The organism is Arthrobacter sp. NPDC092385, from assembly GCF_044755105.1.
Lineage (GTDB): Bacteria > Actinomycetota > Actinomycetes > Actinomycetales > Micrococcaceae > Arthrobacter_D.
In genome coordinates this window covers 113,178-225,314 of the sequence record NZ_JBIVQL010000006.1, presented here as the reverse complement: position 1 = coordinate 225,314, position 112,137 = coordinate 113,178, and the positions used below count along the sequence as shown (strand labels likewise).

The following is a 112,137-nucleotide window of genomic DNA, read 5'->3' as shown; positions in this document are numbered from 1 at the left end:
TTTCACGGTGCCTCCTGGCAGTGGTCGGAATCGGTCGTTGCACGAGTGGCAGGGAGAGGTGCTGCGTCAGCCGCCCGATGGTGCGGGAGTGGCATCGGAGAGCCCGACGCAGGCCCGGGACTGGTCGACGCGCGAGACGGCGTCCCCGAGTTCCACCAGGACGGTGCTCGAGGCGACCTCGTCCGGGTCGAACAGGACCTCGACCGCCGGGTCCCGCCCGTAGGTGGTGGCGGTCCAGGCCGGATCGCCCTCGCGGACCACCCAGTCGACGTCGTTGACGGTCACGCAGGGGTCGGTGGTGGGGCCGGGGACCGTCACGCCGCACCGGAGCACCACCTTGGAGGGATCGCCCCACGTGGACGTGGCCTGGCTGTTCGTGTCGCGCTGCTCGTTCTCCGCGACCGTCGGCGGCAGGGCGATCATCACGTCGGCGCAGCGGGCGTTCGCGGCATCCTCCGCCGGATCGACGTCCACCACCGAGGCGCAGCCGGAGAGGCAGATCATGAGGGCGGCTGCGGGCACCAGCGCTGACAGGGTGCGGGGGAGGGCGCGCATGCTCCCACCCTAATCGGTGGTCCGGCCCCGGACGCGACACAGCGGCGGGGTCCGACGCGGGAAGCCGGGCCGTAGGCCGGTGCGACAGTAGGATTCAGGGGCCGCAGCCAGTCTCAGGCTGCCGGTTCCCACCCGCATGCGACGCTGCACGTCAGCCGGATGCGTGAGCCCGATCGAGGACGAATGACCGCGCCGAACCGCAGCACCCTGTCGACGACCGCCAGCACCAGGATCACCCGCGGGGCGGTGGGCGCCCTCCTCCTGGGAGCCGTGCTCGCTACGCCGACGGCCGCCCTCGCGCTTGACCCGGCCATGGCTCCGGCTGCCCCGCCGGCAGTCTCCAGCCGGCAGGAATCCGAGCTCGTGCGGCAGCCGCAGCCGGACGCGACCTTCGGCGAGCCCGCTCCTCCCGTGGTCGATCCGACGGCGACGTCGGGCATCGACGCGCAGACAGGGTTCGCCATCAATGCCCGTACCGGCTTCCTGGTCCACCCGGCCACCGGGCACCTCATCGAACCGGGAACCGGGAACCTCCTCTTCGCGGACTCCCTCATCTACACCAACCTGCGGTACGACGCCGTCACGGGTGGGGTCGCGGAGATCACCGGGGAGGTCGCGGTGCCCAGCCCGAGTGCGGGAGACCCGACGCCGACGGCCCAGCCCACCGCGACGGGACCCGCCGCCGTGCCCCCCGCCGCGTCCGCCACGACCGCCCCCGCCACCGCCCCCACGACCGCGCCCGCCACCGTCCCGCCGGCACCGCCCGTCGCCGCGTCGAACGTCGCGGCGACGCCGCGCGCCACGTCGACCCCCCGCCCGAGCCGGTCGGCGACCCCCTCGGCCTCCAGCAGTTCGCCCGTCGCCGCCGAGGAGGAACGAGCCGCCTCCCTGGCGCCGGTCGCCTGGATCGGCGCGGGGACCCTCGCTGCCGCGCTCGCCGTCGTCGCCGTGCTGGCGGCCCGCCGTCGCGGACGCCACGAGTCCTGAGCCGGCCGTTCCTGCTGCCGGTGGGGACGGAGCGACGGAACGCGGACCGGGATCGGCATGGCCGAATGGGGCGATGCCGATCCCGCCCGGTAAAGTGCAGGACGTGAAGAATCTCTTGGTGACCGGCGGCGCCGGCTTTATCGGGTCCAATTTCGTCCACTACCTGATGGAGCACACGGACGTCTCCGTCACGGTCCTCGACAAGATGACCTATGCAGGCAACCACGCCTCCCTCGAGGGGCTGCCCGCCGACCGCTTCGAGCTGGTGGTCGGCGACATCGCCGACGCCGCCGTCGTCGACCCGCTCACGGAGCGCGCGGACGCCGTCGTGCACTACGCGGCGGAGTCCCACAACGACAACTCGCTGCACGACCCGCGGCCGTTCCTCGACACCAACATCATCGGCACGTACACGCTGCTCGAGGCGGCGCGGCGCTACGGGAAGCGCTTCCACCACATCAGCACCGACGAGGTCTACGGAGACCTGGAACTCGATGATCCGGCCCGCTTCACCGAGAGCACGCCCTACAACCCCTCGAGCCCCTACTCGTCCACCAAGGCGGGCTCCGACCTCCTCGTGCGTGCCTGGGTGCGTTCCTTCGGCGTCCAGGCGACGATCAGCAACTGCTCGAACAACTACGGGCCCTACCAGCACGTCGAGAAGTTCATCCCGCGCCAGATCACCAACGTGATCGACGGCGTCCGTCCCAAGCTGTACGGCGAGGGACTGAACGTGCGGGACTGGATCCACGCGAACGACCACTCCTCCGCGGTCTGGACGATCCTGAACAGGGGCGAGATCGGTCAGACCTACCTGATCGGCGCCGACGGCGAGCGCAACAACAAGGACGTCGTGGAGCTCATCCTCACGGAGATGGGCCAGCCCGCGGACGCCTACGACCACGTGGTGGACCGTGCCGGACACGACATGCGCTACGCCATCGATTCCACGAAGCTCCGCACCGAGCTCGGCTGGAGCCCCGAGTTCCACCACTTCGAGCAGGGCCTGCGCGACACCGTCGCCTGGTACCGCGACAACGAGGCGTGGTGGCGCCCGCAGAAGGCCGTCACCGAGTCCAAGTACACCGAGCTGGGGCAGTAGGGCATGGGTCCCACCTTCTCCAAGCCGCTCGCTGCGCGCGAGACGCCGATCCCCGGCGTCGTGCTGTTCGACCTCCCCGTCCACGGTGACAACCGGGGCTGGTTCAAGGAGAACTGGCAGCGCGCGAAGATGACCGCTGCCGGCCTCCCCGATTTCGGCCCCGTGCAGAACAACATCTCCTTCAACGAGACCGCGGGCACCACGCGCGGAATCCACGCCGAGCCCTGGGACAAGTTCATCTCGGTCGCGACGGGCCGCGTGTTCGGCGCCTGGGTGGATCTGCGGGAGGGCCCGTCCTTCGGCAGCGTCTTCACGGCGGAGCTCGATCCCTCGACGGCCATCTTCATACCCCGGGGGGTGGGCAACGCCTTCCAGACCCTCGAGGACGGGACCGCCTACACCTACCTCGTCAACGACCACTGGTCGGCGGACGCGCAGGACCAGTACGTGTTCCTCAACCTCGCCGACGAGACGGCGGCCATCGAGTGGCCCATCCCGCTCGCCGACGCCGAGCTCTCCGACAAGGACCGCAACCACCCGCGCCTCGCCGACGTCACGCCGCTCGCCCCCCGCAGGACGCTCGTCGTCGGGGCGGACGGACAGCTGGGCAAAGCCCTCCGCGAAGCACTCGCGGGCCATCCCGCGGTCGAGTTCACGGGCCGTGCCGAGCTCGACCTCCTCGGCGGGAACCTCGACGACGCCCGGCCCTGGGCGTCGTACGACACGATCATCAACGCGGCTGCGTACACGGCCGTCGACGCCGCGGAGACCGCCGGGGGCCGTGCGGCCGCCTGGGCCGTGAACGTCGCGGGGGTCGCAGCCCTCGCCCGGGTGGCCACCGCACACCGCCTGACGCTCGTGCACATCTCCAGCGACTACGTGTTCGACGGGTCCCGGGACGTGCACGACGAGGACGAACCCGTCAGTCCGCTCGGCGTCTACGGCCAGACGAAGGCGGCGGGGGACGCGATCGTGGCCACCGTGCCGCGCCACTACATCCTGCGCACCAGCTGGGTGATCGGGGAGGGCGGCAACTTCGTCCGGACGATGGCGGGCCTCGCAGGCCGTGGCATCTCGCCGAGCGTCGTCGACGACCAGGTGGGGCGCCTCACCTTCACCGAGGACCTCGCCGCGGCCGCCCTGCACCTCGTGTCCTCGGCAGCCCCGTTCGGCACCTACAACGTCACGAACGACGGCGAACCGCAGAGCTGGGCGGAGATCGCGGCAGAGGTGTATGCGCTCTCGGGCAGGGACCGGGGGGACGTCACCGGGGTCAGCACGGCCGAGTACTTCGCCGGCAAGCAGGCGGCTCCGCGCCCGCTCCGCAGCACGCTGGACCTTGCGAAGCTCAAGGCGACCGGCTTCGTACCTGCACCGGCCGCAGACCGCCTCGCTGCCTACGTCGCAGCACTGACGACGGCGTGAGCCCGCTCCGGCCCGGGCCGGTCTGTCGGTCGGGCCCCGTACGGTGACCCCATGACCGACGCATCGCAGTCCGCGGAGGATCCCGTGCAGCCTGACGAGCCGCCGGGCGGCGGGGCGAGCGCTCCGAGCGTCGACGGGATGTCGGAGGGCGAGCTCCTGGCGAGGATCCTCCCACTGCTCGGTCCGGCGGCGAGTGCGCTGGTCGGACCGGGTGACGATGCCGCCGTGCTGCCGGGCGCAGGGCCCGTCCTGATCTCCATGGACACTCTCGTGGAGGACCACGACTTCCGCCTCCTCCGGCCCAACGGGTTCCGTACCACCGGCTTCGACGTCGGCTGGAAATCGGCCGCACAGAATCTCAGCGACATCAACGCGATGGGCGGCACGGCCACGTCGCTGGTCGTGAGCCTGACCCTGCCCCCGCACACACCCATCACCTGGGTCGAGGACTGCGCCCGGGGGCTCGCCGCAGGTATCCGGGGCCTCGGGGCCACCGGGTGTTCCGTCGTCGGCGGGGATCTGGGCGGCGGGGCGCGGCTCGTCATCACGGCGGCCGTGACAGGACGCCTCGACGGCCCGGCCGTCCTGCGGTCCGGCGCGGAACCGGGACACATCCTCGCGGTCGCGGGAACCCTGGGACGTGCCGCAGCGGGTCTCGCCATCCTGGAGGACGGACGGCCGCTCGCGGAGTTCGGCGAGCTGGGGGAGGAGCTCATCGCCGCTCAGTTGCGCCCCTGCCCACCGCTGGCGGCCGGACCGGCGGCAGCGGCAGCCGGGGCGAGCGCGATGCTCGACATCTCGGACGGGCTCGTGCGCGACGCGGGGCGGATCGCCACGGCGAGCAATGCCCGGCTCGACCTGGACCCGGGGGCCCTCCAGGAGTACGCGCATCCGTTGCATCCGGCAGCCACCCTGCTGGGTGTCGATCCCATGGACTGGATCCTCGGGGGCGGCGAGGACCACGGTCTGCTCGCGGCGTTCCCCGAGGATGCCCTCCTGCCGGCGGGGTTCACTGCGGTAGGCTCGGTAGTGCCGGGCAAGCCGCTGGTGACACTGGCGTCACGGGTGACAGCTCTCAGGGGATGGGATCACTTTGCACACTAAGATCACCGCCAACGCTGTCGCGATGAAGCGCTGGCTGAGCAGGGCCGAAGAGTCCCTCGGCAACCACAGCGACCGCCTCAACGCCATCAACATCTTCCCGGTGGCCGACGGCGACACCGGCACCAACCTCTACCAGACGGTCCGTGCGGCTGCCCGTGCGGCACAGGATGCCGAGACCCCGGATCTCGGGGAACTGCTCGCCACAGCCGGCAGGGCCGCGATGGAGGACGCGCGCGGCAATTCCGGTACCCTCTTCGCCGTCTTCCTCGCAGCGTTCGCCGAGCCGCTGCAGGGCGCCACGCGACTGACCTGCACGCTCCTGGCGTCGTCCCTGCACCGGGCGCAGATCCGCAGCTGGTCCGCCCTCAGTGATCCCGTCCCCGGCACCATGCTCTCGGTCCTGGAGGCGAGCGCAGGGGGAGCAGCCGATACGGCGTCGGAACACGCCGGCGACGACAGCAACCACGCGCTCGCTTCGACGCTGCGTGCCTCGGTGCAGCATGCCCTCAGGGCCGTCGTGCGCACGGAGAGCCAGCTCGGCCCCCTCACCGACGCGGAGGTGGTCGACGCCGGTGGCGTCGGTTTCCTGCTGATCCTCGACGCCCTCCGGGCTGCCGCGCTCGGGGAGGAACTGCAGGACGAACTGCTCGACGGCCTCCACGGGTACGACATCCAGGCCCCGCACATCCACAACGGCGGTGACCCGGACGGCGTCGAGGTCATGTGCACGATCAACCTGAGCCCGCTGGACGCGGCCACGCTGCGCCTCCACCTCGACGAGCTCGGCGATTCGGTCATCATGAGCGCCGTCACCGAGGTCGCGGAGGGTTATCGCTGGCGCGTCCACGTGCATGTGCCGGATCCCGCCCCCGCCCTGGCCCTGATCCACCGGGCGGGTACGCCCGTCAACATCACGGTGACCCAGCTCGCCCTACCTGCGGCAGGAGACGCAGGCCGGTGACTCCTGACGCGATGCGGCCGGCGACCGCCTCGGAACTCGATGCACCGCTCGACCGGCACCTGGGGCCGGCGGCGAAGCACCTGGCCAAGTACTTCGGCATCCGGACGGTCGGCGAACTGCTCAATCATTTCCCCCGCACCTACCTGAAGCGCGGGGAACTGACCCCCATAGCCGACGTCCCGGTGGACGAGGAGGTCACCCTGATGGCCCGCGTCCAGTCCGCCAACTCGCGGCGGATGCACACGCGCAAGGGGATGCTGCTGGAGGTCGTCATCACCGACGACACCGACGGGGGCCTCGGTGGGATGAACCTGACGTACTTCAACGGCTTCGGTGCCGCGCGTGACCTCAAGCCCGGTGTGCGGGCGATGTTCTCGGGCAAGGTGACGGTCTACCGCGGCAGGCTGTCCCTCACCAACCCGCGCTACGTCCTGCTCGACGAGGGCGACGAGGACCCCGATTACGCCAACCGGCCCATCCCCGTCTACCCGGCCGTCGAGAAGCTCGGCAGTGAGCAGATCGCGGCCGCTGTCGCCACGATCCTCGACACCCTGCGGCTCTCCGACCTCGACGACCCCGTCCCCGCGTCGATCGCCCGGCGCGACAAGCTCATGAGCCTCGCCACCGCCTATGAACTCGTGCATCGTCCCCGGCAGGTCGAGGACGCCTTCCGGGCCCAGCACCGCTTCCGGTACCAGGAGGCGTTCGTGCTGCAGGCCGCCCTCGCCCGCCGTCGTGCCCTCGCGGCGCGGGAGGATGCGACGGCGCGGCCGCCCCGGGTGGGCGGCCTCCTCGACCAGTTCGACGCCCGGCTGCCCTTCACCCTCACGCAGGGCCAGCTCGACGTCGGGCGGACCCTGGCGGACGATCTGGCGCGGGACCACCCGATGAACCGGCTGCTGCAGGGTGAAGTCGGCTCCGGCAAGACGCTCGTCGCCCTGCGCGCCATGCTGCAGGTCATCGACGCCGGAGGCCAGGCCGCGCTCCTGGCGCCCACCGAAGTACTCGCCGCCCAGCACCTCCAGTCCATCACCAGGACGCTCGGTCCGCTCGCCGAGGGCGGGATGCTCGGTGGCGCGACGGACGGCACGCGCGTGGTGCTGCTCACCGGTTCCATGTCCACGGCCCAACGGAAGAGATCGCTGCTCGAGGCCGCGTCGGGGGAGGCCGGGATCGTCATCGGCACCCATGCACTCCTGTCGGAGAACGTGCAGTTCTTCGACCTGGGCCTGATCGTCGTCGATGAGCAGCACCGGTTCGGCGTGGAGCAGCGCGACACCCTGCGCACCAAGGCCCGCACCTCGCCGCACGTGCTGGTCATGACGGCGACCCCGATCCCGCGGACGGTCGCCATGACGGTGTTCGGCGACCTGGAGACCTCCACGCTGTCCGAACTGCCCGCCGGGCGGTCGCCCATCGCCACGCACGAGGTGGGCCTCACGGAGCACCCGGCCTGGATGGGCCGCATCTGGTCCCGAGCCCGCGAGGAGATCGACGCCGGCCGTCAGGTGTACGTGGTGTGCCCCAAGATCGGCGACGACGGCAAGGCCGAGGAGGACGCCCCCGAGGCGCTGTACGGGGAGCCGCAGCCGGAGCGGAAGCCCGGCGCGCAGCAGGAGCTGACCAGCGTCGTCGGGCTCTTCGAGTCCCTCGGCGGGATCCCGCAGCTGCAGGGAGTCCGGACCGCCATGCTGCACGGGCGCATGGACCCGCAGGACAAGGCGGACGTCATGTCGCGCTTCGCCGACGGCAGCGTCCAGCTCCTGATCGCGACGACGGTGATCGAGGTGGGCGTCGATGTCCCCAATGCCACGCTGATGGTCATCATGGACGCGGACCGGTTCGGCATCTCGCAGCTCCACCAGCTGCGGGGGCGCATCGGCCGCGGCGGGCACGCGGGCACGTGCCTGCTCGTGACGAAGCTCGAGCCCGATCACCCGAGCCGGGAGCGCCTGTCCGCCGTCGCCTCCACGACGGACGGTTTCGAACTCTCCCAGAAGGACCTCGAGCTCCGGCGCGAGGGGAACATCCTCGGGGCCTCGCAGTCCGGCGGCCGCTCGGCGCTGCGTTTCCTGAAGATCACGCAGCACGGCAAGGTCATCGAGAAGGCGCGCAGCGACGCCCAGGAGATCGTTGCGGGGGATCCGGACCTGCACGACTACCCTGGCCTGTCGCTCGCGATCGACCTCTACCTGAATCCCGAGAAGGAAGCGTTCCTCGAGAAGGGCTAGGACCTCTTCTTCCGCGTCTGAGGATGTAGCATCCCTTGCATGACGCAATTGCGGATCGGAGCTGCGGCGCGCTTCCTGGGGGTCAGCGACGACACCGTCCGGCGCTGGATCGACGGCGGAATCCTCACCAGCACCAGGGACGCCTCGGGCCGGGCCGTGGTGGACGCCCTCGAACTCGCAGGGCTCGCGCACCGGAACGCCGTCCTGCCCGGCGACCCCTCCGACATCGGGCGGTCGGCCCGCAACAGGTTCGTGGGGATCGTCACGGACGTCATCATGGACACCGTCATGGCGCAGGTCGAACTGCAGTGCGGTCCGCACCGGGTCGTGTCCCTCATGAGCAGCGAGGCGGTGCGCGAACTGGGCCTCCGGCAGGGCTCCATTGCGATCGCCGTCGTCAAGGCCACCACGGTGATCATCGAGACGCCGGCGGGGAAGGCCTGACCATGGCGAGGTCAGCCCGCTGGGGAACCGTCGCCGCCCTGGCTGCCGTCGTCGCCGCCACTGCCGCCTGCGGGACAGGAGCACCGGAGGCGGGAAGCGCAGGGACGGCGGACGGTGCGATCGACGGCACCATCACCGTGTTCGCCGCGGCCTCCCTTGAAGCGGCCTTCACCGATCTGGCCGCGCGGTTCGAGGAGGCGCGTCCGGGGGTGGAGGTCAGGCTGAACTTCGGGGGATCCTCGGATCTCGTCACGCAGATCACCGAGGGCGCTCCCGCCGATGTCCTCGCCTCGGCGGATGCGAGGACCATGGACAGGGCCCGGGACCTGCTCGCCGGACCCCCGACCGACTTCGCGTCCAACACCCTCCAGCTGGCGGTCCCGCCGGACAATCCGGCCGGGATCACCTCGCTCGCCGACGCTGCGAAGCCCGGGGTGAAGACCGTCGTATGTGCCGGGCAGGTCCCCTGCGGAGCAGCGGCTGCGATGCTGGAGGAGGCGGCCGGGATCGATCTCCGGCCCGTCAGCGAGGAGTCGTCCGTCGCGGACGTCCTCGGAAAGGTCGTCGCGGGGGAGGCGGATGCCGGCCTCGTGTACGTGACGGACGTGCGGGTCGCGGGGGACGCCGTGGTGGGCATCGATGTCCCGGAGGCCACCGGTGCGGTCAACACCTATCCCATCGGCGCCCTCGCCGGAAGCGCCGAGGCCGCCACGGCGCAGGCGTTCGTCGACTTCGTCGCCGGTGCCGACGGACGGACCGTCCTCGAGGAGGCGGGTTTCGGTGCGCCCTGAAGCCACCTGCGGCCGCGTCCCGGCAGGGATCGGGCACAGGGCGTGAGCACCGCGCGTCTTCCCCGGTGGGTCGTGGCCATCGCCGTCGTCGGCGGCCTGTTCGTGGTGGTGCCCCTGGTGGCGATGGCGCTGCGGGTCGACTGGCCGCGCTTCGTCCCCCTCGTCAGCTCGGAGAGCGCACGGGCAGCCTTGTGGCTCAGCCTGCGGACCTCCCTCACCGCGACGCTGCTGTGCATCCTCTTCGGTGTTCCCATGGCACTCGTCCTCGCCCGCACGTCGTTCCGCGGACAACGGCTCGTCCGGTCCCTCGTGCTCCTGCCACTGGTCCTCCCACCCGTGGTCGGCGGGATCGCCCTCCTCTACACCTTCGGGCGGCGGGGACTCCTCGGCAGCAGCCTGAGCGCCGCCGGTATCGACATCGCGTTCTCGATGACGGCGGTCGTGATGTCGCAGGCCTTCGTCGCGCTGCCGTTCCTCGTGCTGAGCCTCGAGGGCGCTCTGCGCTCGGTGGGAACGCGGTACGAAGCCGTCGGAGCGACCCTCGGAGCAAGCCGGTGGACGGTCCTTCGGCGGATCACCCTGCCGCTCGTCCTGCCCGCACTCGTGTCGGGCGCCGTCCTCTCGTTCGCTCGCGCGCTGGGCGAGTTCGGGGCGACGCTGACCTTCGCGGGCAGCCTCCAGGGCACCACGAGGACACTCCCGCTCGAGATCTACCTGCAGCGCGAGACGGATCCGGATGCGGCGGTCGCCCTCTCGCTCATCCTCGTCGTGGTCGCGATCGCCGTCGTCGGCGTCGCACACCGGGTGCGGCCCGTGGGAGGCGACGGGGCACCCTCCCGACGGACACCGGGACCACCGGGTGTGCCGGACGCCCGGAAGGCGATCTGGTGACAGGTCTCACCTTCACCGCGAGCCTCGAAGAGCGGGGCTTCGAGCTCTCCTTCGCCCTGGCGCCGGGCGAGACGCTCGCAGTGCTCGGCCCGAACGGGGCGGGGAAGTCCACGCTGCTCAACCTCGTCGCAGGGCTCCTCGCACCGACGGCGGGCCGCGCCACCCTGGGCCCGACGCTCCTCTTCGACGCCGACGCGGCCCGGCCCGTCGACACCGAACCGCGGTACCGCGGAGTGTCGCTCCTGTCGCAGGAAGCCCTCCTGTTCCCGCACCTCACGGCGCTCGAGAACGTCGCCTTCGGCCCGCGGAGCCGCGGAGCGCACCGGAGGGCAGCCCGTGAGAAGGCCCTGGAGTGGCTGGAGCGCGTCGGCGTCGGGGACCTCGCCCACCGCAGGCCCGCCCACCTCTCGGGGGGCCAGGCGCAGCGTGTCGCCGTCGCCCGCGCACTCGCGGCCGATCCGTCGCTGCTCCTGCTCGACGAGCCGCTCGCCGCCCTCGACATCGCGGTAGCCCCCGCCGTCCGGGCACTCCTGCGGGAGGTCCTGGCCGAGCGCTCGGCCATCATCGTGACGCACGATCCGCTCGATGCGTTCCTCCTCGCGGACCGCGTGCTGATCCTCGAGGGCGGCAGGGCCGTCGAGTCGGGAGCCACCCGCGATGTCCTGACGCGTCCGGTCACCGGTTTCGGAGCGCGCCTGGCGGGCCTGAACCTCGTGGAGGGACGGGCGACGGCGGCGGGGTTCCGGGCGGACACGGGGCTGGAGGTGCCGCTCGCCGAGCCGGTGCCGGCGGGTACGCGCCTCGCCCTGACCGTCCGGCCGGCAGACGTCGGCGTATCGCGGGCAGCGGCTGCCGGTCCGGGGTGGAGCAGCATTCCAGCGGACATCGACGACGTCGAGCACCGGGGGGACGTCGTCCGGGTCCACGCCGCAGGCCTGGCGGCCGACGTCGCCCCCGCGGACGTCGTGGCCCTCGGGATCGTTCCCGGCATGCGGCTGTCCATCGGCTTCCGCCACGAGGATGCAACCGTCTATCCGGTCTAGGGCGGCTGCCTGCGAGGCGTCGCGGCCGGGCGATAGAGTCGGGACATGACGCGCATCATCGCAGGAGCAGCAGGCGGCACGACCCTCACCAGCGTCGAGGGGAACGGTACCCGGCCGACGACGGCCCGCGTGAAGGAAGCCCTGTTCTCGAGCCTCGAGTCCTACGGAGTGGTCCACGGAGCGCATGTCCTGGACCTCTACGCCGGTTCGGGTTCCCTGGGCGTCGAGAGCGCGAGCCGCGGCGCCGCGTCCGTGGACCTCGTCGAGTCCGCCGATCGCGCCGCCGCCGTCGCGCAGCGGAACGCCGACCTCATCAACCGCGTGCTCGGCTGGACGGCCGTCCGCGTGCACCGCACCAAGGTCGAGACGTACCTCGAGCGCGTTGCGCCCGAACTGACCTGGGACCTCGTCCTGATGGATCCGCCCTACACGGTGCGGGAGGACGGCGTGGTCGCCGTCCTCGCGGCCCTCGAATCGAGGCTGTCGGAGGGCGCCGTCGTCGTCGTCGAGCGATCGGCGCGCTCGCCGGAACCGGCGTGGCCCGCGTGGCTCGAACGCTTCTCGGACAAGAAGTACGGGGAGACACGCCTGTGGTTCCTGGAGCCCGCCGTCGACTGAGCCGTTCCCGCCCCGCGTGCACGTGCCGTGCGGGCGGAGGCGCGGTGCCGGACCGCCGAGGGCCGGCACCGCGCCGAGGTGATGCCGGCCCTGCCGGTGGTCAGGCCCTGCGCCGTGTCCTGGCGAGGGCCGTCAGGCCCGCGGCGAGGCCGAGCAGGCCGGCGACGAGTCCCGCCCAGCCGACGGCCGACGTCGTGCCCGACTCCGTGCTGGACGCCGTCTGCTCGGCGTCGATCGCCTCGGCGGTCTCGGCGGTGCCGTGGGCTCCGCCGTGCGCGTCGTCACCGTCGACGGCGGCGGTCGTCACGAACGACGGCGCCGGCTTCTCGGGCTCCTCAGCGCCCTCCACGGTCTCCTGGTTCCACTCGACCACCTCGCCGTCGGTGTAGGACTGCGTGGCGGGAAGCAGCACCGTGGACCCGGCCTCGGGCAGGCGTCCGACGGAGATCGAGAACGTCTGGTACTCCTGCCGGGAGATCTCGGAGCCCGGTTCCGCGGTCCAGACGACGGACAGCGGCGCCTCGGTCAGGGTCGCGCCGTCGGCGGTCGTGACGGGCGCGGGCAGCGCTCCGGAGACCACCTCGGCCGTCCAGCCTTCGACCGGCTTGACCCGGACGGACGTGAAGGGCTGCCCGGTGGGTAGCTGCACCTCGAGCTTGTTCGTGGCCGCGCTCTCGGATTCGCTGGGCACGCTGAAGGTGAGCTGCGAGTAGCCGTTCTCGGTGGTGGACGCGGGTGCGACGGTGATGTGGGCGCTGGCGGCGCCGAGCCCCAGGGCCATCAGCCCTGCGGTGGTCAGGGCGACGGCGCCGGTGGTGAGGGCGCGCTGGGAGAGGGATGTGGTCATGGGACTGCCTTTCGGGGGGTGCGCTCCGGTCCGCGCGAGCGGGACGTCAGGGAGCAGCGGGGGAAGGGAGGGTCTGCGGGGAAGCGCAGGCGACCGCCCGGCTTCCCTCGTGGGGAGTCCGGGTCAGCTGGTCAGCGCGTCGGCGCGCGGCGGACCGCGCAGGGTCGGCACCGAGGCGTGGACGGACAGCGGCGCGACGGGTGGCGATACGTCCCGGACGGGACGGCGCCCCGGAATGGCCGGGGAGGCCACGGCCGGAGGGACGATGAGCGGCAGGAGCCAGGCACGGAGGAGGGCCAGGGCCTCGTCGCTGCGTGAGACGGCGACGGCCAGGACGACGGCGGCGAGTGTGTGCAGCAGGACCATGGCGGGCCCGCCGGAGGACGCGGCCATCTGTTCCTGCACCGCGGGCGAGCAGGCGAGCTCGAAGGCCGCATGGTGGCCGGGCATCACGGACGAACTCCGGCAGACCGCGGGCGCGGCGGTCATCCCGAACAGCGTGTGCAGCAGGAACTGCCCCGCCCCCATGGCGAGCAGGCCCGAGCGGAAGGAGAGCGGGCCCCGGGAGAGCAGCATCATCGGGACCAGGAGGAGGACCCCCAGGAGCAGGATGACACCGAGTGCCGGCAGGTGCCCCGAGGCGAGGAGGTGGGACGCGGAGGAGACCGAGAGGATCAGGGAGACGAGGACGGTCGATCGGAGGTAGGGGAGGGCTGGGGTGGCCATTCCTGTCTCCTCCCCGTCATGTCGGGCTGTCGTCGGAGCTCCACCACGCGGCGGCGGCCGGCTCCCATCTCAGGGTACAGCCGTGAACGGAGCTGCCCGTGTGCACGTACTTCGGGTGGGGCCGGTCTCCGGATGGGCCGGCGCCGCCACGGGACAGAGGGAACGATCGGCGCCGCGGACCGTCGGGTGTCATGCTGCGAACCGGTGGCTGCCATGGGGGCGGGGGAAGTGGGAGGGACACACGGGCAGGACGTCCGGCACGATCAGGGAACAGGTGCCGGTGCGGTCGCTGAAGACGGGGTGTGCCGTGGGGCCGGTGATGCCGAGTCCATGCAGGGCGTCCACGCCCTCGCGTTCGATGTGCTGGGCGCTGCTCGCATCGATGACGACGTTCGGCTCCTGCAGGATCCGGAAGCTGCGTCTCACGATGGGCAGGAGTGCACGGCAGTTCTCCTCCGTGAGGCACCCGTGGACATCCATGCGTGCCCAGTGGAGATCGATGTCCAGACGGACGGTGATGCGCAGCTTGTGGTTCATGGTTCCGGTCCCCCGACGTGCAAGGTTCTTCACGCCCGGCTGCTCGAGCCCTCCAAGACTGGGTGGGCGACGGGCCCGGCAGGGACCGTGATCCTGCTTGACAAGGAGTCCCGAGCCGCTCGGCCGTGGTGCGACCCGTGCCCGGCCCGATCCCTGCTGCGCCACCGGCGCAACCGTGCCGTGCAGTGGTTCGGCGCGCTACGCGTCGAGAGCCCGTTCGAAGGCCCGTCGCTCGGGCCCCACGAGGACGGCGGCCGGGTGCGGGCCGGCGGCGAGGAGCGTCCGGGTCCAGGCATCCGGCCAGCCCGCGGACCGCGCGGCGACGATGACGTTGCCGGCGTGGTCGCCGCCCACCATCCCCGCCTCGGTGAGGACGGCGGCTGCGCCCGCCAGCCCCGAGAGCTGACGGCTCTGGGCGCGTGCGAACGCCAGCGGAGGATCGTCGCCGACGTTCACCAGCACCACGCCGTCCCCGGCGCAGACCCGCAGGAGGTGGGCGGCGAAATCCGGCGACGTCAGGTGGGCGGGCGCGTCGGCTCCGGCGAAGATGTCCAGCACGACGACGTCGAAGGCTGCGTCCGGCTGCTCGAGGACGGCATCGGCCGCGTCCCCGATGATGATCTCGCAGGCGGTCCCCTCGGGGAGCGGCATCGCGTCGAGGACGAATCCGATCAGCTCGGACTCGAGGTCGACGGCGATCTGCCGGGATCCCGGCCGCGTCGCCTGCACGTACCGCACGAGTGTGAGGGCCCCGGCGCCGAGGTGCAGGACCCGCAGGGGAGCGCCGGGCGGCCCCGCCAGGTCGATGACGTTGGCGATGCGCTGCAGGTACTCGTAGAACACGCGCTCGGGATGGAGCATGTCCACGTGCGACTGCTGGGCGCCCCCGATACTGAGGATGAGGGCGCCGTCGATGTAGGCGTCCTCGTCGATCTCCGCGTACGCCCCCGTTCCGGGCAGCCAGCGCGTGGGTACCTCGAAGTCGTCGGAGCCGGGTTGCTGCACCCCGATCACACCCGCTCCCGCAGCGTCGCGAGGCGGCGCGCGCCCTCCTCGATCACGTCGAAGCGCTTGCAGAAGGCGAACCGCAGCAGGGACCGCGTCCGCTGTGCTCCCTCCGCGTGGCAGAACATCGCGACGGGGATGGCCGCGACACCGATCAGGGACGGCAGGCGCCGCGCGAGGTCGGTGGCGTCCTCGATGCCGAGCGGTGCCGCGTCGACCATCGTGAAGAACGTGCCCGCCGGCTCGAAGACGTCGAAGCCGGCTGCCCGCAGGCCCTCGCCGAGCAGGTCCCGCTTCTTCCGCAGGGTCGCGGCGGCGGCGGAGAAGAAGTCGTCGGGCAGTCCGAGGCCGAGGGCTACGGCGCCCTGGAAGGGTGTCCCCGAGGTGTATGTGAGGAAGGTCTTGACGGTGCGCACCTGGGCCACCAGGTGCGCCGGCCCGGTGAGCCAGCCGATCTTCCATCCGGTCACGGAGAACGTCTTCCCCGCGGAGGAGATCGTCAGGGTGCGCTCTGCGGCCCCGGGCAGGGTGGCGATCGGCAGGTGCGCCGCCCCGAACGTGAGGTGCTCGTACACCTCGTCCGTCACGATGATGGCACCGTGGCGCTGCGCGAGCCGGACGATCAGTTCGAGGGCCGACCGGCTGAAGACGCTGCCTGTCGGGTTGTGCGGGTTGTTGACGACGACGATCCTCGTGCGGTCGGTGAACGCGGCTTCGAGGCTCGCGGCATCGGGCTGGAAGTCGGGCGCCCGCAGCGGGGCCGTGGTGTGCGTGGCACCCGAGAGCCCGATCACGGCGCCGTAGGAGTCGTAGAAGGGTTCGAAGGTCAGCACCTCGTCGCCGGGGCCGGCGAACGCGAGGATCGCTGCTGCGATCGACTCGGTGGCGCCCGTGCTCACGATCACCTCGGTCAGCGGATCCACGGTCAGGCCGTAGAAGCGCTCCTGGTGGGCGGCGATGGCGTGGCGCAGGACGGCGAGTCCCTGGCCCGGGGCGTACTGGTTGGCGCCCTCGGCGATCGCCGAGCGGGCGGCGTCCAGGATCTCCCGCGGTCCGTCCTCGTCCGGGAAACCCTGGCCCAGGTTGATCGCCGCATGCTGCTGCGCCAGGGCGGTCACCTCCTCGAAGATGGTGATGCCGAGCTTTCCGTCGCTGTCGAGCAGGTTGGCCCCGAGCGCCGCCCTCGCCCACGGCGCCGTGCCGCTGTTCCGCGTCGCACTCTTCCCCGCGTGTGTCGTCATGACTCCAGTATTGCCGCTCGGCGGACCACGACGGCGGACCACGACGGCGGACCACGACCGGCGCACCGCGGGTCCAGGCGTGGTCCCGCGGCTCTTCCCGCTCTTCGGTACGGTGGGGCTATGAGCCGCGCCGTCTGCCCCGGATCGTTCGACCCCGTCCACAACGGCCACATCGAGGTCATCAGCCGCGCCTCGCGGCTCTTCGACGAGGTGATCGTCGCCGTGTCGACGAACTACTCGAAGAAGTACCGGTTCGGTATCGACGACCGCATGGCGTTCTGCACGGCGAGCGTCGCGCACCTGCCCGGAGTCACCGTGCTGCCGATGGGTACCGGACTCCTGGCGGACTTCTGCAGGGACCACGGGGCCACGGCACTCGTGAAGGGGCTGCGGTCGGGCCTCGACTTCGACTACGAACTGCCGATGGCCACGATGAACCGCCACCTCGCCGATGTCGACACCGTGTTCCTGCCCACCGCCACGGAATTCGCCCACGTCTCGTCCACGCTGCTGAAGGAGGTCGCCTCGCTCGGAGGCGACATCCGTCCCTTCGTCCCGGACGCGGTCCTCCGTCGGCTCGTACCGTGACGGTCCTGGCCGCGCGGGCCGCATTCTCCGGCCTGCAGCGTCCCCGCCGCCTGTCCGCCCGTCGTTTTGGGCCTGCCCGGATGATCAGGCTAGGATGGTACGTCGGTCATATGTTCTACAGGAGTCACCATTAAAAGCGATCTCAGTTCGCCGTTGACGTTCAGCGTCAAGGATCTCGGACGCAGTCCGGGAAGCATGCGGACAATCGAGGAACATGTACCGGCACCGAAGGATTTCGGCGTCGCCCTGATCGGCGTGCAGGAGGGTTCCGAGATGGAACTCGACCTGCGCTTCGAATCGGTACATGAGGGAATCCTGGTGTCGGGAACGGCAAACGTCGAGGTAACCGGCGAGTGCGGCCGTTGCCTGGAGCCACTGCGGTTCGACCGCGACGTGGACATCCAGGAGCTCTTCTTCTACAGCGACTCCGAGTCGCTGTCGGTGGAAGAGGAAGAAGAACAGCACAGGGTGGAGAACGATTCGGTCGCTCTGGAGCCCGTGCTGAGGGATGCGGTGGTTACGTCGCTGCCATTCCAGCCGGTGTGCCGGGAGGATTGCAAGGGTCTGTGCTCCGAATGCGGAGCCCGGCTCAACGATGATCCGGACCACCACCATGAAGTTCTGGATCCTCGCTGGTCAGCCCTCGCCGGGTTGGCAGGCACCGCCGCTGAGAATGACGCGGCACCCAAGTCAGAGTCAGACGAGAGAGAAGAGAGTTAGCCGTGGCTGTCCCCAAGCGGAAGATGTCCCGCGCGAATACCCGCGCACGCCGGTCCCAGTGGAAGGCAACCGCCCCCAAGCTGGTCAAGACCCTCGAGAACGGCCGCGTCACCTACAGCCTCGCCCACCAGGCCAAGGTTGTCACCGATTCAGCCGGCACGCCGCTGTTCCTCGAGTACAAGGGCCGCAAGGTAGCCGACGTCTGACAACGGACCCCGGCCCGCCGCATGCCTGACGGTGCGGCGGGCATCGGCCCGATGCTGGATCAGCTGATGCGGTTGTGAAGAATACTGAAGACCTTACGAAGCGTCTCGGTGTCGATATCGACGCCGAGACGCTTCGTCTTGCCCTGACCCACCGGTCCTATGCCTATGAGAAGGGCGGGATCCCCACCAACGAGCGCCTGGAGTTCCTCGGCGACTCGGTGCTGGGCCTCTCGGTGACGGACGCGCTGTACCGCGACAATCCCGGACTCTCCGAGGGTGAGCTCGCGAAGAGGCGATCGGCCGTCGTGAGCACCAAGGCACTCGCCGGGGTGGCGCGCTCCCTGGACCTCGGCAGTTACGTGCTGCTCGGGCAGGGTGAGAAGCTCACCAACGGGCGCGACAAGGCCTCGATCCTCGCCGACACCATGGAGGCCGTCATCGGTGCGGCCTACCTCAGCCACGGCATCGAGACTGCGCGCGTGATGGTCATGCGGCTGATCGGACCGCTGCTGCGGGATTCCGCCGTGCTCGGCGAAGGCACCGACTGGAAGACCCGCATCCAGGAGACGGCGGCGGCACGGCGTCTCGGACTCATCGACTACCAGGTCGAGGGGACGGGCCCCGACCACGCCCGCACGTTCACGGCCCGCCTGCTGATCGGCGGTGTGGAGTACGGCTCCGGCTGCGGGAATTCGAAGAAGGAAGCCGAGCAGGCGGCCGCGGCCGAGTCCTGGAAGCTCCTGGTGGCCGGTGCCGGTGCATCGCCCGACAGCGACGCGGCGGACGTCCGGCCCGCCGTCGGGCCCTGAGTGCCTGAACTGCCCGAGGTCGAGGTGGTGCGCCGCGGCCTTGCGCGCTGGGTCACCGGGCGCGTCATCGAGACCGTCGAGGTCCTGGACGCCCGATCGCTCCGACGTCATGTCGCCGGCGTGGAGGACTTCGAGGGGAACGTCGCGGGTGCCCGCGTGAGGGACGTCGTGCGCCGTGGGAAGTTCCTCTGGATGACCCTCGAGGACCCCGGGAGCATGTCCGCCCACCCGCGCGTGGCCCTGATGGCGCACCTCGGCATGAGTGGGCAACTGCTGATCGAGGAGCCCGGTGCGCCGCTGGAGAAGCACCTCAAGGTACGCCTCCGGCTCTCCCGCGCTGTCGACGAGGAGGGCGCGGACCTTCCGGCCGACCTGCGGTTCGTGGACCAGCGCATCTTCGGCGGCATGTTCGTCGCAGACCTGGAGCCGACGGAGGACGGCGGGCCGGGCGGGCTCGGAGCCGGCAGCCTTCCCCTGGTGCCCCATCAGGCCGCACACATCGCGCGGGATCCCCTCGACCCGGCGTTCTCCGCGGAGTCCTTCCACCGACGGCTCCGGCAACGGAAGACCGGGCTCAAACGCGCCCTGCTCGATCAGGGGCTCATCTCGGGCATCGGCAACATCTATGCCGACGAGGCGTTATGGGCGGCCAGGTTCCATTACGCCCGTCCCACCGACACCATGAGGCGTCCCGATACCGTGCGCATCCTCGAGGCGGCCACCACCGTCATGACGCGCGCCCTGGCGGCCGGCGGCACGAGTTTCGACGCGCTGTACGTGAACGTGAACGGGGCGTCCGGCTACTTCGCCCGGGACCTCGAAGCCTACGGGCGCGCCGGTTTGTCCTGCCGCCGGTGTGCCGCGGAAGGCCGGCATACCCTGCTGCGCCGGGAGTCCTTCATGAACAGGTCGTCCTACCTGTGTCCCTTCTGCCAGCCGAAGCCGCGCAACGCACGCCTGTAGCCGAGCGTGCCGGAAATTCGGCGAGATCCAGGTCTCGTGATCCAAACGTGACAAGAGCAGGTCCAGCGCGTACCGTTAACCCCGCGCCCGTCCACCACGGAGGGGCGCCCTTCCTCACTCTGCCTAACCCTGTCGATGAGGACGGACCGTTCGCACAAGACATTCGACAGGGGCGGGGGAACCGATAGCGGACTCGTCACGAGTCCTAGGGGTAAAGACACGCGTGGACCAGCTTTGGGGCGGTGGTCCACGAACAGCGTGTCCGGATGTCCCATCCGAACCCGACAGCTAACTTCGTAGGCATTGGGAAAGGCATCATCATGTCCAAGAAGAGCCATGTCGCGCGCCACCGGGCCGTCCCTGCGCGTATCAACCCCCTCGTCACGGCATCCCGTGCAGTCACCGCGACTGCTTCGGTCGCTGGCAAGCCCGCCGCCGTCGTCGTTGCCGCATCCGGCATCATGATCGGCGCCGCACTTCCGGCCAGCGCCGCAGGCGAGATCGTCCCCGTCGAGACGGTCAGCCAGCAGGCCGCGGCAGTGAGCACCGCTTCGGCCGGTTCCTACACGGTCCAGGCGGGCGACACCCTCGGCAGCATCGCAGCAGCTCACGGCGTGAGCCTCGACGGCCTGTTCACGGCCAACGGCCTCGGCTACAGCTCGATCATCTACCCCGGCCAGTCGCTCTCGCTCAGCGGTTCGGCTGCACCCCAGCAGTACTCGGTGCAGTCCGCTTCCGTCGTAGCCGCACCGCAGGCTGCTCCCGCTGCTCCTGCTCCCGCAGCACCGTACAGCTTCCAGTCGGCATCGATCGGTGCGCCCGCTCCCGGCATCGTCGGAACGGCCCTGCAGGGCAAGGGGTCCGGCTACGTCTACGGCGGAACGTCCTACGGCGCCTGGGACTGCTCGGGCTTCGTCCAGTGGGTCTACGCCCAGAACGGCATCAACCTGCCGCGCACCACCTGGTCGCAGTTCGCCGCGCTCAAGGGCACCAACAACCCCCAGCCGGGCGACCTGGTGAGCCAGAACGGCGGCAGCCACGTCGGTATCTACCTCGGCAACGGCCAGATGATCAGTGCACTCAACCCCTCGCAGGGCACGCAGGTGCACTCCGTCAACGTCATGTCGGTGGACGGCTACTACACCCGCTAGCGTGTCGTCGGTCCGCCGATGACGCAGCAGTGACACAGAAGGGCGGGATGCATGCATCCCGCCCTTCGCCATGTCCCGGTGGAGTTCCGCCTGCTCAGCGGTAGGAGGCAGCCAGCCGCTCGAAGCCCTCGTCGATACCGATCGACGGTTCCCACTGCAGGACCGCCCGGGTGCGCCGTTGGTCGAACCAGTGCGCCGTCGAGAGCTGCTCGGCGAGGAACCGGGTCATGGGCGGCTCCTCCGGCCGTCCCAGCGCACGCCAGGCGCGCTCGATCACGGCGCCCGCGCCGCGCGCCATGGAGCCGGGTACGGACCATCCGGGCGGTCGCACCCCTCCGGCACGGCAGATCCCCTCGAGCAACTCCGCGATGGGGCGCGGCTCGCCGTTCGTCACGACGAACGCCTGGCCCCGGGCGGCCTCGATCCGGCGGAGGCAGGCGATGATCGCCGACGCCGCGTTGTCGACGTACGTGGTGTCGATCAGGGCGGTCCCGCCGTCGAGGAGGGGCAGCCGGCCGTGGCGGGCCCGGTCGATGACGCGCTCCACGAGCTGCGTGTCGCCGGGGCCCCAGACGATGTGCGGCCGTACGGCCGCGACGCGGAAGGCGGGGGTCGAGCGGGCGAGGGCCAGCAGTTCGGCCGCTGCCTTCGTGCGCGCGTAGTCGCCCCGGGCGTGGTCCGGATCGGCCGGACCGGCCCCTGCACCCACCAGAGACGTCCCCTGGTGCGCGACCGATGGCGAGGAGACGTGGACGACGTCGGTGACGCCTGCCTCCTCGGCTGCGTCGAGGAGGTGCCGGGTGCCGTCGATGTTCGTGCGGACGAACTCGCCGGGGGCGCCCGTGAAGGATACCTTCGCGGCCAGGTGGATGACGGCGTCGCAGCCCTCCACCGCCGCGGCGACGGCCGTCCTGTCCGTGATCGAGCCGAGGGCGTCCTGAGCGCCGTCGACGCCGGACGGGCGGCGCTGGAAGCACCGCACCTCGTGGCCGTCCTCGAGGAGGTGCTCGGCGACGGCCCGTCCGAGCATGCCGCTCGCTCCGGTCACGAGGACCGTCACAGGGATCCTGCCCGTCCGCCCGAGAGGAACCGGCCGCTCCACTCGGAGACCCGCGCGCGGTCGATCTTCGCGTTGTGGCGGATGTCCACCGGCAGGGCCGGAACCGTGATGACGGCCGCGAGCTCGATCCCGCGTTCGCGTGCCGCGGACCGGGCAGCTGCCGCCAGGGGGGATGCGGCGAGGTGCGGACGGCGTCCCGCCTCCTTCGCCTCGAGCACCGCGACGACCGCCTGGGTCCCCGAAGGGCCCACGCCGACGACCGCGGCGAGACGGACGCCGTCGACCTCCTCCAGCGCCTGCTCGAGTCCGACGGGCGTCACGATTCCCGCCGCGGCGGTAATGACGTGTCCCAGCCTGCCCTCCACCCAGAGGCGGCCGTCGGCGTCGAAGTGCCCGACGTCGCCCGTGCGGTGCCAGGGGTGCGTGCGTGCGGAATCCTGCTGCGTCTTCCACAGCCGGAAATAGCGGTCCTTGACGTGGGGGGCGTCGACGAGGATCTCGCCCGTCACCCCCGGCGCCGTCGTGGGATCCCCGGTCGCCGTGCCGGCGCTGTCGAGCGGGGCCACGGACACCCGGGCTCCGTTGACCGGGCGGCCGACGCAGACCCCGTTGCCGGCGCCGGCGAGGCCGGACGCTGCGGCGGCTGCCGCAGCCCGGATGCCGTCGTGGTCGATGTCCGTGACGAGGAGCGATTCCGTCATCCCGTAGGGCGTGTGGAGTGCTGCCGCGGGGACGAGGTGCTGCACGGCGTCCAGGAGCGGGACGGGGATCGGGGCGCCGGCCGAGAGCAGCAGCGAGATCCGAGCCAGGGCCTCCGTCCCGGCCGGGCTGAGGTCGGACGACGTGGCGAGCACGTTCCGCAGGGCTGCCGGCGATGCGAACACGACGCTCGCGTCGACGGCAGCTGCGGCATCGGCGAGGGCCTGCGCGGTCAGTGTCCGCGGGGCTGTGACGTCCATGGCGGGCGTCACGGAGGTCGCACCGAGCGCGGGGCCGAGCAGCGCGAACGGCGCGAAGCCTGCCACGAGCGATGCGCCCGGCCCGAGTCCCAGCGTCGACTCGACGGCGTCACGCATCGCGGACAGCCGGCGGTGGGTGTAGACCACGCCCTTCGCCGGACCGGTCGAGCCCGAGGTGAAGAGGATCGCGGCGTCGGCATCGGCGGCCGGGGCGGGCGGAGCGGATGGTCCGGGGCGTGCGGCGCGCAGGTCGTTGAGCGAAGCCTCCACGCGTAGTGCTGTCCGCTTCGCCGCCGGCAGCGCGGTGGCGCTGATCCGGCGCCCGGGCCAGCCGAAGGCACGGGCGGCGAGGAGGGCGCGTTCGATACCGATGACGACGTCGGGCGCGGCACCCTTGACGGCCCGGCTGAGGCCGCGGGCACCGAGGCCCGCGTCGGCGACCACGATCACGGCGCCGATCCGGAGGCAGGCGTAGATCAGGACGGTGAGGTCCACCCCGGGGGGTACGAGCAGGCTCACACGGCTGCCGGATCCGTAGCCCAGCGCCGTCAAGCCCGCGGCGACGGCGTCGACGTCGTCGGCGAGTTCCTGCCAGGAGAGCGTGCGCGGCGGACCGGCAGGGGTCATCTCCGCGACAGCCGTCGTCGAACCCTGCGACCCGGCGGCCAGGTCCGCGATCCGTCGGCCGAGCGGATCGTAGGGTGCGTCGGTCGACGGCGCCGTGGCGGCAGCCTCGGGTGTGCCCGCTCCGACGGACCGCGCCGCCAGCCACTCCATCGCGGTCGACGCCGTGTCGGCGTCCTCCTGCACGAGGTGGCTCGCGCGCTCGAAACGGTGGATGTCCGCGTGGGGCAGGCGGCGGGCGAGGTCCTCGAGGTAGGGGTCCGAGAAGATGGGATCGTGCGGTCCCCACATCATCAGCACGGGGACATCGATGCTGCGGATGCCCTCCGCCGTCGTGGTGAGCGCGGAGTGGCTCGGGTGGGACGCGTCGGCAGGGATGTCCGAGACGAAGTTCGCGATGCCCTGGCGATCGGCCGCCGTGCGGTACGGATCGCGGAACGCACGGCGTACGTCGCGGTCCAGGGCAGGCCGCGCGAGGGCGAGCGTCACGTCGAGGAAGGCGCTGGTGGTCCGGGTGCCGAGGCCGTGGACGCCCGGGGCGAGCGCGAGCCTCAGCGGCGCGGGGATGCGGCTGTCCGGATCCTGGTGGATGGCCGTGTTCGTGAGGATGACCCCTGCGAGGTCCTCCCGGTTGCGGTGGGCGTAACCGAGGCTGACGACGCCGCCCCAGTCATGGCCGACCGTGACGACGGGACCGGTGAGCCCCACGGCCGCGACGAAGTCCTCGAGGTCCGTGATGCGGTCCGCCAGGCGCCGGAACGCACCCGTGCGCTCCGAGTAGCCCATGTCGAGCTGGTCCACGGCGATCACGCGCCAGCCGGCAGCGAGACCGGCGGCGAGATAGCTCCGCCAGAGATAGGACCACGTCGGGTTCCCGTGGACGCACAGGAGCGTACCCCGCACGTCCTCGCCGCCCCGGCCGAGCCCGTTGTCGAGGTAGTGCCAGCGGTGTCTCGCTCCCGGGGCGTCCGCTCCGCTGGTCGAGGGCACGTCGAGGTACGTCGACCATGAGGGGTCGACGCCGGGGAGTGCTACCACGCAATCTCCATCATGGAGGTGTTCAGGCCGGATCCGACGCCCAGGCACAGCACGCGGTCGCCCGGGGCCAGGGACTGCGATTCCTGCGCGAGGGTCATGGGCAGGGAGGCGGGCCCCACGTTGCCCCAGTGCGGGAACGTGATGGGGACGCGTTCGCGCTCGAGGTCGACGGCCTTGATGATGGCGTTGGTGTAGGAGTTGGACACCTGGTGCGTGACGTAGCGGTCCATCGCGTCCCACTTCCAGCCGTCCGCCTGCGCCTCGTGCCACGCGGTGACCACGAGTTCGAGTCCGCCGTCGAGCAGGCCCTTGGTGTCGGTGTACATCCCGTCGATGCCGCCCACGCACAGCTCGTGGTGCTGCGTCCCCGCGCGGGAGACCCCGCCGAGGATGCGATGCGAGCCGGGGTGGAGGTCGGCGGGGCCGATCACGGCGGCGGCAGCACCGGAGCCGAGGGTGAGGGTCGCGAATTCGCTGAGGAAGTCCTCGCGCGTGGAGTCCTCACGGTTCAGGCGGTTGAAGGTGGCTTCCTGTGTCCGCTGGGCGTCCTCGCCCGCGACGATCAGGGCGTACTTGATCTGCCCCGAATCGATCATGTTCGCCGCGAGGGTCATGCCGTTGACGAAGCCGAGGCACGCGTTGGCGAGGTCGAAGTTCATGGCCGAGGACGGCAGGCCCAGGGAATGGTGGATCTTCACCGCGACCGACGGTTCGAGGTTCCGTCGGGTCACGGAGGTGTTGATGAGCAGGCCGACGTCGCCGGGCTCGATGCCCGCTTCGGCCATCGCCTTGGCGCCGGCTTCGATCGCGGCGTCGTCGAAGTCCGAACCCGGCGACCACCAGCGGCGCTCCGTGACCCCGGCCACGCGCTCGAGGAGCCTCTTCGAGAGGCGGAGCCTCTTCAGGCTGGGTGCCAGCCGTTCGTCGAACTCTGCGGAACTGACGACTACCGGCGCCTCCACACTCGTGACGGCGAGCAAGGCCGTGTTGTCATGTCGAAACGTCGCGTTACCGGTCAAATTTCCTGCCTCGTCAACTGGTCAGCGCCGGTTCGTGGCCGGAAGGGATCCACGGGTGGATCGGCCTGGACGCCTCTGGATACTGCTGAAACTTTTGTAAGCCTACTTCTTAATGCGTGGGACGGTCACTCCGAATTCGCGTGGGACCGCGGCCTTGCCCGGCCGGTGCTCCGTAGAGTCGGTGCGTTCCAGTACATTGGGACAGCCCCGACCCACCTGGAGATCCTGACACCGTGCATCTGAAGAGTCTAACCGTGCGAGGGTTCAAGTCTTTCGCCTCGGCAACCACCTTCGACTTCGAACCCGGCGTCACCGCCGTCGTCGGCCCCAACGGTTCCGGCAAGTCGAACGTGGTGGATGCCCTCGCCTGGGTGATGGGGGAGCAGGGGGCCAAGACCCTGCGCGGCGGCAGGATGGAGGACGTCATCTTCGCCGGGACGTCGGGCCGGGCGCCGCTGGGCCGGGCCCAGGTATCCCTGACCATCGACAATTCGGACGGCGCCCTGCCGATCGAGTACTCCGAGGTCACCATCTCCCGCACCCTCTTCAGGGCCGGCGGCTCCGAATACGCGATCAACGGCAAGAACTGCAGGCTCCTGGACATCCAGGAGCTTCTCTCGGATTCCGGGCTGGGCCGCGAGATGCACGTGATCGTCGGGCAGGGCCAGCTCGACAAGGTGCTGCATGCCACCCCGGAGGAGCGCCGTGGCTTCATCGAGGAAGCCGCGGGGATCCTCAAGCACCGCCGCCGGCGCGAGAAGACCGTGCGGAAGCTCGACGCCATGCAGGTCAACCTCGCGCGGCTGTCCGACCTCACGGCCGAGCTGCGGCGGCAGCTGACCCCGCTCGGCAAGCAGGCCGAGGTCGCCCGACGTGCCCAGCAGGTGCAGTTCGCGGTGCGGGATGCCCGGTCCCGGCTGCTCGCGGACGAGCTGGTCGGCCTGCGCTCCGGCTACGAGCGCGACGTCGCCGCCGAAGCCGCGCTCCACGCCCGCCGCGAAGAGGTCGAGAAGCAGCTCGGCGCGGGCCGCGAACGCCAGGCGGACCTGGAGCAGGCGGCGGCGGCGTCGGTTCCGGCACTGAACAGCGCACGGGAGACCTGGTACGCCCTGTCCAGTGCCCGGGAGAAGCTGGCCGCGCTCGCCGCCCGGGCGGAGGACCGGGGGCACCTGCTGGGGCAGGGCGGGCCGGAGCCCGACCAGGGGCGCGACCCCGACCACCTGGACCGGCAGGCCGAACGCGTCCGCGCAGAGGTCGCCGGCCTGCAGGACGAGGTCGCGACGCTCGGCCGGGCGCTGGAGGAGACCCTCGCCGGCCGCCGCGCCGCCGAGGAGGCGTCCTCGGCCGAGGACGCGCGGCTCGCGCGCCTGCTCCGGGCCGCCGCCGACAGGCGGGAGGGGGATGCGCGGCTCGCCGGGACGGTGGGTGCGGCACGGTCGCGCGTCGAATCGGCCGTCGCGGAACTGGGCCGGCTTCGTGCGTCCATCGGCGCGGCCGAGGAACGCCGCCGGACCGCCGAACGCGACTTCACGGCCCTCGAGGCCCGGGTCGCCGGTGACGAGGAGGGCGAGGAGGGGCTCGACGCCGAGTACGAGGAAGCGTCCGCCGCCCTCCGGTCGATCACGGAGGAACTCGACGCACTGGTGGACGCGGAGCGGGCGGCGGAACGCGAACGCGGTGCCCTGGCCGCGCGGCTCGAGGCGCAGCGCGAGGGCCTGCAGCAGCGGGACGGCTCCGGGGCGCTCCTCGCGTCCGGGCTCGACGGCGTGTTCCTGCCGCTCGCTCGGCTGCTGCAGGTCGCCCACGGCTTCGAGAAGGCGGTGGCCGCCGCGCTGGCGCATTCGGCCGACGCGGTGGCGGTGGACAGCATCGTCGCGGCAGTGCAGGCGCTCGAGCTCATGAAGCACGACGACGCCGGGCAGGTATCGCTCGTCGTCGCACCAGGGCTGCAGGAGGACGCGACCCAGGCGCCCCCGGCGGCGCCGGACGGGGTGCCGACCCCCGGGAGCGGCGGTACGCTCCCCATCCTGTCCGTGGTCACCGTCCCGCCTGCGGTGCAGCCGGCGCTGGACCACCTCCTGGCCGGCGTCGTCGTGGTCGGGGACCTCACGGCGGCCGGCAGCGCCGTCGAACGCGGCACGGCCGAGGTCGCGGTGACCTGCGACGGGGATGTCCTGTCCCGGCACGCTGCCCGCGGCGGGACCCCCGGTGCCGCCGGCTACCTCGAGCTCCGCGCAGCAGCAGGGGATACGGAGGAGAAGCTGGACCTGGCCGGCGCCGCGAGGGAGCGGCTCCGGTTCCGGCTGGCCGCGGCGAGGACGCACCGGCTGGCCGCACAGCAGCGCGTGGACACCGCGCTCGACGGTCTGCACGAGTCGGACGCGCGGATGGCAGCGATCGCCGAGCAGCTGGGCCAGCTCAACGCGAGCGTGCGCTCCGCCTCCGGAGAGGCCGAGCGGCTCACGGCGCTCCTGCGGGCCGCGGAGGCGAACCTGGCACAGGAGGAACTGAGGCTGCAGGAGGCCGCCCAGCGGTTAAAGGACCTGCAGGACCAGCCGGTCGAGGCCGAGCCGTCCACCGGGCAGCGGGACATCCTGCAGCGCGCCGCCGTCGATGCGCGGCAGGCGGAACTGGAAGCGCGACTCGCACTGCGCAGCAGGGAGGAACAGCTGTCCGCGCTCGCGAACCGGGCGGCGTCACTGGAACGGGCGGCCCAGGCGGAGCGTCGCGCACGGGAGCAGGCGGCCGAGAAGGCGAGGATCCGCAGGGCACAGGCACTGAGGGCGGTCGCCGTCGCGCAGGCGGCACGGCGGGCCGAACGGCGGGCTGCTGAATCGGTCGCCGCGGCTGCGGAGCTGCGCGATACCGCCGAGCGCCTCCGCGAGCAGCAGGACGCCGACCTGCAGGACGTGCGGAAGGCGAATGCCGACCTCGGCGTCGAGCTCGCTCACCTGACCGATTCCGTGCATCGCGACGAGCTCGCCCGTACCCAGCAGAGGCTGCGGATCGAGGCGCTCGAGAACCGCTCCATCGAGGAGCTGGGCCTCACCCCGGACCATCTCGTCCAGGAGTTCGGCCCGCACCTGCCCGTGCCGGAGGAGTCGGTCGCCGAGGACAAGTGGGCCGCGCTGAGGACGCCGGTCGACGACGACGGGCGGCCGGTACCGCAGGGCATCCCGTTCGTGCGGGAGCAGCAGGAGAAGAGGCTGAGGCGGGCCGAACGGGACCTCGCGGCCCTCGGCAAGGTGAATCCCCTCGCGCTCGAGGAGTTCGCGGCCCTCGAGGAGAGGCACCAGTTCCTCAGTACGCAGCTAGCGGACCTCAAGGCGACCCGGAAGGACCTCCTCGACATCATCCGCGAGGTCGACGAGCGCGTCGAGGAGGTCTTCACGGCTGCCTACCGCGATACCGCCGAACAGTTCGAGCGCGTGTTCGCGACCCTCTTCCCCGGTGGCGAGGGCAGGCTCCTCCTCACCGATCCCTCGGACATGCTGTCCACCGGCATCGAGGTGGAGGCCAGGCCGGCCGGGAAGAAGATCAAGCGGCTGTCCCTGCTCTCGGGCGGGGAGAGGTCGCTGACGGCCGTGGCCCTCCTGGTCGCGATCTTCAAGGCCCGTCCCTCGCCGTTCTACGTCATGGACGAGGTCGAGGCCGCCCTCGACGACACCAACCTCGGGCGGCTGATCACGATCTTCCGCGAACTCCGCGAGTCCAGCCAGCTCATCATCATCACGCACCAGAAGCGCACCATGGAGGTCGCCGACGCGCTGTACGGCGTGACGATGCGCGGCGACGGCGTGTCCACCGTCATCAGCCAGCGCCTGGCCGCCGAGGTCGAGCAGGTCCTCGGCTAGTCCGGGGCCTGTCCGGCGTCCCTGGTCCGCGATGCCGTCATGCCGTCCCCGCCCGGGACCGGACGACCGGTCTCCTCACCCGGCCGGGGGAGGGTCTCCCGTGACCCGAGCCAGACGGCGGCGGCGAGCAGGGTGAGGGCGCCGGTCGCCACGAAGGCCAGGTCGTAGGAGCCGGGGAAGAGCGTGTCGATGATGAGGCCCGCCACGACCGGCCCGAAGATCGCACCGAGGTCCGAGCTCATCTGGAAGGACGCCAGGACCTTGCCTCCGCTGCGCCCGTTGCCGATGACGTCCGCGACGGCGGCCTGCTGTGCCGGATTGAGGAGGCCCGTTCCCACGCCCCCGACCACGCAGATCGCAAGGAACACGACGACGTTCCCCGAGAAGCCGAGGGCTGCCATGGCGGCGCCGTTCACCAGGAGCCCGGTGACCACGAGCGGTTTCCTGCCGACGGTATCGGCGAGCCGCCCGGAGACCGTCAGGGCGAGGGCCGTACCCGCGGCGAAGAAGGCGAGGGAGATGCCCGCTATCTGCGGTCCGGCGTCGAGCACCGCCGTCGCGAAGAGCGGTACCAGCGCCATCCGGATGCCGAAGGAGGACCAGCCGTTGGCGAAGCTCGAGACGAGCGACGCGCGGTACGCGGAGTCCCTGACTGCTTCCCGGACCGTCAGCGGCGCCCGGTCCCGTGCGGACTGCCGGTCCTGGAGCGAGGTGTCCTTGAGCTGGAAGAACACCACCGCCGACGCGATCAGCAGCGCCGCCGCGTAGACGAGGAACGGCACGCGGAGCCCCAGCCCCGCGAGCAGGCCGCCGATGATGGGTCCGCCGATACTGCCCAGCAGGAAGGCCGTCGCATAGGCGCCGGAGACGCGGCCACGGATGGCGGGCGGGGCGAGCCGGACGATCAGCCCCATGGCCGAGACGGTGAACATCGTCGAGCCGATGCCGCCCAGGGCCCGGAAGACCAGGAGCTGCCAGTAGTCGGCGGCGAAGGCGCACGCGGCCGTGGAGAGCGCCACGACGAGCAGGCCGACGATGTAGACCGGGCGCTCGCCGAGCCTCTCCACGAGCCAGCCGCCCGCCGGTGCGAAGAGCAGCCGGGTGAGCGCGAAGGCGCTGACGATCACCGACGCGGCCGTGACTCCGACATCGAAACTCTGGGCGAACTGCGGAAGGATCGGCGCCACGAGCCCGAACCCGATGGCGATCACGAACGCCGCGGCGATCAGGACCCTGATCTCGCGGGGGATGCGCTGGCGCTCCTGCGCGGGGGCACCTCCGGCACCCTTCCTCCTGGGCAGGAGCCTGAGGGGTGGGAACGTGCGTGCGCGGGGAAGTCCAGCCATGATCCTCGCATTCTGTCACTGCTGCGAACGGATGCTCAATCGGCCCGTATGAGAAGGTGGATCAGTGAACGACATCCTTCTGCCCGTCATCTTCGTCATCCTCGCGATCGCCGTGATCGGGTCGGTCGCCGTCCTCCTCCTCCGCGGCAGGCGGACGCCTCCGGGCCTGTACTCCTCCCCGCGGGATCCCGATGACCAGGTGGACGGCGGTGCCCATGGGTCCACCTCCACCGACGTCCTCGACCGCCCGGACGGCGTGCCGACGGACGTACTCGTCCCCGATGACCTCAGCGGACTCGACGAGGCGCCCGCCCCGCCCCGGTTCGATACCGTCGATCCCGTGCAGGGCAGGCTCGCCCGGCTTCGGGCGCGCCTGGTCCGATCGAACAACGCCCTCGGCAAGGGCCTGCTCGCCCTGCTGTCCCGGGACAGGATCGACGAGGACGTCTGGGACGAGGTCGAGGAGACACTCCTCATGGCGGACCTGGGTACCGAGCCCACCATGGAACTCGTGGACGCCCTGCGTGAACGGGTGAAGGTCGCCGGCAGCCGCAGCCCGGCGGAGGTCAAGGACATGCTCCGCGAGGAGCTCGTGAAGCTCGTCGATCCGTCGATGGACCGATCGCTCGCCACGCAGCGCCACGCGGACCGGCCCGCGATCGTCATGGTGGTCGGCGTCAACGGCGTGGGCAAGACCACCACGGTGGGCAAGCTCGCCCGCGTGCTGGTCGCCGATGACAAGGACGTGCTCCTCGGCGCGGCGGACACGTTCCGTGCTGCCGCTGCCGAACAGCTGGCCACGTGGGGAGCCCGTGTGGGCGTCCCGACGGTGAAGTCCGACGTCGACGGCGCCGATCCCGCGTCGGTCGCCTTCGAGGCGGTCAAGGCGGGCATCGAGCAGGAGGTCGACGTCGTCCTGATCGACACCGCCGGGCGGCTGCAGAACAAGGTCGGGCTCATGGACGAACTCGGCAAGGTCAAGCGCGTGGTCGAGAAGCAGGGCACGGTGGACGAGGTCCTGCTGGTACTCGATGCGACGACGGGCCAGAACGGGCTGAGCCAGGCCCGCGTGTTCGCCGAGGTGGTGAACATCAGCGGCATCGTCCTGACCAAGCTGGACGGCACCGCGAAGGGCGGCATCGTGGTGGCCATCCAGCGCAGCCTCGGGGTGCCCGTGAAGCTGATCGGCCTGGGCGAGGGCGCTGACGACCTCGCGCCCTTCGACGCCGAGAGCTTCGTCGACGCGCTGCTGAACTAGGCCGCGGCGGACCCCATAGGCCACGACCGGCCGGCCGGCAAGGATCCGGCGGGAGGGAAACCTGCCGGAAACATCAGTGTCACGCGTCTTTTACGTCGGTGAGAGTGATGTAACTTCCCGGCAATGTGATGCCCCAGGGACGGAAACACGCACATCGCATTCTGGAGGAGCGGGAAGTCCCCGCCCCCTTTGGAAGGATCGTGTTTGATGGATCTGACAGCAGGTCACGTCTGGGTGATGATCTCAGCCGCCCTCGTACTCCTCATGACCCCCGGCCTCGCCTTCTTCTACGGCGGCATGACCCGCGCCAAGGCCGCCCTGAACATGATGATGATGAGCTTCATCGCCGTCGGTCTCGTGGGAGTCGTGTGGGTCCTCTGGGGCTACTCGATGACCGGCGGGGACGGCGTCGCACAGCTCTTCGGAAACCCCTTCACCTCCTTCGGCCTGACGGACCTCCTCGGCACCGAGGACCTCATCGGTGCAGGGTACGGTGCGACCTTCGCCATCATCACGGTCGCCCTCATCAGCGGTGCCATCGCCGACCGCGCCAAGTTCGGCGCGTGGGTGGTCTTCGTCCCCATCTGGGTCACCGCGGTCTACTGCCCCCTCGCCTACATGGTGTGGGGCGGCGGACTCCTCAGCGCTGACGGCGCCGTGGGCGGAGCTGTCGGCGAAGCGATCGACTTCGCAGGAGGCACCGTCGTGCACATCAGTGCCGGCGTCGCCGCCCTGGTCCTCGCCCTGATCCTCGGCAAGCGCCAGGGGTTCGGCAAGGATCCGGCCCAGCGGCCCCACAACATCCCGATCGTGATGCTCGGTGCCGCGCTCCTTTGGTTCGGCTGGTTCGGCTTCAACGGCGGGGCAGCGGGAACGGCAGAGGAGGCCGGCCTCATCTGGATCAACACGATGGCGGCCCCCGCGGCGGCGATGGTCGGCTGGCTCATGACCGAGCGCATCCGTGACGGTCGCCCCACATCCCTCGGAGCAGCGTCCGGCATCGTGGCGGGCCTCGTGGCCATCACCCCGGCCTGCGCCAATGTCAGCCCCGTCGGTGCCGTGTGCCTCGGCCTCGTCTCCGGTGCCGTCTGCGCCCTGGCCGTCGGCCTCAAGTACCGCCTCGGGTTCGACGACTCGCTCGACGTCGTCGCGGTGCACCTCGTCGCCGGCATCCTCGGCACCCTGTCCATCGGCTTCATCATGCTGCCGGTCGACGGCGAGGGTGGCGGACTCTTCTACGGTGGTGACGCAGGGCAGCTCGTCGCACAGATCGTGGCAGCCGCCATCGCGATCGCCCTGTCCGCCGTCATGACCGCGATCATCGGGCTCGCCATCCACAAGACCATCGGATTCCGGGTCAGCGCCGACAACGAGGTGTCCGGCGTGGACCTCTCGGAGCACGCCGAGACCGCCTACGAGTTCGGCGGCCTGGGAGTGGGCGGATCCTTCCACCCGTTCGCGGAGCAGATGTTCGCGCAGCAGAAGACCGCGCAGCCACAGACCACCCAGCAGAGCGTCACGGAGGGCGTACATTCATGAAACTGGTCACAGCAATCGTTCGCCCGGACAAGCTCGACGGCGTCAGGGGCGCCCTGGAGAACTACGGCGTGCAGGGCCTCACCGTCAGCCAGGCGAGCGGCTACGGCCGCCAGCGCGGGCACACCGAGGTCTACCGGGGGGCCGAGTACACGGTGGACCTCCTGCAGAAGGCGCGCGTCGAGGTCCTCGTCGCGGACGCCTGGGTCACCGACATCGTCGACGTCCTGGTCTCCACGGCCAACACCGGCCGTGCCGGGGACGGCAAGGTCTGGGTGATCCCCGTCGAGGAGGCCGTCCGGGTCCGCACCGGGGAACGCGGGGACGCGGCCCTGTAGGGAAGCCTCTTTCACACTGCACGACGCAGGACGCCCGGCCGGGACACCCGGCCGGGCGTCCTGCTGCCCGGCGGTCCTGGCCACGAAGTGAAGCAGAGGGAGTCCGCCCCTTGCCGTCCCTGGGGCAGGGGCCTATCCTTGAACAACCGATCGGTTGATCAACCCAAAGGTTGATCAAGGCGACGGCCGAAGATCAGGAGAGTTCCCGTGGCCGACGACGAGCGCCTCGACATCGCCTTCCTGGCGCTTGCCGATCCCGTCCGCCGCCGCATCATCGCCCGGCTCAGCCGGGGGCCGGCCACGGTCAACGAACTGGCGGAACCCTTCTCGATCACCAAACAGGCGATCTCGAAGCACATCCAGGTCCTCGAGCAGGCCGGGCTCGTCACGCGCACGCGCGACGCCCAGCGCCGGCCCGTCCACCTGAACCCCGCACGACTGGAGGCGCTCACCGCGTGGATCGACCAGTACCGGCTGGTCCGCGAGGAGCAGTTCCGCGGCCTCGACGCCGTGCTCCACACCCAGGCCATGGCACGCGGCCCGCAGGCAAAGGACCCGTCATGAGCAATGCACTGAAACTCACCGTCCCGGAGGGGCTGCCCTTCATCGACTTCGAACGGGAGTTCGACTTCCCCGTGGCGGAGGTCTTCCACGCCTACTCGGACCCCGACCTCGTCGCCCAGTGGCTGGGCCCCCGGCGCGTCCGGCTCGGCATCGACCACTACGACTTCCGGACCGGCGGGACCTATCGCTACACGCACACCGGCCCGGACGGCGTCGACCATGTGTTCAGCGGAGGTTTCCACACCGTCCGGGAGAACGATTTCGCGATCCAGACCTTCGAGTACGACGGCTATCCGGACGTCGTCAGCATCGAGTTCATGACCTTCGAGGAGCTGGCCGACGGCAGGACGCGGCTCAGCGCCCACGCCGTCTATCCGAGCATGGAGGCGCGGGACGGCATGGCGCAGTCCGGGATGGAGGGCGGGCTCTCCGAGGCCTACGAGCAGCTCGAGGAGCTACTGGCCGGTGCAGTGGCCTGAGCGGGTGAGCACCCGCCTCGCCGAACCTCCTGCGCCTCAGCCCTTATGGCCGTGCGAGGAGGGCCAGGCCTCGGGCCCCACCGAGCCCGCTCCGTACTCCTCGAGCGGAACCCGGTCCTCCGACCAGGCCTTGAGCACCGGTTCCACGATCCGCCAGCAGTCCTCGGCCGTGTCTCCGCGGACGGAGAGCGTCGGATCGCCGGCGAGCACGCCGTCGAGGACCTCGCCGTACGGCAGGAGGTCCGTCTGGTTCAGGTCGGCGCTCAGGGTCGCCCGGTCGAGGGAGAAGATGTCGCCCGGGCCGTTGACGTCGAGTTCGAGCTGCAGCGTGTCCGGACCGAATCCGATCCGCAGCTTGGTCGGCGCATCCTGGCCCGTGAACCCCACGGGCAGGTGGCTGACGGGCCGGAAGGTGATCACGGCCTCCTTGCGCTTGGCCCCCAGCGCCTTGCCGGACCGCAGGACGAACGGGACACCGGACCAGCGCTCGTTGTTGATCGACACCGTGACCTCGGCGAGGGTCTCGGTACCCTTCGAGGCATCGACCCCGGGCTCGGCGGCGTAGTCCGGGATCTGCCGATCCCCGATCACGCCCGCCGTGTAGCGCGCGCGACGACTGCTGCCCGGCGCATCGAGGTCCACCGTGCTGGCCCGCAGGATCGACCCGATATGGTCCCGGAGGTCCCGTTCATGCAGGGTCGACGGTGCATTCAGCGCCAGCAACGCCATGACGTGGAGCAGATGGCTCTGGATCATGTCGCGCAGGGCGCCGGCGCCGTCGTAGTAGCGCGCGCGGTTCTCGAGGGCGAGGTCCTCGTCGAAGATCACCTCGACCTTCTCGATGTGGAGGTTGTTCCACACCGGCTCGAGGATACGGTTGGCGAAGCGCAGGCCGAGGATGTTGAAGACGGTCGCCTTGCCGAGGAAGTGGTCCACGCGGTGGATGTTCTGCTCCGGGACCAGCTTCGCCAGCTTGTCGTTGAGGCTGTGTGCGCTGGCCTGGTCCGTGCCGAACGGCTTCTCCATGACCAGGCGGGTGCTCTTCGGCAGGGAGTTCGGACCCAGGGCGCTGCACGCCTTCTGGCTGACGGACGGGGGCAGTGCGAAGTAGATCGCCACCGGTCCGTCGAGTGTCCGGACGAGGCCGGCCAGGCCGTCCTGCGTCACGTCGATGAAGTGGTAGGAGCTGTCGTTCCGCACCTGCTCGAGCGAGGCCCGGCCGGCGTCGTCCGCCTTCTCCAGCGCTGCGGCGAAGGCGCCGTCGATGCGTTCGCGCCACTGCTCGTCGGTCCAGTCGTCGGATCCTGCTCCCACGAGCTTCAGCCCGTCGGCGCGCCCGAGGCGGATCAGCCGTGCGAGCCCTGGGAGCAGCAGGCGCCCCGTGAGGTCGCCCGAGGCGCCCAGGATCAGCAGCGTCTTCACGCGGGTATCGGCCACGGCGGGAATGGTGTCGTGTTCTGCGAGCGAGTGAGTATCCACCTCTTCACCTTGCCACTTATCCCCGCGTGTGTCCTGCACGCGGCGGATGCGTCGACAGTTGCGCGCGCGGCGCCCGGGAGGAGGCCGTGATGGTGCACCCGGTCCCGCCGCCACCCCCAGTTGATACCCTAGGGAGTTGAGTCTCTCTACTTCCTGATGAAAGAAGTCCACGGCACGTGTTCAATTCACTCTCCGACCGGCTGACTGCGACCTTCAAGAACCTCCGCGGCAAGGGCCGCCTCACCGAGGCGGACATCGACGCCACGGTCCGCGAGATCAGGCGCGCCCTGCTCGACGCCGACGTCGCCGTCCCCGTGGTGCGGGCCTTCACGGCTGCCATCAAGGAGCGAGCCCTCGGCCTCGAGGTGTCCCAGGCGCTGAACCCGGGCCAGCAGGTCGTCAAGATCGTCAACGAGGAACTCGTCGGGATCCTCGGCGGGGAGACCCGGCGCATCCGGCTCGCCAAGACCCCCCCGACCGTCATCATGCTGGCCGGCCTGCAGGGCGCGGGAAAGACCACGCTCGCCGGCAAGCTGTCCAAATGGCTGAAAGGCCAGGGCCACAGCCCGCTGCTCGTCGCCTGCGACCTCCAGCGGCCGAACGCCGTCCGGCAGCTCCAGGTCAACGGTGAGCGTGCAGGCGTTCCCGTCTACGCTCCCCACCCCGGCGTCAGCTCCGAGTTCGAGTCCGCCACCGGCGACCCGGTCGCCGTCGCACGCCAGGGTGTCGCCGAAGCCCGCGCACGCCTCCACGACGTCGTCATCGTCGACACCGCAGGCCGCCTGGGTGTGGACGCCGAGCTCATGCAGCAGGCCGCGGACATCCGTGCCGCCATCAACCCCGACGAGGTGCTGTTCGTCATCGACGCGATGATCGGCCAGGACGCCGTCAACACCGCGCTCGCCTTCAACGAGGGCGTGGACTTCACCGGCGTCGTCCTGACCAAGCTCGACGGCGACGCGCGCGGCGGTGCCGCCCTCTCGGTGGCCTCCGTCACCGGCAAGCCCGTCATGTTCGCCTCCACCGGAGAGGGCCTGGGCGACTTCGAGCTGTTCCACCCGGACCGTATGGCCTCGCGGATCCTCGACATGGGCGACATCCTCACCCTGATCGAGCAGGCGGAGCAGTCCTGGGACAAGGACGAAGCGGCCAGGATGGCGAAGAAGTTCGCCGACCAGGAGGACTTCACCCTCGACGACTTCCTCGCCCAGATGCAGCAGATCCGCAACATGGGCTCCATGAAGAAGATGCTCATGATGATGCCGGGTGCGGCCAACATGCGGGAGCAGCTGGAGAACTTCGACGAGCGCGAGATCGACCGCGTCGAGGCGATCGTCCGTTCGATGACCCCGCACGAACGGCTGGCGCCCAAGATCATCAACGGCTCCCGCCGCGCCAGGATCGCCCGCGGTTCGGGCGTGCACGTCTCCGAGGTCAACGGCCTGCTCGAGCGCTTCACGCAGGCGCAGAAGATGATGAAGAAGATGGCCTCCGGCGGGGGCATCCCCGGGATGCCCGGCATGGCGGGTCCGGGTGGTTTCGGGGGTCCGCGCAAGACCAAGGCCGCTGCTGCCAAGGGCAAGAAGAAGCCGCGTTCGGGCAACCCCGCGAAGGCCGCGCAGGAGCTGCAGGAGGCGGAGGCCCGGCGTGCGGCAGCCCGGACGGCAGCGCCGACCGGCGCCGCGTTCGGTGGCCAGCAGGACTTCGATCCGGCGGCGATGAACCTGCCCAAGGGCTTCGAGAAGTTCCTCGGGAAGTAGCACGAGCGGTGGCTGATTCGCGCCGGGTGCCGGAGCAGGAGCGGTGCTGAACCTCGAGCGCGTGGTCTTCGTCCATGGCAGCGGCACCTTCGGTGCTGCGGCCTGGCCGAAGCAGCACGGGCTGTCGCTCGACTTCGACTGCCTCTACCTGCGGCGGCACGGCTTCGCCACGGACGCGGACCCCCAGCCGACCGACCATGAGCGCGACCAGGAGATCATCGCGGACGCCCTCGGCGACGGCGGCCATGTCGTCGCCCATTCCCACGGTGCCGTCTCGGCCATGATGCTCGCCGTGGAGCGACCGGAGCTGGTCCGCACACTCACGCTCGTCGAGCCCGCGTGCCTCTCGCTGACGGCGGACCTGCCGGCCACGAAGGCGCACATCGAGCTGATGGCGCCGCTGTTCGCCCAGCGCCACGCCCTGTCGGACCACGAGTTCCTCCGCTCGTTCGTGCGGCGCGTGTCCGCCGCGGACGCCCGGCTGCCCGCGACCGAGGACGCGCGTCGTGATGCCGCCCGGCTTCGGCTCCAGAGCCCGCCCTGGGAGGCGCCCCTGTCGATCGTGCCCGGGGTCCCGACCCTCGTCCTGACGGGAGGCTGGGAGCCGCTGTACGAGGAGGTCGCCGAGTACCTGGCCGGCACCGGAGCCGTGCACCGGGTCGCGCCCGGCGGCCACCGCCCGCACGACACCCCGGAGGGCGACGCGCTGATCCGTGCCTTCCTGCGTGCGGCAGGCCGCCAGGCGGCCGCGTGACCGGCTCCCCTCGATTCGCGCCATGAAGCGCACGTCGCCCGGGTTCCTGCACCTGACCGGCACCGTGCTGCTGTCGCCGTCGCGCTCCGTCTCCGACGTGTACGTGCAGGACGGGCTCTTCACCTTCACGCGCCCGCCCGGCGCTCCGTTCCGGACCCTGGAGGGCTGGGTGCTGCCCGGCCTCGTCGACGCGCACTGCCATGTCGGCCTCGACCGGCGGGGCCTGGTGCCGGACGAACTGGCGGAACAGCAGGCCATCCGGGATCGCGATGCGGGAACCCTGCTCATCCGGGATGCGGGCGTCGTCAACGACACGCGCTGGGTGCAGCAGCGGACCGACCTGCCGCGGCTGGTGCGGGCCGGCCGCCATGTGGCGCGGACCCGCCGCTACTTCCGCGATTACGCCGTCGAGGTGGAACCCGGGGAACTGGCCGCCGCCGTCGCCGAACAGGCACGGCGCGGGGATGGCTGGGTCAAGATCGTGGGGGACTGGATCGACCGCTCCATCGGGGACCTGGCCCCCGCCTTCCCTCCGGAGGCTCTGAAGGACGCCGTCGACGCCGCCCATGCGGAGGGTGCCCGTGTCACGGCGCACTGCTTCGCGGCCGAGACGCTGGACGGCATGCTCGACGCCGGCATCGACTGCATCGAGCACGCCACCGGGATGCTTCCCCGGCACATTCCCCGCTTCGTCGAACAGGGCGTCGCGATCGTCCCGACACTGGTCAACATCGACACCTTCCCCGCGATCGCCGACAGTGCCGCCGGCAGGTACCCGGACTATGCGGCGCACATGCGCCGTCTGTGGGGCGGACGTCAGGACATGGTGCGGCGCGCCCACGACGCCGGCATCCCCGTGTACGCCGGGACCGACGCCGGGAGCGTCATAGCCCACGGCCGGCTCCCCGACGAGGTCGCCGCGCTGGCCGCCGCAGGGCTGGGTGCGACGGCGGCGCTCGACGCGGCCTGCTGGTCGGCCCGGGCCTGGCTGGGATTCCCCGGGATCGAGGAAGGGGCGAGCGCCGACGCGGTGATCTGCTCCCGCGATCCGCGCGAGGACCTCGGCACCCTGGCGTCGCTCCGGTCCGTCGTCCTGCGCGGACACCTGATCGAGCGGCTTCCCGCGGAATAAGTTGAAGCTTCAAGTAGTTGTCGCCTGCACTACGTACTCTCCCCTTCGCCACAGTCCAAGGAGCCCGGATGCCCACGCAGGATCTCTTGCCCGCCGACACCGCCATGGGGGCGCTGACGCTCAAGGTCGGCGACCTCGCCCTCATGTCCACCTACTACGCGACCGCCCTCGGACTCGAGGTGCTCGAAGACGGTGCCGACGTCGTCGTGCTCGGGCGTCGGGGGAGCGCGGTCGTCCGGCTCGAGTCCGCGCGCCACCTGCACCTGCCGCAGCGCGGAGCGGCCGGCCTGTTCCACACCGCCCTCCTGTTCGCCGATCGTGCGGACCTGGCGGCCGTCGTCGCCTCCGCGGCGCAGCATCCCCTGAGTTCCTTCGCGGGCAGCGCCGACCACCTCGTGAGCGAGGCGTTCTACTTCAGTGATCCGGAGGGCAACGGGATCGAGCTGTACTTCGACCGCCCCCGCGACACCTGGGACTGGGCCCGGGACGAGCGCGGCAACCGCACCGTGGTGATGGACAGCCTGCCGCTTCCGCCCGGGGAATACATCGAGAAGCACCTGACCGAGGACGCGGCAGCACACCCGGAGGCGAAGGGCGCGGAGGTCGGCCATGTCCATCTCCAGGTGGGCGACGTGGAGACCGCCCGGCGCTTCTACGTCGACGTCCTGGGATTCGAACGGACCGCGGGCTGGCACGACCAGGCGCTCTTCGTCTCGGCCGGGGGATACCACCACCACATGGCCATGAACGTCTGGAACAGCAGGGGCGCCGGGCCCCGGAAGGACACCCTCGGTCTCGGCGAGGTCCTCATCCGCGTCCCCGAGGCGGACGAGGTGGGGGCGCTGGCCGACCGCCTGGCGCACGCCGGGATCACGAGCCACCATACGGGGGCGGAGCTGCGCTTCGAGGACCCGTGGCGGAACCGGCTACGGGTCGCCGCGGCCGACGCGCCCGGCGGAATCGCCTAATGAACGGCCGTCTGGCACAATGGATTCGTACTCGATCCGTACAGCCCCTCTCTCTGTGCGTGAATTGTGTCCTTTGAACCCCTCTGAATGGCCCGCCCCACGGGAGCAGGATGACGGGTTCGCCCCTTTTCATTTACAAGGAGTGACCACACAAGTGGCCGTAAAGATTCGCCTCAAGCGCATGGGCAAGATCCGCGCACCGTTCTACCGTGTCGTCGTCATGGATGCACGCTCCAAGCGTGATGGCCGTGCCCTCGAAGAGATCGGCAAGTACAACCCCACCGAGGAGCCCTCGTTCATCGAGATCAACTCCGAGCGTGCGCAGTACTGGCTGGGAGTCGGCGCCCAGCCGACCGAGCAGGTCTCCGTCCTGCTGAAGATCACCGGTGACTGGCAGAAGTTCAAGGGACTCAAGGGCCAGGAAGGCACCCTGAGGACCAAGGCAGCCAAGGAGTCGTTCGTCGCACCCGAGAAGGGTTCCGTGATCGTCCCCGAGGCCATCACGCCGAAGGCGAAGAAGAACGACGACGCCGCTGCGGAAGCAACCGAGGCAGAGTAAGTTGCTCGCCGAAGCTCTGGAGCACCTCGTGCGCGGCATCGTCGACAATCCGGACGACGTCCGGGTGTCCGCGAAGAACAACCGCCGCGGTGAGACGCTCGAGGTCCGGGTCCACCAGGAGGACCTCGGCCGTGTGATCGGACGCCAGGGGCGGACAGCGCGTGCGCTCCGTACCGTCGTGGCAGCCCTCGCGGACGGTGAGCCCGTACGTGTCGACGTCGTGGACACCGACCGCCGCAGGGGCTGACGTTCCCGGAGCTTCAAGAACGCATCATGATCGGCCCCACCACCAGGACCTGGTGGTGGGGCCGATCGTCTATCACCCGCACATCACCGGCGGCACAACCAGCAGGAGCACCACGATGGAAGTACTCGTAGCGCGGATCGGGAAGCCCCACGGCATTCGGGGCGAGGTGACCGTCCAGCTGTTCACCGACGCACCCGAGGACCGCTTCGAACCGGGTGGGACCTTCCGTGTCGAAGGCGCCTCCGTGTCCGAGCTGACCGTCGTGAAGGCGCGGTGGAACAAGGACATCCTCATCGTCGGCTTCGAGCAGGTCCCCGACCGCAACCAGGCCGAGACGCTGCGCGGAGCGCAGCTCTTCATCGACGCCGACGACGCCGGCGACGACGATGACGACGCCTGGTACGAGCACGAACTCGTGGGCCTCGACGCGCGCGTCGACGGCGTGTCGGTGGGCAGGGTGACCGGCCTGCGGACCATGGCCGTCCAGGACCTCCTGGTCGTCGAGCTCGCGGACGGGCACGAGGCATTCGTCCCGTTCGTCGGCGCGATCGTCCCCGACGTCGACCCGGAGGGCGGCTTCGTGACGATCGTCCCGCCGGCAGGACTCTTCGACCTGAACACCCCGGGCTCGAACCAGGCTCCCGACGACGGCGACGACGCCGCATCCGGCCCCGACGACGTCGCACCCGGCGAGGCTCGCGGCTAGTGCGCATCGACGTCGTCTCGATCTTCCCCGAGTACCTCGCCGCACTCGATCTGTCCTTGATCGGCAAAGCCCGGCAGGACGGCGTCCTCGACATCCAGGTGCACGACCTCCGCACCTTCACCACCGACCGCCACCGGACGGTGGACGACACCCCCTACGGCGGCGGGGCCGGCATGGTCATGAAACCCGAGCCATGGGCGCAGGCACTCGAGGCGGTGCTGTCGCAGGCGCCCGCTGCGGACCGGCGTCCCACGCTGATCGTGCCGTCACCCGCGGGAGCCGTCTTCGACCAGGCGATGGCGTACGAGTTCGCCGAGCTGCAGCACCTGGTCTTCGCCTGCGGCCGGTACGAGGGGATCGACGAGCGCGCCATCGACTGGGCCGGCGGGGAATTCGACGTCCGCCCGGTCTCCCTCGGCGACTACGTGCTCAACGGCGGGGAAGTGGCCGTCCTCGCGATGGTCGAGGCCGTGGGCAGGCTCATACCCGGCGTGGTCGGCAATCCGGAATCCCTCGTCGAGGAGTCCCACTCCGACGGGCTGCTCGAGTACCCGGTCTACACCAAGCCGTCCTCCTGGCGGGGGAGGGGAATCCCCGAGGTCCTCCTGAGCGGCAACCACGCGAAGATCGCGCAGTGGCGGCGCCTCGAGCAGTTCCGGAGGACGGCCGAGCGCCGGCCCGACCTCCTCGCCGGTGTCGATGCGCCTGCCCTGGGGAAGGCGGACCTCAAGGCCCTGCGCGAGGCGGGATTCGAGGTCGTCGACGGCAGGCTCACGCGGCCGCCGCATTAGCAGTTGCCACCACCGCTGTGGAATAATCGTAGATTGTGTCCACTGGGCCGGGCCCTGCCGCAGGGGGCGTCCGGCCAACAGTTCCACACCGGCCACCGAACCATCGGATCGGCCGGGAATCCTACTTCGGCGGTATTGCCGGGACTGTTCGTCCCGTCCTTGTCCGCTGTAACCCACGTGAGTGACCTGTGGCGCTCACCAGGAGCAAGAATATGCATATTCTCGATTCCGTTGACGCCGGATCCTTCCGCGACAACGTCCCCGACTTCCGCGCCGGCGACACCGTCAACGTCCACGTCAACATCATCGAAGGCAAGAACACCCGTGTTCAGATCTTCAAGGGCTTCGTCCTCGGTCGCCAGGGCGACGGCATCCGCGAGACCTTCACGGTCCGCAAGGTGAGCTTCGGTGTCGGCGTGGAGCGTACGTTCCCCGTCCACAGCCCGGTCCTCGACAAGATCGAGGTCGTCTCGAAGGGCGATGTGCGCCGCGCCAAGCTGTACTACATGCGCGAACTGCGCGGCAAGGCAGCGAAGATCAAGGAAAAGCGCGACCCCAAGACGGTCAAGTAACTCCCTGAAGGTGCGTCAAACCCCCGCTTCCCGGTCCTCGGCCGGAGAGCACACGAAACGCCGGTCCCGCTGTGCGGGCTGGCGTTTCGTGTTCTCCGCCGTTCTCGTCGCGGCCCTCGTCATGGGGCTCGTGCGCGGTTTCCTGATCGACGTGTACTTCATCCCGTCCGGGTCCATGGAGCCGCTGCTCACCGAAGGTGACCGTGTGCTCGTCAGCAAGCTGGCGGATACGGCCGGGGTGCAGCGCGGGGATGTCGTCGTCTTCGACGGACGTGGTTCGTTCGATCCGATCACCGACCCGCGCAGCCTTCCCCAGCGGCTCGTCGCCGGCGCAGGTCAGTGGCTCGGGCTCGAGGGCAGCGACACCGTCTACGTCAAGCGCGTCATCGGTGTGGGCGGCGACCACGTGGTGTGCTGCGCCGACGACGGGCGGCTCACGGTCAACGGGAACGAGATCGACGAGCCGTACGTCTACCCGGGGGATCCCCCGAGCGATCCCGCCTTCGACGTCGTCGTCCCCGAGGGGCGGGTGTGGCTCCTCGGAGACCACCGGTCCGCCTCGATGGACTCCCGGTCCCTGCTCGGCGCGCCGGGTGGAGGGCTCGTCGCGTCCGATCGCATCATCGGACGGGCCCTTCAGCTAGTCTGGCCACTCGACCGGTTCGCGCCGATCGAACGCCGGGTGGGCTGAGTCGAGTACGCAGCGGCACGGGTGCCGCACCGGCAAGACCGTATCCGGTGGGTGGCCGCCGGATTTCAAGACCACAGAGGACATCAGCACATGGCACGGAGCTTCCGCAGGAAGTCGCCCTCAGGGCCAGAGGCATCGCCCGCACAGGCAGTCGGCGCGGACGCCGACGCCGGCGACACCAGCGCGGATGCCGGGTTCACCGGCCACAAGCGCGGCACGAAGGACGCCGACCGCGGATTCGGAGCCTGGCTGAAGGAGATCGCGACGATCGTCGTGATCGCGCTCGTTCTGTCCTTCCTCATCAAGACCTTCCTGTTCAGGGCGTTCTTCATCCCGTCGGGCTCCATGGAGGAGACCCTCGAGATCGACGACCGCATCTTCGTGAACCAGCTCGTGCCGCAACCGTTCGACCTCCAGCGCGGGGACATCGTGGTCTTCCGGGACACCAAGGACTGGCTGCCACCCCAGGCCGAGACGCAGGTCAGCTGGTTCAAGGAGGCACTGATCTTCATCGGGCTCGCTCCCGACGAGTCGCAGCAGCACCTCGTGAAGCGCGTCATCGGGCTGCCCGGCGACCACGTCATCTGCTGCGACGCCGAGGGCCGGATCACCGTCAACGGCGAGCCCCTCGACGAGCCCTACCTCTTCCCGGGAGCGAACCCGTCGGACCTCCCGTTCGACGTCGTCGTGCCCGAGGGCAGGATCTGGGTGATGGGGGATCACCGCAACGCCTCCGCGGACTCCCGCGCCAACACCGACAAGCGCGGTGAGGGCTTCGTGGACGTCGAGGACATCGAGGGGAAGGCGGCCGTCATCGCGTGGCCGCTCAACCGCATCGGCTTCCTCGGGAACCACCCGGACGTCTTCGACGGTGTCCCTGATCCGGAGACCGCGGCTCAGCCCGCTCCTGCAGGATCATGACGGCACGCCGCACACGGCGCTCCGCAGCTCCCGACCTGAGCTTCGAGAGGTCCTTCGCCGTCGACGGACACCGGTACATCGCCGGCTGCGACGAGGTGGGTCGCGGAGCCCTGGCCGGGCCGGTGTCGGTCGGCATCGTCGTCGTCGACCTTGACGCGGCGGCCGGCCTCCGCGGAGTGCGCGACAGCAAGCTCCTCCTGCCCGCGGAGCGCGAGGCCCTCGTGCCGCGCATCCGCCGCTGGTCCGTCGCATCCGCCGTCGGCCATGCCTCGGCGGCCGAGATCGACGCACACGGCCTCATGGCCGCCCTGCGTGCCGCCGGCAGCCGGGCCTGGTCCGCTGTCCTCGGGACCGTGACGCCCGACGCGGTCATCCTGGACGGGAACCACGACTGGCTGTCCGCCCGGTCGCAGGGCGCGCTGTTCGAGACCGACGGCGACGGGGCGGTCCCCGTGGAACCGGCGGGCTGCACCGCGCCGGTGAGCACCCGGATCAAGGCGGACCTGAAGTGCCTGAGCGTCGCGGCCGCGAGCGTGCTCGCGAAAGTCGAACGGGACGCGCTGATGGTCTCCCTGGCCGCCTCCTACCCTGCCTTCGGCTGGGACGGGAACAAGGGGTACGCGACACACGCGCATCGCGCGGCGATCGACGCCACGGGTGCCAGCGAGTATCACCGAAAGAGCTGGCGCCTGGGAAGCCAGGACAGGCCCGACATGCTACGCGGAGAAAGTGGGGGATGATTGTCGGATGAGTGCCGAGGATCTTGAGAACTACGAAACCGACATGGAGCTCCAGCTCTACCGCGAGTACCGGGACGTCGTCGGGCTCTTCAGCTACGTCGTCGAGACCGAGCGCCGGTTCTACCTGGCGAACAACGTGGATCTGCAGGCCCGTTCCGCCGACGGCGAGGTCTACTTCGACCTGACCCTTCAGGACGCCTGGGTCTGGGACGTCTATCGCTCCGCTCGCTTCGTCAAGAACGTCCGTGTCATCACGTTCAAGGACGTCAACGTCGAGGAACTCTCGAAGTCCGACGACATCGCGCTGCCGAAGGACGGCACCCTGGGCAACTAGGGGCCGCGGGGTCGCTTCCGGGCGGCACTGGCCCGACGCGCGCTACGGCGTCGGGCTGTCGTCCGTTCCGCCGTAGGGATAGGCGTCGTCGCCATCGAGCGGCACGTCCGCCGCCTGCTCGAGGCGGTCCGCTTCCGACCCGCCCGTTCCCTCACCGGCGATACCGCCGGTCCCTGGCGTGTCCGCGGGCGGCACGACCGTTCCCTGCTCCTGCAGGTCGGCTTCCGACCCGCCCGTGCCTCCGGCGGTCCCGCCGCCTCCGGCATCGCCGGACGGCCCGGTGTTCCCCTGTTCCTGCAGGTCGGCCTCGGTGCCGCTGGGCAGGATGTCGCTTGTCTCTGACACTGTGTCCTCCGTTGCGATTCTCGGCAGGCTGGCCGGCGTCTGGTCGACGTCGCTATCGTCCACGCTACGAGCACAGGCGGAGCGACTGCCACCGAAATCTTTCTGCACGACCGCGGCAGGCGCCGTCCGGCGGAGCGGGCTCGATACTGCAGCTCGCCCCCTGGCCCCCGGCCGGCGTTGTCCACATAGGCACTCCCAACCGCTTGCCCTCACCTCCGCCCCCTGCAGGCTTGGGGGAGGAGGTGAGCGCCATGTTGGCAAAGGATCATTTGGGGCGTCGCGGGGAAGCGACGGCCGCGGTCTACCTGGAACGGGCAGGGCTGAGGATCGTGGATCGTAACTGGCGGTGTGCGACGGGGGAGATCGACCTCGTGGCGATCGAGGGATCCACCCTCGTGATCGTCGAGGTCAAGACGCGCAGTTCGGACGACTTCGGGCAGCCGCTGGAAGCCATCACCGCAAGCAAGCTCGAGAGGCTGTACCTCCTGGCGTCGAAGTGGGCGCGGGCGCACAACCTGCGCTTCAGCGGCTTCCGGATCGACGCCGTCGGCGTGCTCGACGACGGATCGGGCACGCCGCGCATCGAGCACGTGCGGGCGGTGATCTGATGGCGCTCGGCCGGACCTACGCGGTGTCCCTCGTCGGGATGAACGGGCACGTCATCGAGGTCGAGGCGGACATCGGGCAGACACTCCCGGCCTTCGTGCTCCTCGGCCTGCCCGACGCATCGCTCACCGAGGCCAAGGACCGGATCAGGGCGGCTGCCCGGAATGCCGGCGTGCCGCTCAGTCGCCGGAAGATCACGGTGAACCTCATCCCGGCGTCGCTGCCCAAGCGCGGCTCCGCCTTCGATCTCGCCATCGTCATGTCTGCCCTGGCGGCGGCGGGAGACGTGCGAGGCTGCGGAGCCACGGTCTTCATCGCAGAGCTGGGGCTCGACGGCCGGCTCCGGCCAGTCCGGGGGGTGCTGCCCGCGGTGATGGCGGCGGTGGAGGCCGGGCACTGCCGGATCGTCGTCGCGGAGGAGAACGCGGCCGAGGCCGCACTCGTACCGGCGGCCGACGTCCGGTCGTTCCGCACACTCGGAGAAGTAGCCCTTGCTTTCGGTGCGGACGGTGCGCACGTGGTGCTCGCCGACCCCCCGGCGGAAAGCGGGACCGTGCTACCGGAAGCCCGGACAGGACCGACGAGGGACCTGTCGGACATCGCGGGCCAGCAGGAGGCGAGATTCGCTCTGGAGATCGCAGCTGCAGGAGCACACCACCTGCTCATGGTGGGACCGCCCGGGGCAGGGAAGACCATGCTCGCAGAACGACTACCCGGCATCCTTCCCGACCTCGACGACGACCACGCGATGGAGGTCACCGCGATCCACAGCCTCAGCGGTGAACGGCTCTGCTCGGAACTGGTCCGGAAGCCGCCGTTCGAGAGCCCGCACCACACGGCGACTCCGGCGTCCATCATCGGCGGCGGTAGCGGTATCCCGAGGCCCGGTGCCGCCTCGCGGGCGCATCGCGGGATCCTGTTCCTCGACGAGGCGCCGGAGTACGAGCGCCGTGTCCTGGAGGCCTTGCGCGAGCCACTGGAGAGTGGCCGGCTCGTCCTGCACCGGGCATCGGGTACGGCGTCCTATCCAGCCCGGTTCCAGCTCGTCCTCGCGCTGAATCCCTGTCCCTGCGGACTCGCCAGTGGCAAGGGCATGGACTGCGTCTGCACCGCGCAGCAGCGTCGGCGGTATTTCAATCGTCTCTCGGGGCCGCTGCTCGACCGGGTCGACCTGCAACTGGCGGTTCAGAGGGTGAGCCTCGCGGATTACGTCGACGAACGGTCCTCCGAGACGTCAGCAGTCGTAGCGGCCCGGGTGGCAGTGGCCAGGGCAGCTCAACGGGTGAGGTTGCGGCAGTGGAACTACGCCACCAACTCCGAGGTCCAGGGACGGGTCCTCCGCGGCGAGCTCGCCCTGCCGAGGGCCGTCACGGCGTCACTGGACAAGGCGCTGGAGAGGAACCTCGTGAGCGCACGCGGCTGGGATCGGGTCCTCCGGGTCGCCTGGACCATCGCGGATCTGGCGGGGCGTCCACGGCCGGATGCCGACGACGTCGTCACGGCGCTCGGGTTCCGCCTCCAGGAGCGTGCTGCATGAACGTGGTTCCGATGAACGCCACCGTGGCACGAGCTGCACTGTCACGGCTCTTCGAACCGTCGGACACCGTGGGTCTGGGGCTGGTGTCCCTCGTCGGTCCCGTCGACGGCCTGCGCATCGTCCGCCGCGACATCGATGCGGGTGGCGAGATGCGGCAACGCCTGCGGGAGCTCCTGGGTATGACAGGCGGGCGTCGCGATCCCCTTGATGAAGGGCTGGCCCGCTGGGCTCCCCGCCTCCGGGACCTCGCCCCGGAACGCGACCTCACGACCCTGGCTCGGTTGGGCGGGCGGTTGCTCATTCCCGAGTGCGAGGAGTGGCCGGAAGCGCTGAACGACCTGCAGGAGGCGGCTCCGCTGTGTCTCTGGGTCCGGGGCGCCCACGAGATCCCGCGGGTCAATCGGATGGTGTCGATCGTCGGCTCACGCGACAGTACGAGCTACGGGTCGTCGGTCACGACAGACCTCGCATCCGGTCTCTCCGCCCGTGGCTTCTCCGTGGTGTCGGGAGGCGCCTACGGCATCGATGCGCAAGCCCACAGGGCTGCTCTCGCCAGCGCGCCGGGAGACGAGTCGCCACCCACGGTCGGAGTGTTGGCCTGCGGCGTCGACCGGTACTATCCGGCGGGCAACGAGGAACTGCTCCGGACCATCGTGGACAGGGGGCTCCTGATCTCGGAGGTCCCACCCGGGAGTTCACCGACCAGGTGGAGGTTCCTGCAGCGGAACCGACTGATCGCGGCGCTGAGCGCGGTCACGGTCGTCGTCGAGGCACGCTGGCGTTCAGGCGCACTCAACACCGCGCACCACGCCGCCGGCCTCGGCCGCCCCGTCGGTGCCGTCCCGGGATCCGTCTACTCCGCCAACTCTGCCGGTTGCCACCGTCTCCTCCGGGACGGCACCGCGGTGTGTGTGGCGGACGCCGCGGACGTGGCAGAACTCGCCGGGCCACTGGGCAGCGAGCCGGCGGGGGACCAGGCCCGGGAGGCGGACGTCCGCTCGCGGGAGCAGGACGGCCTCACGATTCCGGACCTCCTGTTGTTCGACGCACTTCCCGTGCGGTCCTCGACGACGGTGGACAAGCTGTCGGTCGTCGCCGGACTCGCCACGCGGGACGTCATCACCGGACTGGCGCGCCTCGAACTCGCCGGCCTCGCCATGAGGACCGGTGAGGGATGGCGCCGCGGGAAGAGCTGACGACGGGACCGTCCGGCGGTGCGTCGGCGTACGGCCGCCCACCCGATGTGCAGGCCGCCGCATCCCCCGTTCGCGGTTCGGGACCAGCCCGAGGGGACGACTCCCACCGGAACGGGAACCAGAACCGGACGGTCGAGGGTCTCCCGGCCCGGGACGGCCCTTGCCCACCCCAGCCCGCCCGCGCCCCATCCGTCACCAGGAGGACGACAATGATCAGCAACCGACGGCCCGCGCCAGTGGACGCGCGATGGCACATCGAGGTTCCATCGCCCATCGGCCCGCTTCGGCTCGTGGCCGGTGCCGCCGGAGTCGTGGGCCTGTATCACGGGGAGCATGACCCTGCTCCGACGGAAGCCCGGCTGGGTCGGCGGGTGCCCGGCCCGGGCCCCGATATCGGCAGGTCCGCTGAAGGACCTGGGGCCGGGTCGGTCGAAGGACCGGGACCGGGAGCGGAGCCGGGTGACGGTCCGGGAGCGGACGCTTCCGTGGACCCGTCGGCCCCGGCCGTCACGGTGCTGGAGCAGGCAGGCGCAGAACTCGGAGAGTACTTCGCGGGAACACGGCAGGTCTTCGAGGTCCCCGTCGATGTCCGGGGCACGCCCTTCCAGCTGGCCGTCTGGGCCGCCCTGAGTTCGATACCCTACGGAGAGCGCCGCAGCTATCGCGACATCGCCGAGCAGCTCGGCAACCCGAGGATGGGGCGGGCGATCGGAGCAGCCGTGAGGAGCAATCCCGTCTCGATCATCGTTCCCGGGCACCGCGTCGTCAGCAGCACCGGCGCCGTCGTCGGTTACGCTGCGGGGACCGGGACGAAGACATGGCTCCTCGACCTGGAACTGAGCCATCGGTCCCGGCAATGATTCCCTGATCGAGGCATCAGTACGTTGCTGCGGGATCGGCGGGCCCGTGGCCTGCAGCACGGCCGCGGACGGGGCGTGGATACTGGTACCGGAGGGAACATGACGGACGCAGAGGCACCGCTGGGCAGCGCATTCGGTGAGGACGTGCGGAGGTTCGAGGATTACCTGACCCGGGAGCGCAATCGTTCCGCGCACACGGTCCGGGCGTACCGGAAGGACCTGGAGCTCTTCCTCCTCCACGCTGCCCGGTCGGGGGTCTCCGCGCTGGCAGGGCTGGAACTGCGCCATTTCCGGGCCTGGCTCGGAGCGCTCGACGAGGCCGGCCTCTCGCGCTCCACGATCGCCCGACGGGCCGCATCCGTACGGTCCTTCATGGACTGGGCTGTCCGGGAGGAGCTGATACCCGTGAACCCGGCACTCCGGCTGCGCGCGCCGAAGCGGAACAGCGCCCTGCCTGCGGTGCTCAGCCAGTCCCAGGCGGGTGCGCTGCTCGACGGGTTGGATGAGAGTACGCGGCAGGGGGATCCGTATGAGCTCCAGCGGAGAGCGATGCTCGAGCTGCTCTACGCCACCGGGGTCCGCGTCGGCGAACTCGTCGGTCTCGACATCGACGACGTCGATACCGATCGCCGCACCCTGGTGGTGCTGGGTAAGGGCTCCAAGGAACGCACGGTGCCGTACGGGGTGCCGGCGGCGCACGCGCTGGACGACTGGCTGCGGCGCGGGAGACCGCAGTGGGCGTCGGACAGGAGCGGGCCCGCACTGTTCCTCGGGCGTCGCGGTGGACGCATCGATCAACGGACGGTCCGTACCCAGGTCAAGGGAGCGCTCGACGCGCTCGGAGATTCCGCCGCACGCGGTCCGCACGCACTGAGGCACACTGCTGCCACCCACCTGCTCGACGGCGGTGCGGACCTCCGGGCCGTCCAGGAACTCCTCGGACACTCCAGTCTCGCCACCACGCAGCTCTACACCCATGTATCGGTGGACCGTCTGCGGCGGAGCTACGAGCAGGCTCATCCGAGGGCGTGAGCCGGCGGGAGCATCCCGGGCGCTGCCGGCCCGCGGAGACTCGAATGGCAGCCCGGTAGTTACAGTGGCGGAATTCACGCCATTCGTGCACAATGAGCAGTAGTCAAATCGAACCTGCATGATATGCGGGCGGGTCTCGCAAGGCTCTGGCACATCCGTTGCAGTTTCATCAGCCATTGAAGGTCGTTGGGGAAGACGTACCTACAGCTATGGAGGATGGAATGTCTGTTGTGATGGCGCGCGGTGTTTTGTACGTGCACTCTGCCCCTACTGCTCTGTGCCCTCATGTCGAATGGGCCATCGGCTCGGTGCTGGACAAGCGCATCGACATGGAGTGGACAGCGCAGCCTGCTGCGCCCGGAATGCTGCGCGCCGAACTGTCCTGGGTCGGCCCGCAGGGGTCCGGGGCGCAACTCGCCTCCGCCCTCCGCGGCTGGGCCCACCTCCGCTACGAGGTCACCGAGGAACAGAGCGCGGGGGCTGACGGCGGCCGCTGGTCACACACTCCCGAACTCGGGATCTTCCATGCCACCACGGACGTCCACGGCAACATCATGGTGACCGAGGACCGCATCCGCTATGCGTACGAAGCGGGAGCGGGCGATCCTGCAGCCGTCTACCACGAGCTTTCCCTCGCACTCGGGGAATCCTGGGACGAGGAACTCGAGCCCTTCCGCCATGCAGCCGAAGGCGCGCCCGTCCGGTGGCTGCACCAGGTGGGCTGACGTACGACGACAGCCGCCGCACGGGGCCTTCCCATAGCCGGGCCCGGTGATCCGCACTCTCGGCGGTCTGCAGCAGTCACACGAAAGGCGCCACCATCCGGTGGCGCCTTTCGTATGCCAGGTCCTCGCGGATCAGACGCTGCGCAGCACGATGACGGCGTTGTGGCCGCCGAATCCGAACGAGTTGCTCAGGGCGACGATGTCGCCCGAGGGCAGGTCGCGGGGACCGGTGACGACGTCGAGGGGGATCTCGGGGTCCTGGTCGTCCAGGTTGATCGTGACGGGCGCCCTGCGGTCGTGGATGGCGAGCACGGTCATGACCGCCTCGACGGCGCCGGACGCCCCGAGGAGGTGGCCGGTCTGCGATTTGGTCGCGGACACCGCCACCTGGTCCGTGTGGGCTCCGAGGGCGGCCTTCAGGGCGGTGTACTCGGGCTTGTCGCCGACGGGGGTGGACGTCGCGTGGGCATTGACGTGGACCACGTCCTCGGCCTGGGCGCGCGCGTCGAAGAGAGCGGCCTTGAGCGCGCGTGTCGCTCCGAGTCCCTGGGGATCGGGGGCCGTGATGTGGTACGCGTCCGCCGTGACGGAGGTGCCGGCCAGTTCGGCGTAGATCCTGGCACCGCGGGCGAGTGCATGCTCCTCCGCCTCGATGACGAGGGCCCCGGCGCCCTCACCCATCACGAAACCGTCCCGGTTCCTGTCGTACGGGCGCGAGGCGAGCTCCGGCTCGTCGTTCCGCCGCGACAGCGCCTGCATGGACGCGAAGGCGGCGATGGGCATCGGGTGGATCGCGGCTTCGGCGCCGCCGCACACCACGACGTCCGCCTTCCCGGACCGGATGAGTTCGAGGCCCTGGTGGAGGGCTTCGGTCCCCGAGGCACACGCGGACACGGGAGTGTGGGCGCCGGCGCGAGCGCCGAGGTCCAGGCTCACGGCGGCGGCCGGCCCGTTGGGCATGAGCATCGGCACCGTCATGGGGAGGACACGTCGGGGGCCCTTCTCGCGCAGCGTGTCCCAGGCGTCGAGCAGGGTCCAGACGCCGCCGATGCCTGTGGCGAAGGCCACCGCGAGGCGATCCTTGTCGACCTCCTCGATGCCGGAGTCGCGCCAGGCCTCGCGGGCGGCGACGACGGCGAACTGCGTCGACGGGTCCATGCGCTTGGCCTCGACCCGGGACAGCACCTCCGACGCCGGCGTGGCGATCTGGGCGGCGAAGGTCACCGGCAGTTCGAACTTCTGGACCCAGTCGGCCTCGATGGTCCGCGCGCCCGAGACTCCCTTGAGGGAGTTGGCCCACATGGTGGGGACATCCCCGCCGATGGGGGTGGTTGCACCGAGTCCGGTGATGACGACTTTGCGTGGCATGGTCACTCTTTCGAAGCTGTGGCGAGCGCCGGCTGGACCGGGGCGAGGGGATGACGACTACGGCCGCCCACGGCGGGAACGCCGGGAGCGGCCGCAGCGCTGGGAACGGCAGGAACTAGGCCTGCGCTCCTGCGATGAAGGTGACGGCGTCGCCGACGGTCTTCAGGTTCTTGACCTCTTCGTCGGGGATGCGCACGCCGAACTTCTCCTCGGCGTTGACGACGATGGTCATCATCGAGATGGAATCGATGTCGAGGTCGTCCGTGAAGGACTTGTCCATCTCGACGGACTCGGGGGCGAGGCCCGTCTCTTCGTTGACGATTTCGGCCAGGCCGGCCAGGATTTCTTCGTTGTTAGCCATGGTGGCTCCTTTTCTGTTGGTGCCGGTGCACCGGCGGGATGTTCAGGCCGCACTGTCGCTGCCTGGGCTTGGAAACTAGGGAAGGACCACGACCTGCGCCCCGAAGACGAGGCCCGCGCCGAAACCGATCTGGAGTGCGAGCTTGCCGCTGAGCGAGGGCTGTTCCTTGAGCGTCCGGTGCATGGCCAGGGGGATCGAGGCCGCCGAGGTGTTGCCGGCGTCCACGATGTCCCGCGCCACGTGGACGTGGTCCGGCAGCTTGAGCTGCTTCACCATCTCATCGATGATACGGATGTTGGCCTGGTGGGGGAGGAACACCGCGAGGTCGTCGGCCGTGACGCCTGCGGCATCGAGGGCGCGCTGCGCGACCTTCGCCATCTCCCAGACCGCCCAACGGAAGACCGTCGGTCCGTCCTGGCGCATGGTCGGCCAGAGGTCCTCGCGGCCCGCGTCGACGTCGTCCTCGCGCTCGGTGTCGGTCGCGACGGCGCCGATCGCATAGTCGCGCACGTCCAGCAGCGAGCGCGTCATGCGGATGGACTCGTGCTTGCTGCCGTCCGATCCCCACACCGAGGGTCCGATGCCGGCGGAATCGCCGGGCCCGATGACGACGGCGCCCGCACCGTCGCCGAGCAGGAACGAGATGGTGCGGTCGGAGTTGTCGATGAAGTCGGACAGCTTCTCCACGCCGACGACCAGGACGTAGTCGGCTGTTCCGGCGTGCACGAGGGCGTCTCCCTGCGCGATGCCGTAGCAGTAGCCCGCGCAGGCGGCGGAGATGTCGTAGGCGGGCGCGGGTGTCGCTCCGAGCCGGTCGGTCAGCTGTGCCGCGGCGGAGGGGGTGGCGTACGGGTGCGTGACCGTGGAGACCAGGACGGCACCGAGCTGGGAGGCCTCGATGCCTGCCGCCTCAAGGGCTTCCCGGGAGGCTGCCTCTGCCATGTCGATGACGCTGACGTCGCGGGGAGCGCGGTGCCGCGTGACGATCCCGGTGCGCTGCCGGATCCACTCGTCGGAGGAGTCGATCCACTGGCACACGTCGTCATTGGTGACGATGATCTCGGGCCGGTACGCGCCGACGCCGAGGATGCGCGTGTGCTCGCGGAGGGGGGCTTGCTTGATGGCGGTGATGCTCACTGGGGTCCTTCTGGAGTAAGGGAGGGATCGAGGTCGGTGGTGCGCGAGTGCTCCCCGATGAAGCTGCGCGCGGCGTCCAGGTCCTCGGGAGATTTTACGGCGAGCGTGGCCGTACCCCGCATTCCCCGCTTGGCGAGGCCCGTGAGTGTTCCCGCGGGCGACAACTCGATCATGCCGGTGACACCCATCGCCTGCATGGATTCCATGCAGAGATCCCAGCGCACGGGCCGCGACACCTGGGCGATCAGGCTGTCGAGGTTCCCCTCGCCGGTGGCGACGGTCCTGCCGTCATAGTTGGACATGAGGGTGGCGACGGGGTCGGCCGGTGCCAGGGTGGGCCGCAGAAGCTCGAGGGCCGTGACGGCGGGGGACATGTGGTCGGTGTGGAATGCTCCGGCCACCTTCAGCGCGATGACGCGGGACTTCGCAGGAGGGTTCTCCGACAGTTCGGCGAGCTGCTCCATGGTCCCCGCTGCCACCACCTGACCGCCGCCGTTCGCGTTCGCCGCGGTGAGGCCGAGCTCGGCGAGCCGTGCGGCGACGTCGTCGGGATCCCCGCCCAGTACCGCGCTCATGCCCGTCGGTGTCGCCGCTGCAGCATCCGCCATGGCGGTGGCGCGGACGCGGACGAAGGCGACGGCGTCGGTCTCGGTGAGCGCTCCGGCGATGGCGGAGGCCGTCAGTTCTCCGACGGAATGTCCCGCGACCACGGTTGCCGCCGTCAGGGGGTGGTGCGCGAGGAGGAGGCGGGCCGTCACGAGCCCGGCAGCGACGATGAGCGGTTGGGCGACCGCGGTGTCCTTGATGGTCTCCTCGTCCGAGACGGTGCCGTGCCGGACGAGGTCAGAGCCGGCGCGGTCGCTGAGCTCCTCGAGGTGCTCCCGTACTCCCGGTAGGTCGAGCCAGGGGCTCAGGAAGCCCGGGGTCTGTGAGCCCTGTCCGGGGCAGGCGATTGCAAGCACTGTTCCAGCTTTCCAAATCGGTGGAGCATTATCGGGTGTTCGGCTGAACCAAGCTGGCTGTGCGTCTTTGTAGGAAGTCTACAAGGAGGCCGGGCGTGCGGCGACGAGGGCCGCAGCCTTGCCGGCTCCGCCCGAGCGCGGCCGGCGTCCGGGTCCCGTCGCCGTCGAACCGTTCGCGGGCGGGGGCTGGGCCGGCGTCTCGGCCAGCCGTCCGACCACCAGGGCCGTCTGGAGCACGTAGGCCTCGCGGGGGATCAGCGGGTCCCAGCCGGTCACGTCGCACACGCGGCGGAGGCGGTACCGGACGGTGTTCGCGTGCACGAAGAGGGACCTGGAGGTGGCCTCCAGGGAGTGCCCGAGGGTCAGGTAGGCAGACAGCGTCTGCTCCAGCCCGTTGGACGCCGCCAGGAGCGGCCGGTAGATGGTCCGCACCAGCGCACGCCGCGCGGTGTCGTCTCCGGACATCACCCGCTCCGGCCACAGGTCCTCCGACGAGACGGGGCGTGGCGCCCCGGGCCAGGCCCGGGCGGCGGTGAGCCCGGCGAAGGCAGCCTGCGCCGAACTGCTCGCCGCCACGAGCGACTCCGCCTCCGGACCGAACACGACCGCGCCGGCGCCGAAGAGTTCGCTGATCCTCGGGTAGGCCTTGGCGGCGTCCCGCACGCCGCCCAGCACCAGGATGAGCCGCTCGCCCTGGATCCCGACGAGGACATCCTCCGCGAGCCGGCCCGTGACGCGGCGGAGCTCATTGAGGAAGCCGGCGTTGGGTTCGGAGGGTGCGCTGCCGACCATGACGGTGATCCTCGCCTGGGACTTCCACCCGACGGCGGCGATGCGCGAGCGGAGCGCATCCGAACTCTCGCCCCGGAGGATGGCGTCGACGACGAGCGCCTCGAGGCGGGTGTCCCAGGATCCGCGGGTCTCGGCAGCCCGGGCGTACACGTCCGCGGCGGCGAAGGCGACCTCCCGCGAATACCGGAGCACGGCCTCCCGGAGGGGCGCCTGATCGGCCGCCGGAGCGAGGAACGGCACGTGGTCCTCGACGACCTGCACCACCACGCGGATGAGCTGCAGGGCCTTCTGCAGGCTGATGGAGCGCGTGAGTTCCGTGGGTGCCGTGCCGAAGACGTCGCTCAGCACCCACGCGGGGGAGACGGGCTTCTGGTACCAGTTCACGAAGGACGCGATCCCCTTCTGGGCCACCATGCCGAGTGCAGAGCGCTCGTCGGGGCGGAGCCCCCGGTACCAGGGCAGGTCCGCATCCAGTTGCTTGAGGGTCGCGGTCGACAGGGAGCCGATCGTGGCGCGCAGCTTGTCAAGGGTGGCTGGATCCGGCGGGGCTGCACCTGCGTTGGTCGCTCCGGCCGTGCTCGTCGCGCTACCGGCGACATGTTCGGGCTGCGGCATCCTCCGAGCATACGGTTTCGGTGCTGCCGCTTCCATTTGTGTGAAGGCTACAAAAAAGGGCGACGTCGGGAGCAGCATGAGTGCTGCTCCCGACGTCGCCCTCCGCAGGGGCTGCGGACCCTAGGAGTCGCCGCCCGCGTTGCCCGTGGTTCCGGCGTTCACATCGAGCAGGCGGTACTTCTCGATCGCCTCCTTGGGCGCGTTCGCGTCGACCTCGCCGCGGCGGGCGAGCATCTCGAGCGACCGCACGACGACGGAGTGGCTGTCGATCTTGAAGAACCGGCGTGCTGCCGCGCGGGTGTCCGAGAAGCCGAAGCCGTCGGCTCCGAGGGTCGCGAACTCGTTCGGCAGGAACTGGCGGATCTGGTCGGGCACGGCCTTCATGAAGTCGGAGACCGCCACGATCGGACCCGTCGCGCCTTCCAGCTGCTGGGTGACGAACGGCTTGCGTGCATCGGCTCCGGGGTTTAGGAAGGCTTCCTCCTCGGCCTCGAGGCCGTCGCGGCGCAGTTCGTTCCAGGACGTCACGGACCAGACGTCCGCCGAGACGCCCCAGTCCTTGGCGAGCAGCTTCTGCGCTTCGAGTGCCCAGGGAACAGCGACCCCGGAGGCGAGCAGTTGAGTGCGCGGTCCGTCCACCTTGGCGGGCTTCAGCAGGTAGATGCCCTTGAGCAGGCCCTCGACGTCCAGTTCCTCCGGCTCCGCCGGCTGCACGAAGGGCTCGTTGTACAGGGTGATGTAGTACATGACGTTGCGGAAGGACTCCGGCTTGTCACCGATGTCCCCGTACATCCTGTTGAGCCCGTCACGGACGATGTGCCCGATCTCGTATCCGAACGCGGGGTCGTAGGTGATGACGGCCGGGTTCGTCGACGCGAGGATCGGCGAGTGGCCGTCGGCGTGCTGCAGGCCCTCACCGGTCAGGGTGGTACGGCCGGCGGTCGCACCCATGATGAAGCCTCGTGCCATCTGGTCCGCGGCGGCCCAGATCGAGTCACCCGTGCGCTGGAACCCGAACATCGAGTAGAAGACGTAGATCGGGATGAGCGGCTGGCCCTGGGTGGCGTACGCCGTGCCGGCCGCCGTGAAGGCCGCCATCGATCCCGCCTCGTTGATGCCCGCGTGCAGGATCTGGCCCTCAATGGACTCCTTGTACGCGAGGACCAGGTCGCGGTCCACGGACAGGTAGTTCTGGCCCTTGGGGTTGTAGATCTTCGCCGTCGGGAAGAACGAGTCCATGCCGAAGGTCCGCGCCTCGTCCGGGATGATCGGCGCGATCCGGTGGCCGAACTCCTTGTCGCGCATGAGGTCCTTGAGGATGCGGACGAACGCCATGGTGGTCGCGGCCATCTGCTTGCCGGAACCGCGCTTCGCCATCTCGTACGCCTTGTCGCCCGGCAGGACGATCTCGGCGTGCTGGGTGCGGCGCTCCGGCACGAAGCCGCCGAGTTCGCGGCGGCGCTCCAGCATGTACTTGATCTCGGGAGCGTCGGCGCCCGGGTGGTAGTACGGCGCGTTGTACAGGTCGTCGTCGATCTGCTCGTCGGTGACGGGGATCCGCAGGTGGTCGCGGAACGCCTTCAGGTCCGCGTTCGTCAGCTTCTTCATCTGGTGGGTCGCGTTGCGGCCCTCGAAGTGCGGACCCAAGCCGTAGCCCTTGACGGTCTTCGCGAGGATGACGGTCGGCTTGCCCTTGAACTCGGTCGCGGCCTTGTACGCGGCGTAGACCTTCCGGTAGTCGTGCCCGCCGCGCTTGAGCTTCCAGATCTCGGCGTCGGACAGGTCCTCGACCATGGCCTTGGTCTGGGGGGACTTGCCGAAGAAGTGGTCACGCACGAAGCCGCCGGACTCCGCCTTGTACGTCTGGTAGTCGCCGTCGGGCGTCTGGTTCATGATGTCGACCAGCGCGCCGTCCTGGTCCTTGGACAGCAGCGAGTCCCACTCGCGGCCCCAGACGACCTTGATGACGTTCCAGCCCGCGCCGCGGAAGAACGCCTCGAGCTCCTGCATGATCTTGCCGTTGCCGCGGACGGGCCCGTCCAGGCGCTGCAGGTTGCAGTTGATGACGAAGTTCAGGTTGTCGAGGTTCTCGTTGGCCGCGAGCTGGAGCAGGCCCCGCGATTCGGGCTCGTCCATCTCGCCGTCGCCGAGGAAGGCCCAGACCTGCTGCTCGGAGGTGTCCTTCATGCCGCGGTTGTGCAGGTAGCGGTTGGACTGCGCCTGGTAGATGGCGTTCATGGGCCCGATGCCCATGGAGACGGTGGGGAACTCCCAGAACTTCGGCATGAGCCGGGGGTGCGGATAGGAGGACAGCGCATGGCCCTCCTTCGACTTCTCCTGGCGGAATCCGTCGAGGTCCTCCTCCGTGAGGCGACCCTCGAGGTAGGCGCGCGCGTACATGCCGGGGGAGGCGTGCCCCTGGAAGAACACCTGGTCGCCACCGCTCGGGTGGTCCTTGCCCTTGAAGAAGTGGTTGAAGCCGACCTCGTAGAGCGTCGCCGCGCCCGCGTAGGTCGAGATGTGGCCGCCGACGCCGATCTCCGGGCGCTGCGCGCGGTGCACCATGACGGCGGCGTTCCAGCGCATCCATGCGCGGTACTTCCGCTCGATCTCCTCGTCGCCCGGGAACTCGGCTTCCTGGTCGGCGGGGATGGTGTTGACGTAGTCCGTCGTCGTGACCATGGGCACGCCCACGGACTGGGCACCGGCACGCTGGAGGAGCGAACGCATGATGTACTGCGCGCGCTCGGTGCCCTGGGTGCGGATCAGCTGGTCGAGGGATTCGATCCACTCCGCGGTCTCCTCGGGATCGCCGTCGGGCTTGCCGACGGTCAGACCGCTCAGAATATCCGCCGTACCTTGTTCTACAGCCACGCGATATCTCTCCACTTCCACAGATCTTGTCTGTGTCGCTTTATGCCTGCGCACGGCTCGTGGGCCCTCGCAGAGATGCATGCTCGGCCGACAGGCGTTAGCTCCGCGGCCATATACCGATTCACTCTATCGTCGCCGTGCCTTCGATGCGTAGCGGGAGCAGGGCGGCCGCACAGATTACGCCGAGGGCTTGAACACACCTGCCCGCACGCCCTGCACGCGCAGGTCACCGCCACCGGAGGCCGAATTCGCCGTACTGGCTTGATGCGTGGCGTATAAAGGTGTTGGCTGGTAGCAATGAATATCTATACGAGGGCACGTCAGGTGACGGTGCCGTCTTTCCAGGAGGAGCTAAGTGAGCGAGGCTGAAGCCGCCACTGCGGTCGACGTGGCAGGCAAGTTGGGTTTCAAGGGCGGAGACCTTGTTCAGGAACTCGGTTACGACGACGACGTCGACTTCGACTTCCGGGAGAACCTGGAGGACGGCGTCGGCTCGGAGCTGCTCACGGAGGATGACCAGGATGTCGTCGACGGCGTGATCCTGTGGTGGCGCGCCGGTGACGGTGACCTCGTCGACGCGCTCGTGGATGCCCTGACGTCCCTCGGGGCCGGCGGCGTGGTCTGGCTCCTCACCCCCAAGTCCGGCCGGCCGGGCTACGTGTCTCCCGCCGATGTGCAGGAAGCCGCACCGACCGCCGGTCTGCACTCGACGTCGTCGGCAGGTGTCTCGAAGGAATGGTCCGCGACCCGGCTCGTCAGCCGTCGGAAGCAGTAGCCTTGCCGCTCGAGGTCGGATCCGTCGCCCCCGCGTTCGCCCTTGCGAACCAGTTCGGTGAGACCGTGCGCAGCGACTCGCTGGTCGGTGGCGCCGTCATCGTCTTCTTCCCGTTCGCCTTCTCGCGCGTCTGCACCGACGAGCTCGGCCAGCTGCGGGACAACCTCGATGTGTTCGATGCCGCGGGCGTCAGCCTCGTGGCGATCTCCGTGGACCACAAATACACCCTCCGCGCGTTCGCCGATGCCAACGACATCTCCTTCGACCTCCTCGCCGACTTCTGGCCGCACGGCTCCGTGACGCGGTCCTATGACGCCTTCGACGACGTCCACGGCTATGCCGAGCGCGTCAGCTACGTCCTGGACGGCTCCGGGACGGTACGCGCCGTCGTCTCGTCCCCCCACGGGCAGGGACGGCCCATGGCCGACTACGCCACGGCCCTGAGCTCGGTCGAAGCCGCGCTGTGACCTCCCCCGGCGAGGGGGGAGGCCGACGGGCCGACCTCCCCGGACCGGAGTCCAACCCTCGGCTCGGGCTGACCGGTTTCGTGAGCGCCACCCCGTCCGCGGGTCTCGCGCCCCTGCCGCCTGAGGATCTGGAGCTCCTCGACCGGGCTCTCGCCCTGCTCCGCGGCCTCCGGCTCGCGGTGCTCACAGGAGCGGGACTGAGCACGGACTCGGGTATCCCCGACTACCGCGGCCCACAGTCGGTCCCGCGCAATCCGATGACCTACCAGCAGTTCGTCGGCGACGAGGCCCTCAGGCGCCGGTACTGGGCGCGCAACCACGTGGGCTGGCGACATCTCCGACGGGCGGATCCGAATGCCGGGCACGCTGCCGTTGCACGGCTGGAGCAGCGGGGACTGCTGACCGGACTGATCACGCAGAACGTCGACAGGCTCCACTCGTCCGCCGGAAGCACCGACGTGATCGACCTGCACGGGACGTTCGATCGCGTCGTGTGCCTGCGGTGCTCCTCGACCTTCCCGCGGTCCCGGATCGCCGAGATCCTCGAGGCGCTCAATCCGGGCTACCTCGAGCGCGAGTCCGATGCCGGCGATGTGGCCCCGGACGCGGATGCCGATGTGGATGACACCGGTGATTTCGTGATGGCGCCCTGCCCGGTCTGCGGGGGGATGCTCAAGCCCGACTTCGTGTACTTCGGCGAGAACGTGCCGAAGGATCGTGTCGCCGCCGCCTACGCGATGGTCGACGCCGCCGGGGCCCTGCTGGTCGCGGGTTCCTCACTCACCGTCATGAGCGGGCTGAGGTTCGTCCGGCACGCGTTCAAGGGCGGAAAGCCCGTGGTCATCATCAACCGCGGGTGGACCCGGGGTGACGAATTCGCCGCCCTGAAGATCGAGGCCGGCGTCTCCGAGTCCCTGACGTACCTGGCCGACATGCTGCCGGACGTTCCCCGGGATTAGGTGGCGATGCAGGTCTGGAGCACGTAGTCCAGAACCGGGTTGAGTAGCGGCTACTGTGTCTGTGCCCCGCGAGCAGCACTACGTTCGTCCCATAGGTCTCTTACACGGGGTGGAACATGCGTCATTCAACACGGTCTCTCACAATCGCCCTCGCGACGGCGGCGGCAGTCGCCGCGACACCGGTCGTCCTCGAGTACTGGGGCCCGCCTCCTGCAGGGGGCACGGCGGCCGCGACGAGCGAGGTGGCCGACGTCCCGCCTCCCGGTTCGATCGATTCTCCTCCGGGTCACCCGGGCTCGGCGCGGGTCGATCAAACATCCGCCGGCGAGGAGCTCTCTGTCTTCGTGCCGGGCTTCGTTCCGCGCCCCGCTCCCGCCCCGGTGCAGGCCGAGCCTGCGCCGGTGGCACCGGGCCAGGGATCGGGCCTGCCCGGGAGGGGTACGGGTGGTCCGGGCAGCGGTATGGGCGGTGACCTGCCGCCGGAGGCCCTGCCCGATCCGCCCTACCCGCAGTGCCCCATCACGGAGGCGGGAGCGTGGTGGACCGACCCGGCCGATCCCTACACCTGCATCCCACCCGGCTCGCTGCCTTTCCACGAGCCCACGCCCCCCGGTATCCCGCCCGAACTCCTGGAACCCATCTTCGAGCAGCCCGTTCCTCCCGGTCCCGGGGAGGACTGCAGGCTCGTCGGAGCGCTGCAGTGCACGGTGACGATCATGGGCCAAGCCTATGTCGTGACCTTCGCCGACGGCAGGCCGGTCGGTGTGTCCGAAGCACGGTGACCGAACCGCGCGGACGTGCCAGGAACGAGGAAAGCCCCGCCGGAGCGGGGCTTTCCTCGTTGTTCTCGTGGGTCCTACCGGGATCGAACCGATGACATCCACGGTGTAAACGTGGCGCTCTACCAGCTGAGCTAAAGACCCGCATTCCTGCGATGCCGCGCCGCCGGCTACAGCTCGACGGGCGCCATCACGAGGAACGACTATACCGGCTCGGCGGGCTGCCGCGCCAATCGGGGTGGCGCTACTCGCCGGCCGCGAGCTGGCCGCAGGCGCCGTCGATCTCCTTGCCGCGGGTATCCCGCAGCGTGGTCGGGATGCCGGCAGCGCGGAGGCGGTTGATGAACTCGGTGGAGACGCTCTTCTCCGAAGCCGTCCAGATGGATCCCGGTGTCGGATTGAGCGGGATCGGGTTGACATGCACCCAGCCGCGCCCGCGCTGGTTGAGCTTCTTGGCCAGCAGGTCCGCACGCCAGGCGTGGTCGTTCATGTCCTTGATGAGCGCGTACTCGATACTCACCCGGCGCCCGGTGGTGCGGTAGTAGTTGTACGCCGCGTCCAGCGCCTCATCGACCTTCCAGCGCGTGTTCACGGGGATGAGCTCGTCGCGCAGCTCGTCGTCGGGGGCGTGGAGGGACAGCGCGAAGGTGACCGGCAGGGACTCCGCAGCCAGCTTGTTGATCGCCGGTACCAGGCCGACCGTGGACACGGTGATGTTCCGGGCCGACATGCCGAGGCCCTCGGGGGAGTCGTCGACGAAGCGGTGCAGCGCGGCCATCACGCGCTTGTAGTTGGCCAGGGGTTCACCCATGCCCATGAAGACGATATTGGTGACGCGGTCGGCGTCGTGCCCGCCATCGGTGCGCAGGTCTCCCAGCGCCCCCTCGGCGAGGGCCCGGTTGGCGGCGACGACCTGGTCGACGATCTCCGCCGTCGACATGTTCCGCGTCAGTCCGGCCTGGCCCGTCGCACAGAACGGGCAGTTCATGCCGCAGCCGGCCTGCGAGGACACGCACAGGGTCACGCGGCCGGGGTAGCGCATCAGGACGGACTCGACGAGCGCGCCGTCGAAGAGGCGCCAGAGGAACTTGATGGTGTCGCCGTTGTCCGTGGTCAGGCGTTTCACCTCGGTGAGCAGCGGCGGGAACATGGCCTTGACCAGTTCCTCGCGCCCGGCCTTCGGCAGGTCGCTCATGTCCGCCGGGTCCGTCGTGTAGTGCGAGAAGTAGTGCGTCGACAGCTGCTTCGCCCGGAAGCCCTGGTGCCCCAGTTCCTTCAGGCGCTCCTGGCGTTCGGCAAGCGTGAGGTCGGCGAGGTGGACCGGTGGCTGGCTGACGCGGGGCGACTTGAACTGCAGCAGTGGCCGGCCGTCGCTGGAGACGATCGGTTCGGCGCCCTCCACCTCGGGGCGCACCTGGGGGCGCGCGGAAGCGGGGGCGGGGGCGGCGGGGGTGATCGTAACGTCGGACATCCTTATCATTCTTTCACGGATCGTGCCAGCGTCCCAGCCGGGCGCGTGTCGCATGGGACACGCCGCCCCTGCGGGGAGCGGTGACATAAAACGCCGCGTGCGGCTGCGGGTGTGGCGGCGGGTGTCGGGACGGTAATAGTGTGAAAGCGACCGGATAGCCCGCGCTGCATGCGCCGGAAGCGCCGGGACATGCAGCGCCATGCATGCAGCTGACAAACGACGGAGAACACATTGAGCGCACAGATCGGCGTCACAGGCCTGGCAGTCATGGGAGCGAACCTCGCCCGGAACCTTGCCCGCAACGGGTACACGGTGGCCCTGCACAACAGGTCCATCGAGAAGACGGACGCCCTGCTGGAGAAGCACGGCGGCGACGGCGAGTTCATCCGCACCGAGACCCTGCAGGAACTCGTCGACTCCCTCGAGAAGCCGCGCCGGGTGCTGATCATGGTCAAGGCCGGCAAGCCCGTGGACTCGGTGATCGACCAGCTCACGCCGCTGCTGGAACCCGGTGACATCGTGATCGACGGCGGGAACTCCCACTACGAGGACACGCGCCGCCGCGAAGCCGCCCTGTCGAAGCACGATCTCCACTTCGTCGGCGTGGGTGTCTCGGGGGGTGAGGAGGGTGCGCTCCTGGGCCCGTCGATCATGCCGGGCGGTTCGCGCGAGTCCTACGACTCCCTCGGCCCGATGCTCGAGAAGATCTCGGCCAAGTACAACGGCGAGCCCTGCTGCCGCTGGATCGGCACCGACGGCGCCGGGCACTTCGTGAAGATGGTGCACAACGGCATCGAATACGCGGACATGCAGGTCATCGGCGAGGCGTTCGACCTCCTCCGGTCCGGGGCGGGGATCGAACCGGCGGACCAGGCGAAGATCTTCACCGACTGGAATTCGGGGACGCTGTCCTCGTTCCTGATCGAGATCACGGCCGAGGTGCTCGGCCACACCGACGCGCGCACGGGCAAGCCCTTCGTCGACGTCGTCGTGGACGCGGCGGGCCAGAAGGGGACCGGCCGCTGGACCGTCGTCTCGGCGCTGGAACTGGGGAGCCCGACGTCGGGCATCGCGGAGTCGGTGTTCGCCCGCGCGCTGTCCTCGCAGCTGGAGCAGCGGGTCCTGGCCCAGGACATCCTGCAGGGCCACGAGGGCACCGTGGACCTGCCGGAGACCTTCGTCGAGGACGTCCGGCTGGCCCTGTACGCGTCCAAGCTCGTCAGCTATGCCCAGGGCATCGACATGCTCACCGCTGCGGCGAAGGAGTACGGCTGGGAGCTCGAGCTCGACGAGATCGCCTCCCTCTGGCGTGCCGGCTGCATCATCCGGGCCGAGCTGCTCGACGACATCATGAAGGCCTACGCGGGCGAGGACCGGCCGGCGAACCTCCTGCTGGCCCCGGCCTTCGCCGAAGCGATCGCCGGCGCCGTCCCGGCCTGGCGCCGGGTCGTCTCGACCGCCGTCCAGCTGGGCATCCCCGTCCCGGTGTTCTCCGCGTCGCTGGCCTATTACGACGGCCTGCGCCGCACGCGCCTCCCGGCCGCCCTGACGCAGGGTCTGCGCGACCTCTTCGGAGCGCACACCTACAACCGTGTCGACACCGAGGGCACGTTCCACACCCTGTGGGGCGAGGACAAGTCCGAGATCGAAGCCGTCGACACCCACTGACGGACCCTTGCACGACAGAAGCCCCGGACCGCGGTCCGGGGCTTCTGTCGTCGCAGCTGGATGGTCGTTGCCGCTAGATGTAGATGGCGGGGTCCACGTACTCCGCGGGGTCGACGGCGGGCTGCGTCTCGCGCCGCGAATCGCGGTGGCGGAACGTGGCCGGGATGCCCGTCACGATCGAATCGGGAGGAGTGTCCTTCACGACGACGGCATTCGCACCGACAGCGCTGCCCGCACCGATGGTGATGGGCCCCAGCACCTTGGCTCCCGCCCCGATGGTCACGCGGTCGCCGATGGTCGGGTGGCGCTTCACCTTCTCGAGGGAGCGTCCGCCGAGGGTCACACCCTGGTAGAGCATGACGTCGTCACCGATCTCGGCGGTACCGCCGATCACGACACCCATGCCGTGGTCGATGAAGAACCGCCGGCCGATGGTCGCGGCCGGATGGATCTCGACGCCGGTGAGCGCCCGCGCGAACTGGGCGAGTGCACGGGCGGGGAAGCGCAGCTTCTCGTTCCGCCACATCCGGTGGGTCAGGCGGTGCACCCAGATGGCATGGAGCCCCGAGTACACCACGGTGTTCTCGAAGGAACCACGGGCAGCCGGATCGTGGGTGCGCGCGGTCTCGAGGTCCTCGCGCAGTCGTTCTAGAAAGCTCACCGGCTACCTTCTCGTGGCATGGTCGTGGTCGTTGGCAGGTATCAGGAGGTCGTGCGGGCGGAGTCAGCCGCGGATGTCGTCGAAGAGCACCGTGGAGATGTAGCGCTCGCCGAAATCGCACACGACGGCCACGATGAGCTTACCGGCGTTCTCGGGGCGCTTCGCGAGCTCGAGGGCGGCCCACACGATGGCTCCCGACGAGATGCCGCCGAGGATGCCCTCCTGCGTGCCGAGCGCACGGGCGATACGCACGGAGTCCTCCACCGTGGCATCCAGCACCTCGTCGTAGACCTCGCGGTCGAGGTTCTCGGGGATGAAGTTCGCGCCGAGGCCCTGGATCTTGTGGGGGCCGGGTGCGCCGCCGTTCAGGATCGGGGAATCGGCAGGCTCGACGACGACGATCTGCACTCCGGGCTTGCGCTCCTTCAGCACCTGGCCGACGCCGGTGATGGTGCCACCGGTCCCGACGCCCGCCACGAAGATGTCGACCTCGCCGTCCGTGTCCTCCCAGACCTCCTCGGCGGTGGTGGTGCGGTGGATGGCCGGGTTCGCGGCGTTGGCGAACTGCTGCGCCCAGATGGCGTTCTCGGTCGTCGCGACGATCTCCTTGGCCCGCTCGACGGCGCCGCGCATGCCCTCGGATCCGGGTGTGAGGACGATCTCGGCACCGTAGGCGCGGAGCATCACGCGACGCTCCGTGGACATGGTCTCCGGCATCGTCAGGATCACCCTGTAGCCGCGGGCGGCGCCGACCATCGCCAGGGCGATGCCCGTGTTCCCGGAGGTCCCCTCGACGATCGTCCCGCCCGGCCGGAGGGCACCGGCCTTCTCGGCGGCGTCGACGATCGCCACGCCGATCCGGTCCTTGACGCTGTTGGCAGGGTTGTAGAACTCGAGCTTGACGGCAACCTGGGCGTCGAGCCCTTCGGTCAGGCGGTTGAGGCGGACGAGGGGAGTCCGTCCCACCAGTTGTGTGACGTCGTCGTAGATCTTTGCCATGCGGGAGCCTGCCTGTTCGGAGGTGGAAGGGTTCGACGTCGGCGGGCGGTTCCGGAACCGCCCCGGGACCGACGGCGGTCAGCTTAACGGGTGGGGTGCCGTGCGCCTACGCGGCGAGCCACTGGGCGTAATATTTCCGGGCCTTGGAGAGCTTCGGGTTGATGATCACCTGGCAGTAGCCCTGCTCGGGGTGCTTCGCGTAGTAGTTCTGGTGCCAGTCCTCGGCCACGTGGAACTGCGGGAGCCTGCTGACCTCGGTGACGATCGGGTTCTTCCAGTTCTCCTGGTTGCGGCGGATCGCGTCCTCGAAGAGTTCCTTCTGCGCCGCGTCCTGGTAGTACATGACGCTCCGGTACTGTGTGCCGACGTCGTAGCCCTGGCGGTTGAGGGTGGTGGGGTCGTGGGACACGAAGAACATGTCGAGGATCACGTCCTCGGGAATAGCGGTCTCGTCGAAGCTCACCGCGACCACCTCGGCGTGCCCGGTCATTCCCGAACAGACGGAATCGTAGTCAGGGTGCTTCGTGTGGCCGCCGGTGTAGCCGGAGACGACCTCGGTCACGCCGCGAGTCTTCTGGTAAAGGGCATCGAGGCACCAGAAACAGCCCCCTCCGAGCACAAAAGTCTTCATGTCTGTGTCAATGCGCGGGATGGGCCGATGATTCCCGTCGGACATCAGTCCGCAGTGAACCCTGCGGACTTGGAGGGCCGGTCGGCGGCGGGTATTACTGATGTCATGGAACAGAACGAGCACGACGCCGGGCAGCCTTCCCCCGCGCCGACCGTCGGCGACGTCCTGCTGGCCATCGAGGAACTGTGGCCCGAGAGCCTCGCCGAGGGGTGGGACGCCGTCGGGCTGGTGGCGGGCCGGTCGGAGAACCGGGTCGGGAAGATCCTGTTCACGGTGGACCCTACGGCCGCCGTCCTCGACGAGGCGCTGGGCTGGGGGGCGACGATGATCGTGTCCCACCATCCCCTCCTGCTGAAGCCCGTCTCGACCGTTGCGGCAGCCGGCTTCAAGGGCGAGGCCATCCACCGGCTCATCGAGGCAGGCTGCGCCCTCGTGACGGTCCACACCAATGGCGACAGCGCGGTCGGCGGAGTGTCCGACGTGCTGGCCGACGCGCTCGGGCTGCAGGACGTCGAGCCGCTGGCTCGGGCCGCCGACGGCCTGCCCGAGGAGGGCATCGGGCGCGTCGGGAACCTGGCGGCGCCGCTCGCCCTCGGTGCCTTCGCCGAGGCCGTCTTCTCCATCCTGCCCGCCGTCGCGGGCGGCGTGCGGGTGGCCGGCGACAAGGACGCACTCGTCCGCAGGGTCGCCGTGTGCGGGGGAGCGGGGGATTCCCTGTTCGACAGCGTGCGCTCGAGCCAGGCCGATGTGTACGTCACCGCGGACCTCCGCCACCACCCGGCGTCGGAGGTGCGGGAGGCGGCAGCCGGGAAGGCGCCCTACCTCATCGACGTCTCCCACTTCGGCAGCGAGTGGCTCTGGCTCACGCCTGCCGCCGACGCCCTGGGCAACGTGCTCACCGACCAGGGCTTCACCACCGATATCCGGGTCAGCGGCGTCAACACCGACCCCTGGGACTTCGTCCTCACACCCGGCCACTGACGCCCCGCGGATGCCGTGTGGCCTAGGCTTGGACGACATCCGCGTCCGCACGTCGCGCCCCACCCGTCCGATCCTGGAGGTTTACCGTGGCCAAGGCTGCACCCGAGGAACAACTCCGCCTGCTCGACCTGCAGGCACTCGACTCGACCCTCAACAAGCTGACCCGCCAGGCTGCCGCTGCGCGCAGCAACCCCGAACTCGGCACGGTCGCAGCCCGGGTCGCGGAGGTGGACGCCGAACTCGTGAGGGCCAGCACCGAACTGGGGGACCTCGAGCGTGAGCTGACCCGCGCGGAGGACGAGGTGCAGAACGTCGTCGACCGCCTCGATCGTGATGAGAAGCGCCTCAACAGCGGAACCGGGACCTCGAAGGACCTGACGGCGCTGCAGCACGAGGTGGCCTCGTTGACGAAGCGCCGCTCGGACCTCGAGGACGTGGAGCTGGACGTGATGGAACGGGTGGAGGCCGCACGTGCCGCGCGGACGGAGGTCCAGGCCCGCACCAACGCCGTGCGCCACGAGCTCCGGGCCCTCGAGGAGGCGCGCGACGTCGAACTCGCCGACATCGAGCTGCAGCGCGTCGACGTGCAGGCACGCCGCAACGAGCTGGCATCCACCTTCGACACCGGGCTGCTCGCCCTCTACGAGCGCATCCTCGCCAGGCGCGGCGTGGGGGCCGCCCGATTGTTCCACGGCAAGTCGGAGGGCTCCGGCATGCAGCTCAGCCCCGGCGACCTCGCCGACATCTCGAGCGCAGCGCCCGACGACGTCGTGCTCTGCCCGGATTCCGGGTGCATCCTCGTCCGGTCCGGCGACTGGGGGAACCAGCAGCCGTGACGGATCAGCAGTTGTTCGACCCCTACGCGTCCTCGGACACCGACGAGCCGGCAGCGACGGGAGTTCCCGCGCGGCTCATCGTCGAGGCCGACGGCGGGTCCCGCGGCAATCCCGGGCATGCCGGGTACGGCGCGCTCGTGCGCGATCCTGACTCCGGCACGATCCTCGTCGAGAAGGCGGCGTACATCGGCAAGGCCTCCAACAACGTCGCCGAATACTCGGGCCTCGTGTCGGGGCTCGAGCTCGCACGGGAGATCAACCCGCAGGCCTCCGTGCACGTGAAGATGGACTCGAAGCTCGTCGTCGAGCAGATGTCCGGCCGGTGGCAGATCAAGCACGCCGACATGCGCGTGCTCGCTGCGAAGGCACGGAAGGTCCTCGATCCGCGTCGGGTGACCTACGAGTGGATCCCTCGTGAGCGGAACAAGGACGCCGACCGGCTCTCCAACGAGGCGATGGACGCAGGGATGGCCGGTGTCGAGTGGAAGCCCCGAGCAGCCGCCGTCCGGGCACGTGAACCCGAGCCTGCCGCCGAGGCGGTCCCACGCCCGGCGGGCCGGCTCCACCACCTCGAGGTGTGGACGCGGGATCTGGCGGCGGCGGAAGCGAGCCTCGGCTGGCTGCTGGAACGGCTCGGCTTCCCCCGCAAGGAGTCGTGGAAGGACGGGATCAGCTACGGATCCGAGGAGTTCTACGTCGTGCTCGAGAGCGGACCCGACCTCGCCGCGGGAGGCCACGAGCGCCGTCGGCCGGGAGTGAACCACCTCGCGTTCCGTGCGGGCTCACGGGCGGACGTCGATCTGCTGGCGCGGCGGGCGACGAGCCACGGCTGGTCCCTGATGTTCACCGACAAGCACCCGTTCGCGGGCGGACCCGATCATTACGCCGCCTACCTCGAGAACGCCGAGGGCTTCGAGGTGGAACTGGTCGCCGACCGACGGTAGCTGCACGCTCGGTACCTGCCCGCTCAGTCGAGCAGGATGTCGAGTTGGGCCGGCCTGCGGGCTGTCGCCGGACGGAGGTCCGCCGCCCATCTCTCGCGGGTTGCCCGCAGCAGGGCCTCCGGGGTGGCCGGCGCCGAGCCGCGCCGCGTGAGCAGATGGCGCGCGAGCTCGCCACGCGTGTGCTTGGCGAAGTGGGAGACGACGGTGCGCTTGCCGTTCCGCAGCTGGAAGACGTTCACAGCTGCGCTCTGGTGCACGGGCGGAGCCCAGGCGGCGGCATAGGTGCTCGATCGGCAGTCGACGACCAGCCCGGTCCCGGCGTGCCGGGCCAGCGGAGCAGCCAGGTGCTTCCTCCAGAAGCCCGCGAGGCGTCCCGTGCCGGGGAGGTCGACGGACATCGAGAGCCGGTAGGCCGGTATCCGGTCACCGAAGGCGATCGCACCCCACAGGCCGGACATGACGACGCACTGCTCGCGCGCCCTGCGCTTCTGCACGGAGGTCATCCCGGCATAACCGAGCGCGTCGTACAGGACGCCCGAGTAGACATCGTGCGCGGGGGCGGCAGGCGCGACGTCGAGCAGGAGGTTCCGTTGCACGTCCTCGACCAGGGACGCACCGACGCCGAGGACCGCATGCGCGTCCTCAGCGCCGCTGACGGTCCTCAGGGCGTCGAGGACGTCCCTGCGCGCATGGTTGAGCTCGGGGAAGTGGAGCTCCTCCAGCTGTAGCGGGCCACCCGTGCGGGCGGCGGACTTGCCTTCGGACGGGGGAAGCAGGATCAGCACCGGACAACCCTATCCAACCTCGGAGGCGTTCCCGTGCGCGCCGCCCGGCCCCGCTCGGCCTAGAATGGACGACGGATGGGTCGACCAGGCGGCCGCGTTGGACGGTGCTCGCACCGCTCCACCGAGGAACGTCCGGGCTCCGCAGGGCAGGGTGGTGGGTAACGCCCACTCGGGGTAACCCGCAGGCCAGTGCCACAGAAAAGAGACCGCTGCCCGCTGCAGGCTTTCGCCGGCGCGGGCAGTAAGGGTGAAAAGGCGGTGTAAGAGACCACCAGCACGCCGGGTGACCGGCGTGGCTCGGTAAACCCCACCCGGAGCAAGGCCAGACAGTGCGCGATCGAGGGCTGCCCGCCCGAGTGCACGGGTAGGCCGCTGGAGGGCGTCGGCAACGGCGTCCGTAGATGGATGGCCGCCACTCGCGCGACGGCAACGGCGCGCGATGACAGAACCCGGCGTATCGGTCGACCCATCCCCCGACCGACCGCGGACTCCGCGCGAAGCCCTGTTTCCGGGCGTCCTGCCGGCCGTCGCGGCAGCTGCCGGCCGCCCGGCGCGTCGTACGTTGTCGATCGCCCCCGGTCGGCCTAATCTGTGATCACCGGCGCGGGGTCTCATACGCAGGCGCGGCGGTATGAACGGGTCGGCCTTCTGCTGGGGCTTTCGGGGCCGGCCCGTTCACCTCGACCTGACCGGCCACGCTCGCGAGCCGTGCATTAAACGGTCCCCCGTACCCGGTCTCAAGAGGTAGGGGGACCGCCCGGCGTCTATAGCCGCCTCGGGAGCGCATCGACCGCGGTACTGCTGGGGGAACGACCGCGGGAGACACTCCCACCTTCTATTTTCCGCCTCCACGCACTGCTCGGCAATCGAATCGGGCCCCGCTAAGCCAGAAGAGAAATCGGGAACTTCTCCCGACCCGGGGCTCAAATCATTGCCAGAACGAACTATTGTCGGTGGAAGCCCCCCGATCGTCAAGAGTGCCCGAAGTGCTGTCCGGAATTGGCGGAAAGCGGCCGATGACACTAGCCGCGCTCGGCTAGTGTGATCGGATGAGCGCTGGCGGTACCGGGACGAGACACCTGCTGGTGCGCAACCGTAACTTCCGTGCCCTGATGATCTCGAGCACGTCAGGGGTGCTGGGCAACGCGGTCGCGGCCGTGGCACTGCCGCTCATCGCCGCAGTCGAACTCGATGCCGGTAACTTCGAGGTGGCAGCCCTCGCGGGCATGACCTTCCTGCCGTGGCTGCTGCTCGGCCTCATCATCGGGGTCTGGGTGGACCGGCTCCCGCGCAAGCCGGTGATGCTGGCCGCGCTGGCCGCACGCGTCGTCGTCCTCGCCCTGCTGCCACTCGGGTTCTGGCTCGGCTTCCTCAGCACGCCCCTGCTGTTCGCCGTGGCCTTCGTGGCCGGGGTGGCGTCCGTCTTCTTCCAGCTCGCGGACGCGGCCCTGGTACAGCAGGCGGTGACGGCCGATGAACTCATGGAGGGCAACGGCCTCATCACCGGATCCGGCGCCGCGGCGGATGCCGCAGGCCGCTCTGCCGCGGGGCTGCTGACCAGCGTGGCGGGAGCGTCGAACACGCTGATCGTGCAGCTGGCGACGTCGGTCGTCTCCCTCGTCGCCGTCCAGCGCCTGGACGTGAAGGAGGTCGTGCAGCCGCAGAGCGACCGGCGCATCCTCCGCGAGATGTACGAGGGCCTCCGCTACACCTTCAGCACGGCCCCGCTGCGCGCCATCCTCTTCAACGCCGCCCTGTGGAACCTAGGCGGGAACATCCCTGCCTCCCTGCTCGTCCTGCTGGTGCTGAGGACCGTGGGGGAGTCGGAGGTCTGGCTCGGGCTGCTCCTGGCCGCGGCGTCCCTCGGAGGTGCGGTGGGTGGAGTCACTGCCCACTCCATGGGGGAGCGCTTCGGCTCAGGGCCGCTCTGGCGCTGGTCCATGGTGCCGGGAGTGTTCGGCTACGCCTCCCTCTTGATGCTCTCGCCGGGCTGGGGCATGCTCTGGGGGGCCGCGGGCATGTTCGTCATGGGCGCGAGCGTCGCCTGGAATATCGTCGTGGGGTCCAGCTTCCGGCAGCGGGTGTGCCCCCCGGGAATGATGGGGAGGCTGGGAGCCGCTTCCCGGACGGTGAGCTGGGGGATGCTCGCGCTCGCGAGCCTGCTGGCGGGGATCCTCGCGGAGACGATCGGCATCCGTGATGCCGTCCTGGTCGGCGTCGTCATCGCGTCCCTGGCGCCGCTCGTGGCCCTGCTCGGACCGCTTCGCGGCGTCAGGCGCCTGGAGGACCTCGTCGAGGCTCCCGCGCCCGGCCCCGGAGTGGAGGTGCGGAAGAACGCCTGACCGGGGGTCGGCAGCGGTCCTGCCCGCGGCGGGTCAGTGCCCGAAGGGATCGGGATCGACGCCGGGCAGCCAGGTCAGTCCGGGGACTCCCCAGCCGTTGTTCTTCAGGGCCTTCTTCGCTTTCCGCGACTCCCGCGCATTGAGGCGGTCCACGTACAGCTTGCCGTCCAGGTGGTCGTACTCGTGCTGCATGCATCGGGCGAACCACCCCGTGGCTTCGAATTCGACGGGGGAGCCGTCGCCGTCGAAGCCGGACACACGGACCCAGTCGGCGCGCTTGAGCGGGAACGCTTCCCCGGGTACGGACAGGCAGCCCTCGGCCTCGTCGTCGGGATCGGGGTCGGAACCGGGGACCTTCGAGGTCACGAGGGTCGGGTTGACGAGGACGCCGCGGGGAGCGACGTCGTCGTCGTTCTCCATCCCGTAGACGAAGATGCGCAGCCCGACGCCGATCTGCGGCGCGGCGAGACCGACACCGTTCGCGACGTCCATGGTCTCGAACATGTCGGCGATCAGCGTGCGCAGCTCGTCGTCGAAGGCCTCGACCGGCAGGGCGCGGCGGTGGAGCACCGGCTCTCCCATGATCGTGATGGGGTGGACTGCCATGGACCTACCTGTTCTGGGCGGGACGGTCGGCGATCGACCGGCCGATGGACTCACGCATGATCTCGCTGGTGCCGCCGAAGATGGTCAGCAGCCGTGCGGCCAGGAAGGCCTGGGAGACCGGGTACTCGAGGATGTAGCCGTAGCCGCCATGGAGCTGGAGGCACCGGTCCGTGATCGATTTGGCCCGCTCGCTGGCCCACAGCTTGGCCTGCGCTGCCGCCGTCGGGGTCAGCGAGCCGGCATTGAACGCGAGCACGGCCTGGTCGACGAAGGTCTCGGTCACCTCCACCTCCGTCAGCACGTCGGCGAGGACATGGCGGGTGTTCTGGAAGTCGAGCACCCGCTCGCCGAACGCACTGCGGTCGGTCACGTACCGTACGGTCTGCTCGTAGGTCGCCCGGGCGAGGGCGGCGGAGGCGACGGCGATGCCGAGACGGCCCTGGGGGATCTGCTCGAGGCTGTACCGCAGTCCCTGTCCCACCTCGCCGACGAGGTCCCCGCCGGGAACACGCACGCTGTCGAAGAACAGCTCCGCCGTGTCCGAGGCCCTCAGGCCCATCTTGTCCAGCTGGCGGCCGGGGGTGTAGCCCTCGCCCCTGCGCACCATGAAGAGGGAGAAGGAGTCGCTGGACCCACGCCCCGAGCTGCCGTCGGTGCGTGCGAGCACGAGGGAGGCATCACCGCTGATGCCGTTGCCGATGAAGACCTTCTGCCCGGTGATGAGCCAGTCGTCGCCGTCGCGCACCGCCCTGGTCCGGATGCCCCGCAGGTCGCTGCCGGCCCCCGGTTCCGTCCACGCGCACGAGGTGACGATCTCGCCCGAGACCATGCCGGGGAGCCACCGCTCCTTGAGGTCGTCCGATCCGTGGGCGAGCAGGTGGGGGAGGACGAGGTCGTCGTGCAGGTGGAAGGCGAGTCCGACGGCGAGGTGGTTGCTGCGGGCGAATTCCTCGTCGAGGACGGCCCGGAAGCGGTAGTCCGGCATCCCCGCGCCGCCGAACTCCTCCGGAACGGCCAGTCCGAGGATTCCCTGCTCTCCCGCCGCGGTCCACACGGACCGGTCCATCATGTGCTGCTGGTCCCACCCTGCGTAGTGGGGGGCGACGGCGCGTTCATTGAACTCGCGGGCGACGTCGCGGAAAAGCTCGTGATCCTCTTCGAACACCGTGCGTTCCATCGTCTTGGTCCTTCGTTGCTGTCAGCCGGAGGAGGCACAGGCCGCGACGGGCTGTCATCCGGGGCTGGGCGTGCTGGGCCCGAAATGCGTATGCCGCCCCGGACGGTCTCCGGGACGGCATACATGGCCAGGAACTTTCCCTGGCACCTGAGGGTGAGTAACGGGGGTTGAACCCGCGACCTCCTGGACCACAACCAGGCGCTCTGCCAACTGAGCTATACCCACCATGCGTCTTCACCGGCCAACCCGGCGAAGAAGCTTCCTCCAGGCTGTCTGCGAAGGCAGCGGATACAAGTTTACACACTTTTCGGCGTGCTCCGGACAGCCCCGCGCGTTGCCGCGTCCAGGGGGGTCAGGGTGCGATCGTTCGCGCGATCGCCTTGCTCGTCGCGGAGTCGGGTCCCGGTGAGGGCACGAAGACCGAGGCGCGGTAGTAGCGCAGTTCGCGGATGGAGTCCTCGATGTCGCCCAGCGCCCGGTGTCCGCCCGTCTTCGGCGGCGACTGGAAGTAGGCGCGGGTGAACCAGCGGCGTGCCAGTTCCTTGATGGTCGACACGTCGATGATGCGGTAGTGCAGGTGGTCGACGACGAGCGGCATGTCGCGGACGAGGAAGTTCCGGTCGGTACCGACCGAGTTCCCGGCCAGCTGGGCCTTCCGCGGCTCCGGAACCCACTTCCTGATGTAGTCGAGTACCAGCTGCTCGGCCTCACCCATGGTGATGCCGCCGTCGAGCTCCTCGATCAGGCCCGACGTCGTATGCATGTCGCGCACGAAGTCACCCATCTGGGCGATCGCCTCGGGAGCGGGCTTGATCACCACGTCCACGCCGTCGCCCAGGACGTTGAGTTCGGCGTCCGTCACGAGGACGGCCACCTCGATCAGGGCGTCCTCGGCGAGGTCCAGGCCCGTCATCTCGCAGTCGATCCAGACGATGTGTTCATTCGATATCGGCATCCGACCAATGTACCGTCCGGTACCGACGCGTCCGTGCCTCCCAGCACGGACCGGGAGAGGCTGGGGGGCCGGCCTGCCCGCCGCCGGACGCTCCCGTGCTGCGCGTCCGTGACCGGAGCGTGTCGGGCCCGCGCCCGGCCCCGGTGCTAATATTCGTACAGTTCGCTCAGGGCTGCGGGGAGATCTGGGTAACCCTGCTGCTTCCGGCACGGGACCGCCCCGCGGCGCGCCCGCCGTCCGGACCGGGCAGGCGGCCTGAGGACATGGGCGTTCGACGCCGACTCATGCTTGCCGACGATTGGATTTCCCAGATGCCCGCCCAGGTCCCGCTCACAGAGGTCGAGACACAGCCGGGCCCGAACCGTCCCGACGTCGCCATCGTGCAGGGTTTCATCGGGTCGCTGATGATGTGGATGGGATCGCTCGGTGTCGGGTGGCTGTCGCTGGCTTCCGCCGAGCTCAGGCGCAATCCTGTCATCATCTGGCTGCGTTTCGAGCCCCCCGGTGCCGTGCTGTCCGTCCTGCTCCTCGCGCTGGGCGGCATGCTCCTGATCCGGTCCTGGCTTCGCCTGGGCCAGCGGCTGAACGGCTGGTCGGACGACACTCGGCCCTACCTGCTGAAGGCGATCATCGCGTGGACCATACCGCTCGCGGCCGCACTGCCGCTGTTCAGCAGGGACGTCTTCGCCTACATAGCGCAGGGCCAGGTCATGGTGGCGAAGCTGAACCCCTATGTGGACGGTTACTCGCAGATCTCGAACTACCTCCAGATCGGTGCCGATGACCTCTGGGCGCAGAGCCCCACGCCGTACGGACCGGTCTTCCTGTGGATCGAGGAGGGCATCGTCAGGATCACCGGCGGGCACCCGGACACCTCGATCATCCTCTTCAGGGTCGTCGCCCTGGTGGGTGTGGCGCTCTGCGTCTACACCGTCCCGAAGCTCGCCGAACTCCACTCCATCAACGCGAACCGGGCGCTCTGGCTGACGGTCGCCAACCCGCTGTTCCTCATCAACTTCGTGGCCGCCATCCACAACGACTCCCTGATGATCGGACTCGCGCTCGCGGGCCTGTACCTCGCCGCGACCAGACGACCGGTACTGGGCATCCTGCTGATCACCCTCTCCGTCGGCATCAAGCCGATCACCCTGATCTTCCTGCCCTTCGTCGGACTCATGTGGGCCGGCAAGGGAGCCTCGTGGCCGCGGCGATTCCTCTACTGGTTCATCACGGCCGGGCTCTCCCTCGGGATCCTGTGGTTCATGGGCTACGTGAACACCTTCGGCTTCGGCTGGGTGGGTGCCCTCAGCACGCCGGGCAGCGTGTGGATCTGGTATGCGCCGATCGGGTTCATCGGACTCGTCATCGCGACACTCGGCGACGCCCTCGGGCTCAGCGGCTGGGACATCGCCAATGGCTTCCACACGCTGGCACGCGTCGCCTCGCTGGTGATCATCGCGCTGCAGATCTTCCGCGGCGACCACAGCCACCTCGTCCGCAGGCTCGCCTTCGCCTTCGCGGCGATCGTGCTGCTCTCGCCCATGATCCAGTCCTGGTACGTCGTCTGGCTGATCCCCCTGTTCGCCGTCACGGGCATCCGCGACGACTGGCAGGTGAAGTTCCTCTACGTGACGGTCGCCTTCTTCATGGTGTACGCCATCACCGACCAGCTGGACATCTTCCCCTACTTCGACTTCAGCCTGACGATGGCGCGGCAGGTCGCAGCCGTCGTCGCCCTCGGATTCGCGTTCTACCTCGTCTTCGTGGACCGCAGCACGAAGATCCTCTTCCGCAAGCGCTACCGGCCGCTGGCGCCGGGACAGTTGCACTGAGGCCCTCGGGGCGCATGCGCTGGGGACCCGGCGAACTATTCCAGCATGCGGGACGGACCCGAAGCGGCAATACTAAGCAGATGATTGAAACAGGAACGACGACGTACAACGGCGAGTTCGAGATCACCGCCTGGGATGCCGAAGCCTATACGGAACCGGGCAGCACCGGGGAACTGTCCCGGGTCCGGGCGGCCAAGGTCTTCGAGGGTGAGATCAGCGGGACGAGCACGGCCGAGCTCCTGATGGCGGGGAACGACGTCGGCGCCGGGTACGTGGCGTCGGAGCAGTTCGTGGGAACCATCGGTGACCGGACCGGCGCGATGACGGTGCAGCACTGGGGCGTCGCCGAAGGCGCCGATGCGGCGAGCTCGGGGCACATCATTCCCGGGTCCGGGACCGACGGACTCCGCGGTATCTCGGGGAAGGCCGTCTACTCGCAGGATCCGGACGGCCAGCACCGACTCGAGCTGCGGGTGAGCTTCGCCGCCGACGAGTAGTGCCGAGCCGGCGGACCGGAGCCGATGGGGACGGCCATAGTAAACTGGGCGAACTGCCTCCGTAGCTCAGGGGATAGAGCAGGGGCCTTCTAATCCTCTGGTCGCAGGTTCGAATCCTGCCGGGGGCACAGCATGACGGGCCGGACGCCGAGGCGTCCGGCCCGTCGCCGTTCCGGGGTGCAGCACAGGCGGTCGCGCGTCCTAGGGGCGGTTCCCGGTATCGAACCGCTCGTCGTACACCTTCCCGGCCTCCTGCAGGAGATCGTCGTGGAGCCTGCCGAGCGGTACCACGTCAGCGAGGAGGGGTTCGCAGTCGGGCCCGCGGCCCACGCACTTCCCCGTGAGGATCCAGGGGAACCGTTCCTCTTCCTCCGCGAGATGCCTGTACTGGCAGATCTGCCGTGCCAGCCAGTCCTCGAGCGGGCGGGTCCACCACTGCTCGGGGGTGAGCGGGTTGACGGACAGTCCCGGCAGGTCGAGGCCGCTCTCGCCGTCCTTGCTCGTCGACTCGCGATCCGCTGCGAAACCGCACGAGTAGCGGAGGTACACCGTTTCCGCGCCCCGTACGAGGTCGGCCAGTTCGTCGAGGGAACCGATCACGCGTTCGTGGGTGTCGGTGGTCCGGGGAGGTGATGCCGTGTCCATGCTTCCACGGTAGGAAGGGGAGCGTGAGGGCTCAAGGGGGATTTCAGCCCGGACGGCACTTCCGTTGCGCGCTTCCGTCACCTACGGGTCGAAGCGGTTATCAACATAGGCGGATGCATCCCTCCTCGACGGTCCCAGGAGTTCGAGACTTGAGCCGGGCCGGCACCCACCGCCGTCCTCGAGACCTATGGAGGGACAGATCATGACTGACATCATCACGGTGCGGGGCTACGTCGCCACGGAGGTGCGCCTGACACTCGCGCAGAGCGGCCTGCCGATCACCGGCTTCCGCATGTGTTCCACGGAGCGGCGCTTCGACAGGGAGACGAATGCGTGGGTGGACGGCCACACCAACTGGTACTCGGTGTCGATGTTCCGCCAGCTCGCCACGAATGCCGGGGCCAGCATCAAGAAGGGTGACCGCGTGATCGTCACGGGTCGTCTGAAGGTCCGGCCGTGGAACAACGCCGACGGCCGGACGGGCACCTCCGTCGAGATCGATGCCGACACGGCGGGCCACGACCTCATGTGGGGAACCGCGAACTTCAGGCGGACGGCAGCGGACAGGGGTGAGGCCCCTGCCGGGGCCGGCCCGGACGGACAGCCCGCGGACGTTCCCGTCGAGGACAGCCCGCCGGAGGGTGTCGACAGTTCAACCGGTGAGGTGTACGACGCCTCACCCCCGTTCCGTGCGGACGACGACGCGCCCGACGGCGGCACGGGTAGCATCGCGGGCGAGCAGCCGGGCAGGGACCGGGACATTGCGCTCGACGCGGAGGCGGTTCCCTTCTAGGCGCGACCCCAACCGGTGGGTGGAACGCCTCCTCTCTAGGCGCGACCCCGACCGGTGGGTGGAACGCCTCCTCTATAGGCGCGACCCCGACCGGTGGGTGGAACGCCTCCTCGCCTGCGCTCGGCCTGGCGTCGGAGGGGCAGGCGGGCAGCTTCCAGGGTGCATGGCAGGATGGCAACGTGACTACTGCCGCTTCTCCAGCACGACGGCACCCTGCCGGTGGCCGCCTGCTTCGCCGGGCACTGCCCGCCGTCGGCATCGTCCTGGTGCTCACGTCCTGCACGGGTTCGCCCACCGCGGCACCGGAGGCGCTGGGTGGCGGGAGCGCCTCGCCGTCCGCTGTCTCAGCTCCGACCCCTGCTCCGACCTCTGATTCAGACTCAGCACCGGAGCAGCCCGCCGATGGCACGGCCCCGGCCGCCCCGCCCGCGGCGCCGGCGCCGGACACCGACGGGGTGGCTGCTGCCGTCGAAGCATCCCTTCGTTCCCTGGCCGGGAGCCAGGATTCCGTCACCAGCGGGCAGGTCCGCACCGCCATCGAAGAGGGCTTCACGGCTGCAGGGCTGGTCCCGGACGCCGTCGAGGTGTCCATCGACCGGACCCCGACAGGACTGGACGTCGATGCGATCCAGGGTGCCGGCCGCACGGGAGGGACCTGCGTCTTCGGTGAGGTGCGTGAGAGCACGGTCTCCGTGGCGGTCCTCCCCGCGCTCGCCTCCGGGCAGTGTTTCGTCGGCAACCAGCGTTAGGGTCCTCCGCGCCCGCCGACGGGCGGACGCGGGCTGCGAGCACGGGAGCCGCGGCCATCGAGTGTGAGAACACCGTGGGCACCCACTAGCCTTAGTGGCATGGCGGAATTTATCTACACAATGACCAAGGCCCGCAAGGCCGTTGGCGACAAGGTTATCCTCGACGACGTCAGCATGTCGTTCTTCCCCGGCGCGAAGATCGGCGTCGTCGGCCCGAACGGAGCCGGCAAGTCCACCATCCTGAAGATCATGGCGGGCATGGACACCCCGTCGAACGGCGAGGCGCGCCTGAGCCCCGGCTACACGGTCGGCATCCTCCTGCAGGAACCGCCACTGAACGAGGAGAAGACGGTTCTCGGCAACGTCCAGGAGGGCGTGGGCGAGATCTACGGCAAGATCCAGCGCTTCAACGAGATCTCCGAAGAGATGGCCAGCCCCGACGCGGACTACGACACGCTGCTCGACGAGATGGGCAAGCTGCAGGAAGCGATCGACGCCGCCGACGCCTGGGACCTCGATTCCCAGCTCGAGCAGGCCATGGACGCCCTGCGCTGCCCGCCGCCGGACGCGGACGTCCGCGTCCTCTCCGGTGGTGAGCGCCGCCGGGTGGCGCTCTGCAAGCTGCTCCTGCAGAAGCCGGACCTCCTGCTCCTCGACGAGCCCACCAACCACCTGGACGCCGAGAGCGTGCTGTGGCTCGAGCAGCACCTCAAGTCGTATGCCGGCGCCGTCCTGGCCGTCACCCACGACCGGTACTTCCTGGACCACGTCGCCGAATGGATCGCCGAGGTGGACCGCGGACACCTGTACCCCTACGAGGGCAACTACTCGACCTACCTCGAGAAGAAGCGTGCGCGCCTCGAGGTCCAGGGCAAGAAGGACCAGAAGCTCTCGAAGCGCCTCAGCGACGAACTCGAATGGGTCCGCTCGAACGCCAAGGGACGCCAGACGAAATCGAAGGCCCGCCTGAACCGCTACGAGGAGATGGCAGCCGAGGCCGAGCGCACCAGGAAACTCGACTTCGAGGAGATCCAGATCCCGCCCGGCCCCAGGCTCGGCAGCCAGGTCATCGAGGCGCACGATCTCCGCAAGGGCTACGACGAGCGCATCCTCATCGACGGGTTGTCCTTCTCCCTGCCGCGCAACGGCATCGTCGGTGTGATCGGCCCCAACGGTGTCGGCAAGACCACGCTCTTCAAGACCATCGTGGGCCTCGAGCCCCTCGACGGCGGCGAACTGCGCATCGGAGATTCCGTCAAGATCTCCTACGTCGACCAGTCCCGCGGCGGCATCGATCCCAACAAGTCGCTGTGGGAGGTCGTGTCGGACGGCCTCGACTACATCCAGGTGGGTCAGGTCGAGATGCCCTCGCGCGCCTACGTCTCGGCCTTCGGCTTCAAGGGACCGGACCAGCAGAAGAAGGCCGGCGTGCTCTCCGGTGGTGAGCGCAACCGGCTCAACCTGGCCATGACCCTGAAGCAGGGTGGCAACCTCCTGCTCCTGGACGAACCGACCAACGACCTGGATGTGGAGACGCTCTCGAGCCTCGAGAACGCCCTGCTGGAATTCCCCGGCTGCGCCGTCGTCGTCTCGCACGACCGGTGGTTCCTCGACCGGGTGGCCACCCACATCCTGTCCTACGAGGGCACTGAGGACGACCCGGACAAGTGGTACTGGTTCGAAGGCAACTTCGACGCCTACGAGGAGAACAAGGTGGAGCGCCTCGGCGCCGATGCCGCCAAGCCGCACCGCGTCACGCACCGCCGCCTGACCCGCGACTAGGAACAGACGCCCGGGCACACAGACGAGGGACACGGCTCCACGCCGTGTCCCTCGTCGTCTTTCGGGGCTATCCGCTCCGGTCGGAAGCTGTCGGCCGCGCTCAGGCCGGCGGGATCCTGACCATGCCCTCCTGCGCGACGCTCGCCACGAGTTCTCCACGTCGGTTGTAGATGCGGCCGGCGGCCAGGCCGCGAGCCCCGGAAGCGCTGGGGGAGCTCTGGACGTAGAGAAGCCAGTCGTCCACGCGCACCGGGCGGTGCCACCACATCGCATGGTCGAGGCTGGCGACGCTCATCCCGGGCTGGATCCAGCTCAGGCCGTGCGGTCGGAGGATGGATTCCAGCAGGGTGTAGTCGCTGGCGTAGGCGAGCGCTGCCCGGTGGAGGTCGGGGTCGTCAGGCATCGGCGCGAGGCTGCGCATCCAGACGGCGTTCCGGGCCTCCCGGGACCCCTCGTTCGCCACGTAGAGCGGTGCGTCGATGTGCCGGATGTCGAACGGCCGCTCGAACGCCCACGCCCGGGCGACCGGATGGTCGAAGCCGCCGAGGAGCTCGGCCGTCGACGGCAGGCTCTCGGGGTCCGGGATATCGGTGGGCATCGTGTCCTGGTGGACGATCCCGTCGTCGGGTTCCTGGAAGGACGCGATCATGGACAGGATCGGTACGCCGTTCTGGTAGGCGTGCGTGCGGCGCGCGGAGAACGAGCGGCCGTCGCGGAGCCGCTGGACGCCGAAGGTGATGGGCTGGTCCGCGTCACCGGCACGCAGGAAGTACGCATGCATCGAGTGGACGTCCCTGCTGGGTTCCACCGTCCGCATCGCCGCGATGAGCGACTGCGCGAGGACCTGTCCGCCGAAGACGCGTCGGCTCGGCTGGCGGGCGGATGCGCCGACGAAGATCTCCTCGTCCGTCTGCGCCCCGTCGGCGCTGCTGAGGTCCAGGAGCTCCAGGAGGGCAGCGGTGGGATCCTTCCCCTGCTCCTCCGACGTCACGTCTGGTGCCGGCGCGTGCTCTGCCATGGTTGGGGAACTCCTCGGGAAACAGGTGGAAAGGGGACAGGCGAGGTCCGGGAGTCCCGTCGCAGGAGGAGCACCCGAGCACCTACTGACAGTAGACGCCCCCTCCACCGCACTCAACACGGCCGATCGCGACGCTGCATGGCCTTGCTCACACTCGCGGGCTGCCGCGCGTGCGGTTGGTCCCCGCCGGGCGGGGGCTGGCAGGATGGCGGTATGTCTGCGGTGCACACCATCCCCCTCCAGCTGCGATTCGGCGACGAGGACTCCTACGGCCACGTCAACAACGTGCGGTTCCTCCAGTTCCTCGAGGATGCGCGCGTGCTGCTGATGAGTGAAGGGCGGCCCGGGAAGTCCTTCATGGACCTGATCGACCCCGACCACTACACCCTCGTCGGGCGCCAGGAGATCGAGTACCGCGCACCCCTGAACTTCAGCCCCGCACCCGCCGGCGTGGATGTCTGGGTGACCAAGGTCGGCGGTTCCAGTTTCGACCTCGGCTACGCGGTGAGGGACAGGGTGGAGGCGGAGGGAAGCACCACGAGTGCGATCGCGGCGACCACCATGGTCCTGGTCAGCCGGAGCACGGGGCGTCCGGTACGCCTGTCCGAGGCGCAGAAGGGCATCCTCGTGTCCTGGGAGGGGCCGACCGTGCCGTTCCGCCGCTCCCGCTCGACGTGACGCGCATGTCCTCGCCGTCGCTTCGCTTCGCCGACGCCCCTACGGTCGCCGATTTCCGGACCTTCACCGCCCGCGCCCGCGCGAACGACGACGGCGGCATGCGCCTGCTCGCCGCCGGTCGCGTTCTCGCCGCGTACGTCTGCACGCTCCGCCCCACGGTGCTGGGGGAACCCGTCCCCACGGTGCTCGGGCTCCGCACCATGGCCCTGGGCGCTGAGGCCGAGGTCGACGCGACCGTCTCCCTCGGCTCGGTCCTCGACCGTCTCGCCAGGATTCCCGACGGCGACGTCGTCTTCCCCGTCCCGACCGTCACCGTCACGGAGAACTGGGCCGGGGTCCTGCCGCCGCGTTCCGGCTGGACACCGGCAGGTGCGGTTCCCTGCTCGGTCCTGGACCAGGCGGCGAAGGACGGCATCGGGGAGGTGGCGCGAACCCTGCCCGACCGCGCGGGCGCGCCCCTCGTGAGCAGCGTCCGGGCCGCGGTCTGGGGCCGGCCGCTCGACGGCGTCCCCGGATCGGTGCCGGCAGGGGCGGCTTTCGGGGCGTTCAGCCTCGGCTTCCTCGAGCCGGGCGCGGAAGCGACCGTGCACGTGAACGGCCGCTGGTCCCGCCTCAGCACCGGTCGGGGCCATGTCCTGGTCCGCGCGGCGGCCATCCTCTGATGCCGATCAGGACCAGGAGTCCCGCGGAAGCGGGAGTCCTGCTCCTGGCCGGACGCGGGAGGAGCGGCGGAGGGACCCGCAGGCTGGCGGACTTCGCCAGGGCGGGCGTCTGCCGGAACGGCGTGGCCGGACAGGCGACGGCCGATCGGATGGCAGCGGAGAGCAGGAAGCGGTCCTACGATGCACTCGTCCTGCTCGGCGACCTGGTCTACGAGGACGGAGACGCCGACCTGACCGAGCGCGTCGTCTCCGAACCGTTTGCCCCCTTGACCGATGACGGCGCCGAACTGCTGCCCGTCCTGGGCAACCATGATTACCGCAGCGGCGAACAGCAGCAGATCCTGGCACGCCTCGGCCGCCAGAGCCCCTGGTACTCCGAGCAGGTGGGGCCGCTGCGGGTGATCGTGCTCGATTCGATGCGTGTGGAGGACCGGGAGCAGACGGCGTGACCTACGTGGTGTCCGGAGCGGGGGCACCCGCCGCCGGCACGGGTGGATCGGATCCGCGCGGGTGCTCAGTCCGCGGCGTTGACCATGGAATGCGCGGCGCGGTCGAGGTAGTCCCACAGCGTGGCCTCGTGCAGGGGCGCGAGATCCAGGCTGTCCACGGCGGCGCGCATGTGCCGGAGCCAGTGGTCCCGCGCCTCAGGCCCCACCCGGAAAGGCATGTGACGCATGCGGAGCCTCGGGTGTCCCCGCTGCTCGCCGTATGTCTTCGGACCGCCCCAGTACTGTTCGAGGAACAGCAGCAGCCGCTCCTTCGCGGGTCCGAGGTCCGCCTCCGGGTACATGGGACGCAGGACGTCGTCGCCCGCCACGCCGTCGTAGAAGGCGTCCACGAGTTTCACGAAGGTCTCGTGCCCACCGACGGCCTCGAAGAAGTTGTCCGTGTACTGGGGCTGGCTGAAGGTCTGCCCGGCGGAGACGAGCCGCTCGACGGGCAGGGCGGCCCGCGCGCCTGCCACCGGCAGGTCGGGCCCGAGCCCCGGAACAGAGGACCCGCCGCCGCCGGTACCCGGCGCTCCAGGGTTGTTGCCGTGCGGGAGCATCGCGTCGCTCATGCCTGTCCCTCCGCGGCAGCGGGTGCGGAGGCGACGGGTTCGGGCGGCGGCGCCACGTAGTTGCCCTGCGACCTGTTGCCCACCTTGGTGATGTCTCCGTTGCGGACGTACCAGATGGCGCCGTCCCCGTCGACCATCCGCGTGATGCGCAGGCCCAGGGACTGCACCACGCCCACGGTGTCACCCACCTCGATGGTGTCGCCGATGCCGTACTGGTCCTCGATCGTGATGAAGAACCCGAGGAAGGCGTCACGGATGACCTCGCGGGCGCCGAAGCCGATCGCGATACCGACGATGCCGACGCTGGCGAGGATGGGCCCGATGTTGAAGCCGAGCGTCTCGATGGCCATGAGAGCGGCGATGATGGCGATGGTCCCGGCGGCGACGCTCGACATCAGGCCGCCGATCGTCTCCGCACGCTGGACGCGGCGTGCGCTGTCGAACGGGCGCAGCGCCGGTTGCGCCCACTTGAAGTGGGGCTTCTTGAAGACGCTGTAGCCGCTCTGGACGCGCTTGACCGACCGCGTGATGAGGTAGCGGATCACGAGCCAGAGGAGGAGGGCGCCGATCAGGATGATCAGCGCTCCGATGAGTCGGCCGCCATAGCCGAGGGAGGGGAGGAAGGTCATGTCGTCGCTTTCATACGGCACTCGGGAAGCCCATCCGCGGCAACACCAGACGCCCCGGACGCCTTAACAGGCTACAGCGGAAGGGGGAGCCGGCGGGGCCGGGCGCGAGGCGTCAGTCCCCCTCCGGACCCGCGGACGTCGGCTCGTGGTGCACGGGGAAGTTCAGGGATCGGGCGATGAAGCACAGGCGGTTCGCCTCTCCGTGCAGCGAGTCGGCCAGTGCGGCCTGCCCGGCGTCCGCCAGCTCCACGTGCGGGCGGAGCCGGATGCCGGTGAACTCACCGCTGCCGTCCGCGTTCAGCCGCAGTTTTCCGGCCGCGGAGTCGGAATAGCCGGTGACGACGACGCCGGCCCGCACGGCCACGTGCAGATAGGACAGCATGTGGCACTGGGCGACGGCGGCCAGGAGCAGCTGCTCCGGATTCCAGCGGTCCTTCGAGCCGTGGAAGGTGGGGTCCGCGGTTCCGAGGAGGAGCCCGGGCCCGTCCACCTCCACCTCGTGGTCACGGCTGTAGGATCGGTAGCCGGACGTCCCGGGGCCGAGGTTGCCCGTCCAGCGGATCCGCGCCGAGTACTGGTGCTCCTGCAGGTTCATGACTCGACCCTAATACCGACGCCGGTCTCGCCCGGACGGCGAACCGGGGTGAGTCGGAGACGGCGGGCGGGGAGAATCTCGCGGTCCTCCCCGCCCGCCGAACCGGAGCGGACGCTACCTGTCGACGGCCTGCGCCTTCAGGGCGCGCACCACGCCGTCCCTGCTCTCGAGGACCAGCCGCCGGAGCGACGGCGACGCGTCGCCGAGACGGTCGAGGAAGGCATCCGTGCGGTCCAGCGTGTCCTGCGTGGTCAGGAGCGAGGGGTAGAGGCCCACGACGATCTGCTGGGCGATCTCGTGCGTGCGGGTCGCCCAGACGTCCTGCACCGACGAGAAGTACCGCTCCACGAACGGCTCGAGCAGTGAACGGTCGTGCACGCGCGTGAAGCCCCCGATCATGGACCGCTGCGTGGCGTTGGGCAGGTCCGCCGCCTCGACGAGGGCCGCCCACGCGGCTTCCTTGGCGTCCGCCGTCGGCAGTGCCGCCCTGGCCGCCGCCGCGGCGAGCGCTCCGCTCGCCGTGGAGTCGCGCGCCAGCTCGGCTTCGATCTCCGCCTCGCCCGCGCGGCCCCCGACCACGAGGCTGGTCAACAGCTCCCACCGCAGGTCCTGGTCCACGGTCAGCCCTTCGGCCACGCGATCGCCGTTCAGCATCGCCTCGACGGCGTCGAGCTGCGGCGCGGTGCGGGCATGCGCCGAGAAGGCCCTCGTGAACTGGAGCTGCGCGTCGGAACCCGCGGCCGCGGCGAGGGCGAGTTCGAGGAGGCTGTCCGCGGCGGCATCTCCCATCGCCTCGCGGTCCTCGGGATCGACGTAGAACGCCAGCGTCGAGGCCAGCTGCCGGAGCAGCACCTGCACCACCGACGAGTCGGACTCCGCGCCGATGTTCTGCAGGACGAGCTCCACGTAATCGCGGGCAGGGGTCTCCCCGTCGCGCGCCGCGTCCCAGGCCGAGGCCAGGACCAGCGTCCGGGGGAGGGAGTCACGGAAGTCCTTCACATGCCGGACGGACGTGCGGAGGGAGGCCGGGTCGAGCCGGATCTTCGCGTACGCGAGGTCGTCGTCATTGAGCAGGACGAGCGCGGGCTGCCGCAGCCCCACGAGGTCCGGCACCTCGGTGCGCCCGCCGTCGACGTCGAGTTCGAGGCGGTGGACGCGCACCAGCGCGCCGTCGTCGTCGTGGTCGTAGAAACCGACGGCGAGCCGGTGCGGCCGGATGGTCGGGAACGCCTCGATGGCCGTCTGCAGGATCGCGAAGGAGGTGATGGTGCCGTCGTCGTCCGTGGTGAACTCCGGGCGCAGCGTGTTGACCCCGGCCGTCTCGAGCCAGAGCGCGGACCAGGCCTTGAGGTCGCGACCGCTGGCGGCCTCGAGCTCGGAGAGCAGGTCGGCGAGTTCGGTGTTCTTCCAGGAATGCTTGGCGAAGTACTGCCGCACGCCCTGCATGAACTCCTCCTGGCCCACCCAGGCCACCAGCTGCTTGAGCACCGAGGCGCCCTTCGCATAGGTGATGCCGTCGAAGTTCACCTGGACGTCCTCGAGGTCGTTGATCTGCGCCACGATCGGGTGCGTCGAGGGGAGCTGGTCCTGCCGGTAGGCCCAGCCCTTCTCGAGGATCGCGAAGGTGGTCCAGGCCTGCTCGAACTCGGTCGCCTCGGCGGCGGCGAGGGTGGACATGAACTCGGCGAAGGACTCGTTCAGCCAGAGGTCGTTCCACCAGCGCATGGTGACGAGGTCGCCGAACCACATGTGCGCGAGTTCGTGGAGGATCGTGATGGCGCGTCGTTCGACCGTCGCGTCCGGGACGCGGGAGCGGAACACGTAGGTCTCGACGAAGGTGACGGCGCCCGCGTTCTCCATGGCGCCCGCGTTGAACTCGGGCACGAACAGCTGGTCGTACTTCCCGAAGGGGTACGGCGTACCGAACTGCTCCTCGTAGAACGCAAAGCCCTGGCGCGTCAGCGCGAAGATGTTCTCGGCGTCCATGTACTGCATCAGCGACTTCCGCGCGAAGACGCCGAGCGGGATGGTCCTGCCGTCCGAGCTCGTGAGCTCACTGCGGACGGACTGGTACGGACCGGCGATGAGCGCGGTCACGTAGGAGGACATCACGGGTGTCGGCTCGAAGTACCAGGTGGAGCCGGCGGCGCCGTGGGCGTCGGAGCCGGCCTGCACGGGCTCGGGCGTCGTGGTGTTCGAGATGACGTCCCAGTGCGACGGCGCGGTGACGGCGAAGCGGAACGTCGACTTCAGGTCCGGCTGCTCGAAGACGGCGAAGACGCGGCGGGAGTCCGGCACCTCGAACTGCGTATAGAGGTAGACCTCGCCATCCACCGGATCCACGAAACGGTGCAGGCCTTCTCCCGTGTTCATGTAGAGCATGTCGGCCTCGACCACGAGGGTGTTGCTGGCGGCGAGGGACGGGAGCTGGATCCGGACGCCGTCGGCGACCTCCGCCGGGTCCAGCGCGACGCCGTTCAGCTCGACCCGGTGCACGGTGTCCGTCACGGCATCGATGAACGTCGAGGCGCTCTGCCGTGCGTCGAAGGAGACGACCGTCGTCGACCGGAAGACGCGGTCGCTGCCGGTGAGGTCGAGGGTTATCTCGTAGGAGTGGACGGTGAGCAGGTCGGCGCGCGTGCGTGCTTCGTCGCGCGTCAGGTTCAAACCGGGCAAGGATCGCCTCCAGGGTCGGATTCGGATACGGCGCGTGTGATGCGGGTTACGCGGCGTTTCGTATTCTCTCATTCCGCCGGTCGTCGTCGCGCTTCCGCTTCCCCTCCACGGGCACACTAGGCTGGGAGGGTCCCGCCGGTCGGCGGACGAACCCCGCAGCCACCGCCGGTTCCTCCCGGCGCCGTCCGAAGGAACAGATCGCCATGCGCGTCCACCTCGCCACAGACCACGCCGGCATGGAACTGAGCGCCCACCTGCTCTCGCACCTCACCGCGGCAGGTCACGACGTCGTCGACCACGGCCCGACGTCGTACGACCCCGAGGACGACTACCCCTCCTTCTGCATCGACGCGGCACAGGCCGTGGTCGCGGACCGGGAAGCGGGCATCGAGGCGCTCGGGATCGTCCTCGGAGGCTCCGGGAACGGCGAGCAGATCGCGGCGAACAAGGTGCGCGGGGTCCGGGCGGCGCTCGCCTGGAACCTGGACACCGCGCGGCTCGCACGGCAGCACAACGACGCGAACGTCGTCGCCGTCGGCGGGCGCCAGCACTCGGTGGAGGAGGCGACGTCCATCATCGAGGCGTTCCTCGCGGAGCCGTTCAGCGGAGCCGAACGGCACAGTCGCAGGATCGCGCAGGTGGCGCGCTTCGAGGAAACGGGAAGCGTTGCCTGAAGGCCACTCGGTCCACCGGCTGGCGAGGCAGTTCACCTCCGTCTTCGCCGGTGAGCGGCTCGCCGTCTCGAGCCCGCAGGGCCGGTTCGCGGCGGGTGCCGCACGGCTCGACGGAGCCACGCTGCTCAGCGCCCTCGCGCACGGCAAGCAGCTGTTCCTGCGCTTCGACAACGACCGGGTGCTGCGCGTGCACCTCGGCCTCTACGGCGCGTGGAGCTTCGGCGGTGACGGAACCTTCCGCGGCGCGTCGAGCATCGGCGCCCCCCGCCGGGTGGGGGAGTCGGAACAGGCGTCCGACGACGACGGAACAAGCAGCGGCGGGACGTACAGCGGCCCGCCCGAGCCCGTCGGCGCGGTGCGCGTGCGCCTCGTGTCCGCCCACGGCTGGGCGGACCTGCGCGGGCCCACCGCCTGCGAGGTCATCACGGGCGCCGAGGAGGAGGCAGCCCGGGCGAAGCTGGGGCCGGATCCCCTGCAGCCCGGGTCGGACGGCTCGATCTTCGTACGGAAGGTCACCTCCAGCATCACGCCGGTCGGTGTCCAGCTGATGAACCAGGCGGTCGTCGCGGGGATCGGGAACGTCTACCGCGCGGAGGTGCTCTTCCTCCAGGGCATCAACCCCTGGCGCCCGGGCCGGCAGGTGCGCGAGGACGAGGCGGTCGGCATCTGGGCCGACACCGTTCGGCTGATGCAGGACGGCGTGCGGGAGGGCCGGATCATCACGACGACGGCAGAGGCCAGGAACGGCCGGCCGAAGGGCTCCGCGCCGCACTACGTGTACAAGCGCACGGGTGAACCGTGCCGCCGGTGCGGGACCGCGATCCTCACCGCGGAGATGGCGGCGCGCAACGTGTACTGGTGTCCGCGGTGCCAGGGGGAATGACGCGTGTTCCGCGCCTTGAACGACATCACCCGGACGGTGGGTCCGGGTGAGGGTGCGGCCGTGGGCCGGGGGAGAGGGGATGACGGGAATCGAACCCGCGTAATCAGTTTGGAAGACTGAGGCTTTACCATTAAGCTACATCCCCGTTTCGGGCCCCTCGCGGAGCCCGTGGAACGCATATAACTACACCACAGCTGCTGCGCGATCGCCAAATGTGCGCGGCAGGCGTAAAGGTGCGTAGACTGGCACTCGCACTTACGGGGTGTAGCTCAGCTTGGTAGAGCGCCTGCTTTGGGAGCAGGAAGTCGCAGGTTCAACTCCTGTCACCCCGACTCTGTCGTGTGATGAGGAAAGTGCCTCCGCTGCAGAACCAATCCCAATCATCTCAGGAGTCCTACGCTGTGAAGAGCGCTGTTGAAACCCTTTCCCCCACCCGGGTGAAGCTGAACGTCGAGGTCCCCTTCGAGGAACTGAAGCCCAGCATCGACGAGGCCTACAAGACCATCGCCACCCAGGTCCAGGTTCCAGGGTTCCGCAAGGGCAAGGTTCCCCAGCAGCTCATCGACCAGCGCGTGGGCCGTGGCTACGTCATCGAGACGGCCATCAACGACGGCCTCAACGGCTTCTACCAGAGCGCCGTGCAGGAGACGGGCATCCGCCCCCTGAGCCGCCCCGAGGTCGAGATCACCGAGGTCCCCGATCCCGCGAAGAAGGACGGCCAGCTGACCTTCACCGTCGAGCTGGACATCCGCCCCGAGATCGAGCTCCCCGACTACAAGGGCCTCGAGGTCACCGTCGAGCCCGTCGAGGCGTCCGACGAGGACGTCGAGAAGGCCATGGACGAACTCCGCGGCCGCTTCGGCACGCTCGTCTCCGTGGACCGCCCCTCGAAGGACGGCGACTTCCTGACCATCGACCTGACGGCGTCGGTCGACGGCGAAGAGGTCGACTCCGCCCAGGACCTGTCCTACCAGATCGGCTCGGGCACCATGCTCGAGGGCATGGACGAGGCCGTCACCGGCCTGTCCACGGACGAGGACGCGACCTTCGCGACCAAGCTGGCCGGCGGCGAGCACGCAGGTGCCGACGCCCAGGTGAAGGTCGTCGTGAAGGCCGTCAAGGAGCGCGAGCTCCCCGCGGTCGATGACGAGTTCGCGCAGCTCGCCTCGGAGTTCGACACGGCCGAGGAGCTGCGCGCCGACCTCGCGAAGCAGGCGTCCGAGTCGAAGATCATGGACCAGGGCGTCGAGGCACGGGACAAGGTCCTCGACAAGCTCGTCGAACTCGTTGCGGTCCCGGTCCCCGAGAGCGTGGTCGAGGAGCAGCTCGAGCAGCACTTCAACGGCGAGAACGCCCACAGCGCCGGCGAGGACCACGACACCGAGGAGCACCGCGCGGAGGTCCGCACCAACACGGAGCGTGCCTTCCAGAACGAGGTCATCCTCGACGCCGTCGCGGAGAAGGAAGAGGTCGGCGTCAGCCAGGCCGAACTGATCGACTACATCGTCTCGACCGCCGGGCAGTACGGCATGGAGCCGAACCAGTTCGCCCAGATGCTCGACTCGAGCGGCCAGGTCCCGATGATCGTCGGAGAGGTCCGCCGCCGCAAGGCCCTGGCCAAGGTCCTCGAGTACGCAACGGTCACCGACACCAACGGCGCCACGATCGACCTGACCGAGTTCGTCCGCCCCGCCGGCGACGAGGACGAGACGATGAACGTCGACGACGTCGAGACCGAGCAGGACGTCGCCGAGGACATCGAGGCCACCGAGGCGGACTCCACGCAGACCGAGGCAACCGAGCCTGAGACCGCTGAGTCCACGGAGACCGAGGCCCCGATCGAGGAGCCCGAGACCGCCGAGTCCTCCGAGGAGCCGGTCGTCGCCGAAGCGCCGAAGAAGAAGAAGGCAGCACCGAAGAAGAAGGCGAGTGCGGAGTAGCCTCCAGCAGAGCCGGTAGAACACAGCGGTGCCGCAGCCTCCGGGCGGCGGCACCGCTGCTGCGTTAAGGCCCTGGGACGGGTACGGGGCCCGTCGTCGGCGGTCCCTCGCGGGACAGCCGCCCCACCGTGCGCCGTCAGCGAACAGTTCCCGGAGCGGGAGCAATTCGGCGCTGCAGCGGGTTAGTGTCCAAGGAGAGACAAACGGACGGGTCGGCCGAAGTGGCAGCGATCCGCCAGAGTGGAAGGTCAACCGAAATGGCAACCGAACCAAGTACCCCGAGCATGGCCGGCCCCGAGATGGGCGGACGTGACGAGTACATCTACAACCGGCTCCTCAAGGAGCGCATCATCTGGCTCGGTTCCGAGGTACGCGACGACAACGCGAACGTCATCTGCTCACAGCTGCTGCTGCTGTCGGCCGAGGACCCGGAGCGCGACATCTACCTCTACATCAACTCGCCCGGTGGCTCGGTCACGGCGGGTATGGCGATCTACGACACCATGCAGTTCATCCCGAACGACGTCGTCACGGTCGCCACGGGCCTCGCCGCCTCGATGGGCCAGTTCCTCCTGTCCTCGGGCACCAAGGGCAAGCGCTACGCGACGCCGCACGCGCGCATCCTCATGCACCAGCCCTCCGGCGGTATCGGCGGGACGGCGACCGACATCCGCATCCAGGCCGAGCTGATCCTGCACATGAAGCGGGTCATGGCCGAACTGACGGCGGAGCAGACGGGCCAGACCGTCGAGAGGATCCTGAAGGACAATGACCGCGACAAGTGGTTCACGGCCCAGGAAGCCCTCGATTACGGCTTCTTCGACCACATCTCCGCGCACTCGGGCTCCGTCGCCGGCGGCGGCGGCACCGACCAGACGCCGTAGTCCGCGCCCAGCCCACACTCCGACCAGTCCTACAGGAGACACCATGAACCACGAATTCCAGGCAGCAGCGGGATCAAAGGCGCAGAACCTTCCGACCAGCCGTTACATCCTTCCCCAGTTCGAGGAGCGCACGCCGTACGGCTTCAAGCGCCAGGACCCCTACACGAAGCTGTTCGAGGACCGCATCATCTTCCTCGGTACGCAGGTGGACGACGCATCCGCGGATGACGTCATGGCGCAGCTCCTCGTGCTCGAGTCCACCGACCCGGAGCGGGACATCACCCTGTACATCAACTCGCCCGGCGGATCCTTCACCGCGATGACGGCGATCTACGACACCATGCAGTTCATCCGCCCGGAGGTGCAGACCGTCTGCCTCGGCCAGGCGGCAAGCGCCGCGGCCGTCCTCCTCGCGGCCGGTGCTCCCGGCAAGCGCCTGGCGCTCCCCAATGCGCGCGTGCTGATCCACCAGCCGGCCCTCTCCGGCGGCCAGGGCGGGCAGGCCTCGGACCTCGAGATCCAGGCCAACGAGGTCATGCGCATGCGGACCTGGCTCGAGGACACGCTGGCCCTGCACTCGGGCCGCACCTCCGAGCAGGTCAACCTCGATATCGAGCGCGACAAGATCCTGACCGCCGCGGACGCCGTCGCGTACGGCCTGGTGGACGAGGTCCTGACCTCGCGCAAGATCACCCCGCCGAAGATCAACACCCCGTAGGCGGTCGGCGGATCCGGTGGGCCCAGGCGGCTCCGGATCCGCCCGACAGCAGGGTCATCGCCCGTGGCGCCGTCAGGCACCACGGGCATTTTGATACTGGCTCCTCCGGCCATGTGGCCTAGAGTGGTCATAGCAATCGCGAAATACCTAAGGGGATTGAACCATGGCTCGCATTGGTGAGAGCACCGATCTGCTCAAGTGCTCTTTCTGCGGGAAGAGCCAAAAGCAGGTGCGGAAGCTGATCGCCGGCCCCGGCGTGTACATCTGCGACGAGTGCATCGACCTGTGCAACGAGATCATCGAGGAGGAGCTCTCCGAGGTCGCGGATCTGGGCACGTTCGAGCTGCCCAAGCCGCGCGAGATCTTCGACTTCCTGCAGGAGTACGTGGTGGGCCAGGAGCCGGCGAAGCGTTCGCTCGCGGTCGCCGTCTACAACCACTACAAGCGCATCCAGTCGGGCAACGGGCCCCGCGCGGCAGGCACCCTGGCGGACGCGGCCGAGACAGAAGACGTCGAGATCGCCAAGTCCAACATCCTGCTCATCGGCCCCACGGGCTGCGGCAAGACCTACCTCGCCCAGACACTCGCGCGACGGCTCAACGTTCCGTTCGCCGTCGCGGACGCCACGGCGCTCACCGAGGCGGGGTACGTCGGCGAGGACGTGGAGAACATCCTCCTGAAGCTCATCCAGGCCGCTGACTACGACGTGAAGAAGGCCGAGCAGGGCATCATCTACATCGACGAGATCGACAAGATCTCCCGCAAGAGCGAGAACCCCTCGATCACGCGCGACGTCTCCGGCGAGGGCGTGCAGCAGGCGCTGCTCAAGATCCTCGAGGGGACGGTCGCCTCGGTGCCCCCGCAGGGCGGGCGCAAGCACCCCCACCAGGAATTCATCCAGATCGACACCACCAACGTGCTCTTCATCGTCGCCGGCGCGTTCGCGGGCCTCGAGGAGATCATCGGGTCGCGCGCCGGCCGCAAGGGCATCGGCTTCGGAGCCCCGCTCAGCTCGCTCAAGAACGAGGAGGCGAGCTACGGCGACGTCATGCCGGAGGACCTGCTGAAGTTCGGGCTCATCCCCGAGTTCATCGGCCGCCTGCCCGTCATCACCACGGTCACGCACCTCGACCGTCCGGCGCTCATGCAGATCCTGACGGAGCCCAAGAACGCGCTGATGAAGCAGTACCAGAAGATGTTCCTGCTCGACGGCGTCGAACTCGTCTTCGAACCGAAGGCGCTCGAAGCGATCGCCGACCTCGCCCTGGACCGCGGGACCGGCGCCCGTGGCCTGCGCGCCATCATGGAGGAGGTCCTCCTCCCGGTGATGTTCGACCTCCCGAGCCGCGAGGACATCGCCACCGTGGTCATCACGGACGACGTCGTCGCCAAGCGCGCCGAGCCCACGCTCATCTCGCACGAGGTCGTCGCGAAGCGCCGCAACAAGTCGGCCTGACCGACGCACAGGAAAGGCCCGGCCGCGCGGCCGGGCCTTTCCTGTGTCCGGCCCCGTCAGAGGACCGCTGCCACCGCGGCCTCCGTCTCCGCCGCCGGGTAGGTGGGTGGGTGGACGGCGGCCATTTCTTCCATGACGCGGACGACCTGGCAGCTGTAGCCGAATTCGTTGTCGTACCAGACGTAGAGGACGAGGTGGATGCCGTCGGCGATGGTCGCGAGGCCGTCGACGATGCCGGCGCGGCGTGAGCCGACGAAGTCGGTGGAGACGACCTCGGGGCTGTCGATGTAGTCGACCTGCTTGCGCATGCCCGAGTGCAGGGACATTCCCCGCAGGTAGGTGTTGACCTCCTCCTTGGTGGTCCCTGTCTCGAGGGTGAGGTTCAGGATCGCGATGGAGACATCCGGGGTGGGGACGCGGATGGAGCTGCCCGTGAGCTTGCCGGCCAGTTCGGGGAGGGCCTTGGCGACGGCGGTCGCTGCTCCCGTCTCGGTGAGGACCATGTTCAGTGCCGCGGAGCGGCCCCGGCGGTCGCCCTTGTGGAAGTTGTCGATGAGGTTCTGGTCGTTGGTGAAGGAGTGCACGGTCTCCACGTGCCCGTGGACGACGCCGTAGCGGTCGTGAATGGCTTTCAGGACCGGGGTGATGGCGTTGGTGGTGCAGGACGCCGCGGTGATGATCCGGTCGGAGTCCAGGATGGTGCCGTGGTTGATGCCGTGCACGATGTTCTTCAGGGAGCCTTTCCCGGGTGCTGTGAGCAGGACCTTGGCGACGCCGGTGCTGTTCAGGTGCTGGGAGAGGCCTTCTTCGTCGCGCCAGCGGCCGGTGTTGTCGACGACGAGGGCGTCGGAGATGCCGTAGGCGGTGTAGTCGATGGTGGCGGGGTCGTCGGAGTAGATGACCTGGATGCGGGTGCCGTTGGCGGTGATGGTGTTCGTCGCCTCGTCGACCTGGATGGTGCCCTCGAAGGATCCGTGGACGGAGTCGCGGCGGAGCAGGCTGGCGCGTTTGGTGAGGTCGTTGGCGGACCCGCGGCGCACCACGACGGCGCGCAGGCGTAGGCCGTGGCCGCCGCCGGCCTTCTCGATGAGCAGGCGGGCCACGAGCCGGCCGATCCGCCCGAACCCGTAGAGGACGACGTCGGTGCTGGTGCGCTCGTCGCGTCCGCCCTGGCCCACGATGTCGGCCAGCTCGGTCCGCAGGAACTCCTCCAGGGAGCGTGGGTCCCCTGCGGCGGCGGCCCGGTCGTAGGAGTTGCGCAGGCGGCCGATGTCGATGGCCGCCGCGCCGAGGTCGAGGTCGGCGAGGATCCGCAGGATGGGGGCGGTGTCCTCGAGGTGGAGTTCCTCGGTGGTGATGCGGCGGGCGAAGCGGTGGGCCTTGAGGATGTTCATCGTGGATTTGTTGATGAGGCTGCGTCCGTGGATGCTCGTGACGACATTGTTGGTCCGGTACAGGCGTCCGATGAGCGGGATCATGGCTTCGGCGAGTTCTTCGCGTTCGAGCCAGGAGTCGCGGGTATCGGCGTGGTTGTCGGTCCGGTGCTGCTGCAAGACGGCGTCCCTTCGGGCACCGGCATACCCGGTGCGGATTCATCCAGCCCGATACCGACGCAGGGGTAGCGCCAGGCATCGTCGACTGGTCGTGTCCCTTCATTAGACCGCCTGGCACGCCGCTGCACCAACTCGGGTGGAATAGGAGGCAGTGCGGTCCGGTTGCACCGGAAAAGGCCTCGGCCTGACCATCATCAGAAGGAGAACCGCATGAGCGAGTCCAGCAGCGTCCAGACAGCAGATTTCTGGTTCGACCCCCTGTGTCCCTTCGCCTGGATCACCTCGCGCTGGATCGGCGAGGTGGAACAGGTCCGCGATATCGCGGTGGATTGGCACGTCATGAGCCTGTCCGTCCTCAATGAGGGGCGCGACCTGCCCGAGGAGTACAAGGCCCTGATGCTGCAGGGCTGGGGCCCGGTCCGCGTGATCATCGCCGCGGCGGAGCTGCACGGCGACGAGTACGTCAAGAAGCTGTACGACGCGATGGGTACCCGCATCCACATCGGCCAGAACAGGGATTTCGACGTCGTCATCCGTGAGTCCCTCGAGGAGGTGGGCCTGCCCGCCGACCTGGCGAAGTTCGCCACCAGCGACGAGTACGACGAGCAGCTCCGCGCCTCGCACAAGGACGGGATCGACCGCGTCGGCGACGAGGTCGGCACGCCCGTCGTCGCGTTCAACGGCACCGCGTTCTTCGGGCCCGTCCTCACGAGGATCCCGCGCGGCGAGGAGGCCGGCCGCATCTTCGACGGGGCCGTGCTGATGGCGGAGTTCCCCGAGTTCTTCGAGCTGAAGCGGTCCCGCACCGAGAGCCCGAGGTTCGACTAGGGTTCAGAGGACAGGAGGGGACCCGCCGTGCGGCGGGTCCCCTCCTGCGTACTCCCTGCAGTTCCTAGTCGGCCGGCTGGGCGACCAGTTCGACGTCGGAGACCGCCAGGGGACCGTTCCCCTCAGCGAGCCGGAGGTCCCTGGCGTTGCCGGCGGCGAGGAGGTCGGCGAGACCGGCCCGCACCTGCTCCACCTGCGCCGCAGGAGCGGTCACGACGGCGGTCTCCACCTCGGTACGCTGCTTGACCTTCGCCTCGGACTTGGCCTTGCGGATGCCTCCGAGGGCGAGTGCGACGGCGGTGAGCACACCGGCGTCGGCGCTTCCCGGCAGTGCCGAGAGGGTGTCCGCACTCGGCCAGGCCGCCTGGTGCACGGAGCCCTGGCGCCACCAGCTCCACACCTCCTCGGTCGCGAAGGGCAGGAACGGCGCGAAGAGCCGCAGGAGGGCGTCGAGCGTCGTCGCCAGCGTCGTCTGGACCGACTGGGTCCCCGCGTCGTCGGCGTCCCCGTAGGCACGGTCCTTGACGAGTTCCACGTAGTCGTCCGTGAAGGTCCAGAAGAAGGACTCGGTGAGCTGGAGTGCCCGCGCGTAGTCGTACTTCTCGAAGGCGGCGGTGGCCTGCTCGGTCACGGTACGCAACTGCGCCAGCAGCGACTGGTCCAGTGCGTTGGAGACGCGCCCGAGTGAGCCCTCGCCGATGGACGCTTCCGTGACGCCGAGGTTCAGCACGAACTTCGAGGCATTGAGGAGCTTGATCGCGAGGCGCCGGCCGATCTTCATCTGGTTCACTTCGTACGCGGTGTCCGCGCCGAGTTTTGCCGACGCAGCCCAGTAGCGGACGGCGTCGGCGCCGAACTGCTCCAGGACATCCGTGGGGACGACCACGTTGCCCTTGGACTTCGACATCTTCTTGCGGTCCGGGTCGAGGATCCAGCCGGAGAGCGCCGCGTGCTTCCAGGGCACCGAGTCCTGCAGGGCTTCGGCCCGCACGGCGGTGGAGAACAGCCAGGTCCGGATGATGTCGTGGCCCTGGGGTCGGAGGTCGAACGGGAAGACCTTCCCGAACAGGTCCTCGTCGCGGGCCCACCCACCGACGATCTGCGGGGTGAGGGAGGACGTCGCCCAGGTGTCCAGCACATCGCTGTCTCCGACGAAGCCGCCCGGCTGGTTCCGCGCCGACTCGTCGAAGCCCGGCGCGGGATCGGCCGCGGGATCGACCGGAAGTGATTCCAGTGCGGGCAGCAGGGGAGCGTCGTACTCGGGCTCTCCGTCGCCGTCCAGGCGGTACCAGACGGGCACGGGCACGCCGAAGAAGCGCTGGCGGGAGACGAGCCAGTCGCCGTTCAGCCCTTCGATCCAGTTCTCGTAGCGGGACCGCATGAACGCCGGGTGGAACTCGATCTCGCGGCCGCGCCGGATCAGGGCTTCACGCTTGCCGGCGTCGCGCCCGCCGTTGCGGATGTACCACTGGCGGCTGGTCACGACCTCGAGGGGCTTGTCGCCCTTCTCGTAGAAGTTGACCGGGTGCACGATCTTCTTCGGTTCGCCGTCGAGGTCCCCGCTCTCGCGGAGCATGGTGACGACCGCCTCCTTGGCGCTGAAGATCGTCTTGCCCGCCACCTGCGCGTAACTCTCGCGGGCGCGTTCGGTCGCGATCCACTCCGGGGTCTCGGACCGGATCCGTCCGTCCCGGCCGACGACGGCGCGCGTCGGCAGCTGCAGTTCGCGCCACCAGGTGACGTCGGTCAGGTCCCCGAACGTGCAGATCATGGCGATACCGCTGCCCTTGTCCGGCTTGGCGAGGGGATGCGCCTTGATCTCGACCTCGACGTCGAACAGCGGGCTGGTGACGGTCGTGCCGAACAGGGGCTTGTAGCGCTCGTCGTCGGGGTGCGCCACGAGCGCCACGCAGGCCGGAAGGAGTTCGGGGCGGGTGGTCTCGATGTGGATCTGCTCGCCGTTCGGCGCGTGGAAGGCGATGCGATGGTACGCGCCGGGCTGTTCGCGATCCTCGAGTTCGGCCTGGGCGACGGCGGTACGGAAGGTGACGTCCCACAGGGTGGGAGCCTCGGCGAGGTAGGCGTCACCGGCCTTGAGGTTCTCGAGGAAGGCGCGCTGCGAGACGGCGCGGGACGTGTCGTCGATGGTCCTGTACGTCAGGTCCCAGTCGACCGAGAGGCCGAGCGTGCTGAAGAGGTTCTCGAAGACCGACTCGTCCTCGACGGCCAGCTCCTCGCAGAGTTCGATGAAGTTCCGGCGGGACACCGCGTCGAAGTCCCGCTGGTTCTTCGCGGGCTCGGCCGGCGGCCGGTAGTCGGCGTCGTAGGGGACCGACGGGTCGCAGCGGACCCCGTAGTAGTTCTGGACACGGCGCTCGGTGGGCAGGCCGTTGTCATCCCAGCCCATGGGGTAGAAGACGTTGGCGCCGTTCATCCGCTTGAAGCGGGCCATGACATCGGTCTGCGTGTAGGAGAACATATGGCCGACGTGGAGCGATCCGGATGCCGTGGGCGGGGGAGTGTCGATCGAGTAGACCTGCTCGCGCGTGGTGTCGCGGTCGAAGGCGTAGGTGCCGTCCGCGCGCCACTGGCGGGACAGCCTCTCTTCGAGGCCCTCGAGCACGGGCTTGTCGGGAACGGAAACGGGCTGGGGTGAGGGCGTGTCTGTGCCCTGGGTCGTGTCGGCCATAGGTCCATTGTTCCCTACGGCTGGACGGCCCCGATTCCCCGTGCCGCCCCGTCCTCGGCGGCACGCGGGCAAGGCGACGGCCACGGCTCGCTACAGTGGCTCCATGACCCCGACTTCGCCTGCGCCCATCGGCGCACCCGCCGACCCAGCCCCTTCTGCCCTGCGAGCCATCGTCACCGGAGCCAGCTCCGGGATCGGCGCGGCGACCGTGCGGGCCCTGCGGCGTGACGGGTGGGACGTCATCGCGGCGGCCCGGCGCGTGGACCGCCTCGAGGCCCTCGCGGCGGACACCGGCGCGAGGGCCCTGGCGCTGGACGTGACCGACCAGGCGTCCGTCGACGCCTTCGCGGCCGAGGTCGCGGCGTCCGGTCCCGTCCACGCCCTCGTGAACAACGCAGGCGGCGCCTTCGGCGCGGACCGGCTGGCGGATGCCGTCACCGCGGACTGGGAATGGATGTACAACGTCAATGTGCTCGGCTCCATGCGCATGACGCGCGCCCTGCTCCCGGCCCTGCGCGACGGCGGGCAGGGCAGCGTCCTGTTCCTGACCTCCACCGCTGCGCTCGCGGCGTACGAGGGCGGGGCGGGGTACTGCGGGGTGAAGGCCGCGCAGGAGTCCATGGCGCGCTCGCTCCGGCTGGAGGAAGCCGAGAACAACATCCGCGTCATCGAGGTGTCCCCCGGCATGGTGAACACCGAGGAGTTCTCGCTGAACCGGCTCGGCGGTGACCAGGGGGCGGCGGACAAGGTCTACGAGGGCGTGGCGCATCCCCTGACCGCGGACGACGTCGCCCAGGCCGTCGCCTTCACCCTCAACGCCCCCCACCACGTGAACATCGACCAGCTCGTCCTCCGCCCGCTCGCGCAGGCGGCCAACCACAAGGTGCTCCGGCGCTGACATGCGCGGGCCTGGACTGCACGGGCCTCGCCAGAGCGGGCCTGGAACGGACGGGCCCCGCCCGAGCGGGCCTGGAACGGACGGGCCCCGCCCGACGCCTGACCTGGCGAGCCGCCCCCTGCGACGCCACGGCGAGGCGGGTGCGCACGCCGGGCGGAGGGTGCTGCTCCTCGTCAGTCCGACTGCCGGACGGGGGCGGGCACGGCGGCTCGGGCCGCGCGTGGCCGCAGCACTCGGACGGGAGGGCCTCGCGGTGTCCACCGTCACCACGGGCAGCCTCCGCGACGCGACGCAGCACGCGCGGAGGGCCGCTCCCGGCAGCATCATCGCGGCCCTCGGCGGTGACGGGTTCCTCGGTTCCGTCGCCGCCGGAGCCCGGGAATCGGGTGCCATCCTCCTGCCCCTGGCCGGCGGCCGCGGGAACGACGTGGTGCGGCGCCTCGGCCTGCCCGTCGATCCGGTGCGGGCCGTCCGCGGTCTGGCGGGATACGCCGTCGCCGATATCGATCTCGGCCGCGTCAATGGTCGCCCCTACCTCGGCGTAGCCCACGTCGGCTTCGACGCCCTCGCGAACGAGTACGGCAACGCGGCCCGGGTCGATCTCGGGCCCCTCGTCTACCTCTACGGCGGACTGAAGGCCTTGTGGATGTGGCGGGAGGTCACGTTCACCCTGTCCGTCGACGGCAGCGAGCGGATGTTCCCGGGCTGGTTCGTCGCGGTCGGGAACACGGGACAGTACGGCGGCGGGCTGCGGATCTGCCCGCGGGCGAAGGTCGACGACGGGCTCCTGGACGTCGTGAGCCTGGGACGCTCGACCATCCTGGCCGTCGTCCTCACCTTCCTCCGGTCCTACCGCGGCCGGCATCTCGGCAGGCCCGGGATCGCCTTCGCTCGAGGTGCGAGCGTGCGGATCTCCGCGAGCACGCCCCTCAACGTGTACGCGGACGGTGAATTGGTGGGGCCGCTGCCGGCGGTCGTGACCGTGATGCCCGGCGTCCTGAAGGTGCTGGTGCCGGCCGGCTCACCGGTCCTTTCCTGAGACGACCCCTGCCCGGAACGCCGCGCGACATGCAGCGGTCACCCCCGAGGGGAGACAGCCAGGCGTACGGAGTAGTTGTCCAGGGTGCCCGGCAGCGGACGGGAGGGATCCAGCACCTGCCCCTGGTCGATGCGGAAGTTCTGCCCGCTGACGAGGAACGCCAGCGCGGCGCTCGTCAGGAGCAGCACCAACTGCTTCCCGGGGCACACCACCGGGCCGTCGCTGAACGGCACGAGGGGCCAGCCGTCGTCCTCCCCGGTCAGCCAGCGTTCGGGCGAGAAGCCGTGGGCACTGCGCAGGTGGCGGTCGTCGCGGTGGAAGTAGGGCGCGTAGACGAGCACGCCGCACTTCGCCGGCATCAGGCCCTGCTCCCACTGCACGGGCCGGGTGGTCTCGCGCAGGATCATCGGAGTCGTGGGCCAGAGGCGCAGCCCCTCGAGGACGGCAGCGCGCAGGTAGGGGAGGAAGCGGCGGCCGGAGGTGTCGCCGTCGGCCTCGCGCCGGGCCGCGGCCATCGCCTCGGGATGGGTCGCGAGCACGGCCAGGGTGCGGAACGTCGCCATGCCCGCGGGGTCGAAGGCGAAGAGCCACTGGGGCACCTGCTCGGCAGGTTCCGCCCCATCGCCCTTCGGTGCCGCGGCCATGACGGCGGCAAGGCTGCCCGGCTCGGCGTGGGCGAGTTCCTCGCTGATCCGCTGGAGCAGGCGCCGGCGTGTCCTTCTCCGGACGGGCTTCAGGAATGCCCAGTTCGCGTCCTTCCGGAGCCGGATCATCATGGCCGTGAGGTCCTTGTCGTCCCGTGCGTGGTCGCCGAAGGCCACGCGCCGCACCACCCGGTACCAGGCGTCGAGGAACTCGCCCCAGGGCAGCGATCCGCTGGAAGCGGCGTCAGTCAGTAGCTGCTGCATCTCCTCCTCGACGATCGGGACGAAGCGGTCGGCGAGGTGGTGCACCGGGTGGCTCGTGTCCAGGACCTGCTCCTGGAGGGCGCGGCGCACTGTCCGGACGGGACCGCGCGAGATCAGCACGTTGGCGGGCTGGAAGTGGGACAGCGCCGCGCGCTTCTCGCTGCTGGCCGGGGAGAACGGTTCCGGTGACTGCGCCAGGACGGTATCGACGTCCGCCGGTGCGAGCACCACCGCCTGCTTTCGGATCGGGAGCTTCAGCATGAGCGGTCCGTCCGGGTACTTCTCATGAAGCGTCCTGACGACGCCCACGGCTTTCGAGTCGAGGTCGAGGCGGGCGGCCAGACCGACGGCCCAGGGGCGACGGATGATGGGCCCCTTGGCGACGGTGGGCAGGAAGACGCCCATCAGCAACCGGGCGGTGTCCAGCGCGGACGCGGTGGGGAGGGGTGGGGTCGGCATGCGGGGGTCCATCCTGTTGCGGTCGGGGGCCCTCTCCACCCTGCCAAGCCTGGGCCGCGACCACAACGCCTTTGTGCAGGGCCGCCGGCCGCCCGTTCGGGCCGTCGTCCTTTCGACAACGAATTCCAGGCGGCGCTAGACTGGGGGGACAAGCGTCGACCCGGCAATCACCGGTGAGCTTCCGGAAGAAAGGCCGCCCACCGTGGCGGCCCGTAGAACCGGACGGGTGGCCCGTCACAGCCAGAACGAGCGGCGGCCCCGGCTGCGGTGCCAACGGCACGGCGGACGACGGCGGCAAGTGAGGTGGTACCGCGGGTCCTGGACCCCCGCGGCCGGTCAGGCAACCGGCGGTGGGCGGAAGGGGAACCGTCCTCACGGCAGGATTCCTGCTCCACCCGACGCCGCCGCACACAGGATGAGAACCATGCCGCAGATCTACCCCAAAGCCGTGTCGCCCGACGACAGCGGTACCTCCTCCGGAACCAGTGCCTCGCCGCGCTTCCCCGAGCTCGAGGAACGCGTGCTCCGCTACTGGCAGGAGGACGGCACCTTCCAGGCGTCCATCGACGCCCGGGATCCCGGCGTCGACGGTTCCAACGAATTCGTGTTCTACGACGGCCCGCCCTTCGCCAACGGCCTGCCGCACTACGGACACCTCCTCACCGGCTACGCGAAGGACCTCGTAGGCCGGTACCAGACGCAGCGCGGCCACCGCGTGGAACGGCGCTTCGGCTGGGACACGCACGGCCTGCCCGCCGAGCTCGAGGCCATGAAGCAACTCGGCATGACGGACAAGCAGCAGATCCTCGCCATGGGCATCGACAACTTCAACGACGCCGCCCGGGCCTCGGTCATGAAGTACGCGGGGGAGTGGCGCGACTACGTGACCCGCCAGGCCCGCTGGGTGGACTTCGACAACGACTACAAGACCCTCAACCCGGAGTACATGGAGTCCGTGCTGTGGGCGTTCAAGACGCTCCACGAGAAGGGCCTGACCTACAACGGGTACCGCGTCCTGCCGTACTGCTGGAACGACGAGACGCCGCTGTCCAACCACGAACTCCGGATGGACGAGGACGTCTACCAGGACCGCCAGGACCAGACCGTCACGGTCACCTTCCCGATCCTCGCCGGCGAATCGGACCTGTCGAAGGACCTCGCAGGGGTCCAGGCCCTCGCCTGGACCACGACGCCGTGGACGCTCCCCACCAACGCGGCGCTCGCCGTCGGACCCGACATCGCCTACGTCGTCGTCGCGGCTCAGCGCGACGGCGAGGCGGGCCGGTACCTGCTGGCGGAGGACCTGCTCGGCAACTACGCCAAGGACCTCGGCTTCGCCGACGCCGCGGCCGCGCGCGACGCCGTCACCTCCCGCCACCTGGGCTCCGAGCTCGAAGGCCTCACCTACCAGCCGCTGTGGGACTACCTCGCCGATCCGGAGGAGGGCGGGTACCGCAACGCGTTCCGCTTCCTCGTCGCGGACTATGTCACGACGACGGACGGCACCGGCCTCGTCCATCAGGCCCCCGCCTACGGCGAGGAGGACCAGAAGGTCTGCGAGGACGCCGGCATCCAGGTGATCCTCTCGGTCGACGAGGGCGCGAAGTTCCTGCCGATGTTCGGCGCAGGGCCGCTCGCGGAGATCGTCGGGCTGCAGGTCTTCGAGGCGAACAAGCACATCACGCGCGTGCTGAAGTCCGGGGGGCGCCTCGTGCGCCAGGCCAGCTACGTGCACAGCTACCCTCACTGCTGGCGGTGCCGCAACCCGCTCATCTACCGCGCCGTGTCCTCCTGGTACGTCGAGGTCACCAAGATCCGGGACCGCATGGTGGAACTCAACCAGGACATCACCTGGATCCCCGGCAACGTCAAGGACGGCCAGTTCGGCAAGTGGCTCTCCAACGCGCGTGACTGGTCGATCAGCCGCAACCGCTTCTGGGGCAGCCCCATCCCGGTGTGGCAGTCGGACAACCCCGAGTACCCCCGCACCGACGTCTACGGCTCGCTCGCCGAACTCGAGGCCGATTTCGGTCGCCTCCCGCTCAACAAGCAGGGGGAGGTGGACCTCCACCGCCCCTTCATCGACGAACTCACCCGGCCGAACCCGGACGATCCGACCGGGCAGTCCACCATGCGCCGCGTCGAGGACGTCCTCGACGTGTGGTTCGACTCCGGGTCGATGCCCTACGGCCAGGTGCACTACCCGTTCGAGAACGAGCAGTGGTTCGACACCCACAATCCGGCGGACTTCATCGTCGAGTACATCGGGCAGACCCGCGGCTGGTTCTACATGCTGCACATCCTGTCCACGGCGCTGTTCGACCGGCCGGCGTTCCGTAACGTGATCAGCCATGGCATCGTGCTGGGTTCCGACGGGCAGAAGATGTCCAAGAGCCTCCGCAACTACCCGGACGTCTCCGAGGTCTTCGACCGCGACGGATCGGACGCCATGCGCTGGTTCCTCATGGCCTCGCCGATCCTCCGCGGCGGCAACCTCGTGGTCACGGAGCAGGGGATCCGCGAGGGCGTCCGCCAGGTGATCCTGCCGCTGTGGAACGTGTGGCACTTCTTCAGCCTCTACACGAACGCCGCCAACGGGGGCGAGGGCTACGAGGCGAAGACCGTTCCGCCGGAGGCCGCCGCGCACCTGAGCGAGCCGATCGACCGCTACATCCTCGCGAACACGGGCATCCTCGTCCGCGACCTCACCGAGGCACTCGACGCCTTCACCATCAGCGACGCGTGCGAGTCCCTGCGCCGCTATCTGGACACGCTCACCAACTGGTACGTCCGCCGGAGCCGCCAGCGGTTCTTCGACGAGGACACCGACGCCTTCGACGTCCTCTACACGTGCCTCGAGGCCGTGTGCCGGGTCGCGGCTCCGCTGCTTCCCCTCGTCACGGAGGAGATCTGGCGCGGTCTCACCGGCGGCCGGTCCGTGCACCTCACCGACTGGCCCGAGGCGGCGTCGTTCCCTGCCGCTCCGGACCTCGTCGAGCAGATGGACCGCACGCGCCAGGTGTGCTCGGTGGGCTCCAGCCTGCGGAAGGCCGCGAATCTCAGGGTGAGGCTCCCGCTCCGGGAGCTGACCGTCGTCGCACCCGGGGCCGCGGACCTGTCGGGGCAGTACTCCTCCATCATCGAGGACGAACTCAACCTGAAGGGCGTCCGTCTCATCGACTCCGCCGATGCGGAGCCTGCCGAGTTCGGGATCACGCAGCGCCTCGTGGTCAATGCCCGCGCGGCCGGGCCCCGCCTCGGCAAGAACGTGCAGACCGTCATCAAGGCGTCGAAGGCGGGGGACTGGTCCGTGGACGACGACGGCGGCGTCACCGCCGGTGGCCTCGCCCTCGAGCCGCACGAGTACACGCTCGACACCGTGGTGGAGGGCAACGACGCCGGCTCGAAGGCCGTCACGGTCCTCCCGGGCGGCGGGTTCCTGGTCCTCGACACCGAGGTCACGGAGGAGTTGGCGGCGGAGGGCACGGCGCGCGATGCGATCCGCGCCATCCAGCAGGCCCGGCGCGACGCCGACCTCGACATCAGCGACCGCATCACCACGACCATCGGCGTCGCGCAGGACCAGGTCGCGGCGCTCGAGGCGAACGCCGAGCTGATCAAGGCGGAGACGCTGACGCGGGAGCTGCGCATCACCGGGCTAGAGGACACGGGCAATGAATTCAGCATCACCGTCGGGAAGCAGGAGCAGCAGCATGGATGACACGAACGGGACCGGCACGGACGGCAGGGCGGAGCTCGACGGCTTCTCGGTCGAGAGCGTGTACGCCGAACTCCTGAGCCGCGCGCCGGAGAACAGGATGGAACCGAGGATGGCGCCGCTGCACCGGGCCATGGAGATCCTCGGGGAGCCGAACAAGGCCTTCCCGATCATCCACATCACCGGGACCAACGGCAAGACGTCGACGGCGCGGATGATCGAGAGCATCCTGCTGGCGCACGACCTGCGGACCGGGCGTTTCACCAGTCCGCACCTCGCGCGCGTCACCGAGCGCATCAGCATCGACGGCGAGCCCGTCCCGGACGAGACGTTCGTCCGGGTGTGGGACGAGATCCGGCCCTACCTCGACATCGTCGACCGTGAGCTCGTCGACGCCTGCGAGCCGCGCCTGACCTACTTCGAGTGCGTGACCGTCCTCGCGTTCGCCATCTTCGCGGACGAACCGATCGACGTCGGAGTGATCGAGGTGGGGCTGGGAGGCATCACCGACGCCACCAATGTCGGCGACGGACAGGTGGCGGTCGTCACCCCGATCTCGCTCGACCACACGGAGCTCCTCGGCGACACCGTCGAGGACATCGCGCTGGAGAAGGCCGGCATCATCAAACCCGGTTCCTTCCTCGTCAGCGCGATCCAGCCCCGCGATGCCGCGCAGGTGCTCCTGGAGCGCGCGCAGGAGGTGGGTGCGGAGTTCCGCTTCGAAGGCGTCGAGTTCGGCGTCGAATCGCGCACGGTCGCCGTCGGAGGGCAGGTGGTGTCCCTCACCGGGCTCGCCGGACGCTACGGTGAGCTGCTCGTGCCGCTGCATGGCGAGCACCAGGCGGAGAACGCCGCCGTAGCGGTCGCGGCGGTCGAGGCGTTCCTCGGCGGTGGCGAGCGCCAGCTCGAGACCGAGCTGATCCGCAACGGGCTGCGTGCCGTCACCTCTCCCGGCCGCCTCGAGGTGGTCCGCACGGCGCCGAGCATCATCGTGGACGCCGCCCATAATCCGGCCGGAGCCCGAGCAGCCGCCAAGGGGATCACCGAGGCTTTCGACTTCACGCGGCTCGTGCTCGTCATCGGGGTCCTGCAGGACAAGGATGCAGCCGGCATGCTCGCCGAACTGCACGAGGAGCTCGGCGGCATCCTGGAGGACGTGTGCCTGACGCAGTCGACGTCGCCCCGGTCGGTACCCGCCGCAGACCTCCTGCAGGCCGCCCTGGCCGCAGGGTTCGCGGAGGAGAACATCAACATCGCTCCCGGGCTGGACGACGCCCTGGAATGGGCGGTGATGAAGGCGGAGGAGAACAACGACCTCGCCGGGGGCATCCTCGTCACCGGTTCCATCACCGTGGTCGGGGAAGCCCGCACGCTCCTGGGGAAGTAGGTGGGCATGGCCCGCAGAACGAAGGCGCAGCGCGAGTGGCGGCCCGGCATGCCGAAGAAGCGCCGGTCCACCAAGATCCTGTTCGCCTCGACCGTCCTGCTGCTCGAGGCGTTCGTGGTGTTCTTCGCCACGCTCGCGGTCTTCGGGCTGCGGCGGGACGAGATCTCGCCCGCCCTGATCCTGACGTCCGGGCTCCTCCTCAGCGTCGTGCTGGTCCTGACGTGCGCCGTGCTCACGAAGAAGTGGGGGATCGGTCTCGGCTGGATCCTCCAGCTCGTGATCATCGCCGGCGGTTTCCTCGAACCGACCATGTTCCTGGTGGGCGTCGCATTCGCCGGAACCTGGCTCTACGGCATCCGGCAGGGGA

General features: G+C 69.6%; 107 protein-coding genes, 5 tRNA genes, 1 other RNA gene and 1 riboswitch (2 of these 114 running past the window's edge). Of the genes, 74 read left to right on the top strand and 39 right to left on the bottom strand.

Features of this window, described 5'->3' with window-relative positions:
* Together ACIQCY_RS10180 and ACIQCY_RS10175 are read right to left on the bottom strand one after the other, a co-directional pair.
* Window positions 1-6, bottom strand: partial view of an SMP-30/gluconolactonase/LRE family protein gene (locus ACIQCY_RS10180; RefSeq protein WP_400483767.1) — the start only. 852 nt of this gene lie to the left of the window's left edge; only the first 6 of its 858 coding nucleotides appear in the window; it begins with the start codon at window positions 4-6; the stop codon falls past the left edge of the window.
* Between the two features lie 60 nt (window positions 7-66).
* Complete coding sequence (locus ACIQCY_RS10175; protein ID WP_400483766.1) at window positions 67-555, bottom strand: DUF3515 family protein; 489 nt, start codon at window positions 553-555, stop codon at window positions 67-69.
* A 183-nt stretch (window positions 556-738) separates the two neighbouring features.
* Here ACIQCY_RS10175 and ACIQCY_RS10170 point away from each other — a divergent pair, with 183 nt between their 5' ends.
* From ACIQCY_RS10170 to rsmD, 11 genes are all read left to right on the top strand, one after another.
* Window positions 739-1,542: a hypothetical protein gene (locus ACIQCY_RS10170; protein WP_400483765.1), complete on the top strand. Its 804-nt coding sequence runs from the start codon at window positions 739-741 to the stop codon at window positions 1,540-1,542.
* A 103-nt stretch (window positions 1,543-1,645) separates the two neighbouring features.
* Window positions 1,646-2,644: a dTDP-glucose 4,6-dehydratase gene (gene rfbB / locus ACIQCY_RS10165; protein ID WP_400483764.1), complete on the top strand. Its 999-nt coding sequence runs from the start codon at window positions 1,646-1,648 to the stop codon at window positions 2,642-2,644.
* A gap of 3 nt (window positions 2,645-2,647) precedes the next feature.
* Window positions 2,648-4,069, top strand: a complete 1,422-nt coding sequence (locus ACIQCY_RS10160) for a sugar nucleotide-binding protein (protein ID WP_400483763.1) — start codon at window positions 2,648-2,650, stop codon at window positions 4,067-4,069.
* Window positions 4,070-4,120: 51 nt separating this feature from the next.
* Window positions 4,121-5,173, top strand: a complete 1,053-nt coding sequence (thiL, locus tag ACIQCY_RS10155) for a thiamine-phosphate kinase (protein WP_400483762.1) — start codon at window positions 4,121-4,123, stop codon at window positions 5,171-5,173.
* A 22-nt stretch (window positions 5,174-5,195) separates the two neighbouring features.
* Window positions 5,196-6,134 (top strand): DAK2 domain-containing protein, encoded by a 939-nt coding sequence (locus ACIQCY_RS10150; protein WP_400483761.1) that lies wholly within the window; start codon window positions 5,196-5,198, stop codon window positions 6,132-6,134.
* Between the two features lie 11 nt (window positions 6,135-6,145).
* On the top strand, window positions 6,146-8,365 hold the full coding sequence (locus tag ACIQCY_RS10145) for an ATP-dependent DNA helicase RecG (RefSeq protein ID WP_400483807.1): 2,220 nt from the start codon (window positions 6,146-6,148) through the stop codon (window positions 8,363-8,365).
* A 39-nt stretch (window positions 8,366-8,404) separates the two neighbouring features.
* Complete coding sequence (locus ACIQCY_RS10140; protein WP_400483760.1) at window positions 8,405-8,809, top strand: molybdopterin-binding protein; 405 nt, start codon at window positions 8,405-8,407, stop codon at window positions 8,807-8,809.
* Between the two features lie 2 nt (window positions 8,810-8,811).
* On the top strand, window positions 8,812-9,600 hold the full coding sequence (gene modA, locus ACIQCY_RS10135; RefSeq protein WP_400483759.1) for a molybdate ABC transporter substrate-binding protein: 789 nt from the start codon (window positions 8,812-8,814) through the stop codon (window positions 9,598-9,600).
* Window positions 9,601-9,642: 42 nt separating this feature from the next.
* A complete protein-coding gene (locus tag ACIQCY_RS10130; protein ID WP_400483758.1) occupies window positions 9,643-10,491 on the top strand; it encodes an ABC transporter permease in 849 nt (282 codons plus the stop codon).
* Window positions 10,488-11,534 carry a sulfate/molybdate ABC transporter ATP-binding protein gene (locus tag ACIQCY_RS10125; RefSeq protein WP_400483757.1) on the top strand — a complete coding sequence of 349 codons (1,047 nt, stop codon included), beginning with the start codon at window positions 10,488-10,490 and terminating at the stop codon, window positions 11,532-11,534. Before ACIQCY_RS10130 ends, ACIQCY_RS10125 begins: the two co-directional genes overlap by 4 nt.
* 45 nt (window positions 11,535-11,579) lie before the next feature.
* Entirely contained in the window at window positions 11,580-12,152 is a 573-nt protein-coding gene (gene rsmD, locus ACIQCY_RS10120; protein ID WP_400483756.1) for a 16S rRNA (guanine(966)-N(2))-methyltransferase RsmD, read from the top strand.
* Window positions 12,153-12,252: 100 nt separating this feature from the next.
* Here rsmD and ACIQCY_RS10115 read toward each other — a convergent pair whose 3' ends face one another.
* The 5 genes from ACIQCY_RS10115 to ACIQCY_RS10095 form a co-directional block, all read right to left on the bottom strand.
* Window positions 12,253-12,999 (bottom strand): YcnI family protein, encoded by a 747-nt coding sequence (locus ACIQCY_RS10115; protein WP_400483755.1) that lies wholly within the window; start codon window positions 12,997-12,999, stop codon window positions 12,253-12,255.
* 123 nt (window positions 13,000-13,122) lie between these two features.
* Entirely contained in the window at window positions 13,123-13,725 is a 603-nt protein-coding gene (locus ACIQCY_RS10110) for a hypothetical protein (protein ID WP_400483754.1), read from the bottom strand.
* 189 nt (window positions 13,726-13,914) lie between these two features.
* Window positions 13,915-14,295: a hypothetical protein gene (locus ACIQCY_RS10105; RefSeq protein ID WP_400483753.1), complete on the bottom strand. Its 381-nt coding sequence runs from the start codon at window positions 14,293-14,295 to the stop codon at window positions 13,915-13,917.
* Window positions 14,296-14,460: 165 nt separating this feature from the next.
* Complete coding sequence (locus ACIQCY_RS10100) at window positions 14,461-15,276, bottom strand: spermidine synthase (protein WP_400483752.1); 816 nt, start codon at window positions 15,274-15,276, stop codon at window positions 14,461-14,463.
* Window positions 15,273-16,508, bottom strand: coding sequence for an aminotransferase class I/II-fold pyridoxal phosphate-dependent enzyme (locus ACIQCY_RS10095; RefSeq protein WP_400483751.1), 1,236 nt, complete (start codon window positions 16,506-16,508; stop codon window positions 15,273-15,275). The genes ACIQCY_RS10100 and ACIQCY_RS10095 overlap by 4 nt, the downstream gene beginning before the upstream one ends.
* A gap of 120 nt (window positions 16,509-16,628) precedes the next feature.
* On the opposite strand from ACIQCY_RS10095, the gene coaD reads away from it, so the two are divergent.
* The 6 genes from coaD (at window position 16,629) to ACIQCY_RS10065 (ending at window position 20,945) form a co-directional block, all read left to right on the top strand.
* Window positions 16,629-17,096: a pantetheine-phosphate adenylyltransferase gene (coaD, locus tag ACIQCY_RS10090; RefSeq protein WP_400483750.1), complete on the top strand. Its 468-nt coding sequence runs from the start codon at window positions 16,629-16,631 to the stop codon at window positions 17,094-17,096.
* Between the two features lie 153 nt (window positions 17,097-17,249).
* The gene (locus ACIQCY_RS10085; protein WP_400483749.1) at window positions 17,250-17,816 is read left to right on the top strand and encodes a YceD family protein; all 567 of its coding nucleotides are present in this window, start codon (window positions 17,250-17,252) and stop codon (window positions 17,814-17,816) included.
* A gap of 2 nt (window positions 17,817-17,818) precedes the next feature.
* Entirely contained in the window at window positions 17,819-18,022 is a 204-nt protein-coding gene (gene rpmF / locus ACIQCY_RS10080; RefSeq protein WP_043445822.1) for a 50S ribosomal protein L32, read from the top strand.
* A gap of 74 nt (window positions 18,023-18,096) precedes the next feature.
* Window positions 18,097-18,831 carry a ribonuclease III gene (gene rnc, locus ACIQCY_RS10075; RefSeq protein ID WP_400483748.1) on the top strand — a complete coding sequence of 245 codons (735 nt, stop codon included), beginning with the start codon at window positions 18,097-18,099 and terminating at the stop codon, window positions 18,829-18,831.
* Entirely contained in the window at window positions 18,832-19,794 is a 963-nt protein-coding gene (gene mutM / locus ACIQCY_RS10070) for a bifunctional DNA-formamidopyrimidine glycosylase/DNA-(apurinic or apyrimidinic site) lyase (protein WP_400483747.1), read from the top strand.
* Between the two features lie 110 nt (window positions 19,795-19,904).
* A riboswitch (cyclic di-AMP (ydaO/yuaA leader) is annotated at window positions 19,905-20,112 on the top strand.
* Window positions 20,113-20,114: 2 nt separating this feature from the next.
* The gene (locus ACIQCY_RS10065; RefSeq protein ID WP_400483746.1) at window positions 20,115-20,945 is read left to right on the top strand and encodes an NlpC/P60 family protein; all 831 of its coding nucleotides are present in this window, start codon (window positions 20,115-20,117) and stop codon (window positions 20,943-20,945) included.
* A gap of 94 nt (window positions 20,946-21,039) precedes the next feature.
* On the opposite strand, the gene ACIQCY_RS10060 is transcribed toward ACIQCY_RS10065, so the two are convergent.
* From ACIQCY_RS10060 to ACIQCY_RS10050, 3 genes are read right to left on the bottom strand one after another with little or no spacing between them, the layout of a single operon-like run.
* Window positions 21,040-22,005: an NAD-dependent epimerase/dehydratase family protein gene (locus tag ACIQCY_RS10060; protein WP_400483745.1), complete on the bottom strand. Its 966-nt coding sequence runs from the start codon at window positions 22,003-22,005 to the stop codon at window positions 21,040-21,042.
* The gene (locus tag ACIQCY_RS10055) at window positions 22,002-24,626 is read right to left on the bottom strand and encodes an alpha/beta fold hydrolase (protein ID WP_400483744.1); all 2,625 of its coding nucleotides are present in this window, start codon (window positions 24,624-24,626) and stop codon (window positions 22,002-22,004) included. The genes ACIQCY_RS10060 and ACIQCY_RS10055 overlap by 4 nt, the downstream gene beginning before the upstream one ends.
* Window positions 24,620-25,645 (bottom strand): 3-oxoacyl-ACP synthase III, encoded by a 1,026-nt coding sequence (locus ACIQCY_RS10050; RefSeq protein WP_400483743.1) that lies wholly within the window; start codon window positions 25,643-25,645, stop codon window positions 24,620-24,622. Before ACIQCY_RS10050 ends, ACIQCY_RS10055 begins: the two co-directional genes overlap by 7 nt.
* Before the next feature lie 233 nt (window positions 25,646-25,878).
* Between ACIQCY_RS10050 and smc the strand changes: the two genes are divergently transcribed.
* Window positions 25,879-29,499, top strand: coding sequence for a chromosome segregation protein SMC (gene smc, locus ACIQCY_RS10045; protein ID WP_400483742.1), 3,621 nt, complete (start codon window positions 25,879-25,881; stop codon window positions 29,497-29,499).
* On the opposite strand, the gene ACIQCY_RS10040 is transcribed toward smc, so the two are convergent.
* Window positions 29,496-30,845: an MFS transporter gene (locus ACIQCY_RS10040; RefSeq protein ID WP_400483741.1), complete on the bottom strand. Its 1,350-nt coding sequence runs from the start codon at window positions 30,843-30,845 to the stop codon at window positions 29,496-29,498. The two genes, smc and ACIQCY_RS10040, sit on opposite strands and share 4 nt — an antisense overlap.
* 64 nt (window positions 30,846-30,909) lie before the next feature.
* On the opposite strand from ACIQCY_RS10040, the gene ftsY reads away from it, so the two are divergent.
* The 5 genes from ftsY (at window position 30,910) to ACIQCY_RS10015 (ending at window position 35,020) form a co-directional block, all read left to right on the top strand.
* Entirely contained in the window at window positions 30,910-32,103 is a 1,194-nt protein-coding gene (gene ftsY / locus ACIQCY_RS10035; protein ID WP_400483740.1) for a signal recognition particle-docking protein FtsY, read from the top strand.
* A gap of 207 nt (window positions 32,104-32,310) precedes the next feature.
* Window positions 32,311-33,642, top strand: coding sequence for an ammonium transporter (locus tag ACIQCY_RS10030; protein ID WP_400483739.1), 1,332 nt, complete (start codon window positions 32,311-32,313; stop codon window positions 33,640-33,642).
* Window positions 33,639-33,977 (top strand): P-II family nitrogen regulator, encoded by a 339-nt coding sequence (locus ACIQCY_RS10025; protein ID WP_055773303.1) that lies wholly within the window; start codon window positions 33,639-33,641, stop codon window positions 33,975-33,977. Before ACIQCY_RS10030 ends, ACIQCY_RS10025 begins: the two co-directional genes overlap by 4 nt.
* A 207-nt stretch (window positions 33,978-34,184) precedes the next feature.
* Window positions 34,185-34,541 carry an ArsR/SmtB family transcription factor gene (locus ACIQCY_RS10020; protein ID WP_400483738.1) on the top strand — a complete coding sequence of 119 codons (357 nt, stop codon included), beginning with the start codon at window positions 34,185-34,187 and terminating at the stop codon, window positions 34,539-34,541.
* Window positions 34,538-35,020, top strand: a complete 483-nt coding sequence (locus ACIQCY_RS10015; RefSeq protein WP_400483737.1) for an SRPBCC family protein — start codon at window positions 34,538-34,540, stop codon at window positions 35,018-35,020. The genes ACIQCY_RS10020 and ACIQCY_RS10015 overlap by 4 nt, the downstream gene beginning before the upstream one ends.
* A 36-nt stretch (window positions 35,021-35,056) precedes the next feature.
* Here the strand turns inward: ACIQCY_RS10015 and ACIQCY_RS10010 are convergent, their stop codons facing one another.
* A complete protein-coding gene (locus tag ACIQCY_RS10010) occupies window positions 35,057-36,499 on the bottom strand; it encodes a glucose-6-phosphate dehydrogenase (protein WP_400483736.1) in 1,443 nt (480 codons plus the stop codon).
* Between the two features lie 176 nt (window positions 36,500-36,675).
* Here ACIQCY_RS10010 and ffh point away from each other — a divergent pair, with 176 nt between their 5' ends.
* The 13 genes from ffh to ACIQCY_RS09945 all read left to right on the top strand — a co-directional run bounded on the left by ffh (window position 36,676) and on the right by ACIQCY_RS09945 (window position 46,674).
* Window positions 36,676-38,259, top strand: a complete 1,584-nt coding sequence (gene ffh, locus ACIQCY_RS10005) for a signal recognition particle protein (protein WP_400483735.1) — start codon at window positions 36,676-36,678, stop codon at window positions 38,257-38,259.
* A 46-nt stretch (window positions 38,260-38,305) separates the two neighbouring features.
* Window positions 38,306-39,013 (top strand): alpha/beta fold hydrolase, encoded by a 708-nt coding sequence (locus ACIQCY_RS10000; protein ID WP_400483806.1) that lies wholly within the window; start codon window positions 38,306-38,308, stop codon window positions 39,011-39,013.
* A gap of 22 nt (window positions 39,014-39,035) precedes the next feature.
* A complete protein-coding gene (locus ACIQCY_RS09995) occupies window positions 39,036-40,145 on the top strand; it encodes an amidohydrolase family protein (protein WP_400483734.1) in 1,110 nt (369 codons plus the stop codon).
* A 68-nt stretch (window positions 40,146-40,213) separates the two neighbouring features.
* A complete protein-coding gene (locus ACIQCY_RS09990) occupies window positions 40,214-41,113 on the top strand; it encodes a VOC family protein (RefSeq protein ID WP_400483733.1) in 900 nt (299 codons plus the stop codon).
* Window positions 41,114-41,267: 154 nt separating this feature from the next.
* Entirely contained in the window at window positions 41,268-41,672 is a 405-nt protein-coding gene (rpsP, locus tag ACIQCY_RS09985; protein ID WP_104118496.1) for a 30S ribosomal protein S16, read from the top strand.
* Between the two features lies 1 nt (window position 41,673).
* A complete protein-coding gene (locus tag ACIQCY_RS09980; RefSeq protein WP_104118497.1) occupies window positions 41,674-41,919 on the top strand; it encodes an RNA-binding protein in 246 nt (81 codons plus the stop codon).
* 115 nt (window positions 41,920-42,034) lie between these two features.
* Complete coding sequence (rimM, locus tag ACIQCY_RS09975) at window positions 42,035-42,625, top strand: ribosome maturation factor RimM (RefSeq protein ID WP_400483732.1); 591 nt, start codon at window positions 42,035-42,037, stop codon at window positions 42,623-42,625.
* On the top strand, window positions 42,625-43,416 hold the full coding sequence (gene trmD / locus ACIQCY_RS09970; RefSeq protein WP_400483731.1) for a tRNA (guanosine(37)-N1)-methyltransferase TrmD: 792 nt from the start codon (window positions 42,625-42,627) through the stop codon (window positions 43,414-43,416). Before rimM ends, trmD begins: the two co-directional genes overlap by 1 nt.
* A gap of 212 nt (window positions 43,417-43,628) precedes the next feature.
* Window positions 43,629-43,988 carry a 50S ribosomal protein L19 gene (gene rplS, locus ACIQCY_RS09965; protein WP_055773319.1) on the top strand — a complete coding sequence of 120 codons (360 nt, stop codon included), beginning with the start codon at window positions 43,629-43,631 and terminating at the stop codon, window positions 43,986-43,988.
* A gap of 88 nt (window positions 43,989-44,076) precedes the next feature.
* Window positions 44,077-44,679 (top strand): signal peptidase I, encoded by a 603-nt coding sequence (gene lepB, locus ACIQCY_RS09960; protein WP_400483730.1) that lies wholly within the window; start codon window positions 44,077-44,079, stop codon window positions 44,677-44,679.
* A gap of 90 nt (window positions 44,680-44,769) precedes the next feature.
* Window positions 44,770-45,600: a signal peptidase I gene (gene lepB, locus ACIQCY_RS09955; protein WP_400483729.1), complete on the top strand. Its 831-nt coding sequence runs from the start codon at window positions 44,770-44,772 to the stop codon at window positions 45,598-45,600.
* On the top strand, window positions 45,597-46,340 hold the full coding sequence (locus ACIQCY_RS09950; protein ID WP_400483728.1) for a ribonuclease HII: 744 nt from the start codon (window positions 45,597-45,599) through the stop codon (window positions 46,338-46,340). The genes lepB (ACIQCY_RS09955) and ACIQCY_RS09950 overlap by 4 nt, the downstream gene beginning before the upstream one ends.
* A 7-nt stretch (window positions 46,341-46,347) precedes the next feature.
* A complete protein-coding gene (locus ACIQCY_RS09945) occupies window positions 46,348-46,674 on the top strand; it encodes a DUF2469 domain-containing protein (protein WP_104050546.1) in 327 nt (108 codons plus the stop codon).
* Between the two features lie 42 nt (window positions 46,675-46,716).
* Here ACIQCY_RS09945 and ACIQCY_RS09940 read toward each other — a convergent pair whose 3' ends face one another.
* Entirely contained in the window at window positions 46,717-47,019 is a 303-nt protein-coding gene (locus ACIQCY_RS09940; RefSeq protein ID WP_400483727.1) for a hypothetical protein, read from the bottom strand.
* A 242-nt stretch (window positions 47,020-47,261) separates the two neighbouring features.
* On the opposite strand from ACIQCY_RS09940, the gene ACIQCY_RS09935 reads away from it, so the two are divergent.
* From ACIQCY_RS09935 to ACIQCY_RS09910, 6 genes are all read left to right on the top strand, one after another.
* Window positions 47,262-47,627, top strand: a complete 366-nt coding sequence (locus tag ACIQCY_RS09935; protein ID WP_400483726.1) for a YraN family protein — start codon at window positions 47,262-47,264, stop codon at window positions 47,625-47,627.
* Complete coding sequence (locus tag ACIQCY_RS09930) at window positions 47,627-49,162, top strand: YifB family Mg chelatase-like AAA ATPase (RefSeq protein ID WP_400483725.1); 1,536 nt, start codon at window positions 47,627-47,629, stop codon at window positions 49,160-49,162. Before ACIQCY_RS09935 ends, ACIQCY_RS09930 begins: the two co-directional genes overlap by 1 nt.
* Complete coding sequence (gene dprA / locus ACIQCY_RS09925) at window positions 49,159-50,358, top strand: DNA-processing protein DprA (RefSeq protein ID WP_400483724.1); 1,200 nt, start codon at window positions 49,159-49,161, stop codon at window positions 50,356-50,358. Before ACIQCY_RS09930 ends, dprA begins: the two co-directional genes overlap by 4 nt.
* A gap of 209 nt (window positions 50,359-50,567) precedes the next feature.
* Complete coding sequence (locus ACIQCY_RS09920) at window positions 50,568-51,218, top strand: methylated-DNA--[protein]-cysteine S-methyltransferase (protein WP_400483723.1); 651 nt, start codon at window positions 50,568-50,570, stop codon at window positions 51,216-51,218.
* Between the two features lie 99 nt (window positions 51,219-51,317).
* Window positions 51,318-52,250, top strand: a complete 933-nt coding sequence (locus tag ACIQCY_RS09915; protein ID WP_400483722.1) for a tyrosine recombinase XerC — start codon at window positions 51,318-51,320, stop codon at window positions 52,248-52,250.
* A 221-nt stretch (window positions 52,251-52,471) separates the two neighbouring features.
* Complete coding sequence (locus ACIQCY_RS09910; RefSeq protein WP_087026634.1) at window positions 52,472-52,975, top strand: DUF3145 domain-containing protein; 504 nt, start codon at window positions 52,472-52,474, stop codon at window positions 52,973-52,975.
* Window positions 52,976-53,107: 132 nt separating this feature from the next.
* Here ACIQCY_RS09910 and fabF read toward each other — a convergent pair whose 3' ends face one another.
* From fabF to aceE, 6 genes are all read right to left on the bottom strand, one after another.
* Window positions 53,108-54,343 carry a beta-ketoacyl-ACP synthase II gene (gene fabF, locus ACIQCY_RS09905; RefSeq protein ID WP_400483721.1) on the bottom strand — a complete coding sequence of 412 codons (1,236 nt, stop codon included), beginning with the start codon at window positions 54,341-54,343 and terminating at the stop codon, window positions 53,108-53,110.
* Between the two features lie 115 nt (window positions 54,344-54,458).
* Window positions 54,459-54,704 (bottom strand): acyl carrier protein, encoded by a 246-nt coding sequence (locus ACIQCY_RS09900; RefSeq protein ID WP_400483720.1) that lies wholly within the window; start codon window positions 54,702-54,704, stop codon window positions 54,459-54,461.
* A 75-nt stretch (window positions 54,705-54,779) separates the two neighbouring features.
* Entirely contained in the window at window positions 54,780-55,841 is a 1,062-nt protein-coding gene (locus ACIQCY_RS09895; protein ID WP_400483719.1) for a beta-ketoacyl-ACP synthase III, read from the bottom strand.
* Window positions 55,838-56,803: an ACP S-malonyltransferase gene (locus tag ACIQCY_RS09890; RefSeq protein ID WP_400483718.1), complete on the bottom strand. Its 966-nt coding sequence runs from the start codon at window positions 56,801-56,803 to the stop codon at window positions 55,838-55,840. Before ACIQCY_RS09890 ends, ACIQCY_RS09895 begins: the two co-directional genes overlap by 4 nt.
* Window positions 56,804-56,881: 78 nt before the next feature.
* The gene (locus tag ACIQCY_RS09885) at window positions 56,882-58,210 is read right to left on the bottom strand and encodes a PucR family transcriptional regulator (protein WP_400483717.1); all 1,329 of its coding nucleotides are present in this window, start codon (window positions 58,208-58,210) and stop codon (window positions 56,882-56,884) included.
* Window positions 58,211-58,330: 120 nt separating this feature from the next.
* On the bottom strand, window positions 58,331-61,084 hold the full coding sequence (gene aceE, locus ACIQCY_RS09880; RefSeq protein WP_400483716.1) for a pyruvate dehydrogenase (acetyl-transferring), homodimeric type: 2,754 nt from the start codon (window positions 61,082-61,084) through the stop codon (window positions 58,331-58,333).
* Between the two features lie 355 nt (window positions 61,085-61,439).
* Here aceE and ACIQCY_RS09875 point away from each other — a divergent pair, with 355 nt between their 5' ends.
* From ACIQCY_RS09875 to ACIQCY_RS09860, 4 genes are all read left to right on the top strand, one after another.
* Window positions 61,440-61,859: a DUF3052 domain-containing protein gene (locus ACIQCY_RS09875; RefSeq protein WP_400483715.1), complete on the top strand. Its 420-nt coding sequence runs from the start codon at window positions 61,440-61,442 to the stop codon at window positions 61,857-61,859.
* A 2-nt stretch (window positions 61,860-61,861) separates the two neighbouring features.
* On the top strand, window positions 61,862-62,326 hold the full coding sequence (locus ACIQCY_RS09870; RefSeq protein ID WP_400483714.1) for a redoxin domain-containing protein: 465 nt from the start codon (window positions 61,862-61,864) through the stop codon (window positions 62,324-62,326).
* 80 nt (window positions 62,327-62,406) lie between these two features.
* Entirely contained in the window at window positions 62,407-63,285 is an 879-nt protein-coding gene (locus ACIQCY_RS09865) for an NAD-dependent protein deacetylase (protein ID WP_400483713.1), read from the top strand.
* A gap of 116 nt (window positions 63,286-63,401) precedes the next feature.
* Window positions 63,402-64,067, top strand: a complete 666-nt coding sequence (locus ACIQCY_RS09860; RefSeq protein WP_400483712.1) for a hypothetical protein — start codon at window positions 63,402-63,404, stop codon at window positions 64,065-64,067.
* A gap of 68 nt (window positions 64,068-64,135) precedes the next feature.
* Here the strand turns inward: ACIQCY_RS09860 and ACIQCY_RS09855 are convergent.
* Window positions 64,136-64,208 (bottom strand) — tRNA-Val (locus tag ACIQCY_RS09855).
* A gap of 100 nt (window positions 64,209-64,308) precedes the next feature.
* Entirely contained in the window at window positions 64,309-65,535 is a 1,227-nt protein-coding gene (gene rlmN, locus ACIQCY_RS09850) for a 23S rRNA (adenine(2503)-C(2))-methyltransferase RlmN (protein WP_400483711.1), read from the bottom strand.
* 231 nt (window positions 65,536-65,766) lie between these two features.
* Between rlmN and gndA the strand changes: the two genes are divergently transcribed.
* Window positions 65,767-67,203: an NADP-dependent phosphogluconate dehydrogenase gene (gene gndA, locus ACIQCY_RS09845; protein ID WP_400483710.1), complete on the top strand. Its 1,437-nt coding sequence runs from the start codon at window positions 65,767-65,769 to the stop codon at window positions 67,201-67,203.
* A 73-nt stretch (window positions 67,204-67,276) separates the two neighbouring features.
* Here gndA and epsC read toward each other — a convergent pair whose 3' ends face one another.
* The 3 genes from epsC to msrA all read right to left on the bottom strand — a co-directional run bounded on the left by epsC (window position 67,277) and on the right by msrA (window position 69,494).
* Window positions 67,277-67,864 carry a serine O-acetyltransferase EpsC gene (gene epsC / locus ACIQCY_RS09840; protein WP_400483709.1) on the bottom strand — a complete coding sequence of 196 codons (588 nt, stop codon included), beginning with the start codon at window positions 67,862-67,864 and terminating at the stop codon, window positions 67,277-67,279.
* A gap of 63 nt (window positions 67,865-67,927) precedes the next feature.
* Entirely contained in the window at window positions 67,928-68,863 is a 936-nt protein-coding gene (gene cysK, locus ACIQCY_RS09835) for a cysteine synthase A (RefSeq protein ID WP_400483708.1), read from the bottom strand.
* A 106-nt stretch (window positions 68,864-68,969) separates the two neighbouring features.
* Window positions 68,970-69,494, bottom strand: coding sequence for a peptide-methionine (S)-S-oxide reductase MsrA (msrA, locus tag ACIQCY_RS09830; RefSeq protein ID WP_400483707.1), 525 nt, complete (start codon window positions 69,492-69,494; stop codon window positions 68,970-68,972).
* Window positions 69,495-69,599: 105 nt separating this feature from the next.
* On the opposite strand from msrA, the gene ACIQCY_RS09825 reads away from it, so the two are divergent.
* The 3 genes from ACIQCY_RS09825 (at window position 69,600) to ACIQCY_RS09815 (ending at window position 72,255) form a co-directional block, all read left to right on the top strand.
* The gene (locus tag ACIQCY_RS09825) at window positions 69,600-70,475 is read left to right on the top strand and encodes a Nif3-like dinuclear metal center hexameric protein (protein ID WP_400483706.1); all 876 of its coding nucleotides are present in this window, start codon (window positions 69,600-69,602) and stop codon (window positions 70,473-70,475) included.
* Between the two features lie 86 nt (window positions 70,476-70,561).
* Window positions 70,562-71,311: a zinc ribbon domain-containing protein gene (locus tag ACIQCY_RS09820; protein ID WP_400483705.1), complete on the top strand. Its 750-nt coding sequence runs from the start codon at window positions 70,562-70,564 to the stop codon at window positions 71,309-71,311.
* The gene (locus ACIQCY_RS09815) at window positions 71,308-72,255 is read left to right on the top strand and encodes a reverse transcriptase-like protein (protein WP_400483704.1); all 948 of its coding nucleotides are present in this window, start codon (window positions 71,308-71,310) and stop codon (window positions 72,253-72,255) included. The genes ACIQCY_RS09820 and ACIQCY_RS09815 overlap by 4 nt, the downstream gene beginning before the upstream one ends.
* Before the next feature lie 23 nt (window positions 72,256-72,278).
* Here ACIQCY_RS09815 and ACIQCY_RS09810 read toward each other — a convergent pair whose 3' ends face one another.
* Complete coding sequence (locus ACIQCY_RS09810) at window positions 72,279-73,040, bottom strand: YaaA family protein (RefSeq protein WP_400483703.1); 762 nt, start codon at window positions 73,038-73,040, stop codon at window positions 72,279-72,281.
* A gap of 76 nt (window positions 73,041-73,116) precedes the next feature.
* Here ACIQCY_RS09810 and rnpB point away from each other — a divergent pair.
* An RNA gene (gene rnpB / locus ACIQCY_RS09805) (RNase P RNA component class A) lies at window positions 73,117-73,513 on the top strand.
* 576 nt (window positions 73,514-74,089) lie between these two features.
* Entirely contained in the window at window positions 74,090-75,382 is a 1,293-nt protein-coding gene (locus ACIQCY_RS09800) for an MFS transporter (protein ID WP_400483702.1), read from the top strand.
* A 33-nt stretch (window positions 75,383-75,415) separates the two neighbouring features.
* Here the strand turns inward: ACIQCY_RS09800 and def are convergent, their stop codons facing one another.
* From def to orn, 4 genes are all read right to left on the bottom strand, one after another.
* Window positions 75,416-75,988 carry a peptide deformylase gene (def, locus tag ACIQCY_RS09795; protein ID WP_400483701.1) on the bottom strand — a complete coding sequence of 191 codons (573 nt, stop codon included), beginning with the start codon at window positions 75,986-75,988 and terminating at the stop codon, window positions 75,416-75,418.
* A 4-nt stretch (window positions 75,989-75,992) separates the two neighbouring features.
* Window positions 75,993-77,165 (bottom strand): acyl-CoA dehydrogenase family protein, encoded by a 1,173-nt coding sequence (locus tag ACIQCY_RS09790; protein ID WP_400483700.1) that lies wholly within the window; start codon window positions 77,163-77,165, stop codon window positions 75,993-75,995.
* 152 nt (window positions 77,166-77,317) lie between these two features.
* Window positions 77,318-77,390, bottom strand: a tRNA-His gene (locus ACIQCY_RS09785).
* Window positions 77,391-77,517: 127 nt separating this feature from the next.
* On the bottom strand, window positions 77,518-78,120 hold the full coding sequence (orn, locus tag ACIQCY_RS09780; protein WP_400483699.1) for an oligoribonuclease: 603 nt from the start codon (window positions 78,118-78,120) through the stop codon (window positions 77,518-77,520).
* A 311-nt stretch (window positions 78,121-78,431) separates the two neighbouring features.
* On the opposite strand from orn, the gene mptB reads away from it, so the two are divergent.
* The 3 genes from mptB to ACIQCY_RS09765 all read left to right on the top strand — a co-directional run bounded on the left by mptB (window position 78,432) and on the right by ACIQCY_RS09765 (window position 80,577).
* Window positions 78,432-79,952: a polyprenol phosphomannose-dependent alpha 1,6 mannosyltransferase MptB gene (gene mptB, locus ACIQCY_RS09775; RefSeq protein ID WP_400483698.1), complete on the top strand. Its 1,521-nt coding sequence runs from the start codon at window positions 78,432-78,434 to the stop codon at window positions 79,950-79,952.
* Window positions 79,953-80,032: 80 nt separating this feature from the next.
* Window positions 80,033-80,449: a DUF3224 domain-containing protein gene (locus ACIQCY_RS09770; RefSeq protein ID WP_400483697.1), complete on the top strand. Its 417-nt coding sequence runs from the start codon at window positions 80,033-80,035 to the stop codon at window positions 80,447-80,449.
* A 55-nt stretch (window positions 80,450-80,504) separates the two neighbouring features.
* A tRNA-Arg gene (locus ACIQCY_RS09765) sits at window positions 80,505-80,577 on the top strand.
* 73 nt (window positions 80,578-80,650) lie between these two features.
* On the opposite strand, the gene ACIQCY_RS09760 is transcribed toward ACIQCY_RS09765, so the two are convergent.
* The gene (locus tag ACIQCY_RS09760) at window positions 80,651-81,094 is read right to left on the bottom strand and encodes a DUF6098 family protein (RefSeq protein WP_400483696.1); all 444 of its coding nucleotides are present in this window, start codon (window positions 81,092-81,094) and stop codon (window positions 80,651-80,653) included.
* 202 nt (window positions 81,095-81,296) lie between these two features.
* Between ACIQCY_RS09760 and ssb the strand changes: the two genes are divergently transcribed.
* The 3 genes from ssb to ettA all read left to right on the top strand — a co-directional run bounded on the left by ssb (window position 81,297) and on the right by ettA (window position 84,418).
* Window positions 81,297-81,887 (top strand): single-stranded DNA-binding protein, encoded by a 591-nt coding sequence (ssb, locus tag ACIQCY_RS09755; RefSeq protein ID WP_400483695.1) that lies wholly within the window; start codon window positions 81,297-81,299, stop codon window positions 81,885-81,887.
* Window positions 81,888-82,066: 179 nt separating this feature from the next.
* Window positions 82,067-82,636 carry a DUF6993 domain-containing protein gene (locus tag ACIQCY_RS09750; protein ID WP_400483694.1) on the top strand — a complete coding sequence of 190 codons (570 nt, stop codon included), beginning with the start codon at window positions 82,067-82,069 and terminating at the stop codon, window positions 82,634-82,636.
* Between the two features lie 99 nt (window positions 82,637-82,735).
* Window positions 82,736-84,418, top strand: coding sequence for an energy-dependent translational throttle protein EttA (gene ettA, locus ACIQCY_RS09745; RefSeq protein ID WP_400483693.1), 1,683 nt, complete (start codon window positions 82,736-82,738; stop codon window positions 84,416-84,418).
* A 100-nt stretch (window positions 84,419-84,518) separates the two neighbouring features.
* Here ettA and ACIQCY_RS09740 read toward each other — a convergent pair whose 3' ends face one another.
* Complete coding sequence (locus ACIQCY_RS09740; protein WP_400483692.1) at window positions 84,519-85,436, bottom strand: acyl-CoA thioesterase; 918 nt, start codon at window positions 85,434-85,436, stop codon at window positions 84,519-84,521.
* Between the two features lie 213 nt (window positions 85,437-85,649).
* Between ACIQCY_RS09740 and ACIQCY_RS09735 the strand changes: the two genes are divergently transcribed.
* Genes ACIQCY_RS09735 through ACIQCY_RS09725 form a run of 3 tightly spaced genes read left to right on the top strand, consistent with a single transcriptional unit; the run spans window position 85,650 to window position 87,225 of the window.
* Complete coding sequence (locus ACIQCY_RS09735) at window positions 85,650-86,114, top strand: acyl-CoA thioesterase (protein ID WP_400483691.1); 465 nt, start codon at window positions 85,650-85,652, stop codon at window positions 86,112-86,114.
* Entirely contained in the window at window positions 86,111-86,776 is a 666-nt protein-coding gene (locus ACIQCY_RS09730; RefSeq protein WP_400483690.1) for a hypothetical protein, read from the top strand. Before ACIQCY_RS09735 ends, ACIQCY_RS09730 begins: the two co-directional genes overlap by 4 nt.
* Complete coding sequence (locus ACIQCY_RS09725) at window positions 86,776-87,225, top strand: metallophosphoesterase family protein (protein WP_400483689.1); 450 nt, start codon at window positions 86,776-86,778, stop codon at window positions 87,223-87,225. The genes ACIQCY_RS09730 and ACIQCY_RS09725 overlap by 1 nt, the downstream gene beginning before the upstream one ends.
* 65 nt (window positions 87,226-87,290) lie before the next feature.
* Here the strand turns inward: ACIQCY_RS09725 and ACIQCY_RS09720 are convergent, their stop codons facing one another.
* The 4 genes from ACIQCY_RS09720 to pepN all read right to left on the bottom strand — a co-directional run bounded on the left by ACIQCY_RS09720 (window position 87,291) and on the right by pepN (window position 91,727).
* Window positions 87,291-87,824, bottom strand: a complete 534-nt coding sequence (locus ACIQCY_RS09720; protein ID WP_400483805.1) for a globin — start codon at window positions 87,822-87,824, stop codon at window positions 87,291-87,293.
* 8 nt (window positions 87,825-87,832) lie between these two features.
* Entirely contained in the window at window positions 87,833-88,465 is a 633-nt protein-coding gene (locus tag ACIQCY_RS09715; protein WP_400483688.1) for a mechanosensitive ion channel family protein, read from the bottom strand.
* 112 nt (window positions 88,466-88,577) lie between these two features.
* Window positions 88,578-89,060, bottom strand: a complete 483-nt coding sequence (locus ACIQCY_RS09710) for an OsmC family protein (RefSeq protein ID WP_400483687.1) — start codon at window positions 89,058-89,060, stop codon at window positions 88,578-88,580.
* A 114-nt stretch (window positions 89,061-89,174) separates the two neighbouring features.
* Window positions 89,175-91,727 (bottom strand): aminopeptidase N, encoded by a 2,553-nt coding sequence (gene pepN / locus ACIQCY_RS09705; protein WP_400483804.1) that lies wholly within the window; start codon window positions 91,725-91,727, stop codon window positions 89,175-89,177.
* A 212-nt stretch (window positions 91,728-91,939) separates the two neighbouring features.
* Here pepN and ACIQCY_RS09700 point away from each other — a divergent pair, with 212 nt between their 5' ends.
* A complete protein-coding gene (locus ACIQCY_RS09700; protein ID WP_400483686.1) occupies window positions 91,940-92,410 on the top strand; it encodes a ribose-5-phosphate isomerase in 471 nt (156 codons plus the stop codon).
* On the top strand, window positions 92,403-93,293 hold the full coding sequence (locus ACIQCY_RS09695) for an Fpg/Nei family DNA glycosylase (protein WP_400483685.1): 891 nt from the start codon (window positions 92,403-92,405) through the stop codon (window positions 93,291-93,293). The genes ACIQCY_RS09700 and ACIQCY_RS09695 overlap by 8 nt, the downstream gene beginning before the upstream one ends.
* Window positions 93,294-93,367: 74 nt before the next feature.
* On the opposite strand, the gene ACIQCY_RS09690 is transcribed toward ACIQCY_RS09695, so the two are convergent.
* Window positions 93,368-93,438: transfer RNA gene (locus ACIQCY_RS09690), tRNA-Gly, on the bottom strand.
* A gap of 113 nt (window positions 93,439-93,551) precedes the next feature.
* On the opposite strand from ACIQCY_RS09690, the gene ACIQCY_RS09685 reads away from it, so the two are divergent.
* The 5 genes from ACIQCY_RS09685 (at window position 93,552) to clpX (ending at window position 98,291) form a co-directional block, all read left to right on the top strand.
* Window positions 93,552-93,625: transfer RNA gene (locus tag ACIQCY_RS09685), tRNA-Pro, on the top strand.
* A gap of 69 nt (window positions 93,626-93,694) precedes the next feature.
* Entirely contained in the window at window positions 93,695-95,233 is a 1,539-nt protein-coding gene (gene tig / locus ACIQCY_RS09680; protein WP_400483684.1) for a trigger factor, read from the top strand.
* A gap of 257 nt (window positions 95,234-95,490) precedes the next feature.
* Entirely contained in the window at window positions 95,491-96,117 is a 627-nt protein-coding gene (locus ACIQCY_RS09675) for an ATP-dependent Clp protease proteolytic subunit (protein WP_400483683.1), read from the top strand.
* A 43-nt stretch (window positions 96,118-96,160) separates the two neighbouring features.
* Window positions 96,161-96,835 carry an ATP-dependent Clp protease proteolytic subunit gene (locus tag ACIQCY_RS09670; RefSeq protein WP_400483682.1) on the top strand — a complete coding sequence of 225 codons (675 nt, stop codon included), beginning with the start codon at window positions 96,161-96,163 and terminating at the stop codon, window positions 96,833-96,835.
* A gap of 163 nt (window positions 96,836-96,998) precedes the next feature.
* The gene (clpX, locus tag ACIQCY_RS09665) at window positions 96,999-98,291 is read left to right on the top strand and encodes an ATP-dependent Clp protease ATP-binding subunit ClpX (RefSeq protein WP_104118543.1); all 1,293 of its coding nucleotides are present in this window, start codon (window positions 96,999-97,001) and stop codon (window positions 98,289-98,291) included.
* Window positions 98,292-98,347: 56 nt separating this feature from the next.
* Here the strand turns inward: clpX and ACIQCY_RS09660 are convergent, their stop codons facing one another.
* Entirely contained in the window at window positions 98,348-99,769 is a 1,422-nt protein-coding gene (locus ACIQCY_RS09660; RefSeq protein WP_400483803.1) for a glyceraldehyde-3-phosphate dehydrogenase, read from the bottom strand.
* Between the two features lie 285 nt (window positions 99,770-100,054).
* On the opposite strand from ACIQCY_RS09660, the gene ACIQCY_RS09655 reads away from it, so the two are divergent.
* Window positions 100,055-100,672 (top strand): DsbA family protein, encoded by a 618-nt coding sequence (locus tag ACIQCY_RS09655; protein ID WP_400483681.1) that lies wholly within the window; start codon window positions 100,055-100,057, stop codon window positions 100,670-100,672.
* Between the two features lie 64 nt (window positions 100,673-100,736).
* Here ACIQCY_RS09655 and valS read toward each other — a convergent pair whose 3' ends face one another.
* On the bottom strand, window positions 100,737-103,361 hold the full coding sequence (valS, locus tag ACIQCY_RS09650) for a valine--tRNA ligase (RefSeq protein ID WP_400483680.1): 2,625 nt from the start codon (window positions 103,359-103,361) through the stop codon (window positions 100,737-100,739).
* 103 nt (window positions 103,362-103,464) lie between these two features.
* Between valS and ACIQCY_RS09645 the strand changes: the two genes are divergently transcribed.
* A complete protein-coding gene (locus tag ACIQCY_RS09645) occupies window positions 103,465-104,259 on the top strand; it encodes an SDR family oxidoreductase (protein ID WP_400483679.1) in 795 nt (264 codons plus the stop codon).
* A 1-nt stretch (window position 104,260) separates the two neighbouring features.
* A complete protein-coding gene (locus tag ACIQCY_RS09640) occupies window positions 104,261-105,298 on the top strand; it encodes a diacylglycerol/lipid kinase family protein (protein ID WP_400483678.1) in 1,038 nt (345 codons plus the stop codon).
* A 38-nt stretch (window positions 105,299-105,336) separates the two neighbouring features.
* On the opposite strand, the gene ACIQCY_RS09635 is transcribed toward ACIQCY_RS09640, so the two are convergent.
* Entirely contained in the window at window positions 105,337-106,665 is a 1,329-nt protein-coding gene (locus ACIQCY_RS09635) for a cytochrome P450 (protein WP_400483677.1), read from the bottom strand.
* A 415-nt stretch (window positions 106,666-107,080) separates the two neighbouring features.
* Between ACIQCY_RS09635 and ileS the strand changes: the two genes are divergently transcribed.
* The 3 genes in view from ileS to ACIQCY_RS09620 are tightly spaced (at most 6 nt apart) and all read left to right on the top strand, a layout consistent with a single transcriptional unit that may run on beyond the window.
* A complete protein-coding gene (gene ileS / locus ACIQCY_RS09630; protein ID WP_400483676.1) occupies window positions 107,081-110,386 on the top strand; it encodes an isoleucine--tRNA ligase in 3,306 nt (1,101 codons plus the stop codon).
* Window positions 110,379-111,770, top strand: coding sequence for a bifunctional folylpolyglutamate synthase/dihydrofolate synthase (locus ACIQCY_RS09625; RefSeq protein ID WP_400483675.1), 1,392 nt, complete (start codon window positions 110,379-110,381; stop codon window positions 111,768-111,770). The genes ileS and ACIQCY_RS09625 overlap by 8 nt, the downstream gene beginning before the upstream one ends.
* Window positions 111,771-111,776: 6 nt before the next feature.
* Window positions 111,777-112,137: the 5' portion of a DUF4233 domain-containing protein gene (locus ACIQCY_RS09620; protein ID WP_400483674.1), read on the top strand. 71 nt of this gene lie beyond the right edge of the window; only the first 361 of its 432 coding nucleotides appear in the window; it begins with the start codon at window positions 111,777-111,779; its stop codon lies beyond the right edge, outside the window.

Coding starts and splice junctions, on each gene's coding strand:
- ACIQCY_RS10175 (WP_400483766.1), bottom strand. CDS start 555: ATGCGCGCCCTCCCCCGCACCCTGTCAGCGCTGGTGCCCGCAGCCGCC.
- ACIQCY_RS10170 (WP_400483765.1), top strand. CDS start 739: ATGACCGCGCCGAACCGCAGCACCCTGTCGACGACCGCCAGCACCAGG.
- ACIQCY_RS10160 (WP_400483763.1), top strand. CDS start 2,648: ATGGGTCCCACCTTCTCCAAGCCGCTCGCTGCGCGCGAGACGCCGATC.
- thiL (WP_400483762.1), top strand. CDS start 4,121: ATGACCGACGCATCGCAGTCCGCGGAGGATCCCGTGCAGCCTGACGAG.
- ACIQCY_RS10150 (WP_400483761.1), top strand. CDS start 5,196: ATGAAGCGCTGGCTGAGCAGGGCCGAAGAGTCCCTCGGCAACCACAGC.
- ACIQCY_RS10145 (WP_400483807.1), top strand. CDS start 6,146: ATGCGGCCGGCGACCGCCTCGGAACTCGATGCACCGCTCGACCGGCAC.
- ACIQCY_RS10140 (WP_400483760.1), top strand. CDS start 8,405: ATGACGCAATTGCGGATCGGAGCTGCGGCGCGCTTCCTGGGGGTCAGC.
- modA (WP_400483759.1), top strand. CDS start 8,812: ATGGCGAGGTCAGCCCGCTGGGGAACCGTCGCCGCCCTGGCTGCCGTC.
- rsmD (WP_400483756.1), top strand. CDS start 11,580: ATGACGCGCATCATCGCAGGAGCAGCAGGCGGCACGACCCTCACCAGC.
- ACIQCY_RS10115 (WP_400483755.1), bottom strand. CDS start 12,999: ATGACCACATCCCTCTCCCAGCGCGCCCTCACCACCGGCGCCGTCGCC.
- ACIQCY_RS10110 (WP_400483754.1), bottom strand. CDS start 13,725: ATGGCCACCCCAGCCCTCCCCTACCTCCGATCGACCGTCCTCGTCTCC.
- ACIQCY_RS10095 (WP_400483751.1), bottom strand. CDS start 16,508: ATGACGACACACGCGGGGAAGAGTGCGACGCGGAACAGCGGCACGGCG.
- coaD (WP_400483750.1), top strand. CDS start 16,629: ATGAGCCGCGCCGTCTGCCCCGGATCGTTCGACCCCGTCCACAACGGC.
- ACIQCY_RS10065 (WP_400483746.1), top strand. CDS start 20,115: ATGTCCAAGAAGAGCCATGTCGCGCGCCACCGGGCCGTCCCTGCGCGT.
- ACIQCY_RS10040 (WP_400483741.1), bottom strand. CDS start 30,845: ATGGCTGGACTTCCCCGCGCACGCACGTTCCCACCCCTCAGGCTCCTG.
- ACIQCY_RS10030 (WP_400483739.1), top strand. CDS start 32,311: ATGGATCTGACAGCAGGTCACGTCTGGGTGATGATCTCAGCCGCCCTC.
- ACIQCY_RS10025 (WP_055773303.1), top strand. CDS start 33,639: ATGAAACTGGTCACAGCAATCGTTCGCCCGGACAAGCTCGACGGCGTC.
- ACIQCY_RS10015 (WP_400483737.1), top strand. CDS start 34,538: ATGAGCAATGCACTGAAACTCACCGTCCCGGAGGGGCTGCCCTTCATC.
- ACIQCY_RS09995 (WP_400483734.1), top strand. CDS start 39,036: ATGAAGCGCACGTCGCCCGGGTTCCTGCACCTGACCGGCACCGTGCTG.
- ACIQCY_RS09990 (WP_400483733.1), top strand. CDS start 40,214: ATGCCCACGCAGGATCTCTTGCCCGCCGACACCGCCATGGGGGCGCTG.
- rimM (WP_400483732.1), top strand. CDS start 42,035: ATGGAAGTACTCGTAGCGCGGATCGGGAAGCCCCACGGCATTCGGGGC.
- rplS (WP_055773319.1), top strand. CDS start 43,629: ATGCATATTCTCGATTCCGTTGACGCCGGATCCTTCCGCGACAACGTC.
- lepB (WP_400483729.1), top strand. CDS start 44,770: ATGGCACGGAGCTTCCGCAGGAAGTCGCCCTCAGGGCCAGAGGCATCG.
- ACIQCY_RS09950 (WP_400483728.1), top strand. CDS start 45,597: ATGACGGCACGCCGCACACGGCGCTCCGCAGCTCCCGACCTGAGCTTC.
- ACIQCY_RS09945 (WP_104050546.1), top strand. CDS start 46,348: ATGAGTGCCGAGGATCTTGAGAACTACGAAACCGACATGGAGCTCCAG.
- ACIQCY_RS09930 (WP_400483725.1), top strand. CDS start 47,627: ATGGCGCTCGGCCGGACCTACGCGGTGTCCCTCGTCGGGATGAACGGG.
- dprA (WP_400483724.1), top strand. CDS start 49,159: ATGAACGTGGTTCCGATGAACGCCACCGTGGCACGAGCTGCACTGTCA.
- ACIQCY_RS09920 (WP_400483723.1), top strand. CDS start 50,568: ATGATCAGCAACCGACGGCCCGCGCCAGTGGACGCGCGATGGCACATC.
- ACIQCY_RS09915 (WP_400483722.1), top strand. CDS start 51,318: ATGACGGACGCAGAGGCACCGCTGGGCAGCGCATTCGGTGAGGACGTG.
- ACIQCY_RS09910 (WP_087026634.1), top strand. CDS start 52,472: ATGTCTGTTGTGATGGCGCGCGGTGTTTTGTACGTGCACTCTGCCCCT.
- fabF (WP_400483721.1), bottom strand. CDS start 54,343: ATGCCACGCAAAGTCGTCATCACCGGACTCGGTGCAACCACCCCCATC.
- ACIQCY_RS09900 (WP_400483720.1), bottom strand. CDS start 54,704: ATGGCTAACAACGAAGAAATCCTGGCCGGCCTGGCCGAAATCGTCAAC.
- ACIQCY_RS09885 (WP_400483717.1), bottom strand. CDS start 58,210: ATGCCGCAGCCCGAACATGTCGCCGGTAGCGCGACGAGCACGGCCGGA.
- ACIQCY_RS09860 (WP_400483712.1), top strand. CDS start 63,402: ATGCGTCATTCAACACGGTCTCTCACAATCGCCCTCGCGACGGCGGCG.
- rlmN (WP_400483711.1), bottom strand. CDS start 65,535: ATGTCCGACGTTACGATCACCCCCGCCGCCCCCGCCCCCGCTTCCGCG.
- cysK (WP_400483708.1), bottom strand. CDS start 68,863: ATGGCAAAGATCTACGACGACGTCACACAACTGGTGGGACGGACTCCC.
- msrA (WP_400483707.1), bottom strand. CDS start 69,494: ATGAAGACTTTTGTGCTCGGAGGGGGCTGTTTCTGGTGCCTCGATGCC.
- ACIQCY_RS09825 (WP_400483706.1), top strand. CDS start 69,600: ATGGAACAGAACGAGCACGACGCCGGGCAGCCTTCCCCCGCGCCGACC.
- ACIQCY_RS09800 (WP_400483702.1), top strand. CDS start 74,090: ATGAGCGCTGGCGGTACCGGGACGAGACACCTGCTGGTGCGCAACCGT.
- def (WP_400483701.1), bottom strand. CDS start 75,988: ATGGCAGTCCACCCCATCACGATCATGGGAGAGCCGGTGCTCCACCGC.
- ACIQCY_RS09790 (WP_400483700.1), bottom strand. CDS start 77,165: ATGGAACGCACGGTGTTCGAAGAGGATCACGAGCTTTTCCGCGACGTC.
- orn (WP_400483699.1), bottom strand. CDS start 78,120: ATGCCGATATCGAATGAACACATCGTCTGGATCGACTGCGAGATGACG.
- mptB (WP_400483698.1), top strand. CDS start 78,432: ATGCCCGCCCAGGTCCCGCTCACAGAGGTCGAGACACAGCCGGGCCCG.
- ACIQCY_RS09770 (WP_400483697.1), top strand. CDS start 80,033: ATGATTGAAACAGGAACGACGACGTACAACGGCGAGTTCGAGATCACC.
- ACIQCY_RS09760 (WP_400483696.1), bottom strand. CDS start 81,094: ATGGACACGGCATCACCTCCCCGGACCACCGACACCCACGAACGCGTG.
- ssb (WP_400483695.1), top strand. CDS start 81,297: ATGACTGACATCATCACGGTGCGGGGCTACGTCGCCACGGAGGTGCGC.
- ettA (WP_400483693.1), top strand. CDS start 82,736: ATGGCGGAATTTATCTACACAATGACCAAGGCCCGCAAGGCCGTTGGC.
- ACIQCY_RS09740 (WP_400483692.1), bottom strand. CDS start 85,436: ATGGCAGAGCACGCGCCGGCACCAGACGTGACGTCGGAGGAGCAGGGG.
- ACIQCY_RS09735 (WP_400483691.1), top strand. CDS start 85,650: ATGTCTGCGGTGCACACCATCCCCCTCCAGCTGCGATTCGGCGACGAG.
- ACIQCY_RS09725 (WP_400483689.1), top strand. CDS start 86,776: ATGCCGATCAGGACCAGGAGTCCCGCGGAAGCGGGAGTCCTGCTCCTG.
- ACIQCY_RS09720 (WP_400483805.1), bottom strand. CDS start 87,824: ATGCTCCCGCACGGCAACAACCCTGGAGCGCCGGGTACCGGCGGCGGC.
- ACIQCY_RS09715 (WP_400483688.1), bottom strand. CDS start 88,465: ATGACCTTCCTCCCCTCCCTCGGCTATGGCGGCCGACTCATCGGAGCG.
- ACIQCY_RS09710 (WP_400483687.1), bottom strand. CDS start 89,060: ATGAACCTGCAGGAGCACCAGTACTCGGCGCGGATCCGCTGGACGGGC.
- ACIQCY_RS09700 (WP_400483686.1), top strand. CDS start 91,940: ATGCGCGTCCACCTCGCCACAGACCACGCCGGCATGGAACTGAGCGCC.
- ACIQCY_RS09675 (WP_400483683.1), top strand. CDS start 95,491: ATGGCAACCGAACCAAGTACCCCGAGCATGGCCGGCCCCGAGATGGGC.
- ACIQCY_RS09670 (WP_400483682.1), top strand. CDS start 96,161: ATGAACCACGAATTCCAGGCAGCAGCGGGATCAAAGGCGCAGAACCTT.
- clpX (WP_104118543.1), top strand. CDS start 96,999: ATGGCTCGCATTGGTGAGAGCACCGATCTGCTCAAGTGCTCTTTCTGC.
- ACIQCY_RS09660 (WP_400483803.1), bottom strand. CDS start 99,769: ATGATCCCGCTCATCGGACGCCTGTACCGGACCAACAATGTCGTCACG.
- ACIQCY_RS09655 (WP_400483681.1), top strand. CDS start 100,055: ATGAGCGAGTCCAGCAGCGTCCAGACAGCAGATTTCTGGTTCGACCCC.
- valS (WP_400483680.1), bottom strand. CDS start 103,361: ATGGCCGACACGACCCAGGGCACAGACACGCCCTCACCCCAGCCCGTT.
- ACIQCY_RS09645 (WP_400483679.1), top strand. CDS start 103,465: ATGACCCCGACTTCGCCTGCGCCCATCGGCGCACCCGCCGACCCAGCC.
- ACIQCY_RS09640 (WP_400483678.1), top strand. CDS start 104,261: ATGCGCGGGCCTGGACTGCACGGGCCTCGCCAGAGCGGGCCTGGAACG.
- ACIQCY_RS09635 (WP_400483677.1), bottom strand. CDS start 106,665: ATGCCGACCCCACCCCTCCCCACCGCGTCCGCGCTGGACACCGCCCGG.
- ileS (WP_400483676.1), top strand. CDS start 107,081: ATGAGAACCATGCCGCAGATCTACCCCAAAGCCGTGTCGCCCGACGAC.
- ACIQCY_RS09625 (WP_400483675.1), top strand. CDS start 110,379: ATGGATGACACGAACGGGACCGGCACGGACGGCAGGGCGGAGCTCGAC.